This window comes from Siccirubricoccus phaeus, from assembly GCF_008360935.1.
GTDB classification, from domain to species: Bacteria; Pseudomonadota; Alphaproteobacteria; order Acetobacterales; family Acetobacteraceae; genus Siccirubricoccus; species Siccirubricoccus phaeus.
The window spans coordinates 1-109,248 of the sequence record NZ_SRXO01000021.1 but is presented as its reverse complement, the minus strand read 5'-3'; the positions used below and the strand labels follow the sequence as shown (position 1 = coordinate 109,248).

Sequence of the window (109,248 nt, the reverse complement as noted above, 5' to 3'; positions counted from 1 at the left end):
TGCAAGCTGAAGGACTTCAAGCGCATCGCCATGCGCAGCGAAAAGACCGACCAGAGCTTCGCCGCGATGATCTACCTCGCCACCACCGTGATCCACTCACGCTAAATCTCAACAGACCCTAGAGCGGGGCGGGTGAGCGCAGCTCAACCGATCTCGCTCTAGAGCGTGATCGGTTGAGGTCGAATCGACCGGAACCGTGAATCACGCGACCGAACAATGAGCTAGAGCGGGGCGGGTGGGCGCAGCTCAACCGATCCTGCTCCAGTGCCCCGCTTCCGAAGTCCTGTGGACTTCGGAAGCGGGGCACTGGCTTTTGTTTCAGTGGCCTGCTTGTCCGCTGCCTTCGCTGGAAATCCAGCGACCCTCGCGGACAGGGCACTGGGCGTGATCGGTTGAGGTCGACGAATCGACCGCAACCGTCAATCTCGCGGCCGAACAAGGAACTGGAGCGGGACGGGCGAGCGAAGCTCAGCCGATCCTGCTCCAAAGCGTGCCTCGATAGGGGCCGGCGCGTCTCGGCATGTCCTTGCCGCCCTGGCACCGGGCGCCCGCATGCCCGCTGTGGACCTGCCGACGCGACCCGCATCGGCTGCGTCCATCTTCTGGACAGGGCGCAAATTCGCCGATCCGCCGCCGGGCCCTTGAGACGGGCTCCGCGCCGAACCATTGCCGTTACGCCTGCGCAAATTCCCGCGCGCGGATCGATTTCGCCGCCATCACCGTCCGTCACGGGGTAGAAACGCCACAGGAATTGCAGTTCGAGGACAGGCGCATGTTGCGGCAGGCCGCCCAGGGCCCCCAGCCTGGCTGATGCGGCAGATGGCTGCGGAGATCGAGGCAGAGCGGGTGGCGGCGATGTACCGCCAGATGCCGCTCGCCGCCATGGTGACGGTGGTCAACGCCGCGCTGATGGCCGCCGTGATGTGGCAGGCCGCGGCGCGGGAAATGCTGCTGGGCTGGCTGGCCGCGGTGCTGCTGCTGGCCGTCCTGCGGCTGCTGCTCTGGCGCCGCTGGCGTCTGGAGGCGGCGGCGCCGGAGGAGCTGCTCCGGGGCGCGCCGGAGGGGCCGCCCGCCGGGCCGCTGCGGGGTGTTCCCACGGGACCGCCCATGGGACCACCCACTGGGCCGCCCACGGGGCCACCTCCGGGCCCGCCCGCGGCGCGGCGGCAATGGCGCTGGGGCCGGCTCGGCACGCTGGGGGCCGGGCTCGGCGGGGCGCTCTGGGGCGGCGGCGCCGTCCTGCTCTGGCCGGACAACGAGGCCTACCGCCTCTTCTGGGTCTTCGTCATCGGCGGCATGTGCGTCGGCGCGGGCTCCATCCACTACGCGCATTACCGCTCCGCCCTGGCCTATATCCTGCTGGCCGGGCTGCCGCTGGCGGGCTGCTTCGCCTGGGGCGGCACCGGGCCGGACCTGGCGGCGGCGGCGATGGTGCTGGTCTTCCTCGCCGCCCTCTCCGTCATCTGCTGGCGCTCCTCCGCCGAATTCGCCACGCATGTGCGGCTGCGGCTGGACCTGGCCGACCAGGCCCGCTCCCTGGACGCGGCCAATGCCCGGCTGCGGGCGGAGATCGAAAGCCGGGAGGCGGCCGAGGCCAGCCTGCACCAGGCGCAGAAGATGGAGGCGCTGGGCCAGCTCACCGGCGGCATCGCGCATGATTTCAACAACCTGCTGACCGCGGTGCAGGGCAGCCTGGATCTGCTCCGTAAGCGCCTGCCGCCCGGGGATGCGCGCGCCGCCCGGCTGCTGGAGAATGCGCTGCAGGGGGCGCAGCGCGGCGCGGCGCTGACCCAGCGGCTGCTGGCCTTCGGCCGCCGCCAGGCGCTGCAGCCCGCCTGGGTCCACCTCCCCGCCATGGTCCAGGGCATGACGGAGCTGCTGCACAATTCCCTCCGCCCCGGCATCTGGCTGGAGATCCGCTTTCCGCCCGAGCTGCCGCCGGTGCTGGCGGATGCCAACCAGCTCGAGCTGGCGCTGCTGAATCTCGTGGTGAACGCCCGGGATGCGATGCCGGAAGGCGGCACCGTCAGCATCGGCGCGACCCTGCCGGAGAGGCCGGAGGCGGAGGGGCTGATCGCCCTGACCGTGACCGATACCGGCATCGGCATGGATGCGGCGACGCTGGCCCAGGCGACGGAGCCCTTCTTCACCACCAAAGGGGTGGGCAGGGGCACCGGCCTCGGGCTTTCCATGGTGCATGGGCTGGCGGTGCAGTCCGGCGGGCGGCTTCTGCTGCACAGCGCGCCGGGGCAGGGGACGGTGGCGGAGCTCTGGCTGCCGCGGGCGGCCGGGGTCCCGCCGCAGGCGCCGCCGGAGCCCGCCGCCCGGCCCGTCCCGGCCCCCGGCCCGGGCCTTGCGGTGCTGCTGGTGGATGACGACCCGTTGGTGCTGGCCAGCACGGCGGAGATGCTGGCCGATCTCGGCCATTCGGTGGCGGAGGCGGCTTCCGCCCCCGACGCGCTGGCCCGGCTGGAGGCGGGCGACGGCTTCGACCTGGTGATCACCGACCACGCCATGCCAGGCATGACCGGGCTGCAAATGGTGGAGGTGCTGGCGCGGCGCCACCCCGGCCTGCCGGTGCTGCTGGCCACCGGCTATGCGGAGCTGGATGCGGCGGCGGAAACCGGCCCCTTCCGGCTGACCAAGCCCTTCACCCAGGAAGCTTTGGCGCAGGCAATGCAGGACTGCCTGGCGGGGCGGGCGCCGTAGGAATGGAGGGCCTCGCCCGTTGGCGGCAGTGCCGGCACCCCGAAAACAAGGGCTGGTGGCCTGAGAACGAAGGCCGCAGACCTCGGGATCAGGACATCAAGGCTTGATCAGCGTCCCCGCCCCGCCATGGGTGAAGAGCTCGCTCAGCACCGCATGCGGCACGCGGCCATCCAGGATGACGGCGCCCTTCACCCCGCGCTCGATGGCATAGATGCAGGTCTCCACCTTCGGGATCATGCCGGCGGAAATCCACCCGGCCTCGATCCCCGCCCGCACCTCGGCCACGCTCATCTCGGTGATGAAGGCACCGTCCGGCCCCTTCACCCCGGCGACGTCGGTCAGCATCAGCAGCCTTTCCGCCCCGAGGGCGCCGGCGATGGCCCCCGCCACCGTGTCCGCGTTGATGTTGTAGGTCTGGCCATCGGCGCCGACGCCGACCGGCGCCACCACCGGCACGATATCGGCGCCGATCAGCAGCTTCAGCACGCGGGTATCCACCGCCTCCGGCTCGCCGACGAAGCCGAGATCGAGCACCTGCTCGATCCGCGAGCCGGGGTCGCGCACCGTGCGCATCAGCTTCCGCGCCCGGATCAGCCCGCCATCCTTGCCGGAGATGCCGACGGCGATCGCCCCGGCGCGGGTGATCGCCTCCGCCACCTGCTTGTTCACCGGGCCGGCGAGGACCATCTCGACCACGTCGAGCATCGCCTCATCCGTCACCCGCAGCCCCTGCACGAAGGTGGACTGCACGTTGAGGCGCTTCAGCATGGCGTTGATCTGCGGCCCGCCGCCATGCACCACCACGGGGTTCACCCCCACCTGCTCCAGCAGCGCGATGTCGCGGCCGAAGCGCAGCGCCGTCTCCTCCTCCCCCATGGCGTGGCCGCCATACTTCACCACCACGATCTGGTCGTCATAGCGCTTCAGGAAGGGCAGGGCGCCGGAGAGGATCTGCATGGGGTCGGTCGTGTCGGACATCGGCCGGGCTCTCGATTAACTGGCGCGCCGGGCTTAAGGGCGTGGGGGGGCGCGGGTCAAGGCGCCCGGGCGGCGACGGGCCCGAGCCAGGGCAGGGCGCGGGCGCTGCCTGCCGCCCGGTCAGCCCTCGGCCAGCTTCGCCAGCAGCGCGGCGGCGTTGGTCGGGGTGTGCAGCTTCACGCTCTCATCCCCCGCCGCGTCGAAGATGACGAAGACATCCCGCCCCTCCGCCGCCCATGCCCGGCTGCGCGCCGCCCATTCGGCGATCGCCGCGGCGCCATAGCCCGCCGGCCCCAGCTCCGGCCGCAGATGCAGGCGTGCATAGCGGATCGGCCCCGTGGCCTCGCGGATCTGCGGATAGTCCGGGATGCCGTCGGTCTCCACCAGGGCAACGCCGTGCCGGCGGAACAGCGCCAGGCATTCGGGCGTGCCGAAGCTCGGATGCCGCCCTTCCACGGCATGGTACACCGGCCCGTCCACCCCCGGCTCCAGCCAGGTCTTGCCTTCCAGCCGCGCCTCATGCCGGGCGGCCAGGGCGGCGGCGGCCTTCCGGTCGTGCGGCAGCAGGGCCAGGAAAGGCTCCAGCCGCGCCGGCTCGAAGGCCAAATTGGGTGGAAGCTGCCACAGGATGGGCCCGAATTTCGGCCCGAGGCGGAGCAGCCCGCTGGCCAGGAAATTGGCCAGCGGCGCCTCGCATTCCTTCAGCCGGCGCATGTGGGTGATGTAGCGCGGCGCCTTCAGGGTGAAGACGAAGCCCTCCGGCGTCTCCGCCTCCCAGGCGGCGAAGGTCTTGGGTTGTTGCAGGGCGTAGAAGGTGCCGTTCACCTCAAGGACGGGGAACTGCCTGGAAGCGTAGGAAAGCTCCTCCTTCTGTTTCAGCTTCGGCGGGTAGAAGGCGCCGCGCCAGGGCGGGAAGGTCCAGCCGGCGATGCCGACGCGGATGCGCCCGCCATCCGTCCTGCCGGGGCTCATGCCGCCAGCGCCGCGATCTCGGCGCGCAGCTCCGGGATGCCGAGGCCGGTCTCGCTGCTCGTCACCAGCACCAGCGGGTGACCGGCGGTGTGCTTGCGGGCCAGCTGCTCGGCCTCCTGCTTCCGCTGCTCCAGCCACCAGGGCTTGGCATCGTCGGCCTTGGTCAGCACGATCTGGAAACCGACGGCCGCCTCGTTCAGCAGCTCCATCGCCGCCCGGTCGCCCGGCTTGGTCTCGATCCGCGCATCCAGCAGCAGCATCACCCGGCGGAGCGTCGGGCGGCCGCGCAGGAAGTCGAACATCAGCCCCTGCCAATCGGCCTTCACGCTCTTGGACGCCTGGGCGTAGCCATAGCCCGGCATGTCCACGAGGGTCAGCTTTCCCTCGGCGAGATCGAAGAAATTCAACTGCCGGGTGCGGCCTGGGGTGTGGGAGACGCGGGCGAGGGCATTCTGCCCGGTCAGCGCATTCACCAGCGAGGATTTGCCGACATTGGAGCGGCCGCAGAAGGCGACCTCCGGCACGCCGGCGGGCGGAAGCTGGTCCAGCCGCTGCGCCGCATGGAAGAAGCGGCAGGGCCGGGCGAAGAGCAGCCGCCCGGCCTCGATCAGCCCGGCCCGCTCGGCCTCGCTCCCGGCCTCGGAGAGGCTGGAGGGCAGCGCCGCCCCTGGCCCGCTCACCCCTTGCTGGGGGCCGGGGCCACGGCCTTGCCCCTCCGCTGCGAGTCCAGCCGCATGATGTACCATTGCTGCGCAATCGAAAGCAGGTTGTTCCACGACCAGTAGATCACCAGCCCGGCCGGGAAGCTGGCCAGCATGAAGGTGAAGATGATCGGCATGTACTGGAACACCTTCGCCTGGATCGGGTCCGGGGGCGCCGGGTTCAGCTTCTGCTGCAGATACATGGTGACGCCCATGATGAGCGCCCAGGCCGGCATGTGCAGGAAATGCGAATAGGCCATCGGGTCGAAGGGAAGCAGCCCGAACAGGTTGAAGAGGTTCGTCGGGTCCGGCGCCGAGAGGTCCCGGATCCAGCCGAAGAAGGGCGCGTGCCGCATCTCGATGGTGACGAACAGCACCTTGTAGAGGGCGAAGAAGACCGGGATCTGGATGAGGATGGGCAGGCAGCCGGAGGCCGGGTTCACCTTCTCCGTCCGGTAGAGCGCCATCATCTCCGCCTGGGCCTTGGCCGGGTCCTCCTTATGCCGTTCGCGGATCTCCTGCATCTTCGGCGCGAGCACCTTCATCCGCGCCATGGATTTGTAGGCCTTGTTGGCCAGCGGGAAGAACAGCAGCTTCAGCCCGAAGGTGAAGACCAGGATGGCGATGCCGAAATTGCCGAACAGCTTGAACAGCCAGTCGAGGGCGAAGAAGAAGGGCTTGGTCAGGAAGTAGAACCAGCCGAAATCGATCGCCTTGTCGAAATCCGGGATGCCGAGGCGGGCGGCATAGGCATCCAGCAGATGCACCTCCTTCGCGCCGGCGAACAGGCGCAGCGCCTGGCCGCCGCCGGTGGCGCCCGGGGTCACCTCCATGGCGGCGGGCGGGGCGAAATCCACCTGCCAGCGGTCTTCCTGGCCCCTGGGGCCCGCCTCCGGCACCGCGCGGTAGCTGGCGCGCAGGCGGGCGGCCTGGTCCACGGGCGTCAGCGCCGCCAGCCAGTATTTGTCGGTGAAGCCGGACCAGCCGCCGGCCGTCTCCTGCTCGAAGGCCACGCCGCCGCGGCGGCTGCCTTCCTCCTTGGCCTTGGAATAGGTGAGTTCCTGCAGCCTGCCGTCCAGCACGCCGACGAAGCCCTCATGCAGGATGTAGAAGCCCTGGGTGGGCGGCGTGCTCTCCCGCCGGATCCGGGCCCAGGGGAGGAGCTGGACAGGCTGCGCCCCGGTGTTCCGCACCCGCTGCTCGGCGGTGACCATGAAATTGTCATCAAGCGACAGGACGATCTCGAAGACCTGGCCCTGGCCATTGTCCCAGCGCAGCGTCACCGGGGTGGCGGGGGTCAGGCGCCCGCCCTCCGCCTGCCAGTCCGTGTCGTTGCCCGGCACGGGGGTGCGGCCATCCGCCGCCGTCCAGCCCCATTGCGCGTAATAGGGCGCCGTGCCCTCGCGCGGCGCGAAGAGGCGGACGAGAGGGGAGGCGGAGTCGGTGGTCTCGCGGTAGTCGCGCAGCACGAGGTCGTCCAGCCTGGCGCCGCGCAGGCTCAGCGTGCCCTGGACGCGCGGGCCCTCGACGGGCAGGCGGGCGGCGGGCTCGCGCGGGGTGCCGGCGGCGGGGGAGGCATCGGTCGGCGTGCGCAGCGGGCCGGCAGGCCCGGGGGCGGGCGCCGGCTGGGCGGTCTGCGCGGCGATCTGCTGCTGCGCCTGCTGCGCCTCCCGCGCCGGCCGGTTGAAGACGGTTTCGAAGACCAGCAGGATGCCGATCGAGACGATGATCGCCAGGAGAAGGCGCTTGTTGTCCATGGGCGGCGGATCAGCCTTGTTCGGTCCGGGGCGGCACGGGGTCGTAGCCGCCGGGGTTCCAGGGGTTGCAGCGCAGGATGCGGCGGCCGGCCAGAAGGGCGCCGCGGGCCGCGCCATGGGTGGAAAGCGCCTCCAGCGCGTAATGGCTGCAGGAGGGGTGGAAGCGGCATTGCGCCCCGATGAAGGGGCGCAAGGTCCATTGGTACAGGATGACGGCGCCCTTCAGCGCCTCGGCGGCGGGGCGCATCAGCCGGGCTCCGCCGGCGCCGGGGGCGCCCCGGGCCGGGGTGCCTTGGCGTCCGGCTCCCTGGTCGGTGCCCTGGCCGCGCCGGCCGAGGGGCCCGGCGCGGGCACCTTGGCCCCGCCTGACCTGGCCCCGCCTGGCCTGACCTCGCTGGCCGGGGCCGGCGCCGGCACCCCGGCCTCGGCGCCGCGGGGAGCGGCGCCCGGCGCGGCGCCGGGCTCCGGCACCCCCGCCTGGCGCAGCGCGCCGCGCAGGTCGCCGAGCAGCTTGTCCCAGGGGCGGGTCGGGGTAGCGTCGCGGGCGATGAGCACCAGATCCCAGCCGGGCGGATACTCCGCCAGCAGCAGCCGCGCCGCTTCCCGCAGCCGCCGCTTGCAGCGGTTGCGGATGACGGCGTTGCCGATCTTCTTCGTGGCGGTGAAGCCGCAGCGCAGCGGCTCGCCAGGGCGCGGCAGGGCCTGCAGGGCGAGGCCCGGCCGGCCCGCCTTGCGGCCGGCCCTGGCGGCGGCGAGGAACTCCCCGCGCCGGGTCAGCCGGGGAGGGCGGCCCGGCATGGCAGCACCCGCCCCCCGGCTAGGGCCGGCCAGAGGAAGGGGTATCGGGTCGGTCTGGCAGGTCTTTTTCGTCCTGGGTGCGTCGCGCCGAAGGCGCGCCAGCCGCACGACGGTCGGCTTGCCGAGGCCACCGGCCCTGGCGGCACCGCCCTTCTTCCCAGCGCGAAAAATCCCTCGCCATCCCGCCGCCTCACCCCTTCTCTGACAGGCCTCAGGCGCTGAGCTTGGCGCGGCCCTTGGCGCGGCGGTTGGCCAGCACCTTGCGGCCGCCGACCGTCGCCATGCGGGCGCGGAAGCCATGCCGGCGCTTCCGGACGAGCTTGGAGGGCTGATAGGTACGCTTCACGGTCGGTCTCCGGACTGGGTCGCCACCGGCGTGCCCGCAAGGGGCGCGCAACGGAGGAAGCCGGCAGCCTGCGGGGCCCCGGCGAAGGCGCGCAGCTATACGGAGGGGGCGGTGCGGCGTCAACGCCCTGAGGGGAGGGGCGAAGCCTGGTTGCGTTGCCGGCCGAGGCAGCGTAACGCGGCCCCGCCCTGCCGCGAACCGAGGCCATGCCGGACGCTGCCCCACCCTCCCCCGCCTGGATCCGGTTGTGGCCGCTGCTGATGCTGCTGGCGGCGCTGGCGCTGGCCTGGGCGCTGGGGGTGCAGCGCTCCCTTTCCTTCGAGGCGCTGGCGGCGCAGCGGGCGGCGCTGCTGGGCCTCGTCGCGGCCTCGCCGCTGCTGGCGGTGCTGGGGTTCATCGCGGTGTATGTGGGGGTGGTGGCGCTCTCCCTGCCCGGGGCGGTGGTGCTGACGCTGGCGGGCGGGTTCCTGTTCGGCCCGGTCTGGGGGGCCGTGGCGGCGGTGGTGGGGGCGACCCTGGGGGCCTGCCTGCTGTTCCTGGCCGCCCGTCACGCCCTGGCGGAGACCCTGGCGCGCAAGGCCGGCCCCTTGCTGGGGCGGGTGCGGGCGGGGCTGGCGCGGGACGGGTTCTGGTACCTGCTCTCGCTGCGGCTGCTGCCGGTGGTGCCCTTCTGGCTGGTGAACCTGGCCCCGGCCCTGGCGGGCATGCCGTTCGCATCCTTCGCCGCGGCGACCCTGGTGGGGATCATTCCCGCCACCGCGGTGTTCGCCGGCATCGGCGCCGGGCTGGGCCAGGTGTTCGAGGCCGGCGGCCATCCTGATCTTTCCGTGATGTTTGCGCCGGGCATCTTGCTGCCGCTGCTGGGTCTGGCGGTGTTGTCGCTGCTGGGCGTCTGGTGGCGCCGTCGCAGGGGTGCGTAGCCAGATTCAAGGTTCCAAAGGCCCTTCGGCCTTTGCCGGGCCCTGTCGACAATGCTGCGCATTGTCCATGGGAACCCGGGTGGGGGAGGTTGAGGGGGGCAAGGCCCTCCTCATGGATGTTTGGAGCAGAGCTTGATGCCTGATGTGGATGTCGCGGTGGTGGGTGCCGGCGCTGCCGGCCTTTCGGTCGCGGCCATTTCCGCCAGATTGGGTTTGCGGGTGGCGCTGATCGAGCGCGGCCGCATGGGGGGCGACTGCCTGAATTACGGCTGCGTCCCCTCCAAGGCGTTGCTGGCCGCCGCCCATGCCGCGGCGGCGGCCCGCGGTGCCGCGCGGTTCGGCGTGAAGCTGCCGCCGCCCGAGATCGACTGGGACGCGGTGCGCGCCCATGTGCAGGGCGCCATCGCCCGCATCGCCCCGAATGACAGCGCCGAGCGCTTCCGTGGCCTGGGCTGCGAGGTGATCCAGGCCTCCGCGCATTTCCTCGCCCCCGATGCGCTGGAGGTGGGCGGCCGCCGCCTGACCTTCCGCCGCTGCGTCATCGCCGCCGGCAGCAGCGCCGTGATCCCCGACATTCCCGGCCTGGACGGCGTCCCCTGGCTGACCAACGAGACGCTGTTCGACCTGGTCGAGCCCCCCGGCCATCTCCTCATCCTCGGCGGCGGCCCGATCGGCCTCGAGATGGCGCAGGCGCATGCAAGGCTGGGCTGCCTCGTCACGATCATCGAGGCGGCGCCGAGCATCGCCGCCCGCGAGGATCCGGCGCTGGTGGCGGGGCTGCGGGAGGCGCTGCGCCGCGACGGCGTGGAGATCCGCGAGGCCGCGAAGCTCACGGCGGTGGAGCCGCTGGAGCCGAGAAGCCCGGCGGAGACGGCCGGCGTGGTCGCGGTGCTGGCGGATGGCAGCCGCATCGCGGGCACGCATCTGCTGCTGGCGGTCGGGCGGGTGCCGCGGCTGGCGGGGCTGGACCTCACCGCGGGCAATGTGGCGGCGACGCAGCACGGCATCGCCACGCGGCGCGACCTCCGCTCCACCAGCAATCCGCGCGTCTGGGCGGTGGGCGACATCGCCGACCCGGCGGGCCTCGGCCCCCGCGCCTTCACCCATGTGGGCAGCCAGCATGCCGGCATCCTGGTGCGGTCCATGCTGTTCCGCCTGCCCTTCGCGCGGGTGGACTACGCCGCCCTGCCGCGCGTGACCTACACGGATCCGGAGCTGGCGCAGATCGGGTTGACCGAGGCGGAGGCGAAGGCGCAAGGGATCGCCGGGCTGCAGGTGCAGCGCTGGAGCCTCGAGGAGAATGACCGTGCCATCGCCGAAGGCCGGCCGGAGGGCGAGGTGCGGCTGCTGCTGGACGGGAAGGGAAGGCTGCTCGGCGCCGGGGTGCTGGCGCCGCGGGCGGGGGAGATGGCCGGGATGTTCGGGCTGATGATCGGCCGGCGCCTGCCGCTTTCGGCCCTGGCGGGGATGGTCCTGCCCTACCCCACTTTGGCCGAGGCGGCCAAGCGCGCGGCCGGGGAGTATTACACGCCGAAGCTGTTCTCGCCCGCGGCGAAGAGCATCGTCGGCCTGCTGAAACACCTGCCGTGACACATCCCGACAAGACCGCGCGGCGGCTCTGTGGGAGGCCCGGAGCAGCCTCGGCCCGGCTGGAACGGGGACCGTTCCGGCCGGGCTGGGATAAGCTGCTCCGGAACATGCATTCCTGGAGTACGACCTTCACGCTGGCCGTTTCCGGCCGGCGTGAAGCTGCTCTAGAGCGGGATCGGTTGAGCTGCGCTCACCCGCCCCGCTCTAGCTCATTGTTCGGTCGCGTGATTCACGGTTTCGGTCGATGCGACCTCAACCGATCACGCTCCAGGGCAGCAGCCGTCGCGGTGCCACCCCGGACAAGGCGGGGCACCAGGCGGCGCCGGGTTCTGACAAGTGCCTCAAGCGATTGGGAGAGATCGGATGGAGAAGACTCTCGCTGGACGGACCGCCCTGGTCACCGGCAGCACCAGCGGCATCGGGCTCGGCATTGCCCAGCTCTTCGCCGAGGCCGGCGCCAAGATCATGCTGAACGGCTTCGGCAAGCCGGAGGAAATCGCCAAGGCCCGCGCCGAGGTGGGCGCCGCCATGGGCGTCGCGGAGGCGCCCTATTCCGGCGCCGACCTTTCCAAGCCTGAGGCGGTGCGCGAGATGGTGGCGGCGGCCGAGGCGGCGCTCGGTTCCGTGGACATCCTGGTGAACAATGCCGGCATCCAATTCGTCGCGCCGGTCGATGAATTTCCCGAGGCGAAATTCGACGCCATCATCGCCATCAACTTCACCTCGAATTTCCACGCCATCAAGGCGGCGCTGCCGGGGATGAAGCAGCGCGGCTGGGGGCGGATCATCAACATCGCCTCGGCGCATGGGCTGGTCGCCTCGCCGGGCAAATCGGCCTATGTCGCCGCCAAGCACGCGGTGGTGGGGCTGACCAAGACGGTGGCGATCGAGGTGGCGCAGACGCAAATCACCTGCAACGCCATCTGCCCCGGCTTCGTCCGCACACCGCTGGCGGAAGCCCAATTGCCGGCCCTGGCGAAGCAGTACGGGGTCTCCGAGGAGGTGGCGCTGAAGGACCACCTGCTGGAGCACCAGCCTTCCAAGCGCTGGATCGAGGTGGAGGAGGTGGCGCATATGGCGCTCTATCTCTGCGGCCCCGGCAGCGGCGGGGTGACCGGCGCCGCGCTCTCCATCGACGGCGGCTGGTACGCGAATTAGAGCAGATCGCCGGAGGGCGGAATCGCCCGCGGGCGTGAATCTGCTGCAACTCCAGTGTCCTGCCCGCGAAGTTCGCTGCCTTTCCGGCGAACGCAGCGGAGAAGCAGGTCACTGAAAACACAAGCTGGTGGCCCGAGAACGACGTCCGCAGGGCTGCGGAATCGGGACACTGGAGCGGGACGATTGAGCTGCGCTCACCCGCCCCACTCTGGCTCATTGTTCGGTCGCGTGATTCACGGTTTCGGTCGATTCGACCTCAACCGATCACGCTCCAGTTCCCCACGAAGCCGCTGCGCGGCTCCGCGGGGGCCGCGGGGCGCTGTGCTCCCGGGGCTCCACACAGCCTGCCGCGGCAAAGCCGCGGCAGGGCAACAGGCAGGTCGGGTGGATGGGCGCGCTGCATGGCTGAGGGGGTAGGGGCGCCGGCGGTCGCGCGGCCGGCGGCGCCGAAGAAGATCAACCTCGCCCTGCAGGGCGGGGGCACCCATGGCGCCTTCACCTGGGGGGTGCTGGAACGGCTGCTGGAGGATGACCGGCTGGTGGTGGATGCCGTCTCCGGCACCTCCGCCGGGGCGATCAACGCCGCCATCCTGGTGCAGGGGCTGGCCGCGGGCGGCCGCCAGGGGGCGATCGACGCCCTCAACAAGCTCTGGAACGACGTGGCGCTGCGCCTCGCCTTCAGCCCGCTGCGCAACACCCCCTGGGAGAAGGCGCTCTGGGGCCACGACCTCACTTATTCCGTCGCCTACCAGACCTTCGAGACCCTCTCCCGCGTCTTCTCCCCCTACCAGATCAACCCGCTGCTGGCGGAGTTCAACCCGCTGCGCCAGGTGATCTCGGATAATCTGGACGAGGCGCGGCTGAAGCAGGACCCCAAGGCGATCCGCCTCTTCATCTCCGCCACCAATGTCCGCACCGGCAAGCCCCGCGTCTTCGGCCGGGTGGAGGTGACGACCGACGTCATCCTCGCCTCCGCCTGCCTGCCCAATGTCTTCCGCGCCGTGGAGATCGAGGGCGAGCCCTATTGGGATGGCGGCTATCTGGGCAATCCGGCGCTCTGGCCGCTCTACCATGAGCGCGGCGCGTCCGACATCGTGCTGGTGCAGATCAACGCCATATTGCGGGAGGAGCTGCCCACCACGCCCTCCGACATCATGAACCGGCTGAACGAGATCAGCTTCAATGCCAGCCTGATGGCGGAGATGCGGGCGATCGACTTCGTGCAGCGGCTGCTGGATGCCGGGCGGCTGGAACAGCCGCGCTACCGCCGCCTCTTCCTCCACGTCATCGAGGACGAGGCGCGGATGCGGGAGTTCAAGCTCTCCACCAAGCTGAACGGCGACTGGGACTTCCTGCAGACCCTGCGCGGCTATGGGCGGGAGGCGGCGGAGCATTTCCTGGCCGAGCATTTCGCCGCCATCGGGCGGGAGAGCACGCTGGATATCAGGCGATACCTGTAGGCGGCCGCCTTCCGGAATGGTCGCGAGCCTTGCACCCGGCCCCCCCGCAGCGCATCTTGGGGCGATATTTCATTCCCAGAGACAGCCGGTCAGACCATGGAGCAACAGGGCGGCGACGCGCGCCGCATCACCATTCACGCCCCCGCGGATTTCGCGGGCATGCGCGAGGCCGGCCAGTTGGCCGCCGCCACCCTCGACATGATCGCCCCGCATGTCCGCCCCGGCATCACCACCGGGGAGCTGGACCGGCTGTGCCATGATTTCATGGTCGCGCATGGCGCGGTGCCGGCGACGCTCGGCTATCGCGGCTACCCGAAATCGAGCTGCATCTCCATCAACCACGTGGTCTGCCACGGCATCCCGGGCGAGCGGGTGCTGGCGGAAGGCGACATCTTGAACGTGGACGTCACCGTCATCCTCAATGGCTGGCATGGCGACAGCAGCCGCATGTACGTGGCCGGGCAGCCCAGCACCAAGGCGCGGCTGCTGCTGGATGTCACCTACCAGGCGCTGATGCGCGGCGTGGCGGCGGTGAAGCCGGGCGCGACCCTCGGCGATGTCGGCCACGCCATCCAGAGCCTGGTGGAGCGCCACCGCTTCAGCGTGGTGCGGGATTTCTGCGGCCACGGCATCGGCCGCCGCTTCCATGAGCCGCCGAACGTCCTGCATTTCGGCCGGCCGGGGGAGGGGCCCGTGCTGCGCCCCGGCATGTTCTTCACCATCGAGCCGATGGTGAATGCCGGGCGGCCGGAGGTGAAGATCCTGGAGGATGGCTGGACCGCGGTGACCCGCGACCGCAGCCTCTCCGCCCAGTTCGAGCATATGGTCGGGGTGACGGAGACCGGCTGCGAGGTCTTCACCATCTCCCCCGCCGGGCTGCACCACCCGCCCTACAAGACGTAAGCGCTGACCGGCCGGCCCCGGGGTAAGTACGCGGGTCGCCGCCGCGGATGCGGCGGGTCCGCCCCGCGCGGGCCGCGGGGCGGTTGTGGCATGCAGGGCACAGGTGAGTGCCGGGGGAAGCTGCGCTGCATCCCGCCCGCTCGGATGCCGTCTGCAACTCTTGGTAAATTTCCCGTGGGTGCGTACACTCATTCCGTCAAAAGGATGAGCCATGCGCCAAAACGTCGCTCCCCGCCCCTCCCCGGCACGGCGCGCGCCGGATCCCGGCCTGGCGGAGGCCTCCGCGGGCTTCCAGCCGGCCCTGGCCCTGGAGAGCGAGCGGAGCGGCACGGTGACGCGGCGCCGCCAGGCGCGGCCGGAAGGGGAGGAGGCGCCGCCCGGCCATCTCGGCCACCGGGCGCGGGTGCGGCAGAGGCTGCTCTCGCACGGGCCGGACGCGCTGCTGGACCATGAATTGCTGGAGCTGGTGCTGTTCCTCGCCTTGCCGCGGCGGGACACCAAGCCGATCGCCCGGGCGCTGCTGGCCCGCTTCGGCAGCTTCGCCAATGCCATCGCGGCGACGCCGCTGGAATTGCTCGGCGTGGATGGGCTGGGGGAGGCCGGCGTCGCCGCGTTGAAGGCGGTGCAGGGCGCGGCGCTGCGCCTGGCGCGGGCGGAGGTGATCGACCAGCCTGTGCTGAATTCCTGGGACCGGCTGATCGACTACCTGACCGCCACCCTCTCCCGCGAGAAGGTGGAGCATGTGCATGTGCTGTACCTGGACACGCGCAACCGGCTGATCGCCGACGAGGCCCAGGCGCGCGGCACGGTGAACCACACCCCGGTCTATCCGCGGGAGGTGGTGAAGCGGGCGCTGGAGCTGCAGAGCACGGCGCTGATCCTGGTGCACAACCACCCGAGCGGCGACCCGACGCCCTCCCGCGCCGATATCGAGATGACGCAGGAGATCACGCAGGCGGCGCAGGTCTTCGGCATCGTGGTGCATGACCATCTGATCGTCGGCAATGGGCGGCAGCTTTCCTTCCGCCGGGAGGGGTTGCTCTAGAGCGGTTTCACGCTGACTGTGCAGCGCGAAACCGCTCTAGCTTATGGATTGTAGAGCAGATTCACGCCTCCGGGCGATGCCGCCCTCCGGCGATCTGCTCTAGCATTCCGTCGCCCCGCACGAAGTCGCCGCGCAGCGCCGCCTGGTTAGATTCTGGTGGTTGAACCCGCCGACTCAGGGCGGGGTCCGGGGGGAAGCCTTCCCCCCCCGGTGGGGGTGCAGGGGGCAGAGCCCCCTGCCGGGGCGCGGGGCAGGGCCCCGCCTACCCGAACCCCGCCGCCACCGGCGCCGCCACCACCCCCTTCGCTTCCAGCTCTGCCGCCGCACGGAACAGCAGCGCCTCCGTCCAGGGCTTGCCGATGAGCTGCACCCCGATCGGCAGCCGCCCATCCGCCTTCGGCACCGGCACCGTCACCACCGGCAGGCCGAGGCAGGAGATGGGCTGGGTGAACAGCCCCATGGAGGGCCTGAGCGGCACCTCCACCCCGTCCAGCGCCAGCATCTCCTGCCCGATCGGCGTGGCCGTCACCGGCGTCGCCGGCGCCAGCAGCACGTCCCACTCCGCCAGCAGGGCCGCCATGCTGTCCCGTGCCATCGCGCGCACCCGCTGGGCGTGGTTCACCCAGGCGGCGGGCAGCAGGGCGCCGGCCAGCAGCCGGTCCTGGATCAGCGGCTCATACTCTTCCAGCCGGGTGCGCAGCGTCGGCAGATGCAGCGCCGCGCCCTCGGAGCTGGTGATGAGGAAGGCCGCCGCCCGCGCCGCCTCCGCCATCTCCCATTCCACCGTCGCATGCGCGCCCAGCGCCGCCGCCACGGCTTCCACCGCGCCCCGCGCCGCCTTCGATTGCTGCCGGCCGAACCAGCCGCCCAGCCGCGCCACCCGCAGCCCCGCGGCGCCCGCCGCCAGCCCCGGCGTCACCGCCTGGGGCGGCTGCGGCGATTGCGCCGGGTCCTCCGGGTCCAGCCCCTGCAGCGCGTCATAGGCCGCGGCCAGATCCGCCACGCTGCGGGCGAAGGGCCCGACATGGTCCAGCGAGAAGACGAAGGGGAAGGCGCCGTGGCGGGAGAGCCGCCCATAGCTCGGCTTCACCCCGAAGATGCCGTTCAGCGAGGCGGGCACCCGGATGGAGCCGTTGGTATCCGTCCCCAGCGTGATCGGCACCAGCCCCGCCGCCACCGCCGCGCCGGAGCCGCCGGAGGAGCCGCCGGCGATCCGCCCCGGGTCATGCGGGTTGCGCGCCGGCCCGTCATGGCTGTTCTCCGTGGTGAAGCCATAGGCGAACTCGTCCATGTTCAGCGCGCCGCAGCACACGGCACCGGCGGCGGCAAGCTGCCGCACCAGGAAGGTGTCGCGCGAAGCGGGCGGCGCGGATTTGCGGATCCTGCTGCCCGCAGTGGTCGGGATGCCCTTGAGGTCGAACAGGTTCTTCGCCGCATAGGGCACGCCGGCGAGCGGCCCGGGATCCTCCCCGGCGGCGATGCGCGCATCCACGGCAGCGGCCTCGGCCAATGCCCGCTCGCTGAGCACGGCGGTGAAGGCATTCACCTTCGAATTCCCCGCCGCGATGCGGGAAAGTGCCGCCTCCGCCACCGCCCGGGCGGTGAGCTGCCCGGCGCGGACCTGCGCGGCGATCTCCAGCGCCGTCAGCGGCGGCAGGTTCATGGCCGGACCGCTCATGGCCGAAAGACGGGGGCGGGTTCGGCCGCCACCGGCACCGGCACCGCCAGGGCCGGGGCGGCGATGCGCACCACCAGGGCGAGCGCGGCGGCGACCTTCGCCTGCCGCGCCGTATCCAGCGCCAGCCCCACCGCCGGCGCGGCCGCGGCGACATGGGCGGCGGGGTCGAATTTCTCGGCGTCCAGCATCCTCTCCTCCTCGGTCCCGTGCGGGCCATGCCGGAATCATACCAACGGGCCCGCGTATCGGCTCGCGGTGCAGGGCGGTGCCGCCGACTGCCTCCCGCCCATGGCGGGCCGCCGGTCCGCCTCAAGCCGGCCTGCCGGCATCCGGCCGGGCCCGCGCTCCCCTCTCGCATCCGTGATCCGCCTGGTTTCGACCCCGTCCTGCCCGCAGGCGTTGCACAGGCCGGGATCGATACCGGGATAATGGCATGGCGGTGAAACCAGGGACGGGGCCGAAGCGGGGCCCCAAGGCATCCACTCGTGCCAAGCCGGCCATGGCCCCGCCCGTCGCTCCCGTGCCGGAGGCCGCGCCGCTGCCGGTGCCCCCGGTACCGGCGCCCCCCGTGCCGGTGCCCATGGTGCCCCGCCTCTACCTGATAAACCCGCTGCTGGTCGGCGCGCTGCCGCAATGGGATGGGCTTTTCGCCCATATCGCGGCGCTCGGCTTCGACAGCGCCCTGCTGGCGCCGCCCTTCGCCCCGGGGGCCGAGGGCAGCCTGTTCCGCATCGCCGATCCGGACGCGCCCCACCCCATCCTGGAAGCGCCGGGCGACGCGGCGGAGGCGCTGCGGCTGCTGGCGGAGAAGGCCCGGGCCCAGGGCCTCGCCCTTTACCTGGACCTGGTGCTGGACCGGGTGGCGGCGGATGGGGTGCTGGCCCGCAGCCAGCCCGGCTGGGTCACCTCCCCGGCCGACCTGCCGGATCCGCGCCTGCCGCCGGACACCCAGGGCCTCGCCTGGCTGCGCTGGGAGGACGGGGTGGGCGAGGCGCTCTACGCCTGGTGGGAAGCGCGGCTGCGCCGCTATGTCGCGGCCGGCATCGCCGGCTTCCGCTGCCTCGGCCTCGGCCGCGTGCCCCCCGGCATCTGGCGCCGCCTGGCGGAGGCGCTGCCGGAGGCGCGCTTCCTCGGCTGGACCCCCGGCCTGCCGGCGGAGGCGGCGCCGGGCTTCGCCGAGGCCGGCTTCGCCGCGGTGTTCGACAGCGCCGGCTGGTGGGATTTCCGCCAGGGCTGGTATGCCGAGGAAGCGGCCCGCCTGGCCCCCATCGCCCCGGCCATCACCACGCTGGAGCCGCCCTTCGGCCCCCGCCTCGGCGGGCCGGACCTGGCGCCGGAGCTGGCGGAGCGTGCCGCCTCCCGGCAATTGCGGTTGGCCGCCGGCATCGGTGCCGGCATGCTGCTGCCCATGGGCTTCGAATTCGGCGCCCGCCGCCGGCTGGACCCGGTGCGGGACCGGCCGGAGGACTGGTCCCGGCTGGTGCAGCGCCCGGCCGATGGGCGGCAGGCGGAAATCCGCGCCGCCAACGCCATGCTGGCCGGCCGCCGCCTGGCGAAGGCGGAGCTGCGCCCGCTGGCCGGGCCGGAGGCGGGCACGGTGGCGCTGCTGCGCGCCGAGGCGCCGGCGGCCGAGGCGACCCTGCTGGTCGCCAATGCCGATCTGGCGCGGCCGCACGCGGTGGCGGCGGCGGCGCTGCTGCCGGCCCTGCCCGCCGCCAGCGCCCGCTTCCGCCCGCGCTGGCCGGAAGCTTCCGTGCCGCCGCTGGCGCCCGGGGCGGAGCTGGCCCTGCCGCCCGGCGCCGCGCTGCTCTTCCAGGCGGAGACGCTGCCGGCCATCCGGCGGGAGGCGCCGCCGCGCCGCCTGCCCGGGGAGAAGGACCCGGCGGTGGCCGCTGCCGCCGCGCCGCGCATCGGGCTGGAGGCGATCGCCCCTGCGGTCGAGGGCGGCCGCTTTCCGGTGAAGCGCTCGGTCGGGGAGGAGGTGGAGGTCACCTGCGACATCCTTTGCGACGGGCATGACCAGCTCGGCGCCGCGCTGCTCTGGCGGCCCTGCGACGCCAAGGAATGGCACCAGACCCGCATGCGCCCGCTGGGCAATGACCGCTGGGTGGCGCGCTTCCCGCTGGAGCGAATGGGGCTGCATGTCTTTGCGGTGGAAGCCTGGCGCGACGCCTTCGCCAGCTTCCGCGACGAGCTGCGCAAGAAGCACGAGGCCGGCGTCGCCACGGCGCTGGAGCTGGAGGAAGGTCGCCGCCTGGTCGCGGCGGCGGCGAAGCGCGAGGGGAAGGGCACCGGCGGCGCGCTGCGCGACCTGGCGGCGCTGATCGGCGCCGCGGCGCCGGAGGAGAAGATCCGGCTGCTGCTGGCAGAGGACACCGCCGCGCTGATGGCGGCGGCGGATGACCGCCCCTTCCGCACCCGCAGCGCCGAGATGCCGGTGGAGGCGGAGCGGCTCGGCGCCCGCTTCGCGAGCTGGTATGAATGCTTCCCGCGCAGCCAGAGCGGCAGCACGGAGCGCCACGGCACCTTCGACGACGTCATCCGCCGCCTGCCGCATATCCGGGCGATGGGCTTCGACGTGCTGTATTTCCCGCCCATCCACCCGATCGGCACCACCAACCGCAAGGGCCGCAACAACACGCTGACGCCCACGCCGGACGACCCCGGCAGCCCCTATGCCATCGGCAGCGCGGAGGGCGGGCATGACGCGGTGCACCCCGAGCTCGGCGGCATCGAGGGCTTCCGCCGGCTGCGCGCGGCGGCGGAGCGGCAGGGGCTGGAGATCGCGCTGGATTTCGCCATCCAGTGCAGCCCGGACCATCCCTGGCTGAAGCAGCACAAGGGCTGGTTCGACTGGCGCCCCGACGGCTCCATCAAATACGCCGAGAACCCGCCGAAGAGGTACCAGGACATCGTCAATGTCGATTTCTATGCCGAGGAGGCGGTGCCCGGCCTGTGGCTGGCGTTGCGCGACGTGGTACTGTTCTGGTGCGCGGAAGGCGTGCGGCTGTTCCGGGTGGACAACCCGCACACCAAGCCCTTCCCCTTCTGGGAATGGCTGATCGCCGAGGTGCGCGGCCGCCATCCGGATGCAGTCTTCCTGGCGGAGGCCTTCACCCGGCCGAAGATCATGTACCGGCTGGGCAAGATCGGCTTCAGCCAGTCCTACACCTACTTCACCTGGCGCAACGAGAAGCGCGAGATCACGGAGTATCTGGAGGAGCTGACCGACGGCCCGCCGCGCGACTTCTACCGGCCGCATTTCTTCGTCAACACGCCGGACATCAACCCGCCCTTCCTGCAGACCGGCGGGCGGCCGGCGCATCTCATCCGCCTCGCTTTGGCGACGACGCTCTCCGGCCTCTGGGGCATGCAGCAGGGTTTTGAACTTTGCGAGGCGACGCCGCTGCCGGGGCGGGAGGAGTACCTGAATTCGGACAAATACGAGATCCGCGCCCGGCCGGACCGCGCGCCGGGCGACATCGTGGACGAGATCGCGCGGCTGAATATCATCCGCCGGCAGAACCCGGCGCTGCAGAGCCATCTCGGCCTGCGGTTCCTGGAAGCCCGCAACCCGCAGGTCATCTTCTACCGCAAATCCATGCCCGACCGTTCCAACGTGATCCTCACCGCCGTCAGCCTCGACCCCTTCGCCGCGCAGGAGACGGAGATCGAGCTCCCGCTCTGGGAATGGGGGCTGCCGGACCATGCTGCGCTGGCGGCGGAGGATCTGTTCTCCGGCGAGCGCTTCACCTGGCACGGCAAGTGGCAGCGCCTGCGGCTGGAGCCGGCCTCGCCCTTCCGCCTCTGGCGCGTGCGGCCGGAGGGCGCCGTCTGATGGGCCTGCCGCGCAACCCGCACTGGTACCGCGACGCGGTGATCTACCAGTTGCACGTGAAGAGCTTCTTCGACGCCAATGACGACGGCATCGGCGATTTCCCCGGCCTGCTGCAGAAGCTGGACTACATCGCCGATCTCGGCGTCGATACGCTCTGGCTGCTGCCCTTCTACCCGAGCCCGCTGCGCGACGACGGCTACGACATCGCCGATTACCGCACGGTGAACCCGAGCTACGGCACCTTGCAGGATGCCCGCCGCTTCGTGCGGGAGGCGCATGCGCGCGGCCTGCGCGTCATCACCGAGCTGGTGGTGAACCACACCAGCGACCAGCATCCCTGGTTCCAGCGCGCCCGCACCGCCAAGCCGGGTTCCGTGCACCGCAACTACTACGTCTGGTCCGACGACGACCAGAAATACCCGGAAACCCGGATCATCTTCCTTGACACGGAGAAATCCAACTGGACCTGGGACCCGGTGGCCGGCGCCTATTTCTGGCACCGCTTCTACAGCCACCAGCCGGACCTCAACTTCGACAATCCGCGGGTGCTGACGGAAATCCTCAACGTCATGCGCTTCTGGCTGGATATCGGGGTGGACGGGCTGCGGCTCGACGCCGTGCCCTATCTGGTGGAGCGGGAGGGGACGAACAACGAGAACCTGGCCGAGACCCATGCCATCCTGAAGACCATCCGCGCCAAGCTGGACCAGGGCTTCCAGGACCGCATGCTGCTGGCCGAGGCCAATCAATGGCCGGAGGACACGCAGCAATATTTCGGCGAGGGCGATGAATGCCACATGGCCTTCCACTTCCCGCTGATGCCGCGGATGTACATGGCGATCGCGCAGGAGGACCGCTTCCCGGTCACCGACATCCTCCGCCAGACGCCGGACATCCCGGAGGGCTGCCAATGGGCCATCTTCCTCCGCAACCATGACGAGCTGACGCTCGAGATGGTGACGGACCGGGAGCGCGACTATCTCTGGACCACCTATGCCGCCGACAGGCGGGCGCGGCTCAACCTCGGCATCCGCCGCCGCCTGGCGCCGCTGCTGGAGCGCGACCGGCGGCGGATCGAGCTGATGAACGGGCTGCTGCTCTCCATGCCCGGCACGCCGGTCATCTACTACGGCGACGAGATCGGCATGGGCGACAACATCTTTCTCAGGGACCGCGACGGCGTGCGGACGCCGATGCAGTGGTCGCCCGACAGGAATGGCGGGTTCAGCAAGGCCGATCCCGCCGCGCTGGTGCTGCCGCCGCTGCAGGACGCGCTCTACGGCTTCCAGGCGGTGAATGTGGAAACCCAGGCGCGGGACCAGCACAGCCTGCTGAACTGGATGCGCCGGATGCTGAGCGTGCGCAAGCAGAGCCGCGCCTTCGGCCGCGGCGCCATGCGGCTGCTCTACCCGGCCAATCGCAAGGTGCTGGCCTATCTGCGGGAATATGAGGGCGACACCATCCTCTGCGTCTTCAACCTCTCCCGCGCCGCCCAGGCGGTGGAGCTGGACCTCTCGGCCTGCGCCGGCTGCGTGCCGGTGGAGATGCTGGGCGGCACCGCCTTCCCGCCGATCGGCCAGCTTTCCTACCTGCTGACCCTGCCGCCCTACGGCTTCTACTGGTTCACCCTGGCGACGCAGCAGGCCCTGCCCTCCTGGCATACCCCCTCGCCGGAGCCGCTGCCCGATCTCCGCACCCTGGTGCTGACGGCGGATGTGAAGGAGCTGCTGAGCGCCCAGGTGCGGCGGGAGCTGGAGAAGCAGGTGCTGCCGGAATACCTCGCCAAGCGCCGCTGGTTCGCGGCCAAGGGCGAGAAGCTGGAAGGGACGCATCTCACTGGCATCGCCGCGCTGCCGGAAGCGCATGGCGCCGTGGTGATGGCGGAGGTGGAGGTGGCGCTGCCCGGCCGCACCGAATCCTACGCCCTGCCGCTGGCCGGCATGGAGGACAAGGACGGCATCGGCCCGCTCTCGGCGCAGCTCGCCCTCTCCCGCCTGCGCCAGGGCCGCCGCGTCGGCTACCTGACGGATGCCTTCGCCGATCCGCGCCTGCCGCCCGCCGTGCTGGCGGCGCTGCGCGCCGAGACGGTGCTGCCCTGCGAGGCGGGCGAGATCCGCTTCCTGCCCACGCCGAAGCTGGCCGAGATCGAGCTGCCGGAAGGCGCCCAGATCCGCCGCCTCTCCGCCGAGCAGTCGAATTCCTCGCTGATCTATGGCGAGCAGATCGTCCTCAAGATCATCCGCAAGGTGAATCCCGGCATCCACCCGGAAGCCGAGGTGACGCGCTACCTGACCGCCGCCGGCTACGCCAATGCGCCGCCGCTGCTGGGGGAGGTGGTGCGGGTCTCGCCCGACGGCACGCCGAACCTGCTGATGATCCTGCAGGGCTTCGTCCGCAACCAGGGCGATGGCTGGGGCTGGACGCAGGATTGGCTGCACCGCACGGTGGACGAGGCGGCGCTGACCGACACGCCGCCGGAGGACCCCTGCGCCGGCTACCTGGCCTTCGCGACGGCGCTCGGCCAGCGCCTGGGCGAGCTGCATGCGGTGCTGGCGCGGCCGACCGCCGACCCGGATTTCGCGCCGGAACGGGCCGATGCGGCGGATCGTGCGCGCTGGGCGGAAGGCGCGCTCGCCCAGCTCGACCCGGCGCTGGACCTGCTGACCGGTCGGCTGGTGCTGCCGGATGACCTGGCGCAGGCGGTGCGCGGGCTGCTGGCGCGGCGGGAGGCGCTGCGGGATGTCGTGCGGAACCTGGCCGCCGCGGCGGAGGGCGCGCTGAAGACGCGGGTGCACGGCGATTTCCATCTCGGCCAGGTGCTGGTGGCGCAGGGCGATGCGGTGATCGTCGATTTCGAGGGCGAGCCGGCCAGGCCGCTGGCGGAGCGCCGCGCCAAGGGCAGCCCGCTGCGCGACGTGGCCGGGCTGCTGCGCAGCTTCGACTACGCGGCCTCCGTCGCGCTCGCCACGGAAGCCTCCGGCGCCGCCGCCGCGGCGCCCAGCGAGCGCCGCGCCGCGCTGCTGCAGCGCTGGCAGCAGGCGTCGGAGGATGCCTTCCTCATCGCCTACCGTGCGGTGGAGGCGGCCGCCGAGCAGCCCTGGGTGCCGGAGGCGGCGCGGCAGCCCCTGCTCGATCTCTTCCTGCTGGAAAAGGCGGCCTATGAGCTGCGCTACGAGGCGGCGAATCGGCCCGACTGGGTCGGCGTGCCGCTGCGCGGCCTGGCTGCCATTGCGGAAAGGCTGGTGCCATGAACCCGGCAATCGAGGCCCTGATCGCGGGCCGCCATGGCGATCCCTTCGCCCTGCTCGGCCCGCATGGCGATCTGCTGCGCTGCTTCCTGCCCGGCGCCCGCGCCGTCACCGCCCTGGCGCGGGAGGATGGGGCGGAGCTGGCGCGGCTGGAGCGGGTGCATCCCGCCGGGCTGTTCGAGGGGCGGTTCCCCCGCCCGACCCCCTACCGCCTGCGCATCGAATGGCCGGCGGCGGTGGAGGAGGTGGAGGACCCCTACGGCTTCGGCCTGCTGCTCGGCCCGCTGGACCTGCATCTGTTCGGCGAAGGGCGGCATTTCGGCCTCGGCCGCGTCTTCGGTGCCCAGCCGATGACCGTGGAGGGCGTCCCCGGCGTGCGCTTCGCCCTCTGGGCACCGAATGCGCAGCGCGTCTCCGTGGTCGGCGAATTCAATGGCTGGGACGGCCGCCGCCACCCGATGCGCAAGCGGCAGGAGGCGGGGGTGTGGGAGATCTTCCTCCCCCGCCTCGCCCCCGGCGCGCTCTACAAATATGAGCTGCTGGGCCCGGATGGCGCGATGCTGCCGCTGAAGGCCGACCCCTGCGCCCTGGCGACCGAGGCGCCACCCGCCACCGCCTCCCGGGTCTTCGACCTCGACCGGCTGGACTGGAGCGATGGCGAATGGATGCGCGGCCGCGCCGCGCGCCAGGCGCCGCATGCGCCGATCTCGATCTACGAGGTCCATGCCGGCTCCTGGTGGCGCGATGCCGGGGGCGCGGCGCCGGACTGGGACGGGCTGGCGGACCGCCTCATCCCCTATGCCAAGGGCATGGGCTTCACCCACCTCGAATTCCTGCCCATCACGGAACATCCCTTCGGCGGCTCCTGGGGCTATCAGCCGCTCTCCATGTTCGCGCCCAGCGCCCGCTTCGGCTCGCCCGCCGGCTTCGCCCGCTTCGTCGATCGCGCCCATGCGGAAGGGCTCGGCGTGATCCTCGACTGGGTGCCGGCGCATTTCCCGACCGATGCGCACGGCCTCTACCGCTTCGACGGCACGCCCCTCTACGAGCATGCCGATCCGCGCGAGGGCTTCCACCAGGACTGGAACACCGCGATCTACAATCTCGGCCGGCATGAGGTGCGCGGCTTCCTGCTGGCCAGCGCGGCGCATTGGCTGGGCGATTTCCATGTGGACGGGCTGCGCGTCGATGCCGTCGCCTCCATGCTCTACCGCGACTATTCGCGGCAGCCGGGCGAGTGGGTGCCGAACCGCTATGGCGGGCGGGAGAATCTGGAAGCGGTGGATTTCCTCCGCGAGCTGAACGCGATGGTGACGGAGACCTTCCCCGGCGCCATGGTCATCGCCGAGGAAAGCACCGCCTGGCCCGGCGTCAGCAAGCCCACCAGCGAGGGCGGCCTCGGCTTCTCCTACAAATGGAACATGGGCTGGATGCACGACACGCTCCACTACATGGAGCTGGAGCCGATCCACCGGCAGTACCACCACGACGCCATGACCTTCGGCCTGGTCTATGCCTGGAGCGAGCGCTTCATCCTGCCGCTCAGCCATGACGAGGTGGTCTATGGCAAGCGCTCGCTGCTCTCGAAGATGCCGGGCGACGACTGGCAGAAATTCGCCAATCTCCGCGCCTATCTCGGCTTCATGTGGGCGCATCCGGGCAAGAAGCTGCTCTTCATGGGCGGCGAGATCGGCCAGTGGACGGAGTGGAACCACGATGCCGCGGTGGCCTGGCCGCTGCTGGACGCCGCGCCGCATCGCGGGCTGCAGCGCCTGGTGCGGGATCTGAACGCCGCGCTGGCCGCCCTGCCGGCGCTGCACGCGCTGGATGACAGCCCGGAGGGGTTCCGCTGGGTGGCGGGCGATGCCAGGGCGGAGAGCATCTTCGCCTGGCTGCGCTTCGGCCAGGCGGGGGATGCGCCGGTGCTCGTCCTCAGCAACCTCACCCCGGTGCCGCGGCAGGGCTGGCGCGTCGGCGTGCCGCGCGGCGGGGCGTGGCGGGAGGTGGTGAACACCGATGCCGACTCCTACGGTGGAACCAATCTCGGCAATGGCGGTTTGTTGCAGGCGGAAGCGGTGGCCAGCCAGGGCTTCGGCCAGTCCCTGTCGCTGATCCTGCCGCCGCTCGCGACGCTGATTCTCACGCCGCAGGAATAGCATGGCCCTCATCCCCTCCCGCCTGGCGCCGGGGCGCCCAGACCCGCTCGGCGCCCATTGGGATGGGCTCGGGGTGAATTTCGCCGTCTTCTCCGCCCATGCGGAGCGGATCGAGCTCTGCCTCTTCGATGCGGCGGGGCGGAAGGAAATCGCCCGCCTGCCGCTGCCGGAATGCACCGATGAGGTGTGGCACGGCTATCTGCCGGAAGCCCGGCCGGGGCTGATCTATGGCTACCGCGCCCATGGCCCTTACGAGCCGCGCCGCGGCCACCGCTTCAACCCGCACAAGCTGCTGCTGGACCCCTATGCGAAGCAGCTCGCCGGGGAGGTGCGATGGTCCGACGTGCTGTTCGGCTACCGTGTCGGCGGCGCCCGCGCCGACCTCTCCTTCGACCGGCGGGACAGCGCGCCGGCCATGCCGAAGGCGGTGGTGGTGGATGACAGCTTCGCCTGGGGCGATGACCGCCCGCCCGGCATCCCCTGGGACCGCACGGTGATCTACGAGGCGCATGTCCGCGGCCTGACCATGCAGCGCGACGAGATCGTGCCGCGCGAGCGCGGCACCTTCGCCGCCCTGGCCGATCCGCGGCTGATCGAGCACCTGCTCCGCCTCGGCGTCACCGCCATCGAGCTGCTGCCGATCCAGGCCTTCCTGCAGGACCGCTTCCTGGTCACCAAGGGGCTGAAGAATTACTGGGGCTACTCGACGCTCGGCTTCTTCGCGCCGGAGCCGCGCTACCTGATCGAGCCCTGGATGCGGAACGAGCTGAAGGTGGCGGTGCGCCGGCTGCATGCGGCGGGCATCGAGATCATCCTCGACGTGGTCTACAACCACACCTGCGAGGGCAGCGAGATGGGCCCCACCCTCTCCTGGCGCGGCTTCGACAACGCCTCCTACTACCGCCTGATGCCGGGGGAGGAGCGCTACCTCATCAACGACACCGGCACCGGCAACACGCTGAACATCAGCCATCCCCGCGTGCTGCAGATGGTGATGGACAGCCTGCGCTACTGGGTCACGGAATACCATGTGGACGGGTTCCGCTTCGATCTCGGCAGCATCCTGGGGCGGGAGGCGACGGGCTTCGACCCCGGCAACGGGTTCTTCGACGCGGTGCGGCAGGATCCGGTGCTGTCGCGGGTGAAGCTCATCAGCGAGCCCTGGGATATCGGCCCGGGCGGCTACCAGCTCGGCAACCATCCGCCGGGCTTCGCCGAATGGAACGACAAGTACCGCGACGCCATCCGCCGCTTCTGGAAGGGCGATGCCGGGATGCGGGCGGAGCTGGCCGCGCGGCTCACCGGCTCGGCCGAGCTGTTCGACCGGCGCCGGCGCCGGCCCTGGGCCAGCGTGAACTACATCGCCAGCCATGACGGCTACACGCTGCACGACCTGACCGCCTATGAGCAGCGCCACAACGAGGCGAATGGCGAGGACAATCGCGACGGCCATTCCGACAACCATAGCTGCAATTGGGGCGTGGAGGGGGAGGCCGACGACCCGGCCATTCGCGATATCCGCCTGGGCGTGATGCGGGCCATGCTGGCGACGCTCTTCGCCTCCGCCGGCACGCCCATGCTGCAGGCAGGGGATGAGGCGCTGCGGACGCAGCAGGGCAACAACAACGCCTATTGCCAGGACAACGCCATAAGCTGGTTCGACTGGGAAAGGGCGGCGACGCCGGAGGCGGAGGGGCTGCAGCGCTTCGTCGCCCGGCTGGCGGCGCTGCGCCGGCGCCTGCCGCCGCTGCGGCCTTCCGTCTTCCTGCATGGCGGGGAGGAGGTGGCGGACGGGCTGCGCGACATCGCCTGGTTCGACCAGCACGGCCAGGCGATGACGCCGGAAGCCTGGGGGGAGCCGGAGGCGCGGACCCTGGCGCTGCGCCGGGCGGTGGCGACGCCGGACGGGGCGGTGGATATCAGCCTGCTGTTGTTGAACGCCGACAGCGCAGCGCAGGAATTCGTCCTGCCGGAACCGCCCTATGAGTGGCGGAAGGAAGTGGACAGCGCGGAGCCGGAGGCGGAGGTGGCGGCGGTGGAGGGGCCGGTGACGGTCGCCGGGCGGAGCGTGGTGCTGCTGGCGGCAAGGCTGGAGGCGGGGGGCGACGAACCTCTTGCCTATGCCGCTCCGCGCGCCCGCAGCATGAAGAACCCGTCCATCCCGCCGCGTTCCGCCCACATATCCGGCCGGGTGCGCAGCGCGCCGGCCGGGGTGATCGCCGCCGCCAGCCCCGGCACCTCTTCCGGCCGCGCCGCCTCCAGCGCCAGCCCCAGCCCGGACAGCTCCGCCAGATGCGCCTCGCCTTCCTCCGCCTGCAGGGAGCAGGTGGCGAAGACCAGCCGCCCGCCCGGCGCCAGCCGCTTCGCCGCCGCCGCCAGCAGGCCGCGCTGCAGCTCCGCCATGGCCGGCACGTCCCTGGGGCGCTTGAGCCAGGGCACATCCGGATGGCGGCGGATGGTGCCCGTCGCGGTGCAGGGCGCATCCAGCAGCACCGCGTCGAATTGCGCCCCGCCGGCATCCCAGGCGGCGGCATCCGCCTCCACCACCTCGGCCGGCAGCTTCAGCCGGGCGAGGTTCTCCCGCAGCCGGGCCGCCCGCTTCGGGTCACGTTCCACCGCCACCACCGCGGCCCCGGCGGCGGCGAGCTGCGCCGTCTTCCCCCCCGGCGCGGCGCAGAGATCCAGCACCTTCTCCCCCGGCCGCACCGAAAGCAGCCAGGCCGGCAGGGCGGCGGCGGCGTCCTGCACCCACCAATCGCCCTCGGCGAAGCCCGCCAGCTCCGTCACCCTGGTGCCGGGCGGGTAGCGCCAGCTTCCGCCGGGCAGCGCCTCGCCCCCTTCCGGCGCTGCCGCCCCCGGCTTCAGGCTGAGATCGAGCGGCGCCTCATGCCCATGCGCCGCGGCAATGGCCCGCACCGCCGGTCCGTGCGCCGCATGCCAGGCCGCCCAGAGCCAGGGCGGCGTGTCCAGCCTTTCCGCCTCCAGCCCCTCCAGCGCCGCCGGGCCGGCCGCGGCCACCTTCCGCAGCACCGCATTCACCAGCCCGGCGAAGGGCTGCGGCACCAGATCGACGGCGCTCGCCACCGCGGCATGGGGCGGCGTCGCCAGCAGCAGCAGCTCCGCCGCGCCGATGCGCAGCGCGTTGCGCACCGGCGGCGGCGGCTCCCGCCGCAGGAAAGGTTCCAGCACCGCATCCAGCGACCCTGCCCGGCGCAGCACCGCGGCGGCGATCCGGTGCCCCGCCGCCTTGTCCCGCGGTGAAAGCGCGGCGCCCGGCCGCTTCTCCCCCTTCTGCCGCACCTGGTGCGGCTTGCCGTCGGTGGGCAGCGCGTCCAGCGCCTCCTCCAGCGGGCGGTGGCGGAGGAGGACGGCGTCCAGCAGGGCGGCGGCAGCGCGGCGGGCAGGGGAGGGGGACATGGAAGCGCGGTTTATGGTCCCCTGCCGCCGGCCATGCTAGAGCATCCGACGTCCAGACGCTTTCCCCGGAAATGCTCCATCCCCTCGCCGGCGACGCGGATCGGCGCCTGCCGCAAGGCCGCGCCGCGGCGATCGGCCCCAGGGTCATTCCGGGTCACATGGGTTCAGCGAAGATGCGCCAGCCGGTTGACCGCAAAGCAGACTCACGCCGTCCGGCCATGCCGCCCTCCGGCGATCCGCGCTGACCCCGCCCGCCATGCACGCCCCGCCCGCGCCCGACCGGTCCCTCGGCCTGCTGCCCGAGCCCCTGCAGCAGCGCCCGGCCCTGGCGCTGGTGCTGCTCTGCCTGCTGCTCTGGCTGCCCGGCTTCTTCGCTTTGCCGCCGACCGACCGGGACGAGGCCCGCTTCGCCCAGGCCAGCCGGCAGATGGTGGAAAGCGGCGACTATGTCCGCATCCGCTTCGGGCAGGAGGACCGCAACAAGAAACCCGCCGGCATCCATTGGGCCCAGGCCGCCAGCGTCCACGCCGTGGAGGCGCTGCATCTCGGCACCAGGCGGGACATCTGGGTGTACCGCCTGCCCTCCTTCCTCGGCGCGCTGGCCGCCGTGCTGGCCACCTGGCATTGGGGCCGGGGCATCGTCGGGCGGCGGGCGGCCTTTCTCGGCGCCGCCATGCTGGCGTCCTGCCTCGTGCTGGTGGCGGAGGCGCGGATCGCCAAGACGGATGCCGCGCTGCTCGGCACCACCGCCGCCGCCATGGGGCTGTTCGCCCAGGCCTATCTGCGCCCGGGCCGCTTCACCGCGGCGCAGGCGGCGGCGTTCTGGCTGCTGCTCGGGCTCGGGGTGCTGCTGAAGGGGCCGATCGGGCCGATGGTGGCGCTGCTCGCTGGCATCACCCTGGCCGTCGCCGACCGGGGCGCGCCCTGGTTCCGGGCGCTGCGGCCGCTCTGGGGCCTGCCGCTGATGGTGGCCGCCGCCGCGCCCTGGTTCATCGCCATCGGGATCGCCACCGAAGGCCGCTTCTTCGCCGAGGCGGTGGGCGGCGACATGCTTTCCAAGGTCGGCTCCGGCGAGGAGAAGCACTGGGGGCCGCCGGGCTTCTACCTCCTCACCTTCGGCATCGCCGCCTTTCCCGCCGCCTGGATCGTGCTGGCCGCCCTGCCCACCGCCTGGCGGGAACGGCACAGCCCGCCCATCCGCTTCCTCCTCGCCTGGATCGTGCCGAGCTGGCTGGTCTTCGAGGCGGTGCAGACCAAGCTGCCGCACTACACCATGCCGATGTTCCCGGCGCTGATGCTGCTGGGCGCCGCCTGGGCCATGGACCCGCTGCGCCGCCCGCCGCCGCGCTGGCTGCAATTCCTCGGGCTGCTCGCCCTGCTCGGCGTCGCGGGCGGGCTGGCGCTCGGCGCCCTGGCGGCGCCCTTCTGGCTGAACCGCATCCTGCTGCCGGCGGCGGTGCTGGCGGTGCCGCTGGCCGCGGTGCTCGGCTTCGTGCTGTGGCGGGTGGCGCGGCGCGGCGAATGGGGCCGCGCGGCGCTGGCCGGGGTGCTGCTGGCCATTCCGCTCTACGCCGCGGTGCTGGAAGGCGTGGTGCCGCGCCTGACGCCGCTCTGGATCGCGCCGCGTCTCGCCGCGCTGCTGGAGGAGCGGGCGCCGGGGCTGGCGCCCGGCCAATTCGGCATCACCGGCTATTCCGAGCCCTCCGTACTGTTCATGACCAGCGGCGAGACCCGGATGCTGCGCACCGGCGGCGATGCCGCCCGCTTCCTGGCCGCCGCGCCCGGAAGGGTGGTGGCGGTGGGGGACCGGGCGGAGACGGATTTCCGCAAGGAAGCGGCGGGGCTGGCCCTGGCGCCGGAGGAGGTTGGGACGGTGACGGGCTTCAACTACACCCGCGGCCGCTGGGTCACGCTGCTGCTCTACCGGGTGCGGCATGGTTGAGTGGGCGGCGGACCTCGTCGCCAGCGGCGGCCTCGCCGGCGTCTTCCTGCTGATGGTGGCGGAGAATTTGTTCCCGCCCTTGCCCTCCGAGGTGGTGATGCCGCTGGCCGGCTTCGCCGCGGCCGAGGGGCGGCTTTCCCTGCCCGGGGTGATCCTGGCCGGCATCTCCGGCTCCGTCGTCGGCAATGCGCTGTGGTTCGAGGCGGCGCGGGCCTATGGCGCAGCGCGGATGCGGCGCATCGCCCGTCGCTTCGGCCGCCATGTCGGGCTGGGGCCGGAGACGATCGGCCGCGCCGAGGCGGCACTGCGCCGCAACGGGCCGGCGGCGGTGTTCCTGGCGCGGATGATGCCGGGGCTGCGCACCGGCATCTCCATCCCGGCGGGGCTGGTGGAGCTGCCGCGGCCGGTCTTCTACATCTGGACGGCGCTGGGCACGACGGTGTGGACGGGCGGGTTGGCGCTGGCCGGCTATGCGCTGGGCGAGCATGTCCAGGGCTGGGCCGGGCCGGTCGGAGCGGCGGTGATGCTGGCGGTGCTCGCCATGCTCGGGTGGAAGGCGTGGCGGCTGCGGCGGGCCGCCTAGAGCGTGATCGGTTGAGGTCGAATCGACCGAAACCGTGAATCACGCGACCGAACAATGAGCTAGAGCAGATCGCCGGAGGGCGGCATCGCCCGGAGGCGTGAATCTGCTCTAGTGTCCCGATTCCGAAATCCGTAGGACGTCGGGATCGGGCCACTAGCTTTTGTTTTCAGTGGCCTGCTTGTCCGCTGCGTTCGCTGGACATCCAGCGAACTTCGCGGGCAGGACACTGGAGCAATCCGATCAGATGGGATCATCTGATCGGAGGCTGCTCCAGGCGGCCCGGCAAACTGAAGGGTTCCAAGGGCCCTTCGGCCCTTGGCGGGTTGGGGTTCGGGGAAGGGCAGAGCCCTTCCCCGACACGGAACGGGGCCTCATGCCGACCGAGATCGAACGCAAATTCCTCGTCACCGGCGATGCCTGGCGCGCCGAGGCCATCGGCCCCGGCCTGCTGCTCCGCCAGGGCTATCTGCATGCCGGGTCGCCGGTGGTGCGCATCCGCCAGGCCGGCGATGCCGCCTTCCTCACCATCAAGGGCCCCGGCCTGCTCGCCCGCGCCGAATTCGAATACCCCATCCCGCCCGAGGACGCCGCGGCGATGCTCGCCTCGCTCTGCCCGCCGCCCATCATCGAGAAGACCCGCACCCGCCTGCGCGCGGGCTGGGAGGTGGATGTCTTCGCCGGCCATCTTTCCGGGCTGGTGCTGGCGGAGATCGAGCTGGCCGATCCCGACCAGCCCTTCCCCCGCCCGCTTTGGCTGGGGCGGGAGGTGACGGACGACCCGCGCTACCAGAACGCCGCCCTGGCCCGCGCCGCCGGCCCGCCGGCTACCGGATCGCCACCGGGTTGATCATCGCCTGCACCGCGCCCTTCAGCAGCGGCTGGCCCAGCACGAAGAGGAATTCCGTCGCCTGGTCGCGCGCCAGGGCCCGCGTATCCATCACCTCCAGGATATGCACGCCGTTCTTCGCCAGCAGGGTCTGGTGCCCCTCCCACACCCGGTTGGGGTTCTGGAAGGGCACCGCCTCCACCCCCCAGGTATCGGCGCCCACTGCCACCACGCCGAGCCCCACCAGGAACTCCGCCGCGCCATTGTCGATGCCCGGCTCGCCCTTGCCGAAGCGGGCAGGGTCGCGCTCCAGCAGCTCCACCCAGCCGGTATGGATCAGGATGACGTCGCCCTGGCGCACCGTCACGCCCTGGTCCCGCATCGCCGCGCGGAGGTCGTCGGCGGTGATGACCTCGCCCTCCTCCAGCATCGGCTTGCCGCGGGCGCGCGCCATGTCCACCAGCACGCCGCGCGTCACCATGGGCGGGATGCCCTCGATGCCGAGCCGGGTGACGCCGGTGGTGCGGACGAAATCCTGCGCCCGGTTGCCGTTGTAGAAGACGTTGTCGATGCCGAGATGGGCGAAGCTGTCGAGCTGGCTGCCGACGCCGAGCCAGCCGGTGAACATGTCATCCACATAGGACATGCGGTTCTCGGAGGGCACGGTGGCGCCGCCATGCTGGTCCGGCATCAGGACGGTGACGGCGGCGTTGCGCGGCGGGAAGGCCGGCGTCTCCCGCCCCACCGGCACGCCGAGGCGATAGACCTGGCCACGGGTGACGAGGCGGACGGCCTCCAGCACCTTCTGCGGGGTCAGCAGGTTCATGGCGCCGAGCTGGTCATCCGCGCCGTAGCGCGAGGGGTACCAATTCGCCGGCGGCTGGGCCTGTGCGGCGGCGGGCCCGGCCATGGCAAGCCAAGGCGCGGCGAGCAGCGCAGCGAAGGCCGCGCGGCGGATCCATGACATGATTCCCTCCCCGATTCTTGGTCTGGGTGGCGGAAGGATACCGGGGCGGCCGGGCCGCGGGTGAATGACAATTCGCGAGGGGGGGGCGGCTGACGGGCTTTTCGCCCCGGCCCGGCTGGCTGCGCCGCGCCGTTGCGTTACGGCGCAGCACTATTTTTACCCTCCCCGCCCAGGATGGCGCGGTGCGGCAACGGCGTGGCGCCGGTGCCGGTCACGGGTTGCGGAGGAACGGGATGTTCCGGCCTCACATGGTGGTGGCCGTCCTGGTGCTGGCCGGCGGAGGACCGGTGGCGGCCGGCGAACTGGCGAATTGCTATGTCGGGCGCCTCCCCTGCGGCACGCCGGCGCAGATGGCGGAGACGATCCGCCGCTGCCTCGGCACCCCAGCCCTGTGCGGCGAGGCAGCGGCGGCAAGGATGGCACCGGGGGCGGCAGCGCCGCCGGTGGCGGCGGCGGGTGCGGTGGCGGGGGCGGCAGCGCCGGCGGTGGTGGTGGTGGGTGCGGTGGCGGGGGCGGCAGCGCCGCGCTCCCTTGCGGCGGCCGCCGCGCCACGGGCCGGCGGCACGGGATGGCCGGCGGAGCCCTCCGTCACGGCGATCGGGCGGGTGGAACGGGCCCTGCCCCTGCCGGAGGAGCTGGCCGCGCTGCGCGATGCCGTGCCGGCGAACCCGGCGGCGATCATGCACCGCCTTGGCCTCCGCGCCTCTGCGGCGCCGGCGGTGGATTTCCGCGGGCGGGTCCCGACCGTCGAGGAGCTGGTCCTGGCCCTTCTGCCATGAGCCACCGCCATCTCCCTGGCCTGCTCTGCCTGCTCGCGCTGCTCGCCGGCTGCCGGGCGGCGGGCCCGCCGGCCGCGCCGGCGGCCATCCCGGTGCAGGCGGCGCCCGTCCTCATGCCCGCCCGGGTCCCGGCCGAGCGGCGGATCCTGCTGACGATCCATTTCCAACGGGACAGCTACGAGATCGACGACGCCTCGATGCGCCTCGTCGCCAACCTGGCTGCCGCGCTGGCGGATGAGCGGCTGCGCGGCGCCGGCTTCGAGGTGAATGGCCATACCGATGTCTCGGGGCGGCTGGCGCGCAACCTCTCGCTTTCCTTCCTGCGGGCGAATGCCGTCGTCGAGCAACTCCATGCCCGCGGCGTGCGCCACGCCACCATCCGTGCCCAGGGCTTCGGCCCGCTGCAATTGCTCACCCCGTCCGAGCCGGCGAACCCCGGCAACCGCCGGGTCGAGATCATCGCCCTCAGCCGCTGAGGCAACCGTCCCGGGCGAGGGCCGTGACGTCCCGGTGCCCTGCCGCATGCGCCCGGCGGCCGTGAGGAGGCCGGCCGGCGCGATCGCAGGCAAAGGCATGTTCCGACCGGAAGCGGCGCCGATCATGCGCCACCAGCGGCAACCGGGGCCGCCGGCGCGGGACGCGTTCGTCCCTACCGAGGTGCGCGCGATGCTCGCGTCATTCGCGCCAGGCGATCGCGCTCAGAGCGGGATCGGTTGGCGCCGCTCACCCGTTCCGCTCTGGCTGACTGTCCGGTCGCGTGATTCACGGTTTCGGTCGATTCAGCCTTCGACCGATCCCGCTCTAGAAATGTAACGTCCGGAGCATGTTGTCTCCGATCTGACGGATCACGTCGTGATCCGTCAGATCGGAGGCTGCTCCAGTGTCCCGATTCGGAGCCCTGCGGACGTCGTTCTCGGGCCACTAGCTATCGTTTTTAGTGGCTGCTTGTCCGCTGCGTTCGCTGGAATCCAGCGAACTTCGCGGGGCAGGCCACTAGAGCGTGATCGGTTGAGGTCGCATCGACCGAAACCGTGAATCACGCGACCGAACAATGAGCCAGAGCGAGGCGGGTGAGTGCAGCTCAACCGATCCCGCTCTAGCGGAGAGTGGAAACGATGCCCTGCGTATAGGTCACGCTCAGCGGGGCGGCCACCATCGGCGCTGCGGCAACCACGGGGGCCGACACGACGCCTGGGGCTGGCACCACGACCGGCGCCGCGGCGACCATCGGCGCTCCCGCCATCATCGGCACCGTGGTGACCAACGGTGCCGCAGCCACCACCGGACTGGCCGTCACGACCGGCGCCGCAGCCACCACCGGCGTGGCAATGAATGGCGTCACCGCGTAGGCCGACGCCGCCACGACAGGTGTCGCCCAGACCGGCGTCGCCACCGCAACCGGCGTCACCGTGGCCACCGGCGCGCAGGCGCCGGTCAGCAGCAGCGCCGAAACGGCGCCAGCCGTGATGCTCCTCGTCGTATAGGAAGCATGGCGATCGGGCAGGGCGGGGACGACATTCATGGCAGCCTCCAGGCACGGGGGGTCTCCGTCCTGGAGGGGAAAGCCGGCGCAGCGTGACAGGGAGAGGTCGCTGAGAGGTTAAGCGGCCGCCACCGGGACGGCGCGGTGCCGCAGGCCCGGTGGGGTGCGGGAAAGCGCCCCCGCCCCGCTCACCCCATGGCCGCCACTGTCCGCCAGGGCGGCGGCGGCGCCCGGCGCCGCTCCGCCCGCAGCGCCACCCCGCCCAGCACCGCGATTCCGGTGCCGATCAGCACCGGGTCCAGCCACCCCGCCTGGGCCGGCCAGAGGCGCAGCGCCACCGTCGCGCCATGCGCCAGGAACAGCCCGACGCAGAACACGCCGAGGCTGTGCCGGCCGATCGCGGCCAGCCATTGCAAGGGGGCGAGGCGCATCCACCCTGCCTCCCGCGGCACCAGCGCCGCCACCAGCCAGGCCAGCGCCAGGGCATGCAGCAGCCGGGCCGGCGCCAGCACCTCCTTGTGCTGCAGCGCCGCCGCCGCCAGGGCGGGGCCGGGCAGCAGCCCATGCTCCACCAGCCGCGCCAGCAGGCCCAGCGCCACCACCGCCGCCGCCGCCAGGGTCAGCCCCCGGTGCCGCGGCAGCCCGCCGCGCAGCAGCGCCAGCCGCCCGGCATAGGCGCCGATGAGGAAGATGAGCTGCCAGGCCAGCGGATCGAATTCCAGGTCCCGCCCGCCCAGCCCCGGCAGCGCCACCCAGCCGAGCTGCACCGCGCCCCAGGCGGCGAGGCTCGGCAGCAGCGCCCAGGCGCCGCAGCGCCCGGCCAGCGCCAGGAAGCCCGGCAGCAGCAGCATGCACCAGACGAAGACCGGCAATATGCCCATGAATTCCGGCTGGTAGAGCATGGTCGCGGCGGCCGGCAGGGCGAGCCAGGGCGCCTCCGCCAGCCAGCACCAGCCGAAGCCCATGACATCGCCGCGCAGCGCCGGCACCAGCCCCAGGGCGAAGACCATGGCGGCGAAGCCGGCGAAGACCAGCAGATGCGTGCCGTAGAGCCGGAGCGTCCGGCTTCGCAGATCCGCCCGCGCCATCGCCGCCCCGTCCCGCGCCGCCTTCAGGGTGAAGACGGAGCCGAGGGTGAGGCCGGAGAGCAGGACGAATTGCTCGGAACTGTCGGAGAGGCCCCAGCTCGCATGGATGGCCCAGGCGAAGGCGCTGCCCGCGACATGCGAGATGAAGATGGAAAGCTGCATCCAGCCGCGGACCACGTCCAGCCGCAGATCGCGCGGCGGGCGGGCGAGACTGCGCCCGGCGGTGCCGGCCGTGGCCTCGGGCCGGGCGGAGGGGAAGGCGCTCATGCCGCCGCCGCCTTGCCCGGCCGCAGCAGCCGGCGGGCCAGCGCGAGCAGCTCCTCCCGTCGCACCGCGGCGATGAAGAGGCCCATGACGAAGGTGAAGCAGGCTTCCTTGAACAGCACCCCGCCATCGCCATAGGGGTCGATGCCCAGCGGGCTGACGGTGTGGAAGAAGATGGCGCCGGCCATGATGCCGGCGGCGAAGATCCCGCCGAAGGCCTGGGTGCGGGGGATCAGCACCAGCACCGCGGCGGCGATCTCCATGCCGGCGACGAAGAGGCGGAAGGGCTTCTCGCCGCCCGGCGTACCGAGCCAGTTGGAAAGGATGGTGAAGAGATAGACCGAGCCTTCATTGCCGGTCAGCTTGTACTGCTCGTACCAGAGCAGCTCATAGGCGATCCAGATCGCCGCCGGCCAGCACAGCAGCCTGAGAATGCGCCTGGTGTCCATCGCCCGCCTGCTCCTTCCGAGGATGCAGGGGCTTCGCCGGCTGGGGCGCGGGAGTTACGTGGCGGCGGCACGGGGCGAGGAGGAGGGGCGCTTGCGCGGCGGCCATTCGCCGCCGCGGCGCGACCGCCGGGCCACGATTCGCGCAGCCCGCGGCACGGTCGCCCGCCCGCGGCTTCGGCGCGGCTCATGCCGGAGACGCCCGGGCCCCTGGCGACGATGCTCAGGCTGCGAGGTCGCCGGCGCCAGGCTGGCCGCACCAAGCTGGCCGCACCTGGATCGGCCCGGCGCGGTCGGGCCGGTACGGGTCCAGTGTCCTGCCCGCTGCGTTCGCTGGAAATCCACCGAACTTCACGGGCAGGGCACTGGAGCGGGATCGGTTGAGCTACGCTCACCCGCCCCGCTCTAGCTCATTGTTCGCTCGCGTGATTCACGGTTTCGGTCGATTCGACCTCAACCGATCACGCTCTAGGCCGCCAGCCGATAGCTTCCGCTCGTCGTCAGCAGGAGCTGCGGACGGCTTGGTTCGGCCTCGATCTTCTGCCGCAGCCGGTAGATATGCGTCTCCAAGGTGTGGGTGGCGACGGCGCTGTGGTAGCCCCACACCTCGTTCAGCAGGACCTCCCGCGACACGGGCTGGCCCGCCGCGCGGTAGAGGAATTTCAGGATGTTGCTCTCCTTGGCCGTCAGCCGGATCTTGCGGTTCCGGCCCGTCTCCAGCAGCAGCCGCGCAGCCGGGCGGAAGATGTAAGGTCCAACGGTGAAGACCGCGTCCTCCGAATTGTCGAACACCCGCAGCTGGGCGCGGACGCGGGCAAGCAGCTCGTGCAGGCGGAAGGGCTTGGCGACATAGTCATTGGCCCCTGCGTCGAGGCCGTTGATCACATCCCGCTCCTCGCCATGCCCGGTCAGCATGATGACGGGCATCTTCATGCCGTCCCGCCGGAGCTTGGCGCAGAAGGTGCGGCCGTCGCCGTCCGGCAGGCCGACATCCAGCAGGATGGCATCGTAACGGGCATTGGCCTGCCCCAGCATCTGTTCGGCCGCGGCGGCGCTACCCGCCTCCTCGGCGGCGAACTCGCCGGTCTGGCTGATATGTTCCGCGAGGGTGGCGCGGAGGTCCGCATCGTCTTCAACGATGAGAATGGGGCGGGTGGACATGGGGGCCAGGAACCTCATGAATTAAAGCAATGCGCAATTTATGAGAAAAATGCGCGTTAATGCGGCGTACATAAACCAAAGCGGCCGCCACGTCTGCCGGAATTCTACCGTAAAAGCCCATCGTCACGTAACTGTGTCGAAATACCCGGCTGCCTTGTCGCCTCGTGAGGGGCGTTGAACAAAGGCGCCGAAGCCGCCCCGGGGCCTGGGGGTTCGCCGGCTTCAGGGGCGGGCCCTGGCGAGGATCGGGTGGCTCGACCCAGCCTTGCCCGGCATGCAGGGCCGGGCCGGGGATCGACCGGTCGTCCGCGGCGTTTCGCCTGTCCCAGCCAAGGAGGAGAAGCCACATGGACGGCAAGGATCTGGCGCGCAATCTGGGCCAGCGGATCGAGGGCAAGGCCACGCGGGAGAGCCTCGCCGCGCTGCACCGGCAGCAGCAGGCGGTGCCGCCCGGCACGGCGCTGGATTGCCGCAAGGTGCCGCAGGGGCAGGTGCCCGATCTCTGGAAGGACAGTGCGGCGATGGAGGCCGCGCCGCAGCCGCGCCGGTAGCCGGCGCAAGCGCCTCGACCGCTGCCTAACGCCCCGTTGGGGAAGACGATGCCCGTTTCATGGGGCGAGATGGATGGCCGGCCGGCCCTTAAGCACATGCCCCTTGTTCGATCCGCGCCGGAGGCGGGGGTCGAACGCCCGCGGCAGCGGGCGATGGGCGGCGCCCCTCGTCCCGACGGGTTCGGTTGGGCATGGCGCGCAGGCCCGGTCAAAGGCGGCCCGCTTGCGGGCCGGGACCGCAGCCACGCGCAGGGCGCAGCCCGAGCATGGCGAGGACCCACCCTTTGACCGGGCCGAGCACCGTGGCAGTTACGGCTTTGCCGAAGCGCCCCGCCGCCCGGATTCGGCGCCCGACGATGGCCGTGCCGCCACGTCGACCTGCTGCTCGTCACGGCCGCCGCTCCACCGACCCGCCGGCATACCCCGGCCGCGACGGCCGGGCGCCAGCCTCCCGCTCACCTCGGCAGCGCAAGCACGACCCGCAGCCCAGGCGCGTTGTCCTCCAGCCGCAGCGCCATGCCGTGCAGCTCCGCCACCGCCGCGACCAGCGCCAGGCCGAGCCCGTTGCCCGGCGTGCTGCGGGCGGCGTCGCGCCGGTAGAAGCGGCGGAGGACCAATTCGCGCTCCTCGGGCGGGATGCCGGGGCCGTCATCCGCCACGGTGATCGCCCCGGCATCCAGCGCCAGGCGGATGCGGCCGCCCTGTCGCCCATGCTTCACCGCATTGTCCAGCAGGTTGGCCAGGGCCTGGGTCAGCAGCTCCCGGTCGCCCTGGCAGGTGATGCCGGGGGCGATGGCCACCTCCAGCGCCTGGCCGCGCTCCTCGGCGGCGGGGGCATAGACCTCGGCGGCGCTCTCGGCGATGGCGGAAAGGTCGCAGGGGGCGAAGCCGGCGCGGCGGGCGCCGGCCTCCACCTGGGCGATGCGCAGCAGCGCGGCGAAGATGTCCAGCAGCTTGTCCGCCTCGGCCAGCGCGGCCTCGCTGGCGCCTTGCGTGTCGCCGCTGCGCAGCCCGGCTTCCAGCCGCTGGCGCAGGCGGTTCAGCGGCGTGCGCAGATCATGCGCGATGTCGTCCGTCACCTGGCGCAAGGTCGTCATCAGCGAGGCCAGGCGATCCAGCGTGGCGTTGATGCGCGCCGCCAGCCGGTCGTAATCGTCGCCGCTGCCGCGGAGGGGCAGGCGGTGGGTCATCTCGCCGGCCTCGATGCGGGCCAGGGCGGCCTCCATGGCGGCGGCGCGGCGGGTGGCGCCGCGGCCCAGCAGCACGCCGCCGCCCAGGCCCAGCAGCAGCGCCGCCCCGCCCACCCAGCCGGCGGCGCCGAGCAGCGTCGCCTCCAGCGCCCGTACCGGCGCGATGTCCCGCGCCACGGTGAGGAAGGCGCCGCCCGGCAGCGGGGTGCCGAAGGCCAGCAATTCGCCAGGCGGGGCGGGGCCGGGCCGTTCCAGTTGCAGGGTCTCCCAGCCCGGCCCGCGCGGCGCCCGGGCGAGGTTGCCGGCGAGGTGGGTGCCGTTGGCGGTGGCGAGCAGGAAATACTGGGTGCCGCTCGGGTCGGCGGCGATACGCGCCTCGATGGCCAGGGCCAGGCTGCGCGGCCCGCCGAGCTGCGCCGATTGCAGCAGCACGCCGGTATCCCGCTCCACCTCCGCCGCGATCTGCTGCAGCGCGAATCGCGTGGTCGCCCACCAGGCGATGCCGGAGAGGACGATGGTGCCGAGCAGCGTCAGCAGGATGTGGATGAGCGTAACCTTGAATGCGGTCGTGCGCCAGAATTCATGCCTTCCGAAGGCCTTACGGCCTGGGGAAGAGCCCATCGGCGGTGCTGCGCAGCGCCGACGGGACGCTATGGCGGGGGCGGTCGAGGGGGCAGGGCCCTCGCGAATTCGGCTGGTCGTCATGGCGCCCGGATGACGTACCCCGCGCCCCGCAGCGTATGGATCAGCGGCGCCGCCCCGTTCTGGTCGAGCTTCGCCCGGAGCCGGCTGATATGGGTTTCCACCACGCTGGTCCTGGGATCGAAGTGGAAATCCCACACCCCCTCCAGCAGCATGGTCCGCGTCACCACCTGGCCTTCCCGCCGCATCAGGAATTCCAGCAGCCGGAATTCCCGCGGCTGCAGCTCGATGCGCTGCCCGCCCCTGGTCACGCTGCGCTTCAGCAGGTCCATTTCCAGATCGGCGACGCGCAGCACGGTCGGCTCGGCGGAAAGCGGCGGCCGCCGCGCCAGGGCGTTCAGCCGCGCCAGCAATTCGGCGAAGGCGAAGGGCTTTCCGAGATAGTCGTCGGCGCCGGCCTCCAGCCCCTCCACCCGGTCGCCGACGCCGGCGCGGGCCGTCAGGAACAGCGTCGGCGTCTTCACCCCCGCCGCCCGCAGCGCCTTGACCAGGCCGATGCCGTCCAGCTTCGGCAGCATGCGGTCCACCACCAGCACGTCATAGCCCCCGTCGCTGGCCAGGAAGAGCCCGTCCCGGCCATCCGCCGCATGGTCCACGGTATGCCCCGCCTCGCTCAGGCCGCGGCGGAGCCATTCCGCCGTCTCCGCATCATCCTCCACCACCAGGATCTTCACGGCATCCTCCCGGAACCATACCGATCCGTATGGTTGGCGGCAGCATCCGGGCAGGGGGCGGGGCGTTCCATGGGCCCAAGCCGCGCATGCGGCGACACGCTTTGCAAGAGGGACCCGATGTTCCTGAAACCTCCCCGTCTCGCCGCCGCCGGCGCCCTGGCGCTGGCCCTCACCACCACGGCGCTGGTGCCGCTGGTGCCCTCCTCCGCCGCCCTGGCGCAATCGGCGCCGGCGACGGCGCTGGCCCTGCCGCGGCCGGTGGGGCCGGATTTCGCCGACCTCGCCGCTCGGGTGGCGCCCGCCGTGGTGCGCATCAGCATCACCGGCCATACGGAAGGCGCGACGCCGGCCGAATTGCCGCCGGAGCTGCGCGGCACGCCCTTCGAGCGCTTCTTCCGGCAATTCCCGCAAGGCGGGCAGCCGCGCCGGATCATGGGCCAGGGCAGCGGCTTCATCGTCGACCCCGCCGGCTTCATCGTGACGAACAACCATGTGGTGGGCGAGGCCGATACGGTGAAGGTGGAGCTGGCCGATGGGCGGGAGCTGCCGGCCCGCGTCGTCGGCACCGACCCGAAGACCGATCTGGCGCTGATCAAGGTGGAGGCCGGCAGCCCGCTGCAGGCCGTGGCCTTCGGGGACAGCGACAAGCTGCGCGTCGGCGAATGGGTGCTGGCCATGGGCAACCCCTTCGGCCTCGGCGGCAGCGTGACGGCCGGCATCGTCTCGGCGCGCGGGCGGCAGATCGGCGCCGGCCCCTATGACGACTTCATCCAGACCGATGCCTCGATCAACCCGGGCAATTCCGGCGGGCCGCTGTTCAACGCGGCGGGCGAGGTGGTGGGGGTGAACGCCGCCATCTTCTCGCCCTCCGGCGGCAATATCGGCATCGGCTTCGCGGTGCCCTCGGCGCTGGCGCAGAACGTCATCGCCCAGCTCAAGGAGCATGGGCGGGTGGAGCGCGGCTGGCTCGGCGTCTCCATGCAGCGGCTGGACCCGACCCTGGCCGAGGCGATGAAGCTGGACCACCCGCATGGCGCGCTGGTCGCGGCGGTGGAGCCGGACGGCCCGGCGGCCAAGGCCGGCGTGCAGCCGGGCGATGTGATCACCGGGGTGAACGGGCGTGAGCTGGCCCTGCCGCGCGATCTGGCGGAGGCGGTGGCGGAGCTGCGGCCGGGCAGCACCACGACGGTGGCCGTGCTGCGGAACGGCGAGGCGCGCGAGCTGCGCGTGACCGTCGGCCAGGTGCCGGATACGCGGGAGGCGCGGGCGCAGGAGAAGGGCGAGGCGGGACAGGGGGCCAATCTCGGCGGCAGCCTCGGCCTGGCCCTGGCCCCGGCGCGGGACGGCCAGGGCGTGGTGGTGGCGGCGGTGCGGCCGGACAGCATCGCGGCGGCGCAGGGGCTGCAGCCGGGCGACGTCATCCTGCGCGCCGGCGACCGGCAGGTGCGCGGGCCGCGCGACCTGCAGGAGGCGCTGACGGCGGCGCGGCGGGAGAACCGGCCGGCGATCGCGCTGCAGGTGGAGCGGGACGGGGGCCGGGCCTTCGTGGCGCTGCCGCTGAAGGGGTAGGCGAGGCGGGGACGTCCGCAGTGCCTTGGCGGGGAGGCCTCCCGGGGGCGCCGCCCCCGCAGGCGGGGCATCCTTCCTCGGGCGCCGTCCTGAGCGGGATCGGTCGAGCTTCGCTCACCTATCCCGCTTCAGCTCATTGTCTGGTCGCGTGATTCACGGTTTCGGTCGAGTCGATCTCGGCCGGTCACGCTCCTGGGATGGCCCATGTCGGCAGGCGGCGTCGCCTTCGGAAGGCCGCTGCCGACAAGGGTTCGCCGCCATTCCAGCATTTCCTGCCCCCGCGTCGGCGGATCGCCGTGCTGGCGAAGGCTGACGCGGTGCCCGACCGGCCGGGCGGCCACCGCCCCGTGGACATCAGCGAGCCAGCGGAACAATACGGCCGCCGCGGCGTTCGCCGGGAATGCGCCGCTTCCTCCGCTGTGCCCTGCTCCTGCTGCCCGTCTCCGCGGGGGCTGCCGGGTTCGATGAGTTCCAGGTCTTCGATGGCCGCATCGGCGCCACCGGAGGCTTCGACCTGAACCAGCACCTCAATTTCGGCCGGCGCGGACGGCTCGGCGAGGGCGCGCCGCGCAACGGCATGCTGGTCGAGACCGAGATCGGCTACGCCACCGCGCCCTGGCACGAGGTGGCCCTTTACATCCCGGTGGCGCGGGAGTTTTCCGGCGACACCTTCGGCGGCGGGTTCAAGCTGCGCAACAGCTTCGTCGTTCCCGGCGCCGGCGACCGGCCGCTGGCCTATGGGTTCGACATCGAATTGCACCATCAATCCTACCGCTTCGCCCCGGCGGATTGGGCGGTGACCCTGCGGCCGATCCTCGACCTGCGGCACGGCCCCTGGCAGCTCATCCTGAACCCGGCCGTGGAGGTTCCGCTCGGCCGCGATGGCCCCACCTTCGCGCCGGCGGTGCGCGGAGTGCGGCAGGTGGCGGACCGGGTCTGGATTGGGCTTGAGCACTACATGGAATTCGGCCGCATCGACCGGCCGGAGGCGCCCCGCGGCCAGGCGCACCAGCTCTTCGTGACGGCCGATTTGCGCGTGATGGAGAAGGTCGGGCTGCATGTCGGCCTCGGCCATGGGCTGACCCATGCCAGCGACCGCTGGGCTGGCAAGCTGATCCTCAGCATCGATTTCTGAGCGTCGATTTCTGAAGGCTCGATTTCTGAAGCCTCGATTTCTGGAGCCTGGGAGGCCCGCCGGACCGCCACCCGGGCTCCCTCCTGGCACAGTACAAAAAGAAAGCCCGCCGTCCTTTCGGGCAGCGGGCCAAGTCAACAGGGAGGCTTCACGTCTGGGAGACGAAGGAGTCCGGGGCGAGCCCCGAAACCCTGTTCCGATGAAGTGCATCGGAATGACCCTACCCTACGCCTCGGTTCGTCATGCAGCTTTGGTGAAAACGGCCACCACCCATGCGCCGAGTGCATATCACCCGGGGGCGGTCAATTCCGCTACCAGAAAGTCCCGGAACACCGAAACCCGCTTGGAGTGCCGCATCTCCTCCGGATAGACGAAATAGGCATCCAGCTTCGGCGCCTTCAGCTCCGGCAGCACCTGCAGCAGATCGTCCAGCTCGGCGCCCATGTAGTCGGGCAGGGCGGCCAGGCCGAGCCCGCTCTGCACCGCCCGCAGCATGCCGGTCAGGCTGTTCACCTCCACCGCGGCGCGGCGCGGAGCGCCGGGGCGGCGGCCGGCCTCGCTCAGCCAGTTCACCTCGTCGATCGGCGGCCGGTGGTCGCCCCAGACGATCAGCCGGTGGGCGTCCAGATCCTCTGCCCGGAGCGGGATGCCGGCGGATTTCAGATAGGCGGGCGCGCCGCAGACCCGCCAGCCGAAGCTCGCCAGGTGGCGCTGGATCAGGTCCGGCTGCCGCGGCGGGTGCATGCGGATGGCCACGTCCGCCTCCCGCATCGCCAGGTCCAGGTCGCTGTCGTCCAGCAGCAGGGTCACGCTGACATCCGGGTAGAGCGCCAGGAAGCGCGAGAGCCTTGGTGCCAGCCAGGTGCTGCCGAAGCCGGTGGTGCAGGTCACCTTCAGCCTTCCGGCGGGGCGTTCCCGGCTTTCGGTCAGCAGCGCTTCGGTCATGGCCAGCTTGGCGAAGACTTCCCGCACCGTGCGGTTCAGCGTCTCCCCCGGCTCGGTCAGGATCAGCCCCCGCGCATGGCGGTGGAAGAGCGGCACCTGCAGCGCCTCCTCCAGCGCCTGGATCTGGCGGGAGACGGCGGATTGGCTGAGATTCAGCGTCTCCCCCGCATGGGTGAAGGAGCCGGCTTCCGCGACCGCATGGAAGACGCGGAGCTTGTCCCAATCGAGCGGCATGGGCGCCTCAGGTCCAGGCTTCGATGGCGGGCGCGGTGGCCGGCAGGTGGGCGAGGTATTTCTCCGCCTCCAGCGCGGCCATGCAGCCGGTGCCGGCGGCGGTGACGGCCTGGCGGTAGATGCGGTCCTGCACATCGCCGGCGGCGAAGACGCCGGGGATGCTCGTGCGGGTGCTGCCCGGCTCGGTCAGGATGTAGCCATCGGCGTCCATGCCGATCTGGCCGCGGAAGAGCGCCGTCGCCGGGTCGTGGCCGATGGCGACGAAGGCGCCGTCGAAGGGCAGGTCCTCGATGGCGCCGGTCTGCACGTCTTGGGTGCGCAGCGCACGCAGGGCGCGGAATTTGCCCTCCGTCGCCAGCATCTCCTCCACCACCCGGTTCCACAGGATGCGGATATTCGGCTTGGCGAAGAGCCGTTCCTGCAGGATGCGCTCCGCCCGGAAGGCCTCGCGGCGATGGATCACGGTGACATGGGCGGCGAGGTTGGAGAGGTAGAGCGCCTCCTCCACCGCGCTGTTGCCGCCGCCGATGACCGCCACCTGCTTGCCGCGGAAGAAGAAGCCGTCGCAGGTGGCGCAGGCGGAGACGCCGAAGCCGGAGAGTTCTTTCTCTCCCGGCACCCCCAGCCAGCGCGCCTGGGCGCCGGTGGCGATGACCAGCGACTCGGCCAGGTAGGTGTCGCCGGAATCGCCCTTTGCCCGGATCGGGCGGGCCGAGAGGTCGATCTCCGTGACCACGTCCTGCATGATCCCGGCGCCGACATGCGCGGCCTGGGCGCGGAACTGCTCCATCAGCCAGGGGCCCTGGATGGGCTCGGCGAAGCCCGGATAGTTCTCGACATCGGTGGTGATGGTGAGCTGCCCGCCCGGCTGCAGCCCGGCGACCACCAGCGGTTTCAGCCCGGCCCGCGCGGCGTAGATGGCCGCCGTATAGCCGGCCGGGCCGGCGCCGAGGATGAGCAGGCGGGTGCGATGGGTCTCTGGCACGCGAAGGGTTCCCGGCAAATCGTCTCAGCCATGCATATTCGTCGGGGATGGCGCTGTCACAAGCACCCGGCTTGCAGCTTCCGGGTCGAGCAATGATATTGCGCACCGAGCCCAGAGTCGGCAACGAAACGCGAGCGCATGCCAACGGACCCGGATTTTTCCCTCGATGAGGTGGACCGCCAGATCCTGGCCGAGCTGCAGCAGGATGGTCGGATGACCAATGTGGAGCTGGCCCGCCGAGTCGGCCTTTCCGCCCCGCCCTGCCTGCGCCGGGTGCGGCGGCTGGAGGAGGAGGGGATCATCCGCGGCTACCATGCGGAGCTGGACCCGGTGGCGCTGGGCTATGAGATCACCTTCTTCGCCCTGGTCGGGCTGGAGAGCCAGAAGGAGGCGGTGCTCTCCGCCTTCGAGGGGGCGGTGAAGGAATGGCCGGAGGTGCGGGAGTGCCACATGATCCGCGGCGGCGGGGATTTCCTGCTGCGGCTGGTGGCGCGGGACACGGCGCATGAGAATGCGCTGACCTCGCGGCTGACCGCGGCTCCGGAGGTGGCCAGGGTGCAGACCCTGCAGACGATCCGAACGGCGAAGGATGCGGCGGGGGTGCCCGTTTAAGCTTCCCCATGACGTTGCTGCGCGGCGCCGCGGGGCCCCGGAATCGCCCGATTCCCCTCCGGGTTTCGCGCAGCCTGCCGCGGCAGGGCAGCGGGCGGCGCTGGCTGCCGACGGTGGGGACGAGCGGCAAAAGACGCATCGCATTGTGAGAATCATCCGCTGCGACAGGACGCTTTTTCATCCATGGCGGGACGGCCGGCCGGTGAACAACTCACACCGAAATCCGGGTCCGGTCCACGGTAGCGAGCGACCCCTGCCGCCAGCCGGCAGTTTCCCCGGCTTTCAAACCCGCGCCTGTAACGCCCATGGCGCGGTTTTCCTTGCCCCGCGCCACCGGCATGCTACCCCAGGTGGCATGAGCCGCCCCGCCGACCCGCGCCCCGGCCTGGTGACCGAGGCCCGCCTGGACGCCGCCGCCCGCTATGCCGGCGATCTGTGGCTGCCCGAGCATCCCTATTTCGACGCCGCCGAGCAGGTGTTCGAGCCGCTCTGGACCGGGCTGATCCTGCCCTTCCTCGAGGGCGCCGATTTCACCTGCGTGCTGGACCTCGCCACCGGCCGCGGCCGCAATGCCGCGAAGCTGCTGCCCCTGGCGCAGCGCCTCATCCTGGTGGACATCCGGCCGGAGAACATCGCCTTCTGCCGCCGCCGCTTCGGCGACGACCCGCGCCTCAGCTACATCGCCAATAGCGGCTACGATCTGCACGGGGTGCCGGATGCCGGCATCACCCTGCTCTATTGCTTCGACGCCATGGTGCATTTCGACAGCGACGTGGTCCGGGCCTATCTGGCCGAGGCGCGGCGTATCCTGGCGCCCGGTGGCCGCGCCTTCCTGCACCATTCCAACTACACGGCGGGGCATGACTGGCTGAAGGCGCCGCATTGCCGGGCCTTCATGTCGAAGGACATGTTCCGCCACTACGCCCTGAAGGAGGGGCTGCAGGTGCTGCGCCAGGATGTCTTCGACTGGGGCGGGGTGGCGGGGCTGGATTGCGCCACGCTGCTGGCGCGGGAATAGCGCCTCAGCCGGGCAGGGGCGTGTCCCAGGGATTCAGCAGGGGCACGCCCGTCGGGCGGAAATCGGCGGTGTTGCGGGTGGCCACGCCGAGGCCGTGGGCCAGCGCCGTCGCGGCGATGAAGAGATCGGGCTGGAGATAGGTGTGGCGTTCCGTCCGCGCCGCCTCCACCAGGCGGCGCCAGCGCAGGGCCACGGCCTCGTCGATATCCAGCACGCGCCGGCCGAGCCAGCGGCGGAGCTGGTTCGCCAGCCAATGCTCCGGCTCGGCGCGGAAGGCGTCGCCCGGCGTCAGGCGCTCGACGCCGTAGCGCAGCTCGGCGAGGCTGATGCAGCTCACGTAAAGGCTGGCGAGGGGCTGGGCGCTGGCCCAGGCGCGCACCCCGGGGTGGCAGCGCGGCTTGCGCAGCTCCGACAGCACATTGGTGTCGAGCAGCCAGCCCGTCACGGTTCCGGGTCGCGGACGGGCAGGGGATCGCCGCGCTGGCCGAATTCGAATTCCTCCGGCAGGCCGGGGGGCATGGATTGCATGATGTCGAACAGGGTGGGCGCCGGTTCGGCCGGCACCAGCCGGGCGTATTCCTCGGCGGAGAGCACCACCACGGCCGGCCGGCCATGCAGCGTCACGGTCTGCGGCCCCTCGGCCTGGGCGGCCCGGACCAGCTCGCTGAAGCGGGCCTTGGCGTCCTGCAGCTTCCAGGCTTGCGGAGGGCTGGTGTCGAGCATGGGGTCAGACTAGTCTGACCGGATAGACGGCGCAAGCCATGCCTGCCGGTCGGGACGGTGCCGCCCGGTGTCCGTCCCGGCAGGCTGTGCGGGGTCGCCGGGACTGAGTGGCTACGGGGGACGAGGACGCGCAGCGGCTTTGCGCGGAGTCACCCGCGCCGCACCACGTAATTCCCCGCCTCCAGCGCGGCGATGATGGCCTGGCCCTGGGCGGCGTCGCGCACCTCCACCATCAGGTGCAGCTCCGTGCTCTGCACCGTCGGCGCGCCGAAGAGCTGCTGGTGCTGCACCTCGATGACATTGCCGCCCAGCGCCGAGATGCGGGCGGAGATATCCGCCAGCATACCGGGCCGGTCCGGGATGTCGAAGTGCAGGCGCAGGATGCGGCCATCCCGCAGCAATTGCCGCAGCAGCACGTTGGAGAGGGCGCGGGCGTCGATATTGCCGCCGGTCACCGGCAGCCCCACGGCGCGGCCGGCGAAGCGTTCCGGAAAGGCCAGCACCGCGGCCAGCGCGGCGGCGCCGGCGCCTTCCGCCACCACCTTGGCGCCTTCGGCCAGCAGGGCGATGGCTTCCTCCACCGCCCGCTCCGGCACCACCAGCACCTCCACCCCCTGGCGCTGCAGCCAGGCGAAGGGCAGCTCGCCCACATCGCGCACGGCGATGCCCTCGGCGACGGTCGGCCCGCCCACCGCGACGGGCCTGCCGCCCAGGCGCTGGGCCATGGCGGAATAGGCCTCCACCTCCACCCCGAACACCGTCATGCCGGGATGCAGCTCCAGCGCCGCGGCGGCGCAGCCGGTGAGCAAGCCCCCGCCACCCACCGGCACGGCCAGGACGGAGATCTCCGGCGCATCCTCCAGCATCTCCAGCGCCAGCGTGCCCTGGCCGGCGATGACGCCGGGATCGTCATAGGGGTGGATGAAGGTCAGGCCTTCCCGCAGCGCGAGGTCGCGCGCATGGGCGGCGGATTCCGCCAGGCTCTCGCCCTGCAGCACCACCCGCGCGCCCCAGCCCTCCGTGCGCACCACCTTGGTCGCCGGGGTGAATTTCGGCATGACGATGGTGGCGCTGATGCCGGCCAGCGAGGCATGCCGCGCCACCGCCTGCGCATGGTTGCCGGCGGACATGGCGATGACCCCCGCCGCCCGTTCCCGCGCCGAGAGCAGGGCGATGCGGTTGGCCGCGCCGCGCTCCTTGAAGGCGCCCGTCGCCTGCAGGTTGTCCAGCTTCAGCCAGACCTTGGCGCCGGTCGCCCGGCTGACCGCATCGGAGAAGAGGGTCGGCGTGCGGATGACGCTGCCCTGGATGCGCGCCGCGGCGGCCCGCACCTCCTCCAGCCCCAAAGGTACGAGCGAAGGCAGCGGCGCCGCGACGGCGCCGGCCAGGTTCCGCAACGGCATGGCAGCCTCAGCGGAAGGCGACGTTGGTGATCTCATAGGCGCGGGCGCCGCCGGGGGCGGGCACCTCCACGCTGTCGCCGACCTTCTTGCCGATCAGCGCCTTCGCCAGCGGCGAGGAGATGGAGATGGAGTTCACCTTCATGTCGGCCTCATAGGCGCCGACGATGCGGTAGGTCTTCTCCTCCTCCGTCTCCTCATCGACGACGGTGACGCGGGCGCCGAATTTCACCTGGTCGCCGGAGAGCTTGGAGACGTCGATCACCTCGGCAGCCGGGATGATGGTCTCCAGCTCGGCGATGCGGCCCTCGATGAAGGACTGCTTTTCCCGCGCCGCATGGTACTCGGCGTTCTCCGAAAGATCGCCATGGGCCCGCGCCTCGGCGATCGCGCGGATCACCGCGGGCCGCTCCTCGGCTTTCAGGACCTTCAGCTCCTCCTCCAGCTTCGCCAGACCTTCCGCGGTCATGGGGAATTTCTGCACGGCAAGCCCTTCCTTCGCAAACCCAGACTGACTCTGGCCCTGCCTTGACTATCGCAGAGGCCAGACAATGCCGGCCAAGCGAATTCCTACGGCAAGAGGGAACCTTGGCGCCGGGTGCCGGCTGTGGCCCGCTGGCGGCCCGCAGCCGGGGCACAGCCATGCGGGGCCGCGGACCCGCCGCACCCGTCGCGCTCAGAAAGAATGGCTAAAATAGGACTGCAGGGGGGCCACATCAAGGGTTCCCGCCTTCAGCGCCGCGATGGCATGCACCGCCGCCCGGGCGCCGGCCGCCGTGGTGTAGTGCGGCACCCCATGGGTGAGGGCGGAGCGGCGGATGTCGAAGCTGTCCGCCACGCTCTGCCCGCCACCTGTGGTGTTGATGACGAGCTGGATGTCGCCCGACTTGATGGCATCCACGCAATGTGGCCGGCCTTCCAGCACCTTGTTCACCACCTGGCAGGCCAGGCCGGCTTCGCGGATGCGGGCGGCGGTGCCGCGCGTGGCCATGACGGTGAAGCCCATATCGGTCAGCCGCCTGGCCAGCACCACGGCGGCCGGCTTGTCGCCATCCTTCACCGAGATGAAGGCGGTGCCGGAGAGCGGCAGCTTCACCCCTGCGCCGAGCTGGGATTTGGCGAAGGCACGCTCGAAACTGGCGTCGAGGCCCATCACCTCGCCGGTGGATTTCATCTCCGGGCCCAGGATGACGTCCACATTGGGGAAGCGGTTGAAGGGGAAGACCGCCTCCTTCACCGCGACATGGCGGCTGATCGCCTCGTCATCCAGCGCGAATTCGCGCAAGCCCGCGCCGGCCATCACCCGCGCGCCGATCTTCGCCACCGGCACGCCGGTCGCCTTGGCAACGAAGGGTACGGTGCGGGAGGCGCGGGGATTGACCTCCAGCACGTAGATCTCGCCGTCCTTCACCGCGTACTGGACATTCATCAGCCCCTGCACCTTCAGCGCCTTGGCCATCGCCTCGGTCTCCGCCTTCAGCTCGGTGACGATGGCGGGCGGCAGGGAATAGGGGGGCAGGGAGCAGGCGCTGTCGCCGGAGTGGATGCCGGCCTCCTCGATATGCTCCATGACGCCGGCGACATAGACTTCGCCCGCCGCATCGGCGATGCAGTCCACATCCACCTCGATGGCGTCGGCCAGGTACTGGTCGATGAGGATGGGGTTCTCGCCCGAGACCTTTACCGCCTCCTGGCCGAAGCGCAGGAGCTGCTCGCGGTTATGCGCGATCTCCATGGCGCGGCCGCCGAGCACGTAGGAGGGGCGGACGACGACGGGGTAGCCGATGCGCTCCGCCTCGGTGACGGCCTCGTCCAGCGTGCGCGCCGTGCCGTTCTGCGGCTGCTTCAGGCCGAGGCCCTTCAGCAGGTGCTGGAAGCGCTCGCGGTCCTCGGCGATGTCGATGGCTTCCGCGCTGGTGCCGAGGATGGGGATGCCCGCCTTGTGCAGCGCCTGGGACAGCTTGAGGGGCGTCTGCCCGCCATATTGCACGATGCAGCCGAGCAGCTCGCCCTTCTCCTGCTCCTTGCGGATCAGGCTGATGACGTCCTCGGCGGTCAGCGGCTCGAAATAGAGCCGGTCGGAGGTGTCGTAATCGGTGCTGACGGTCTCCGGGTTGCAATTGACCATGATGGTCTCGAAGCCGGCTTCGCGCAGCGCGTAGCAGGCATGGACGCAGCAATAGTCGAATTCGATGCCCTGGCCGATGCGGTTCGGCCCGCCGCCAAGGATGACCACCTTGCGCTTGTCGGTCGGCCGGCTTTCGCAGACCGGCACGCCGAAGCCGCCCTCGTAGGTGGAATACATATAGGGCGTTTCGGAGGCGAATTCGGCGGCGCAGGTATCGATGCGCTTGTAGACCGGCGCGACGCCGAGGGCCTGGCGCGCCTGTTCCACCGCGGCCTCGCTGCTGCCGGTGAGCTGCGCCAGGCGCTTGTCGGAGAAGCCGAGCGCCTTCACCCGGCGCAGCGCGGTGGCGGTCTTCGGCAGGCCGGTGGCACGGAGCTCCGCCTCCGCCCGCACGATCTTCTCCACCTCGCGGAGGAACCAGGGGTCGAATTTGCTCGCCTCGGCGATTTCGGCGAGCGGCATGCCGGCGCGCATCGCCTGCGCCGCCATCAGGATGCGGTCCGGCCGCGGCGTGGCCAGCGCGGCGTGGTAGGCGCCGAGGCTGCCATCGCCCGGCGCCGCCACCTCATCCAGCCCGGCGAAGCCGGTCTCCAGGCTGCGCAGCCCCTTCTGCAGCGCCTCCGCGAAGGAACGGCCGATGGCCATCGCCTCGCCCACGCTCTTCATGCTGGTGGTCAGGGTCGCCGGCGTGCCGGGGAATTTCTCGAAGGTGAAGCGCGGGATCTTCACCACGACATAGTCGATGGTCGGCTCGAAGCTCGCCGGCGTGACGCGGGTGATGTCGTTCGCCAGCTCATCCAGCGTGTAGCCCACGGCGAGCTTCGCCGCGACCTTGGCGATGGGGAAGCCGGTGGCCTTGGAGGCCAGCGCCGAGCTGCGCGAGACGCGCGGGTTCATCTCGATGATGACCATGCGGCCATCCGCCGGGTTGATGCCGAACTGCACGTTCGACCCGCCGGTATCGACGCCGATCTCCCGCAGGCAGGCGATGCTGGCATCGCGCAGGCGCTGGTATTCCTTGTCCGTCAGGGTCAGCGCCGGGGCAATGGTCACGCTGTCCCCGGTATGCACCCCCATGGCGTCCAGATTCTCGATGGAGCAGATGATGATGCAATTGTCCGCGGTGTCGCGGACCACCTCCATCTCGTATTCCTTCCAGCCGAGGACGCTCTCCTCCACCAGCACCTCGCTGGTCATCGAGGCGTCGAGGCCGGCGGCGACGATCTGCTCGAATTCCTCGCGGTTATAGGCGATGCCGCCGCCGGTGCCGCCCAGGGTGAAGCTGGGGCGGATGACGCAGGGGAGCTTCACCTCCTCCAGCGCCGCGCGGGCTTCCTCCATGGTGTGTGCGATGGCGCTGCGTGGGCTCTCGATGCCGATCTTCGCCATGGCGTCGCGGAATTTCTGCCGGTCCTCCGCCTTGTCGATCACCTCCGCCTTGGCCCCGATCAGCTCGCAGCCGTATTTCGCCAGCACGCCGGCCTCTGCCAGCTTCAGCGCGGTGTTCAGCGCGGTCTGGCCGCCCATGGTGGGCAGCAGCGCATCGGGGCGCTCCTTGGCGATGATCTTCTCCACCATCTCGACCGTGATGGGTTCGATGTAGGTGGCATCCGCCAGCCCCGGATCGGTCATGATCGTTGCCGGGTTGGAGTTGACGAGGATGACGCGATAGCCCTCCGCCCTGAGGGCCTTGCAGGCCTGGGCACCGGAATAGTCGAATTCGCAGGCCTGGCCGATGACGATCGGGCCGGCGCCGATGATGAGGATGGAGGAGATGTCGGTGCGCTTCGGCATGGGAGGTCCGGTTCAGGCAAGGGGTTCGCGCCGCGCCGCCAGCAGCAGGGGCGGCAGCAGCAGCAGGTGAGAGAGGAGGATCAGGGCGAGGGCGGCCAGAGGCTCCCCGGGCGCGGCGAACCAGGCGCAGAAGCCGTTCACCACCAGGCCAAGGCCGAAGGCTCGCCAGGCGGCAAGGCGCGGCGGCATCATCCGGCGGAACAGCATGGCCAGCAGAGCAAGCGAGAGGCCCGTCCAGGACAGCGCCAGCAGCGCCAGGAACACCAGCGTCACGTCGTGCTCCGCTGCGTCGCCAGCTTCACCGCCAGCAGGCCGAGCGCGGCGCCCAGCACCCAGCGCTGCACCGCCATCCAGATCGGCCTTGTGCCGAGGAAGCGGGCGGTGGCGGCGGCGCCCCAGACCAGCACAGCATCGAACAGGGTGCAGACGGCGATCTGCACCGCGCCGAGCAGCGCGCCCTGCAGGAAGACATGGCCGCGCGCCGGGTCGATGAAGGGCGGCAGCACCGCCATGTAGAACAGCGCCACCTTCGGGTTCAGCGCCGCGGTGGCGAAGCCCACGCTGAACAGCCGCCAGGACGGCTCCTTCGGCATCGGCCGCGGGGCAAACAGGGGCTGGCCGCCGGGCCGGAGGCTCTGCCAGGCAAGGAAGGCGAGATAGGCCGCGCCGCCCAGCCGCAGCACGTCCCAGGCATAGGGAATGGCGAGCAGCGCCGCGGTGATGCCGGCGGATGCCGCCAGCATGATGGCCAGCGACCCGGCCTGGCAGCCGAAGAGCGAGACCATCCCCGCCCCCGTCCCCTGCGCGAGCGAGCGGGAGACGAGGTAGAGCATGTTCGGCCCCGGCGTCAGGGCCAGGCCGAGCGAGAGGGCGGCGAAGACGAGGAGGGTGTGGAGGCTGGGCAAGGCTCTATCCATTCACCGAAAAGCCGCCATCCACCGGGATCGCCACCCCGGTGATGAAGGCGCTGGCCGCGCTGCCGAGGAAGGCCGCCACCCCCTCGAAATCCGCCGGCGAGCCCCAGCGCAGGCTGGGCGTGCGGGAGAGGACGTTGTCGTTCAGCTTCGGCATGTCGGTGCGTGCCTTGCGGGTCAGGTCGGTGTCGATCCAGCCGGGCAGGATGCAGTTCACCGTGATGCCGTCCGGCGCCCAGGCCACCGCCAGGCTCTTGGTGAGCTGCACCACCCCGCCCTTGCTGGCGCCATAGGCGGCATGCAGCGGCAGGCCGAAGATGGAGAGCATGGAGCCGTTGTTGATCACCCGCCCCTGCCCGCTGGCCTTCAGATGCGGGAAGGCCGCCTTGCTCGCCAACATGGTGCTGGTCAGGTTGGTGGCGATCACCTGGTGCCAATCGGCCAGGTCGTAGACTTCCGGCCGGTTGCGGATGTTGATGCCGGCATTGTTCACCAGGATGTCCAGCCGGCCGAGGCGGGCGACGGTCGCCGCCACCATGGCGTTGATGCTGGCTTCGTCGGTGACGTCCACCACGACGGAATCCGCTATGGCGCCGAGCGCCGCCAGCTCCGCCACCGCCGCCGCGTTCTTCTCCGCATTGCGGCCGGCCACCATCACCGCGGCGCCCCCCTTGGCGAGGCCCCGGGCGAAGCCGAGGCCGATGCCGCCATTACCGCCGGTGACCAACCCGACCCGGCCCTTCAGATCGAACATGCGCTTTCCTCCCTGTTGTCAGCCCGGCGCCGACGCCGCGATCAGGCGGCGCTGCCAGAGCCATTCGCTGTAGTAATGCGCCGCCGCCGCGGCCAGGTGCCGCTCGGCACTGAGCTGCGGCTCCAGCGCCGCCAGCCCGGCGCGGCGGGCCTCTGCCGTCGGTGCCGTCTCCAGCCCGGCCAGCAGCGCATCCATCACCCGTTCCAGCGCGAAGGGCGCCAGGGCGGCCTCCGGCAGGGCGGCGGCGAAAGCGGCGGCGGCGGGGAAGCCCTCCAGCAGCTCCGCCGCCAGCGCCTCCGGCGCCAAAGGCCGCGCGCAGCAGCGGCCGGAGAAATGATGGCGGGCGGCGCTGTGCAGCGTCCTCGCGTCCAGCCAGCCCGGCCCGCCGAAATGGTCATAGACGAAAGCCGGCAGCCGGGCCCGCAGCGCATAGGGGACGGTCTTGCCGATGCTCAGCACCGCATCCGCCGCGTCCAGGTCGGCGGCGGTCAGGCGCTGCCCCACCACCTCGCCGCCCAGGCCCCAATGCACCACCTCCAGCCCCGCCGCGCGCAGCAGGGGCAGGGCGGCCAGCACCTCCGGCGGGGCGTGGTTGGAGACCACCAGCAACCGCCGCAGCGCCCTGCGGGGCGCGCCCGCCGGCCGGGCGAAGCCGGGCGGGGCGGCGTTGCGGAACACCATCACCTTCTCCGCCGGCAAGCCGGCGGCGATCACCTGCGCCTCCCCTTCCTCCGAAGGCACCAGGATGGCGTCGGCCAGGAAGGGCTCCGCCAGCACCCCCGGCTGGGCGAAATCCCAGCTCCGGTCCAGATGGGCGAAGACGAAGAGGCTGCGCTCCCGCGCCTCCGGCTCCGGCCGGTAGTCGAACAGCGTCTCGAAGCGGTGCTGCAGCCAGAGCAGATCATAGTCGAAGGCGCGGATCGCGGCCGGCCCATGCCGCAGCGGGACGCCGGCGGCGGCGGCCAGCGCCGCCATCGGCCCTTCGGCCAGGCAGCTCAATATCTCGCAGGCGAAGCCGCGCGCCGCCAGCGCCTCCGCCGCTTCCAGCAGCACCAGCTCCGATCCCGCGACATGGGCGAAATGCGCGGTGGCCAGCAGGGCGCGGCGCTGACGCATGCTCAGGCGGCTTGCTTGTGCTTCTCGATCAGCGCGACGAAGCGGTGGAACAGGTAGTGGCTATCCGTCGGGCCGGGGCTGGCTTCCGGGTGGTACTGCACGGAGAAGGCCGGCAGGTCGGTCGCCATCAGCCCTTCATTCGAGCCGTCGAAAAGCGAGATATGCGTCACCTTGACGCTTGCCGGCAGGCTCTTCTCGTCCACCGCGAAGCCGTGATTCTGGCTGGTGATCTCCACCTTGCCGGTGGTCAGGTCCTTCACCGGCTGGTTGGCGCCGCGATGGCCGCGTTCCAGCTTGTAGGTGCTGCCGCCCAGCGCCAGGCCGAGCAATTGGTGGCCGAGGCAGATGCCGAAGACCGGCACCTTCCGCTCCAGCACCGCGCGGATGGCGGGCACGGCGTATTCGCCCGTCGCCGCCGGGTCGCCGGGGCCGTTGGAGAGGAAGACGCCATCCGGCTGGTGGCGCAGGATCTCCTCGGCGGTGGCCGTCGCCGGCACCACCGTCACGTCGAGGCCCGCCGAGGCGAGGCAGCGCAGGATGTTGCGCTTGGCGCCGTAATCCACCGCGACGACCCTGTGCTTCGGCGCCGTCTGGCGGCCGAAGCCCTCCGGCCAGGCCCAGCGCGTCTCGTCCCAGTGATAGGCCTGGCGGCAGGAGACCTCCTTCGCCAGGTCCATCCCCTCCAGCCCTGGCCAGGCGGCGGCCGCCGCGCGCAGGGCGGCGAGGTCGAAGCGGCCATCCTCGGGGAAGGCGAGCACCCCGTTCGGCGCCCCGCCATCGCGGATGCGGGCGGTCAGCGCCCGCGTGTCCAGCCCGGCGATGCCCGGCACGCCATGCGATTTCAGCCAGTCATCCAGGTGGCGCGTGGCGCGGTAATTGGCCGGCTCGGTCACGTCCTGCTTGACGATCAGGCCGCGGGCGGCCGGCGTCACCGCCTCGATATCCTCCGGATTGGCGCCGACATTGCCGATATGCGGGAAGGTGAAGGTGATGATCTGCCCGGCATAGGAGGGGTCGGTCAGGGTCTCCTGATAGCCCGTCATGCCGGTGTTGAAGCAGATCTCGGCGGGCAGGGAGCCCTGGGGCGGGGTATGGGCGCCGAAGCCGCGCCCCCAGAAGACGCTGCCATCCCCCAGCACCAGGCAGGCGGTCGCGCCCTCGGGCGCGCGGAAGATCCCTTTGCCCTCGGGCGCGCGGAAGATCCCTTTGCCCTCGGGCGCGCGGGAGGCCCCTTCGCCTTCGGGCACGGCGTCGGGGGCGGGGGCGTCGCTCATCTTGGTCTCCGCGCGGGGTTCGGGGGCGCCGGGCAGTTCGGCCAGGGGCAGGCCGGTGGCGGCGAGGATCGCCGGCCAGTGCCGGGCCGGAATGGCCTTGGTCTGGCGCCATTTGCGCACCGCCTCGGTGCCGATGCCGCAATGCCGTGCCGCGGCCTCCGGGCCGCCGAGCAGGGCGATGATGTCTTCGACCGTGCGCATGGCTGCATTATGTGGGAAAGCATTTCCCATCTCAAGGGCGCCAAGGTGCGTGGGAAATGATTTCCCAAAAACGACACGACCCGGCCGCCTTGCCTCCCTGGCCGCGCATGCTACCTCCCCCGCCCGATATCTGCTCGCGTGATTCCGGCCTGCCGGCCGGAACGGCCGCCCGCCATCACGCCCGGAGGAGACCGCCATGGCCGAGGACCTGCGCAGCCGTTTCACCGCCGCCCTGAAGGCGGCGATGCTGGCCAAGGACGTCGCCCGTACCTCCACCCTCCGCATGATCACCGCGAAGCTGAAGGATGTGGACATCGCCGCCCGCCCCTCCGGCGTGGACAAGGTGCCGGAGGAGCAGATCCTCGCCATGCTGCGCGGCATGGCGAAGTCCCGCCGCGAGAGCGTCGAGCTCTACCGCCAGGGCAACCGGCCGGAGCTGGCGGCGAAGGAGGAGGCGGAGATCGCCGTCATCGAAAGCTTCCTGCCGCAGCAGATGGATGAGGCGGCGATGCGCGCGGCGGTGGCCGAGGCGGTGGCGGAAACCGGCGCCAGCAGCATCAAGGAGATGGGCAAGGTGATGGCGGCGCTGAAGGCGAAGCACGCCGCCAGCCTGGACATGGCGAAGGCCGGGCCGCTGGTGAAGGCGGCGCTGGGGGGCTGAGCGATGCGGCCCCTGCCGATCGCCTGCCTGCTTGCCGCCCTGGCCGCGCCGGCGGCGGCGCAGGCCCCTGCCGGCGCGCCGCCCACCGCCGGGCCGCCCCTGGCCGACACGGCCTGGCGGCTGGAACGCCTTCTTCCGCCCGGCGATCCGGCCGCCGCGGTCGTGCCGGCGGATCCAACGCGCTACGAGCTGCGCCTCGGCCCGGATGGGCGCCTGGCCATGCGGCTGGACTGCAATCGCGGCGCCGGGCGCTGGACCGCCACGGCAGAGGCGCCGGACCAGGGCCGCATCGCCTTCGGCCCGCTGGTGACGACGCGCGCGGCCTGCGCACCCGGCTCGCTGGAACCGCGGCTGGCGCGGGAAGCGGCGCAGATCCGCAGCTATCGGCTGGAAGGCGAGAGGTTGCGGCTGGGGCTGGCCTCCGGCGGGGCGCAGCTCTGGCAGCGGGCGCCCTGAGGCGGGCGGCGCCCGCCGCAAACCCGCCGGCACGGTCTGGCGACCCTCCCGCATCCGGTCGCGCGGACGCTATGCTATCCCCACGCCATGGCCCTCCCCCCCGCCTTTCTCGAGGAGCTGCGCGCCCGCACCCCGCTGGCCCAGCTCATCGGCCGCAAGACGCGGCTGGCCCGGAATGGCCGGCAGTGGAAGGGCTGCTGCCCCTTCCACAACGAGAAGACGCCGAGCTTCTACGTCTATGACGACCATTTCCACTGCTTCGGCTGCGGCGCGCATGGCGATGCCATCACCTTCCTCATGCGCGGCGAGGGGGCGAGCTTCCCCGAGGCGGTGGAGCGGCTGGCGCGCGAGGCCGGGCTGGAGGTGCCGAAACCCACGCCCGAGGCCGCGGCGCGGGAGCGCCGCGCCCGCGACCTGCATGCCGTGCTGGCCGCGGCGGAGGCCGCCTATCGCCGCCGCCTGCGCCTGCCCGAAGGCCGGCCCGCGCTGGACTATCTGCAGCGCCGCGGCCTGACCGAGGAGACGATCGAGCGCTTCGGCCTCGGCTGGTCCGGCGAGGGGCGCGGCGCGCTGGCCGCCGAGCTGAAGGCCGAGGGCATCGAGCCGGCCCAGCTCGTCGAGGCCGGGCTGATGAAGCCGCGCGACCCGGAGAGGCCGGAAGCCGGCCTCACGGATATGTTCTTCGGCCGGGTCATGTTCCCCATCCGCGACCGGCGCGGCCGCACCATCTCCTTCGGCGGCCGCATCCTGGGCGACGGCCAGCCGAAATACGTCAACGGACCGGAAACCGCGCTGTTCCAGAAGCGCCGCAGCCTCTACGGCCTGGACCAGGCGCGGGAGGGGGTGTTCCGCGGCGCCGTGCTGCTGGTGGTCGAGGGCTATATGGACGTCATCGCCCTGCACCAGGCGGGGTTCGCCGGCGCCGTGGCGCCGCTCGGCACCGCGCTGACGGCGGAGCAGCTCGAGGCGCTGTGGCAGATCTCGCCGGAGCCGGTGCTGAGCTTCGACGGTGATGCCGCCGGCGCCCGCGCCGCGGCCCGGGCGGCGGAGCTGGCCCTGCCGCTGCTGGCGCCGGAGCGCAGCCTGAAGCTCGCCATGCTGAGCGGCGGCGAGGATCCCGACACGCTGATCCTGAAGGGCGGCCGCCGCGCCTTCGAGGCGGTGCTGCAGGCCGCCCGGCCGCTTTCCGCCGCGCTCTACGATCTGCTGGCCGAGGGCAAGCGGCTGGAGACGCCGGAGCAGCGCGCCGCGCTGCGCCACCGGCTGGAGGCCGCTGCGCGCGCCATCCCGGACAAGGCGCTGGCGGCCGAATATCGCCGCGCGCTGCTGGACCGCTTCTTCGCCGGCAACCGCCGCGGTGGCGGCGCGGCGCGGCCCGGCCCCGTCACGCCACGCCGCGCGCCGATCGACCTCGCCGCCATCAGGCTGGAGCGGGCGCGCAACCTGCTGGCCATCCTGCTGCGGCACCCCGCGCTGTTGCCGGAAGTGGAGGAGCCTTTCGCCGCGCTCGACCTGCCGGAAGGCGATTGCGTGGCGCTGCGCGCCGCCCTGCTGCGCTTCCTGGCGGAGGCCCCCCTGCTTGACTCGGCGGCGCTGATGGACCACCTCGCCCATTATGGGCTCGGTGCGGCCATGGCCTGGGCGTTGCGGCCCCAGGGCCTCTCGGCCGCTTCGCTGCAGGAGGCGCAACCGGCGGAGGCGCTGGACGGGTGGTGGCACTTCTTCGGTCTGCTGCGGGGCGAGGCGGAATTGGTCGCAGACCGCGACGCGGCCCAGCTTTTGCTTGCGGAAACCAACGATGCCACGGCCCAGGCGCGACTCATCCGGCTGAGCGAGGCGCTGGCCGCGCTCCGCGGCGGCGACCCCGAACAGGGGCTGCGGACGGCTTGGTGACCTGATCGCCCCACTCGCGGGGGAGCACGGCAGGTCGCTGAGAAAGAGGGGGTACGGCCCGGGAGCGAAGCCGGCAGAGCTTCGGGACCGGGCCGCAGGGACAGGGCGGGCGCGCCTTCCCCGGCATGGGGACGGCGCCGGAACGGAGCGGACGGCATGGCGAGCAAGGTCGCGAACGGCACGGATACGGTCGAAAGCCGCGACGAGGCGGTCGATGGTGTGCTGCTCGACACCATGACGGCCTCGGTGAAGAAGCTGATCGCCCGGGGCAAGGAACGCGGCTACGTCACCTATGACGAGGTGAATGCGGCGCTGCCGCAGGACCAGGTCTCCTCCGAACTCATCGAGGACACGCTGGCCAATCTCTCCGAGATCGGCATCACCGTCGTCGAGGGCGAGGAGACCGATGACGGCGAGGCCGCCGCCAAGCCCGCCGCCGAGGACAAGGAGAAGGAGGAGGACGAGGAGTCCGGCGGCAATGTGGACGAGGAAAATCTCGGCCGCACCGACGATCCCGTCCGGATGTATCTGCGCGAGATGGGCAGCGTCGAGCTGCTCTCCCGCGAGGGCGAGATCGCCATCGCCAAGCGGATCGAGGCGGGGCGGGACATGATGATCGGCGGGCTCTGCGAGAGCCCGCAGACCTTCAAGGCGATCATCGCCTGGCATGATGCGGTGAAGGAAGGCCGCATGCTGCTGCGCGACGTGATCGACCTGGAGGCGACCCATGCCGGCGACAATCCGGACGCCGCTGCCCCGGACCCGAACGAGGAATTCGAGGAAGGCGAGGAAGGCGAGGGCATGGGCCTCTCCCTCTCCGCGCTGGAAGAGAAGCTGAAGCCCGAGGCGCTGGCGGCCTTCGAGGCGATCGAGGCCGCCTACGGCAAGCTGCAGAAGATGCAGCAGAAGCGCATGGAGGCCTATACCGCGGGCGAGGACCTCGCCGGCCGGTCCGAGAAGACCTACGAGAAGGCGCGGACCGAGCTGGTCGGGCTGGTGGAGAAGGTGCATCTCCACAACAACCGGATCGAGGAACTGGTCGAGCAGCTCAAGCAGATCAACCGCAGGCTGACGGCGCTGGAAGGCCAGGTGCTGCGCATGGCGGAGGCCGCCAAGGTGAAGCGGGAGGATTTCCTGCAGCACTGGCGTGGCAATGAGCTGGACCCGGCCTGGTTCGACCGCCTCGGCAAGCTCAGCCATAAATCCTGGAAGGCCTTCATCGCCCGCTCCCGCGAGGATGTGGAGGCGGTGCGCGCCCAGATGGCGACCATCGCCAACGACACCAGCCTGCCGATCGGCGAGTTCCGCCGCGTCTATGCCACCGTCTCCCGTGGCGAGCGGGACATGACCCAGGCAAAGCGGGAGATGATCGAGGCGAACCTCCGCCTCGTCATCTCCATCGCCAAGAAATACACCAATCGCGGCCTGCAATTCCTCGACCTGATCCAGGAGGGGAATATCGGCCTGATGAAGGCGGTGGATAAGTTCGAATACCGCCGCGGCTACAAGTTCAGCACCTACGCCACCTGGTGGATCCGCCAGGCGATCACCCGCTCCATCGCGGACCAGGCGCGGACCATCCGCATCCCGGTCCACATGATCGAGACGATCAACAAGCTGGTCCGCACCAGCCGGCAGATGCTGCACGAGATCGGCCGCGAGCCGACGCCGGAGGAGCTGGCGGAGAAGCTCGGCATGCCGCTCGAGAAGGTGCGGAAGGTGCTGAAGATCGCCAAGGAGCCGATTTCCCTCGAGACGCCGATCGGCGACGAGGAGGACAGTCATCTCGGCGACTTCATCGAGGACAAGGCCGCCATCATCCCGCTGGACGCCGCCATCCAGTCCAACCTGCGCGAGGCGACGACGCGGGTGCTCTCCTCGCTCACGCCGCGCGAGGAGCGGGTGCTGCGCATGCGCTTCGGCATCGGCATGAACACCGACCACACGCTGGAGGAGGTCGGGCAACAGTTCAACGTGACGCGCGAGCGCATCCGGCAGATCGAGGCCAAGGCGCTGCGCAAGCTGAAGCACCCCTCGCGCTCGCGGAAGCTGCGCAGCTTCCTGGACAATTAGATGCGTATGTCCGCCCTGCGCGAAGCCGCCGCTCCGGGCCCCGTCGCGGCTCGCCGCGATGGGCTCCCGGCAACCCTTCGTGCAGGGCGGGCGTGATGGCGCTGGAGCCCGTCATCCCGGTCGCCGTCGATGTGACCTTCCTGCGAATGGACCGGCGCCCGACCGATCCGGCCCCGTGCCTGCCGCCGGAGGCGCGGATGGAGCGGGTGGCGCGCTGCACCGTGCCCTTCTACCGCTACCTCTACGACACGGTGGGGCATCGCTATGTCTGGTGGCTGCGCCGCACCGTGCCGGACGCGCAGTTGGCCGAACTGCTGGCGGAGCCGGCGATCTCCATCCATGTGCTGTATCGCGGCGGCGAGCCGGCGGGGTTCTACGAGCTGGATCGCCGGCTCGGCGGGGTGGTGAACCTCTCCTATTTCGGCCTGCTGCCGCATGCGGTGGGGACGGGGCTGGGCCGCGCCTTCCTGCGCCAGGCGGTGGACGATGCCTGGGCCGAGGCGCAGCGCGCCGTCACGGTGAATACCTGCACCGCGGACCATCCCCGGGCCCTGCCGAATTACCTGGCCGCCGGCTTCCAGAAGCTGCGGACGGAGCGGGAGATCTGGCACGTGCCGGTGCGGCTGGGCCTGCCGATCCCGGAGCGGCTGCGGGCGGGCTGACCGCAGCTTTCCGCCCGGCGCGTGCGATTTGGCTTGTAGCCGGGCCGCCGCAGGGCCATATGCACCGGGTCAACCCGTCCGGTTCGGCCTGTTTCGTTTCGTCCCGCCCGGGGCGCCGAGCTTGGTTTCCGTCCTGAGAGGCAGATTGGCCCGCCCCGCGGCGTTCGCGGGGCGGCACCCCTTGCATGATGGGAATCCCCGCATGTCCACCGGTACCGTGAAATGGTTCAACGCCACCAAGGGCTATGGCTTCATCCAGCCTGAGGGCGGCGGCGCCGACGTCTTCGTCCATATCTCCGATGTGCAGCGCTCCGGCCTCAGCGGCCTGCAGGACGGGCAGCGCATCAGCTTCGACATCCAGCGCGGCCAGCAGGGCAAGCTTTCCGCCTGCAACCTGAAGGCCGAGTGATCCGGGGGGCGGCGGCGCGACCCGCCGCCGCCTTCCTGCCCGCCGCCCGAACCTGGGAAGGAGACGCCGCATGACCCCGCATCTCTACAGCGTCGGCCAGAATGTCGAATTCGTGCCGGGGCGCTACGACACCAACGTGCCGCGCGGCCTCTACACCGTGGTGCGGCAATTGCCGGGCCCGCCGAACGACCGGGAATACCGGGTGAAGCACAAGCAGGACGGGCACGAGCGCATCGTGCTGGAAAGCCAGCTCCGCAGCGGGCCGCCGACGCTGTTCGCCTGAGGGGCGGGGCTGAAGGGCGGGGTTGCAGGGGCCGGCCCTTCCGGCAGAGGAGGGGGTGATGGCCCGCAGGCCGAATTACGGTCAGCAACGCGCCGAGGTGAATCGCAGCAAGCAGGCGAAGCAGGAGGCCCGGCAGCGCGAGCGCGAGGCCGCCGTGGCGCAGCGCCGGGCCGGCCGCGAGGATGCCGGCCCGCCCGAAGCGGCGGCTGTGCCGGCGAAGGCGCCGCCGGCTGTGCGTGACCCGCCCGTGCGTGACAAGGATATGGACGAGCCCATGGCCAGGCGGCGCGATGACGGGAAATGGGTGCTGTTCGACGTGACCTATGCCGATGGCAGCCGCCGCTCCAACCGCAAGGTGCCGGGGGAATTGCTCGGCGGCCTGGATGGCGACGCGCCGGCCCGCGCCGAGATCGAGGCGCAGGACCGCCGCATCGCCGAGGCCTCCGGCAAGCCGGCGGGCAAGATCCTGGCCGTGGTCCGCAGCCGGGTCGGCTGACGGGGCAACCTGCCCCGGCGCCGGTATGAGCCGGCAGGGCGAAGCCGGGGGTCAGTGGCCTGCTTGTCCGCGAAGTTCGCGGGATATCCAGCGAACTTCGCGGACAAGCAGGCCACGGAAGATGGAAGGCCAGCGGCCCGAGGACGAAGTCCGCAGGATGTCGAAACCGGGCCACCAGAGCGTGACGCGTCCGCTACCGCTCACGCCGCCGGGGGCCAGGCCTGGCCCCCGGCGGGGGGTGGCGGCACTCTCGCCACCGGGAGCCTCGGGGCGAAGCCGCCACCGGTTTCACCCGCTACCGGTTTCACCCGCTATGCGCCAGGATCGCCAGCAGCAGCAGCGCCACGATATTGGTGATCTTGATCATCGGGTTCACTGCCGGCCCTGCCGTATCCTTGTACGGGTCGCCCACCGTGTCGCCGGTGACCGCCGCCTTGTGGGCGTCCGATCCCTTGCCGCCATGGTGGCCTTCCTCGATGTACTTCTTGGCGTTGTCCCAGGCGCCGCCGCCCGTGGTCATGCTCACCGCCACGTAGAAGCCGGTGACGATGACGCCCAGCAGCATCGCCCCCAGCGCCTCGAACCCGGCGGCCTTCCCGGCGATGGCCTGGACGCCGAAATAGCAGACCAGCGGCGAGAGCACCGGCAGCAGCGAGGGGATGATCATCTCCTTGATCGCCGCCTTGGTCAGGATGTCCACGGCGCGGCCGTAATCCGGCCGGTCGCGGCCTTCCATGATCCCCGGCTTTTCGCGGAATTGCTGCCGCACTTCCTCCACCACGCTCATCGCCGCGCGGCCGACCGCCGTCATCGCCATGCCGCCGAAGAGGAAGGGCAGGGCGCCGCCGAAGAGCAGCCCCATGACGACATAGGGCGAGGAGAGGCTGAAGGTGAGCGCCCCGACCCCGGTGAAATACGGGTACTGCGCCGTATTGGCGGCGAAGAAGCTGAGGTCCTGGGTATAGGCGGCGAACAGCACCAGCGCGCCGAGGCCCGCGGAGCCGATGGCGTAGCCCTTGGTGACGGCCTTCGTCGTGTTGCCCACCGCGTCCAGCGCGTCCGTGGTGACGCGGATCTCCTTCGGCAGCCCGGCCATCTCCGCGATGCCGCCGGCATTGTCCGTGACCGGGCCGAAGGCGTCGAGAGCCACCACCATGCCGGCCAGGGCCAGCATGGTCGTCACCGCGATGGCGATGCCGTAGAGCCCGGCCAGGTTGAAGGCCACCAGCACGCCGGCGATGATGATGAGCGCCGGCACCGCCGTGCTCTCCATGGAGACCGCCAGGCCGCGGATGACGTTGGTGCCATGGCCGGTGACGGAGCTTTCGGCGATGGCCTGCACCGGGCGGAAGCCGGTGCCGGTGTAGTATTCCGTGACGACGATGATGAGGCCGGTGACCGCCAGCCCCACCACGCCGCAGAGGAAGAGCGAGAAGGCGCTGAAGCTGGTCCCGCCGGCGGTGATCGTGTCCGACCCCCAGATCAGGTAGCTGAGCGGCAGCAGCACGACCAGGGACAGCACCCCGGTGACGATGAAGCCGCGATACATCGCCCCCATGATGGAGTTGTTGGAGGGCAGCTTCACGAAATAGGTGCCGGCGATGGAGGTGATGACGCAGACCGCGCCGATCGCCAGCGGGTAGAGCATGCCCTCCGCCAGGCGCTGGTCGGAGCCGGCGAAGCTGATCGCCGCCAGCACCATGGTGGCGACCATGGTCACCGCATAGGTCTCGAAGAGGTCGGCCGCCATGCCGGCGCAGTCGCCGACATTGTCGCCCACATTGTCGGCGATGGTGGCGGGGTTGCGCGGGTCATCCTCCGGGATGCCGGCCTCCACCTTGCCCACCATGTCGCCGCCCACATCGGCGCCCTTGGTGAAGATGCCGCCGCCGAGCCGGGCGAAGATGGAGATCAGCGAGGCGCCGAAGCCGAGCGCCACCAGCGCGTCGATCACCTTCCGGTCATTCGGCGCGTAGCCGCCGAGCACCACCAGGATGAAGAAGTAGATGGCGACGCCGAGCAGGGCGAGGCCGGCCACCAGCATGCCGGTGATGGCGCCCGACTTGAACGCCACGTCCAGCCCGGCGGCGAGGGATTGGGTGGAGGCCTGGGCGGTGCGCACATTGGCGCGGACCGAAACATTCATGCCGATGAAGCCGGCCAGGCCCGAAAGCACGGCACCGATCAGGAAGCCGATCGCGACGGTGATGCCGAGCGTCACCACCACCAGCACGAAGAGCACGATGCCGACGATGCCGATGGTGATGTATTGCCGTCGCAGATAGGCGCCCGCCCCCTCCTGCACGGCTTTCGCGATTTCCTGCATGCGTGCGGAGCCGGCATCCAGCGCCATCACCTGCTTGGCGGTGACCACGCCATAGGCGATGGACGCCGCCCCGAGCAGAATCACCAGGACCAGAATCAAGGTCATCAAGTCCGCAACCCCCCATTCTTGTCTCGCCGGGACATTCGCGCCCGGACGGTGCGCGGGAGGCTAAAGCAAAGCGCCGGGGTGGGAAATCACCCCGCCATGGAATTATGAAGGCATACAACGGGCTTGCGGCGCGGCGATTGCGGCGGCGGAAGGGCGGGCCGCGCCTTGCCCTTGCCGCGCTGCCTGGCCAGATTGTGCCGGAAAGGAAGCGCGGGGGGAGGCCAGCGATGGAGAGACGGACGATGCTCGGGGCCGGGCTGGCACTCGCCGCCGCGGCGGGGTTGGGCGCGGGGCAAGCTGCCGCCCAGGCCCCCGCCCTGGTCGAGAAGAAGGTGTTCGAGGGCGGTGCCTTCCGTACCCGCGGCGGCGCCACCATTCCCAATCTGCGCCTCGGCTACCAGACCGAAGGGCGGCTGAACGCGGCGGGGGACAATGCCGTCCTCATCTGCCACTTCTTCTCCGGCAACAGCCATGCCTGGGGCCAGGTGGCGGCCAATGGCCCGCGCGGCTGGTGGGATGCCGTCATCGGCCCGGGCAAGGCGATCGATACCGGTCGTTACTTCGTCATTGCCGTGGATACGCTGGTGAATGTGAACGTGCCGGATGCCGGCACCGTCACCACCGGCCCGGCGACGCTGAACCCGGATACCGGCCGGCCCTGGGGGATGAGCTTCCCCGTCATCGCCATGCGGGATTTCGTGGAAAGCCAGAAGAAGCTGCTGGACAGCCTCGGGGTGAAGAAGCTGGCGCTGGTGGCGGGGCCGTCCAATGGCGGGCTGCAGGCCATCGAATGGGCGGCGGCCTATCCGGATTTCTGCGCCCGGGTGATGCCGGTGATCGCCGCGGAGATCGATGCCTGGCTGCAGGGCTGGCTGAACATCTGGGCCGCGCCCATCCGGCTGGACCCGAATTGGCGGGAAGGCGAGTACTACGCCCAGGGGCGGGAGCCGCCGCTGCGCGGCCTGGCGGAGGCCTGGAAGATCGTCACCCTGCAGGCGCGGGACCGCGCCTGGGCGGCGCAGTATGACCGCAAGCCGGCGGAGGGGCAGGACCCGGCGCACCGCATCGGCGACCGCTTCGCGATCGAGAAATGGCTGGATGACGCAGCTTTGGCGCGGGCGAGGACCTCGGACGCCAATTCCTTCCTCTACATGGTGCGGGCGAACCAGCTCTTCCTGAACGAGTACCCGTCGCTGGCCGCGGCCATGGCGGGGGCGGCGGGGCGCTGGCTGGTGCTGCCCTCGCCGACCGACCGGGTCTTCCCGCTGGAAGGGGTGCGGGAATTCGTCGAGGTGCTGAAGCGGGCCGGCAAGCAGGTGGAGCTGGCGGAGGTGACGGGGCCGCTCGGGCACCTCAACGGCGTGGCGGGGATGGGGCCGCAAGGGGAGCGGATCCGGGCGTTTTTGGCCGGGTGAGGATCGGGCAGAGGGCGCTGCCCGCTGCACTCTCGCCGGCGGGGAGGCCGCGGGTTCACCCCACGGGTCTGAAACTCAGACCGGGGTCCGGGGCTGGTGTCCCGATTCCGCAGTCCTGCGGACTTCGTTCTCGGGCCACTAGAGCAGATCGCCGGAGGGCGGTATCGCCCGAAGGCGTGAATCTGCTCTACAATCTATAAGCTAGAGCGGTTTCGCGCTGCACAGTCAGCGTGAAACCGCTCTAGCCTTGGTTTTCAGTGGCCTGCCTGTCCGCTGCGTTCGCTGGAGTCCAGCGAACTTCGCGGGCAGGACACCAGGTCCTGGCCCCGGTGGGGGTTCGGGGGCAAAGCCTCCGATCCTTCTTCCTGCTTCCTGGCGTTCTGCGCTTATGGGGCAGCGCCCCCTGCAAAGGCGGAGCCCCCCGTCACGCCAGCGCCCGCAACGGCAGCGCCTTGCGTTCCAGATAGTCCAGCCGCGCCGCCAGATCGTCCTCCCGGCAGGCCATCACGCTCACCACGCCGAGGCTCACCTGGCGCTGCGGCAGGTTGCCGTCCGCCGGCACCGTCACCGCCTCGCCGGGCGCGATTTCCACCACCAGCTCCGCGGCCTGGCCGGCCACCAGCGGCAGGGCGACGAAGACCTGGCCACCCGCCGCCAGTTCCAGGGTCCGGAAGGCCCCCGGCTCGGCATCCGCGGCATGGGCGCGCAGCGCGGCGCGGGAGGCGGCGGGCGGGGCGCGCAGCTCCAGCATCACCCGCAGCCTGGTGCCCGCCAGCCCCTCGGGCAGGGGCAGGCGCAGCCGTGCCGGCCCGGAAGGGGTGGCCCAGCAGCCCCAGCGCTCCAGCCGCTCCCAGCCCGGCCCCTCGCGCACCGCATCCGCCACCGCCATGGCCGGCAGCGGGCGGCTGCCCGGCAGCAGCCGCAGCTCATGGATCTCGCCCAGGCGGAAGCCCAGCCGGGCCAAGGGCGGCGGCAGCGCCGGCAGCTCCGCCCCGGCCAGGCGCAGCAGGTCCTCGGCCAGCTCGGACCAGCGCCGCAGCCGCACCTTCTGGCGGATCGCCGCCTCCTGCGCCGCGCGGAAGCCGGGCTCGAAGATGAGCTGTTCCAGCCGGGCGACCAGCTCCGGCTCGCTCTGCGGCTGGAAATAGAGGGCGCCCTCGCCCCCTGCCTCGCGCAGCGAGGAATGGTCGGGCACCAGCGCCACCTTGCCATGCGCCAGGCTTTCGGTGACCGGCAGGCCCCAGCCCTCATAGAAGCTGTTGTAGACGGTGAAGAGGCAGTCCCGGTACAGCCCCTCCAGCACCGTATCCGGCACATGGTGCAGCAGCCGCACCTTGGCGCGCAGAATGGGGGAATTGGCGTGCAGCGCCAGCGCCGCTTCCGCCAGCCAGCCCTTCTTGCCGACGCAGACCAGCTCCGGCACCGCCTCCGCCCCGTGCTTGCGCACCAGGGTCAGCCAGGCGTTGAACAGCAGCAGGTGGTTCTTGCGGCTTTCGATGGTGCCGACGCAGAGGATGAAGGGCGGCTGCCCGGCAGCCGGGGGCGGCGCCGCGGCGGCGGCCGGCTCCGCCGCATCCAGCCGCAGCACCTGGGCGGGTAGGCTGAGGCCGGGGAGGAATTGCTCGAGCTGGGCGAGGACGTCCCTCCTTGTGCATTCCGAATTGGTCAGCACCGCATCGGCATGGAGCGCCAGGGCGGCGAACCAGCGGGCGAATTCCTCCACCAGCGGCGCGGCGCAATGCTCCGGCACCAGCAGCGGGATGCAGTCATGGATGAAGGGGATGTAGCGCAGCCCGTAGCGTGCCTTCGCCTCCCGCACCCGCCGCAGATAGTCCGGGATCCACCAGGAGGTGCCGAGATTGATCAGCCGCGCACCGGGCGGGAAGGCCAGCGGCGGGCCTTCCCGCAGCAGCAGCCGCACCTCGGCGATGGCGGAGGCCCAGTCCGGCTCGGCGATGTCGGTGCCGGTGCGGGAGAGGCTGGCGAGGCGGAGGAAGAGCGCGGCTGGCAGCGCCACCCAGAAGCCGCGCAGCGGGTCGAAGGCCGTGACCGTCGCCGGGACGGTGCCCGCCAGGGCTTCCCGGATCAGGTTGAGCTGGACCCGCTGGATGCCGGTGGGGGCGCGGTTGTGCTGGAAATAGTCGAGCAGGTCGGAGGCGTCGAACACCACCGCGCCTTCCGCCGCGGCCGGCGGCGCCTCGGCCGCTTGCGGCAGGGGGGCGGTGGCCGGTGCCGGTGTCGGGGCGACGGCCGGGGCGAAGGGCGCGGGGGCGAGGGGCGAAGGCGCGGGCGGTGACGGCGCGAAGGATGCGGGGGAGGGGGGCGGAGGAGGTGCTGCGGAGAAGGGTGCGGGTGGCGGGGCGGCATGGCTGGCCGTGGCGGGGGCGGGCGCGGCGTGGGCGGGCGTGGCGGGGGCCGGCGCCGAGGCGGCGGCTGCTGGCGGCACCGCCGCGCCGGGCGGCTCGGCCGCCATCAGCTCCTGCCGGGCCGCGGCGCTGCCGGGGTCGAGGGTCAGCGCCCTGGCATATTCCTCGAAGGCTTCCTCCAGCCGCCCCAGCAGCTTCAGGGCGTGGCCGATCTGCAGGTGCAGGTCGGAATCCTCCGGCTGCAGCCGCTCCGCCTCCCGGTACAGCAGCAGGGCGGCGCGGGGGTCGCCGGCTTCCTTCATGCAATGGCCGTACTGCACCCAGATCGGCCATTCCTCCGGCCGGAGCCGCAGGAAGCCGGCATAGGCCTGGGCCGCCTCCGCCCATTCCCGGCGGTCCCGCAAGGCGTCGGCGCGGGCCAGCAATTCCGCTGCGGCGGACCGGGTGCTGTCGGACGGGGCGTGTTGATCCATGCGGGCTTCTCCTCGCCGGCGGGCCAGGCCGGATCGGCCGGCCCGCTGTGCGGCCAGCATAGTCGCGGCGGCATCCGCTCGTGAAACCCCCGGTGGTGGACCGAAGGCCGGGTGCGCCTGCCCGGCCTTCCCCGCGGGCCGCGCCGGCCTTCGGCCACGCTGCCTGGGCTGGTGCCAGCGGTCGGGCACCGCCCGGGCCAGCGCCACCGCGGCGCTCTCGCCTTTAGGGACCGTCGCGCAAGGGTCCCGGCAGCGGATCGGTGCAGGGTTTGCGTCCAGGGCCAGGGTCGCGGCGCTGCGCCGCCGCCGCCGATGGCACCGGCAAGCCTGCCGACGCCAGGCGAATGGCGCTGGCGCATGACGCCAGGGTGGAAAAGACCCGCCAGGACCCGCCACGGACCCTTTCGCGGAGGCTCTCAGCCCCGCCCCGCCGCCGTCGGCGCCCGCTGCGTCACCACCTTCAGCCCCGCAGCCCCGCAGCCCCGCAGCCCCCGGCGCCTGCGCCGCCCCGGCCCCGCCCCTCAGTGGAAGATCAGCAGCGCCACGATCAGCAGGGGGGAGAGGAGGAGGAGCACCGCCGCCGCCCGCAGCAGCAGCACCGCCAGATCCGCCGCGCCCAGCGCCAGCGCCTGGCGCAGCGCCCCCGGGGCAGCACGCAGGTCCAGCCCCTCGCCAGGGGTGCGTTCCGGGATCAGCTTCTCTGGGGAGTATGCCACATCCGTCATCCGCATCTCTCGCGCGATAAAGCGCCAGCAGCCTTCGCCCCGCAAGCGATATCGGTGCGGCCGGGCCCCGAGGAAAGAGGACTTGCGCACCACCCTGTTCACGTGGCGGTGTGAAGCCGGGCGGCAGCATGCCGCCGGCTGGTTGCTGGAGACTGAACGGCATGGGTGCCCCGACGCGGCCCAGACTCTTCCTCGACGGCTATAATCTGGCGCTCGACCAGGGCACCGGCGTGGCCACCTATGCGCGCAACCTCAGCTTCGCCCTCGGCCGGCTGGGCGCCGAGGTGGGGGTGCTCTACGGCACCCGCGCCTCGCCGTCTCGCGATCCCTTGATCCGGGAGATCGCCTTCTTCGACGAAAGGGTGGGCGAGGCGCCACAATGGCTGCAGGCCATCCGCCGCGGCTACCGGCTGGTCGGCGCCCCGGGCGGCGAGGTCGCCAACCGGGTGCCGGTCACCGGCCAGGTCATCGCCACCACCTTCCGCGACCGCCTGCCGCATTACGACGAGATCTGGAACGCGCGGGAGGTGTTCCAGCAGGCACAGGCGCATTTCCGCGTGCTGCAGCGGCTGCTCCCGGTGCATATGCGCGGCGGCCGCCGGCCGGAGCTGATGCACTGGACCTACCCGATCCCGATCACCATGCCCGGCACCCGCAACATCTACACCATGCACGACCTGGTGCCGCTGCGCCTGCCCTACACCACCCTCGACAACAAGCGGCGCTATTTCCGCCTCAACCGCCTGCTCGGCCGCAGCGCGGCGCATATCGTCACGGTCTCGGAGGCCTCGAAGCGGGACATCGTCAACCTGCTCGGCATTCCGGAGGAGCGGGTGACCAACACCTACCAGGCGGTGGACATCCCGCGGCGCTTCCGCGAGGTGCCGATGCCTGCCGTCGCCGCCGAGATCGAGGGCAGCTTCGGCCTGACGGCCGGCCGCTACTGGCTGTTCTTCGGCGCCATCGAGCCGAAGAAGAATGTCGGCCGGCTGATCCAGGCCTATCTCGCGGCCAATGTCGCGGATCCGCTGGTCATCGTCGGCAAGAAGGCCTGGAAGTCGGAGCAGGAGCTCCGGCTGATGTTCGACGACCATATCCGCACCATGGTGCTGGAAGGCGGCACGCTGCGCACGCGGCGCAAGATCATCCTGCTGGACTACGCCCCTTTCCGCCTGCTGGTGAACCTGATCCGCGGCGCCCGCGGCGTGCTCTTCCCCTCGCTCTACGAGGGGTTCGGCCTGCCGGCGCTGGAATCCATGCTGCTCGGCACCCCGGTCATCACCTCCAACTCCGCCTCCATGCCGGAGGTCGTCGGGGATGCGGCGCTGCAGGTGGACCCCTACGACATCTCCGGCCTCGTCCAGGCCATCCAGGCGCTGGACGGCGATGCCGAGCTGCGCGCCCGGCTGGCCGAGGCCGGGCCGCGCCGCGCCGCCCTGTTCAGCCCGGAGCGCTACGACGAGCGGCTCCGCGCCCTCTACGGCAGGCTCGGCATGAAGCTGGCGCCCCCGGCCCCGGCCGAGGCGCCGCGCCTGGCGGCCGAGTGATGGCCGCCCCCCGCCGCCGCTTCGAGGCCGGGGACCTGCTCTTCGGGGAAGACCATGATTTCGTGGTCACCCTCTATGTCGCCCTGCTGCGGCGCTGGCCGGATCCGGGGGGCTACGCGCATTACCACGGGCTGATCGCGGACCGGCCGGAGCGCCGCCCCGATGCGCTGCGGGAAATGCTGGAGTCCGAGGAGGCGAAGCGCGTCGCCGCGCCCATCCACCTGCCGCCCGGCCCGATCCTGCCGACCGACCCGCTCGCCGCGCTGCAGGCGGTGCTGGCGATCCGCAGCGAATTCCTCGCCGAGCAGCTCCTCGAGCTGCGCGAGGCGCTGGCGGTGCAGGACGGCGCCGGCCTCGGCGGGCTGGGCGCCGAGGTGATCGAGGCCCGGGACGCCGCGCTGCGCCAGGAGCTGGCCCTGCTGCGGCGGGAGGTGGGCGAGCGGCTGGAGGGCGTCGCCGGGCTGCTGCGCGGCGCCGGCGCCTCGGAAAGCGCGCTGGCCACCGCCGAGGAACGCGCCGCCGCCGCCCTGGCGCCGCTGCTGGCCGGCTATGTCGGGGATCTGCTGGCCGCCAGCCAGCTGCAGATGGAGGCGCGGCTGCGCGCCCTGGAGGCCCGCATCCTTGCCCTGGAAGCCCGCTGAGCCGGGGCGGCGACGGGGATGAGCGCCGCATCGCCCGACCTCGTCGTCTTCACCCCGTTGCCGCCGGCGCGTTCCGGCATCGCCGCCTACAGCGCGGAGCTGCTGCCGCTGCTGGCGGCGCATCTGCGCCTCGCCGTGGTGGTGGCGCGGCTGGCGGACAAGGTGGCGCTGCCCGGCTGCGAGGTGCTGGCGGAGATGGAGTACCGCGCCCGGCCCGGCCTCGCCGCCCGGCCGCATCTCTTCCAGCTCGGCAATTCCATGGACCATGCGCATGTCTACCGGGCGGCGCTGCGGAGCCCTGGCATCCTGGTGCTGCATGACCCGGTACTGCATCACCTGGTCGAGGCGCTGACCCTCGGCCGCGGCGACTGGGCCGGGTATGAGCAGGCGCTGGCGGCGGAGTACGGCGAGGCAGGGCGGCGCCTGGCCCGGCGCCGGCGGCAGGGGCTGTTCGACCCGGCGCAGCGCTTCCTGCTGCCGCTGAACGGGGCGGTGCTGGACCGGGCGCGCGGCGTGCTGGTGCACAGCCGCTTCGCCGCCGGCCGCGTCACCCGGATCGGCGGGCCGGAGGTGCGGGTGGTGCCGCACCACCTTTCGCCGCTGGTCGCGGCGGCGGCAGGGCTGGGCAAGGCGGAGGCCCGTGCCCGCTGCCACCTGCCGCCGGACCGGCCGGTGCTGCTCTCGCTCGGCCATGCGACGCCGGCCAAGCGCATCGACCTGGTGCTGGAGGCGGTGGCGCGGCTGCGCGATGCCGGCTCGCCCCTGCTGCATGTGATCGCCGGGGCGGTGGAGGCGGGGTTCGACCTGGAAGGGATGGTCGCCCGGCTCGGCCTCGGCGACCGGGTACGGATCACCGGCTGGCTGGGGGAGGCGGAATTCCTCGCCTATGCCCGGGCGGCCGATCTGCTGGTCAATCTCCGCTGGCCGCTGGCCGGGGAGAGTTCCGGCGCGCTGGTCCGGGCGCTCGGCCTCGGCCTGCCGGCGCTGGTCGATGCCGCCGGGCCGCTCGGCGAATATCCGGATGCGGTGGTGGCCAAATTCCCGCCAGGGCCGGATCCGGCGCCGCGGCTCGCCACGGCGATCGCCGGGCTGCTGGCCGCGCCGGCGGCGCTGGCGGCGCGCGGCGCGGCGGCGGCGGCGCATTTGCGCGTGGCGGCGGACCCCGCCCTTTCGGTCGCCGCCTATCTGCGGGCGGTGCGGGATTGGGGCGAGAGCAGCTTCGCGCCGGCCGGAAGCGGCCTGCGCGAAGCCGTGCCGGAACCGTGAGGCCCGGAGCAGCTTGTCCTGATCCGGGGCAGCGCCGATTCGCGCATCGGGCCGGAGACCGTTCCGGCCGGGATGGGCTAGGCTGCCGTGGCTTTTCTGTTGCGGGGCGTGGCGCCGACTGGCTTGCCGCAGGGGTTGTTTTTTGCTGCTTTGCGGCCGGGTCGATGCTGAAACGGGTCCCTCGATGCCGCAGAATTCAAGCGGGTTTGATCCCCGCTCGCCCGCGTGAGCGCTAGAGCATCCATGGGTCCTCGCGAGGCGGGACCACGGAAGGCAAAGCGGTCATGACGGAGCAAGTTGGGCCGCCATTACGGGTCCTGGTGGCGGAAGACGAAGCCCTGGCGGCGATGGTGCTGGAAGACGTGCTGACCGAGGCCGGCCACCGGCCGGTGCTGGCCCCGGATGGCGAGGCCGCCCTGCGCCTGGCGCGGGAAAGCCGCTTCGACCTGCTGCTGACCGACCTCGCCATGCCGCGCATGACCGGGTGGCAATTGATCGCCACGCTGCGCGAGGAGCAGCCGGACCTGCCCCTGGTGGTGATGACCGGCTACCTGCCGCCCGGCGGGCGGGAGCTGCTGTTCCAGAATCCCCGGCCGCCCCGCGCCCTGCTGCAGAAGCCCTTCGAGATCGGCCAGTTGCTCGCGGTGCTGGACGGTCTGCGGCCACGCGCCGAGGGGCGGCCGCTGCGGCCCGCCCTGGCCCGGCGGGCGGCGCATTGAGGGGCCCGGCGCTGCCGCCCTTCCGCAGGAACTTCGCGCCTTCACGGTTTTCGCCCTCCTGCTGCCAGGCTGGCGTCCCCATCTGGGTGACGCTTCCGGAGCCGTTCCGGTTGACCACCACCCCCACCCGCCGGCAGGGTTCCATGATGCGAGCCTGGATTGTCCCTTTCATGCTGTCCGCCCTGGTGGCGGCGCCCGCCTGCGGGCAGAAGCCGCCGCCGCTTGGCGCCGAGCCCTCGCCCAACGCGCCGGGGGGCAAGCCTTCCTTCAGCAATCCGCCGCTGCGCGGCACGCCGCCCGGCCCCGGCGCCACCCCTGCCCCTGCCCCTGCCCCTGCCCCTGCACCGGCGCCGGGCGCCAGCCTGGCCGGCAAGCCGCCGCCCCTGCCGCCGGGCAGCGATCCCTTCGGCGGCGGGGGCGGCGGCGGCGGGCGCCGCCCGGTCTCCTCCGGCACCGGCTTCGTCGTGGCGCCGGGGCGGCTGCTGACCAACCACCATGTCGCCAATGGCTGCAGCGAGATGCGCGTCCGCCCCGCCGCCGGCGGGCAGGAGCTGGTGGCGACCGTCGCCGCCACGGATGAGCAGCGCGACCTGGCGCTGCTGAATGTCCGCGGCAATGCCGGCCCGCCGCTCGCCTTCCGCAGCGGGCCGGAGATGCGGCGGGGCGAGGGGGTGGTGACCTATGGCTTCCCGCTGGCCGGGCTGCTTTCCTCCGGCCCCACCCTGACCACCGGGGAGGTCTCGGCCCTGGCCGGGCTGCGCGACAATGCGCGGCAATACCAGATCAGCGCGCCGGTGCAGCCGGGCAATTCGGGCGGGCCGCTGCTGGATATGCAGGGGCATGTGGTGGGGGTGGTGGTGTCCAAGCTGAATGCCCAGCGCATCGCGCAGAGCACCGGCGACATTCCGCAGAACGTCAATTTCGCGGTGAAGGGCGGCGAGGCGGTGGAGTTCCTCCGCCGCAACGGGGTGGAGCCGCGCGTCGCCCAGAGCGGCGCGGCCCGCACCGCTGCCGAGGTTGGCGAGGTGGCGCATCCTTCCACCGTCTTCCTGCGCTGCATGCGCTGATAGTCCCCGCGACGTCGCTGCCCGCCTTCGCAGGGGCCCCGGGTTTCGCCCCGGGCGGGCGCTGCGCGCCGCCATGGGGCCCTTTCAGGCCGGATGACCGGCGCCCCGCACAGCCTGCCGCGGCGAAGCCGCGGCAGGGCGACGGGCGGCGCGGGCTCGGGCGCGGCGCGGGGCGCCCGGCCCTGGTGGGCGCCGTGGCCGCGGGCTAGAGCAGATCGCCGGAGGGCGGCATCGCCCGGAGGCGTGAATCTGCTCTACCATCCATAAGCTAGAGCGGTTTCGCGCTGCACAGTCAGCGTGAAACCGCTCTAGCCTCCGCGCAACGGAGGAGCCCACCACATGCGCAGCATCGACGCGCCGACCCTGAAAGGCTGGATCCATGACGGCCAGGAACTCGCCATCCTGGATGCGCGGGAGGTCGGGGAATTCGGCCGCGCCCATCTCTTCTGGGCCAATCCCTGCCCGCTCTCCCAGGCGGAGCTGCGGGCCCGGGCCATCCTGCCGTGCCGCACTGTCCGCATCGCCTGCGTGGATGGCGGCGAGGGTGGGCTGGCCGCCCGCCTCGCCGCCTGGCTGGAGAGCGTGGGCTATACCGACGTCTCGGTGCTGGAGGGCGGCACGCCTTCCTGGGAAGCGGCGGGCTATGTCCTCTTCTCCGGCGTGAACGTCCCCTCCAAGGCCTTCGGGGAATGGGTGGAGCACCACTACCACACCCCTTCCATCGATCCGGCCGAGCTGGACGCCCTGCGCGCCGGCGGCACCGACATGGTCATCCTGGACAGCCGGCCCATGGAGGAATTCCGCCGCATGTCCATCCCCGGCGCCACCTGCGTGCCGGGGGGCGAGCTGGTCTACCGCATCGGCGAGCTGGCGCCGGACCCGGCCACCACCATCGTGGTGAATTGCGCCGGCCGCACCCGCTCCATCATGGGCGCCGAATCCCTGCGCTCGGCGGGCGTGCCGAACAAGGTGGTGGCGCTGCGCAACGGTACCATGGGGTGGGAGCTGGCGGGCTTCGCCTGCGACCGCGGCAGGACCCTCAGCTACCCCGAAGGCACCCCCGCCAGCCTGCCCCTGGCGCTGCAACGCGCCCAGGCCTTCGCCGCCCGGCACGGGGTGAAACCGCTGGACCGCGCCGGCCTCGCCGCCCTGCTGGCGGAGCCGGACCGCACCACCCTGGTGCTGGATGTGCGCGACCCCGCGGAATATGCCGCCGGCCATCTGCCCGGCAGCCGCAACGCGCCGGGCGGGCAGCTCGTCCAGGCCACTGACCAATGGGTGGCGGTGCGCGGCGCCCGGATCGTGCTGGTGGACGATACCGGCGTGCGCGCCCGCATGGCCGGGGGCTGGCTGCGCCAGCTCGGCCAGTGGGAGGTCTTCGTCCTGGAAGGCGGGCTGCAGGGGAAGCTGGAAACCGGCAGCAAGGCGCCGGATTGCCCGGAGGCCGCGGCGGTGGAGGCCCCCGCCATCTCCCCCGCCGCCCTGGCCGCGGCGCTGGAGGCGGGCGGGACCAGGGTGGTGCAGCTCACCCGCTCGCTTGATTTCCGCGAGGCGGCGATCCCCGGCGCCCTCTGGGGCGTGCGCACCCGCCTGGCCGCCCTGGCCCCGGCGCTTTCCGGCGCGAAGCAGGTGGTGGTGGCCGCCGCCGACCCAGCCCTGGCCCGCCTGACGGTGCCGGAGCTGCGCGGGCTGACCGCCGCCCCGGTGCTGCTGCTGGAAGGCGGCATGGCCGCCTGGAAAGCCGCCGGCCTGCCGCTTGCCGCCGATCGCCGCAACCCGGAGGATGCCGCCTGCATCGACACCTATCTGCGCCCCTACGACCGCAACGAAGGGGTGGAGGCGGCGATGCGCGAATACCTCTCCTGGGAGATCGACCTGGTGCATGAGGTCGCCCGCGACGGCGATGCCCGCTTCGGCACCGCTTGACGGGCTGCGCCGCCTCGGGCGGCGTCTGGGCGGCGGCGCACTGGACCTGCTGCTGCCGCCGCGTTGCCTCACCTGCGACGCGCCGGTGCAGCTGCAGGGCACGCTCTGCGCCGCCTGCTTCGGCGGGCTGTCCTTCATCGGCGCGCCCTGCTGCGCCTGCTGCGGCGTGCCCTTTCCGCATGCCGGCCATGGCGTGCCGGGGCCGCAGGGGCCGCTCTGCGAGGTCTGCGCCGCCACGCCCCGTGCCTTCGCCCAGGCCAGGGCGGCGCTGCGCTACGATGCCGGCGCGCAGAAGCTGATCCTGCCCTTCAAGCATGCCGATCGGACGGAGCTGGCGAGGCCTCTGGCCCTGCACATGGCACGGGCCGGGGCGGCGCTGCTGGCGCGGGCGGAGCTGCTGGCGCCGGTGCCGCTGCATTGGCGACGGCTTTTCGCCCGGCGCTACAATCAGGCGGCGCTGCTGGCCGGGCTGCTCGCCGGACGGGCCGGCAAGCCGCATCTGCCGGATCTGCTGCGGCGCCGGCGTGCCACTCCGCCGCTCGGCGATCTCGGCGCCGCGGCGCGGGTGGCGGTGCTGGAGGATGCCTTCCTGGCGCCGGCGCGCCTGGCACGGCGCATCGAGGGGCGGCGGGTGCTGCTGGTGGATGACGTGATGACCTCCGGCGCCACGGCGGACGCCTGCGCCCGGGCGCTGCTGGCGGCGGGCGCCGCGGCGGTGGACGTGCTGACGGCGGCAAGGGTGCCGGACCCGCGGCTTGAAAGGTCTTGAGAGGGGCGTCGCGCCGTAAGGCGCGCCTTACGGCGCGACCCCTCTCAAACTCTCCCCGCCAAGGGCCGGAGGGCCCTTGGAACCCTTGAGTTTGGCGTCTCGACCGACGGGTCCGGGACGCATGGTTTCCGAAGGCCCTTCGGCCTTTGGCAGGGTGGGTCCGGGAGGGGCGCCGCCGCCTTGATTCGCCCGCAAAAGCCCCCAAGCTATTCCCCATGCCGAAGATCGAGATCTACACCCAGCCCTTCTGCCCCTATTGCGAGCGCGCCGTAGCGCTGCTGACCCGCAAGGGCGTGCCCTTCGAGGAGGTGGACGCCCCGCACGGTACCCAGGCCCGCAAGGACGCCATCGCCCGCTCCGGCGGCCGCACCACCGTGCCGCAGATCTTCATCGATGGCCGCTCCATCGGCGGCTCCGACGACCTGATGGCGCTGGAGCGGGCCGGCAAGCTGGACGCGCTTCTGACCGGCTGATCGCGCGTTTTGGCACTCCCCGTTCGGGAGTGCTACCACTACACTCCGATGACGCCCCGGCACTTCCCGCCGGGCCGAGGATGTTCGGGATGATCCACTACGACCTCCGTTGCGCTTCCGGGCATGAATTCGACGGCTGGTTCAAGGACAGCGCCGCCTATGAGAAGCAGGCCAAGGCCGGCTTCGTGCAATGCCCGGTCTGCGGCGGGACCGAGGTGGCGAAGCAGTTGATGGCCCCGGCCATTCCGAAGAAGGGCAAGAGCCGCCCGAAGCTGCCCGTGCCCGCCGAGGCGCCGCCCCCTGCCGCCCCGCCCGCCGAGGCCCGCAGCCAGGCGGCCGCCGGCCCCGTGCCCGCCCAGGTGATGGCGCTGCTGCAGCGCATGCGGGCCGAGGTGGAGAAGCATTGCGACTATGTCGGCCAGGATTTCGCCGAGGAAGCGCGCAAGATCCACCGCGGCGAAAGCGATTCCCGCGGCATCTATGGCGAGACCAGCGACGCCGAGGCCGAGGCGCTGCGCGAGGAAGGCATCGAGGTCGCCCGCCTCCCCTGGGTGCCGCGCGCCGATGGCTGAGTCGAACACTCCGGTTTAACGGCGCAGCGTCACCGCCCGCGCCGCCCGTTGCCCTGCCGCGGCTTCGCCGCGGCAGGCTGTGCGAGTCCTAAGCCGCCGACCCCCTTAATGGGCCCCATGGTGGCGCGCAGCGCCCGCCTGGGGCGAACCCCGGGGCCCCCGCGACGGCGCGAAGCGACGTCGTGGGGAACTAGAATTCCAGCAGCGTCTCCCGCAGGGTCTTCCCGGTGTATTCGGTGCGCACCAGGCCGCGTCGCTGCAGCGCCGGCACCAGCCCCTCGCACACCTCGGCGACGAAGCGCCGGCTGGCGCGCTGAAAGGGCGAGCTGATGAGGAAGCCGTCGCCGCCGATCTCCTCCATCAGCGCCGCCATCTTGTCCGCCACCGTCTCCGGCGAGCCGATCAGGTCGATCCCGCCCTCGAACCGCTCGCCCGCGAGCTGGCGCAGCGTCTTGCCGCTGCCCCATTGCGCGAAGCGGTCCAGCGAGCCCTGCTCGCCATTCGTCGTCAGATGCGGCAGCGGCTTGTCGAGGTCATAGACCGAGAAGTCGATATCGGTGATGGAACCGATCGCGGCCAGCGAGGCCTCGATGAAATTGGGATGGGAGATGGTGCGCCGGTGCCGTTCCCGTGCCTCCTCGTCGGTCTCGCCCAGGGTCGGATAGACCAGATAGAGCAGTTTGACGTCGTCCGGGTTGCGGCCGACGGCGGCGGCATGGGCGCGGACGTCCTCGCGGTACTGCTTCATCGCCTTGGCGCCATTGGCGGTGGCGATGATGGAATCCGCATGCGTCGCGGCGAAGCGGCGGCCGCGCGGCGAGCCGCCGGCCTGCACGAAGGCGGGGCGTCCTTGCGGCGCCGGCACCGTGTTCAGCGGCCCGCGCACGCGGAAATACTTGCCCTCGAAATTGATCGGCCTGACCTTGGTGAAATCGGCATAGGTGCCGGTCTCCCGGTCCATCACCACCGCGCCGGGCTGCCAGCTCCCGAAGAGCTGCTTCACCACCTCCACATATTCGTCGGCCATTTCGTAGCGCTGCTCGCGCGGCGGCAGCTCATGCATGCCGAAATTCTGCGCCGCCGCATCCTCGCCGCTGGTGACGATGTTCCAGCCGAAGCGGCCGCCGGTCATGTTGTCCAGCGTCACCGCCAGCCGCGCCAGCATGTAGGGCGGGTAGGCCATGGTGGACATGGTGCCGACCACGCCGAGATGCCGCGTCGCCGCGCCGATCATGGCGGCGAGCGGCATGGGGTCCAGCTTCGGCACCTGCAGGGCGTGCTTCAGCGCCGCCTCGGAGGTGCCGCGATAGGCCTCGGAGACCATCAGCGTGTCTTCCAGCATGATGTAGTCGAAGCAGGCGCGCTCCATCGCCTGGGCCATGTCCACATGGAAGCGGCCATCCCAGCCGCCCGTGCCGGTGGAGACGGCGCTGGTCCAGTCGCCGGGGGTGAAATTGGTGAACCAGCCGAGATGGAAGCGTTTCGGCATGCTGGACTCCTCGATCCCTGGGCCTGGGGCGGCGCGGCGGGCTGGCGGCGTGCAAGTGCCGGGCCAAGGAGCGGGGAGGGGCAGGGCGCCGCGCGGCGCCGAACCTGCCCAAGAAATGCCAGTTTCGACAAGCTGTTTGCCGATACGGTGAGCGGATTGCCGATGCTGGATCGGAAACGCCCGTCATGAGGGCAATTCAGTCGTTGGAATCCGCCCCGCCTCCTCGGCACCATCCCGCCGCCACCCCTGCCGGAGAGACAGAGGCATGACGTCGCGTAGGTCCCTGCTGCTTGGCGCCGGCGCGGCGCTCCTCGCCCCCCGCCTGGCCCAGGCCGAGGCGCTGGACGACATCCGCAGCCGCGGCGAGCTGATCGTCGGCATGGAAGCCGCCTACCAGCCCTATGAGTATTTCCAGGACGGCAAGATCGTCGGCTATGACGTGGAGATCGCCGAGCGCATCGCCAGGAAGCTCGGCGTGAAGCTGACGCTGATCGACACCGCCTGGAACGGCATCATCCCCGCCCTCTATGCGCGGAAATTCGACTGCATCATCTCCGGCATGGTCATCAACCGGGAAAGGGCCCAGCGCGTCCTCTTCTCCATGCCCTATTCCGAATCCGGCACCGTCATCCTGAAGCGCGCGAATGACAACACGCTGCGCGTCGCCGAGGATCTCTCCGGCAAGATTGTCGGCACCCAGCTCGGCAGCGCCAACGATCCCGTGGCCAAGGCCTTCGAGGCGCGGCTGAAGGCGGCCGGCAAGCCGGGCTTCCGCGACTACAAGCTCTATGAGCATTTCCCCGAGGCCTATCTCGACCTCAACAACCGCCGCATCGACGCGGTCGCCGTCTCCCGCGCCGTCGCCAAGCTGCTGATCCGCAACACGCCCGGCCGCTACGCCATTGTCGAGGGCCTGCAGAACATCCGCGTCTATGTCGGCGCCGCGATCCGCAAGGAGGATCCGCAACTCGCAGCCTACATCACCGAGGTGCTGGGCGAGATGAAGGCGGATGGCTCCCTCGCCGCGCTGCAGACCAAATGGTTCGGGGAGACGATGGAAACCCCGAACGAAGTGCCGGCGGAACTGCCCTGAGCGCCGCGGCATGAATGAATTCGACTGGGGGACGGTGTGGTACGCCATCCCCTACATGCTCATGGGCACCTGGGTGACCTTGGAGATCTGCCTCCTCTCCATCCTCTTCGGCACCCTGGTCGGCGTGGTGTGCGGGCTGCTCAGCCTTTCCGGCGTCCGGCCGGTGCAATGGCTGGTGCGGGCCTATGTGTATTTCGTGCGCGGCACGCCGGCGCTGGTGCAGGTCTTCCTCATCTACTTCGCCCTGCCGCAGGTGGGCATCTACATCTCCGCCTTCTGGTGCGGCGTCATCGCGCTGTCCTTCAACGCCGGCGCCTTCATCGCGGAGATTGTCCGCGCCTCGGTCGAATCCATCGATGCGGGGCAGACCGAGGCGGCGATGGCGATCGGCATGACCCATCGCCAATCCCTGCTGCATATCCTGCTGCCGCAATCCCTGCGGCGCATGACGCCGCCCTTGACGAATGAGCTGATCACGCTGGTGAAGGGCTCCTCGCTTCTCTCGGTCATCTCCATCACCGAGCTGACACGCTCCGGCCAGGTGATCATCGCGGAGCGCTTCACCCCCTTCGAGATCTACATGGTGCTGGCGGTGTTCTATCTGGTGCTGATCTCGATCCTCTCCCGGCTATCGGAATATGTGGAGAAGCGCCTTGCCTGAGGCCGCGGTCGCCCCCGGGCTCGCCGCGCCGGCCGCCGCGGCGCCGCTGCTCGCCATCCGCCGGCTCTCGAAGATCTACAACGAGGTGGCGGTGCTGGACCGCGCCAGCCTGGACGTGGCGAAGGGCGAGATCGTGATGGTCATCGGTCCCAGCGGTGCCGGGAAATCGACGCTGCTGCGCTGCCTCAACCGTATCGAGGTGCCGAGCGAGGGCGAGGTGGTGCTGGACGGCGTGAACATGGGCGGCACGCTGCGCGACGGGAAGCTGGTGCCGGATGCGGCCGCAGTCACCGCGCGGAAGCGCCGCGACATCGGCATGGTGTTCCAGCGCTTCAACCTCTTCGCCCATCTCTCCGCGTTGCAGAACGTCGCCATCGGGCCGCGCCTGGTGCTGGGCATGCCACGCGAGGAGGCGGAGGCGCGGGCGAGGCGGGAGTTGGAGCGGGTGCAGCTCGGGGCGCATATGGCGAAGCGCCCGAACCAGCTCTCCGGCGGGCAGCAGCAGCGCGTGGCGATCGCCCGTGCGCTGGCGATGCAGCCGAAGGTGATCCTGTTCGACGAGCCCACCTCGGCGCTGGACCCGGAACTGGTGGGGGAGGTGCTGGAAGTCATCCAAGGCCTGGCACGGGACGGGATGACGATGCTGGTCGTCACCCACGAAATGCAATTCGCGCGGGAAGTGGGGACGCGGATCATCTTCATGGATGGTGGGCGAATCCTGGAGGACAGCCCGGCGAAGCAATTCTTCGAACGGCCTGAACAACCGCGCGCGCGGGACTTCCTGGCGCGGGTTGCGCGGCAGCATTGAGGGAGGGCTCTGCCCTCCCTCAAGCTCCACCCGCCAAAGGCCGAAGGGCCTTTGGAAACCATGAGTTTCAGGGGGCGCGGATGTTCCTTTCGCGGATGATGCGGCCCCACTTCGCTGCCTCGGCCCGAGCATAAGCCTCGAACGCCTCGGGCGGCTCGCCCAGCACCAGCAACCCAGCCGCCTCCAGCTTGCTGCGCAGCTCGGCATTGGCGAGCGCCGCCGTCGTGGCGGCGTAGAGCCGCCGCACCACGGCATCCGGCGTCCCGGCTACCGCCATGAAGGCGAAATCCGTCGAGGATTCGAATTCCGGCAACCCGCTCTCCGCCAGCGTCGGCACATCCGGCGCCAGCGGGGTGCGCTGTTTCGTGGAAACCCCAAGCGCCCGCACCTGCCCGGCCGCGATGAAGGGCAGGGCGGTGATGGCATCGACGAAGGTCACCTGCACCTCCCCGGCCAGCAGCGCCTGCGCCGCCGGCCCGCCACCGCGATAGGGGACGTGCAGCATGGAAATGCCGCCCATCGCCAGCAGCATCTCCGTCGCCATATGGCTGGTGCCGCCGACGCCGGAGGTGGCGAAGCTGAGCTTGTCCGGCTGCGCCCTGGCCAGCGCCAGCAGCTCCGCCAGGTTCCGCGCCGGCACCGAGGGATGCACGCAAAGGATCTGCGGACTCTTCGCGATCAGTGAGATGCCGGTGAAAGCGCGCTCGCTGTCATAGGGGATGTTCGGCACCAGATGCGGCGCGATGCCATAGGTGCTGTTGGTGCCGAGCAGCAGCGTGTAGCCATCCGGCCGCGCCCTGGCGACATAGGCCTGCCCCAGCGTGCCCGTCGCCCCCGGCCGGTTCTCCACCACCACCGGCTGGCCAAGCTCCACCGAAAGCCGCTGCGCCAGGATGCGCGTCACGCTGTCCGAGGAGCCGCCCGCGGGCCAGGGGTTGACGATGGTCACCGCATGGTCCGGGTAGGAGGGCTGCGCCCGCGCGATGGCGGGCAGGAAGGGCAGGGCGAGCAGCGCACGGCGGGCAAGCATCATCGGCACCCTCGGGAGGCTGGAGCGCGATCGCTCGCGGCGCGTGCACCGCGAAGCGTGAATCACGCGATCGAACCGGATGTTGGCCGTGCGGCGTCAGGCCAACTCCAGCACCAGGTTGAGATGCTTGTCCACCGCGACCCTGGTGGCAGGGCCGATGACGCAGGTGGATTCCCGTTCCTCTACCAGCGCCGGGCCGATGAATTCCATGCCCGGCCGCAGCGCATAGCGGTCATACACCGGGGCGGGCAGGGGGCCATGGCCTTCGAACACCACCGGCCTTGTGGCGCGCGGCGTGGGCGCGCCGCCCGCCTCCGCCCTGCCGCGGCCGATGCGGATATCCTGCCCCGGCGCGGCACAGGCCAGGCGCCAGGACAGCGCCTCGATCGGCTGATCCTCCACCACCCGGCCGAAGCGCAGCCGGTAGGCGGCGAAGAAGGCCTCGCGGATCGCCGGGACGTCCGCCTCGCCGAGAGCGAGGCCGGGCAGCGGCACGGGGATTTCAAACCCCTGGCCGACATGGCGCATATCGGCGGTGGGGGTCAGCACGATGGTGGCCGGATCGGCGCCGGACTCCTCCAGCAGGGTGCGGCCTTCCTCGGCCATTTCGGCGAACAGCGCATTCACCCGCGCCCAGTCCAGCCGTTCCAGCCTTCCGACCAGGCTGCGCACCATGTCGGTCGCCGGCGGCGCCACCAGGAAGCCGAGCGCCGAGGCGACGCCGGCGCCGAGCGGCACCACCACCCGGTTGATCTTCAGCAGCCGCGCCAGGTTCCACGCATGCACCGGCCCCGCGCCGCCGAAGGCGATCAGCGCATAGTCGCGCGGGTCGCGCCCCTTCTCCGCCAGATGCATGCGCGTCGCCGCCGCCATGGTCTCATCGACGATGCGCTGCACGCCGAGCGCCGCCGTATCCGCCGAGACGTTCAGCTTCGCTGCCACGCCCTCGGCGAAAGCGCGCCGCACCCGGTCCGGATCCAGCGCCATCTCGCCGCCGAGGAAGTAGGCGGGATCGAGCCGCCCGAGCATCAGGTCGGCATCGGTGACGCAGGGTTCCGTGCCGCCGCGGCCGTAGCAGACCGGGCCCGGCACCGCGCCGGCGCTGCGCGGGCCGACCTTCATCAGCCCGCTGCCCGGCTCCACCCGCGCGATGGAGCCGCCGCCGGCGCCGATCTCGATCATGTCCACGACCGAGACCTTCAGCGGCAGCCCGCTGCCCTTGACGAAGCGCCGCACCCGGCCGGCTTCAAAGTCGAATTTATGGTCCGGCGCGCCGTCCTCGACGAGGCACATTTTTGCGGTCGTGCCGCCCATGTCGTAGCTGACGACGCGATCGAGGCCCGCCAGCTTGGACAGGAACGCCGCCGCCATGGCGCCGGCCGCCGGGCCGCTTTCGATCAGGCGAATGGGAAAGGCCTTCGCCTCCCGCACCGCGCAGATGCCGCCGCCGGAGAGCATGACGTAAAGCCGCCCCTCGAAGCCGATCCGCGCGAGGTCGCGCTCCAGCTTGTCGAGATAGCGCTGCATGCGCGGCTGCACATAGGCGTTGGCGCAGGCGGTGCTGGTGCGCTCGAATTCGCGGATCTCCGGTGCCACCTCGGCAGAGAGGGTCAGCGGCAAATCGGGGTAGAGGCTGCGGATGATCTCGCCTGCCCGCGCCTCATGCCGCTTGTCGCGGTAGCTGTGCAGGAAGCCGATGGCCAGCGCCTCGACGCCCTCGCCCTCCACCAGCGCCTTCGCCTCGCGCGCCACCGCGGCCTCGTCCAGCGCCAGCAGCTCGTTGCCCTCGGCATCCAGCCGCCCGGGGATTTCCCGCCGCAGGTAGCGCGGCACCAAACTGGGCGGCGCCTCGAGGAACAGGTCGTAGAGGTCGTAGCGGATCTCCCGCCCGATCTCGAGGGAATCGCGGAACCCCGCCGTGGTCAGCAGCCCGACCTTGGCGCCGGTGCGTTCGATGACGGTGTTCGTCACCAGGGTCGTGCCATGCACCATGCTGTGCAGCTCGGCGGGCGTCAGCCCGGCCTCGCGCAGCACGCGCTGGGTACCTTCGATAATGGCCTCGGAGGGATCGGCCGGCGTGGTCAGCAGCTTCCCGGTATGCACCAGATCACGCGAGGGATCATGCAGGACGAAATCGGTGAAGGTGCCGCCGACATCGACACCAATGCGCGCAGTCGCCATCTCTCAGCCCGCCTTCGTCACATAGCCGTCGCGGAGATCGGCGGCGAGTGCCGCCGCATCCCGCTCCGTCGGCGGGCCGTAGCCGCCGCCCCCGGCATAGCGCATCACCAGCCTTGTGCCCGGGTTGATCATGGTGCGGGATTTCGGATGCGGCCTGGTGCCGTCGCTCATCACGATCTCCGCCGGCGCGCCGGACGCGCCGCCACAGATGCCCTGGGCCGGATGATCCCGCCGGTCGCTCAGCAGGGAGAGGCGCAGCGGCGCGGGGGAGCGCACCTCGATCTCCGCCTCCTGCCCCAGCCCGCCGCGGAACCGCCCGGCGCCGCCACTATCCGGGCGGAGCTGCTTCTTCCAAACGATCAGCGGCGCCACGCTTTCGAAGGCCTCAATGGAGCCGGCCCCGGCATTGGTGGGGAAGGCCGTGGTGGGCAGCCCGTCCCGGTGCGGCGCCGCCCCCATGCCGCCCGAGGCGAAGAGGATCTGGCTGAACCTGTCCCCGTTGCGATCCACGCCGCTGAACAGCGCCCGCATGGTCGGCGCGCCGCCGCATTCGGCGATGACCTGCTCCGGCAGCACGCCTTCCAGCGCCTTGTAGATCGCCCCCGCCAGCAGGTGGCCGGTGAGCTGCCGCGCGCTGACCGGCGCCGGGAAGCACGGGTTGAGAATGCTGCCCTCCGGCGCCACCACCTGGATGGCCCGATAGCTGCCCTCATTGCGCGGGGTGAAGGGGTCCAGCGCGCATTTCACCGGATAGACCGAATAGGCGTGGGTGTAGTTCCACACGCAATTGATGCCGCGATCGATCTGCCGGCTGGTGCCGTCGAAATCGATCAGCATCTCGTCCCCGCGCACGGAAACGGCACAGGCGATCCGCGTCACCGCCTCGTCGAAGCCATCGGCCTCGATGGCGGCGCGGTACACGCCATCCGGCACCGCGGCGATCGCCTGGCGCATGGCGCGATCGGCGCGGCCGTGCAGGGCGCGGCCGAGGCCGGAAAGGTCCGCCAGCCCTGCATCCTCCAGGAATTCCGCCACCCGCGCGGCGCAGACCTCGTTCGCGGTAATCTGCGCTTCTAGATCGCCGGTCACCTGCTTCGGTAGCCGGACATTGGCGAGGAACATCTCCATCACTGGCTCGCTCCGCACGCCCTCGCGCAGCAGCCGGACAGGCGGGATGCGGATGCCTTCCTCGAACATCTCCCGGCAATCGGCGGACCAGAGCGCGCCGCCGACATCCGGGCTATGGGCGATGGAGCCGGCGAAGCCGACCAGCTTCCCCTTGTGGAAGATCGGCGTCACCGCGGTGATGTCCGGCAGATGCCCGGTCGCCAGCCAGGGGTCGTTGGTGATGACGCAATCGCCCGGCCGCCAGGTCTCGGCCGGGAATTTCTGCAGGAAATGCTTGGTGGTGCGCGGCAGGATGCAGGAGAAGCTGGCGATGCCACCGGTATTCTCGCTGATGCTGTCGCCATGGGCGTCCATCAGCACCGTGGCGAAGTCGTTCGATTCCCGGACGATGGTGGAGAAGGCGGTGCGCAGCAGCGCCGCTGCCGCTTCGTCGGCGATGGAGATCAGCCGGCTCCAGAGGATCTCCAGGGTGATCGGGTCGAAACCGCCATCCGCATCCGCCGTCATTCACGGGTCCTCTCTCTTATTTTGAGACGCTAGAGCCATGCCGCGAGGGGGACAAGCCGCCGGTTGATTTCCCCGGCGGCGCTGCCAGGATCGGCGCCGGCAAGGGAGGACATCCATGCTGGTCATCGAGCCAAGCGGGCAGGTGCTGGGCGCCACCGTGCACGGGCTGGACCTCGCGCAGCCGCTGGAGGATGCCGATTTCGCGGCGCTGCTGCAGGCGCTCGGCCGCCATGGCGTGCTGCGCATCCCGGCGCAGCGGATCGCGCCGCGCCACCTGCGCGACTTCTCCCTGCGCTTCGGCCCGATCCAGACCGGTATCGCCGACCGCTTCCGGGACCCTGAGGTGCCGGAAGTCGGCATCCTCTCGAATGTCGTGCGGGACGGCAAGCCGATCGGCCTGGCGGATGCCGGGCAGGACTGGCACACCGACATGTCCTACACCGCGACGCGGGGCTTCGTGAACGTGCTCTACGCCGTGCAGGTGCCGCGGCGGGACGGCAGGCCGCTCGGCGCGACGCTCTTCGCCAACACCCGCGACGCGGCGCGCGATCTGCCGGAAGAGGTGGTGCGGCGGCTGGAAGGCCTGACCGCCACGCATGACTTCAACGTGTTCTGGGAACGCATGCGCCGCCGACCCGGCAGCGCCCGCGCGGCGCTGACGCCGGAGCAGCGCGCCAAGCGCCCGCCGGCTCGCCACCCTGTGCTGCTGTCGCACCCGATCACCGGGGAGACCGTGCTCTACTGCAACCCCGGCTATGCCGAGCGGATCGACGGCCTCGACCCGGCGGAAAGCGCCCTCCTGCTGGACTACCTCATCGCCCACCAGCTCCAGGCGAAATACCGCTACGCGCATGAATGGACCGAGGGCGACGTGCTGATCTGGGACCATATCGGCACTTTGCACAACGCCATCCCGGATTATCGGCCGGACGAGCCCCGGCTGATGCTGCGCTGCCAGGTGATGGCGGCCGACATCTTCGACCCTGGTTTCCAGCAACGCTGGCTGAAGGCAGCCTGACCCCATGAAGATCATCAGCTTCGCCGCCCAGGCAGGCGAGTCCTACGGCCTGGTCCGGGGCGAGGGCATCGTCGATTGCGGCCGGCGCTTGCGCTACCGGGGCGTGAAGGCGGTGCTGGAGGCGGGGGCGCTCGGCGACCTGGCTGGCTTCGCCGATGCCGCGCCGGACCATGCGCTGGCCGATGTCACCGTGCTGCCGGCGGTGCCGCAGGACCGCAAGCTGCTCTGCGTCGGGCTGAACTACCGCGCCCATGTCGCCGAGGCCGCCGGGCGGGAGGTGCCGGAGAATCCGCGCATCTTCGCCCGGCTGGCGGACACCGTCATCGGCCATGGCGCGCCGCTCTGGCGGCCGGCCAATTCCACGCATTTCGACTATGAGGGCGAGCTGGCGGTCGTCATCGGCAAGCCGGGCCGCCGCATCCCGGCTTCGCAGGCGCTGGAGCATGTCGCCGCCTACACCATCTTCCAGGATGGCAGCGTGCGCGACTACCAGAAGCATTCGGTGACCGCGGGGAAGAATTTCCCGCATACCGGCCCGCTCGGCCCCTGGCTGGTCACCGCCGACGAGATCCCGGACCCGGCGGCGCTGACCCTGACCACGCGGGTGAATGGCGAGCAGCGGCAGCGCACCAGCACCGGCGACATGATCCTGAGTGTCGAGGCGCTGATCGAATACATCTCCGCCTTCACCCCGCTGGCGCCCGGTGACATCATCGCCACCGGCACGCCGGAAGGCGTCGCCCATGCCCGCAAGCCGCCGCCCTGGCTGGTGCCGGGCGATGTGGTGGAGGTGGAAATCAGCGGCATCGGCATCCTGCGCAACCCGGTCATCGCGGAACCTACAGCTTGATCGCCCAGCCCTTGCTTGCCCGCCGCGCCCTGCTGGCGGCGACGCTTGCCACGCCTTTGGCCACCCCCGCCTTGGCCCAGGCACCCTGGCCCAACCGCCCGGTCCGCCTCGTCGTCCCCTTCCCGCCGGGCGGCTCCAACGACGTCATGGCAAGGCCGCTGGCGGAGCGGCTGCAGGCGAAGCTCGGCCAGCCCTTCGTGGTGGAGAATCGCGGCGGGGCAGGGGGCGCCATCGGCGCCGGCCAGGTCGCCCAGGCCCCGGCCGATGGCTATACGCTGATGGTCACCTCCTCCTCCTTCCCCACCACGGCGGTGCTGCAGAAGACGGCCTGGGATGCGGAGGGCAGCTTCGACGCCGTGGCGCTGCTGGCCCGCGCACCCTTCTTCCTGATGACCAATCCCGGCTTCGCCCCGCGCGACGTGCCTGCCCTGGTCGCGCTGGCCAAGGCGCAGCCCGGCGGGGTAGATTACGGCTCCTCCGGCGCCGGCGGCATCAACCACTTCATCTCCGAGTATTTCTGCCTGCGCGCCGGCATCCGGATGAACCATGTTCCCTACCGGGGGACAGCGCCGGCGGTGACCGACCTGGTGGCCGGCAACATCCAGCTCATGATCACCACCGTCGCCAGCGCCAATGCCGCCATTCGGGAGCAGCGCGTGCGCGTCATCGCCGCCACGGCGGAAGGCGGCGGGCTGCCGCCGGAGGTGCCGCCGGTGACCACGGTGCAGCAGCAGGGGGTGGATTACGAGGTCGCGATCTGGTGGGGGCTGCTGACCCCGCGCGGGCTGCCGCCGGAGCTGCGCCGGACCATCCACGGCGCGGTGAACGAGGCGCTGGCGGATGCCAATCTCCGCCGCATCTACGCCGCGGAGGGCGGCACCCCCTCGCCGGTCGGACCGGAGGAATTCCCCGCCATCCTGAAGGCCGACCTCGCCCGCTGGCGCGAGGTGGCGCAAGCCGCCAATATTCGCGCCGAATGAGCGAGCCAACCTCCCCTGGGGCCACCCCGCGCCGCCGCGCCTTCGACCCCGCCGCCACCGGCGCCCTGCATGGGCTCCGCGTGGTCGACCTTTCCCGCCTGGTGGCGGGGAACATCCTCACCAAGGTGCTGGCCGACCATGGCGCCGAGGTGGTGAAGGTGGAGCCGCCGGAGGGCGACACGCTGCGCGCCTGGCGCATCCAGGGGATTTCCACCACCTGGAAGACGCTGAGCCGCAACAAGCTCTCCATCTGCTTGGCGCTGCGCGATCCGCAGGCCATCGCGGTGGTGAAGCGCCTGGCGGCAGGCGCGGCGATCTTCGTCGAAAGCTTCCGCCCCGGCGTGCTGGAGGCGATGGGGCTGGGGCCGGAGGTGCTGCTGGCGCTCAACCCGCGTCTGGTTATCGTGCGAATCAGCGGCTGGGGGCAGGACGGCCCCTACCGGCACAAGCCCGGCTTCGGCACGCTGGTGGAAGGCTATTCCGGCTTCGCCGCGGTGAACGGCTTCGCCGACCGCGAACCCGTGCTGCCGCCCATGTACATGGCGGATGGCTATGCCGGCCTCTACGGCGCCGCCACGGCGATGATCGCGCTGCGCCATGCCGAGGCGACGGGGCAGGGCCAGGTGATCGACCAGACGCTGTTCGACCCCATCCATGTGATGATGGAGCCGCAGCACGCCAATTGGAAAATCAACCGCAAGCTGAAGCCGCGCACCGGCAGCCGCAGCACCAATGCGGTGCCGCGCAACGCCTACCGGACGAAGGATGGCGGCTGGGTCTGCCTCTCCGCCTCCACCCAGGGGATGACGGAGAAGCTGCTGCGCAGCATCGGGCGGGAGGAGCTGATCACCGACCCCCGCTTTCGCACCAATGCGGACCGCGTGCAGCATGGCGAGGCGCTGGACAGCATCATCGCCGACCACATCAAGGGCCTGACCCTGGCCGAGACCCTGGCGAAATTCGATGCCGCCGGCGTGACCATCGGCCCCATCATGGATGCGGAGATGCTGGAACATGACCGCTATGTGGTGGAGCGGGAGGCGGTGATCGAAGTGCCGGATGCGGAGATGCCGGGGGGCTGGCTGCCCATGCATGGCGCGGTCCCGCGGCTTTCCGCCACCCCGGGCATCCTCGCCCGGCCGGCGCCGCAACTCGGCGAACATAATGAGGCGGTGCTGGGCCCGCTATTGGGCGCCGGCGAATTCGCGCGGCTGCGCGAGGCGGGTATCATCCAGGGCGGCTGAGCCTGCCCGGAACCCGGCCATGGCCGGCGCTGTTTCCGCTGCAGCACGGAGGAGGCGGCGATGCGGCTGGAGGGCGAGCGCGAAAGCGGCAATGTGGTGGATCGCCGCCGCGGCGGCGGCCTGCCCATCGGCCTGGCCGGCGGCGGCATCGGCAGCATGGTTCTGGTGGTGGTGGCGCTGCTGCTCGGCGTCGATCCGACCATCCTCTTCAGCGGCGGGGAGGAGCCGGGGCGGCAGATCACCCAGTCCGGCCCGCCGGACCCGGCGCAGGAAAGCGAGCGCCGCTTCGTCGCCCAGGTGCTGGCCACCACGGAGGATGCCTGGGGCGAGATCTTCCGCCGCAGCGGCCAGCGCTACGCCCCGCCCAGCCTCGTCCTCTTCACCGGCGCGACGCAAAGCGGCTGCGGCTTCGCGCAAAGCGCGGTGGGACCCTTCTATTGCCCGGAGGACCGGCAGGTCTATCTCGACCTCGGCTTCTTCCGGGACATGGAACGCCAGCTCGGCGCGCCGGGGGATTTCGCCCGCGCCTATGTCATTGCGCATGAGGTCGGGCACCATGTGCAGAATGAGCTGGGCATTCTGGCGCGGGTGAACCAGGCGCGGCGCGGCCGCAGCGAGGCGGAGGGCAATGCGTTGCAGGTGCGGGTCGAGCTGCAGGCGGATTGCTTCGCCGGCCTTTGGGCGCGGCATACCCAGCGCGTGCTGGAACCGGGCGATATCGAGGAAGGCATCAACGCCGCCGCGGCGGTGGGGGATGACCGGCTGCAGCGCCGGGCGCGCGGCACGGTGGTGCCGGAAAGCTTCACCCATGGCAGCTCCGCCCAGCGGGTGCGCTGGTTCCGCCGGGGGCTGGATAGTGGGGATCCGCGGCAGTGCGACAGCTTTGGGATGGAGGCGCCTTAGCCTGGGGGCGACGCCCATAGGTGCGAAGCAGCCCGGTGAGGATGGGGGGCTTCGCCCTCGCCCCCCCCTGCCAGCTTCAAACGTCGGGTCCAAAACTCACACCGGGGTCCGGGGACCGGTCCGGTCCCCGGCGGGGGTGCAGGGGGCAGCGCCCCCTGCTGGGGGCATGGGGGCAAAGCCCCCAACCCGGCGCCCCCATCATCGCACCCGCGCCAGCAGCCTGCGCGCCCGTTCCACCACCGGCTCGTCGATCATCTGCCCTTCGAAGCTGACCGCCCCCAGACCCTTGGCCACTGCCTCGGCGAAGGCCGCCACCATGCGCTGCGCCCGCGCCACCTCTTCCGGCCGCGCCCCGTATTCCTCATTGATGATCGGTACCTGGGTGGGGTGGACGCAGCTCGCGCAGGCGAAGCCCATGGTCTTGGACCGCCGCAGCATGGCCCGGTAGCCTTCCAGATCCGAGATCCCGGCCACCGTGCCGATGAAGCCCAGCGGCAGCACCCCCGCGGCGCGCGCCGCCAGCACCGTCAGCATCTTCGGCAGGAAGAGCGCATCGGGCGTCGGCTCCATGCCGAGATCGGTGGCCAGGTCCTCGCCCCCCGCGCCCAGCGCCACGATGCGCGGATCGGCCCGCGCGATCGCCTCCAGCGCCGACAGCGCCTCGGCCGTTTCCACCAGGCCGATGAAGCGGGTGCGGCCCACCGCCACGCCCTGCGCGGCCTCCGATTCCGCCACCAGCTCGGAGAGCAGCCGGACATGGTCCGGCCCCATCAGCTTGGTCAGCACCAGCACATCCGCGCCGGCGGCGATGGCGGCGTCGATATCCTGCACCGCCATGCGCAGCGGCCGGTTGATGCGGACGCAGACATCGGCGCCGCCCTGCCGCACGCTCGGCACCGCCCTGGCGAGCGCCGCCCGGGCGGCGGGCTTTTCCGCCGGCGCCACCGCGTCCTCCAGGTCGAGGATGATGGCATCCGCCCCCCTGGTATGGGCCTTGGCGACGAAGCTTTCCCGCGTCGCCGGCACATAGAGCAGCGATCGCCAGTTCGGCAGCGCGCGCATCCGCGTCTCTCCCGTTCCCGAGCGTGATCGCCTGGGGTCGAAGCGACCGAAAGCGCGACTCACGCGGCCAGACCAAGGCCGGGAGCAGGGTGGTGAGCGCAGCTCCGCCCATCCCGCGCCCGGCGGCGGATGCTCGCCCCGGGGGCGGGGCGGGTCAATGGTGCTTGCATCCTTCCGGTATGCGCGCGTATGCAACCGCCATGCGCCGCACCGCCACCCTGCCGCTTCCCGCCGGGCAGAGCCTGGCCGAGCAGGCCTATGAGCGTTTCCGCCAAGGGCTCCGCAGCGGCGCCCTGCAGCCCGGCCAGCGCGTGCTGGAAGCGGAGCTGGCCGAGCGGCTGGGCATGAGCCGCACCCCGGTGCGGGAGGCGATCCGCCGGCTGCAATCGGAAGGCCTGCTGGCCCCGGGGCCCGGCGGCGGGCTCTGCGTCGCCGCCTATGGCCATGCCGAGGTGGACGAGCTTTACGTGATGCGCGAGGCGCTGGAAGGCACCGCCGCCCGGCTGGCGGCCCAGCATGCCGGGCGGCCGGACATCATGCTGCTGCAGCGCATGGTGGCGGAAGAGGCCGGGTTGCCGGCGGAAGCGGTGGCGGAGCACAACCGCCGCTTCCACCGCGCCCTGCATCAGGCGGCGCATAACCGCTATCTGCTGCGGGCGCTCTCCGCGCTGTCGGATGCGCTGCTGCTGCTGGGGCCGACGACGCTGGAACTGCCCGGCCGCGCCGTGGCGGCGCGGGAGGAGCATGCGCGCATCGTCGCCGCGGTGGCGGCGCGGGACGCGGCGGGGGCGGAGGCGGCGGCCCGGGCGCATATCCAGGCGGCGCATGCGGCCAGGCTGGGCATGGCGGCGGCGGAGCCGGGCTAGCTGGACAGCCTCCGCGGCCCGTGCATACATCGGTGCACAAACACGCCAGAAGAGGGGCCTCGGAACATGGCCGACGAGTTCGACGTCATCGTGGTGGGCGGCGGCAATGCCGCCTTCTGCGCCGCGCTCTCCGCGCAGGAGCAGGGCGCCCGCGTGGTGGTGCTGGAGCGCGCGCCGGAGGAGGAGGCGGGCGGCAATACCCGCTTCACCGCCGGCAATATCCGCTTCGCCTATCGCGGCGTCGAGGATCTCAAGGCGATCATGCCCGACCTGACCGAGGCGGAGATCGCCATCACCGATTTCGGTACCTATACCGAGGAGCAATTCTTCGACGACATGTTCCGGGTGACGCGCAACCGCACCGACCCGGATTTGTGCGAAATCCTGGTGCGCCGCAGCTTCGAGACGATGAAGTGGCTGCACGGCAAGGGGGTGAAATTCGCCCCCATCTGGGGCCAGCAGGCCTTCAAGATCGACGGCAGGTTCAAGTTCTGGGGCGGCCTCACCGTCTCCGCCTATGGCGGCGGGCCGGGGCTGGTGCAGGCGGAGACGGAATCGGCGAAGAAGCGCGGCATCGAGATCCGCTATGCGACCCGGGCACAGAAGATCCTGTATGACGGCTTCAAGGTGCTCGGCGTGCAGGTGAAGTCGCCCGGCCGCATCTACGATATCAAGGCGCCCTCGGTGATCCTCGCCGCCGGCGGCTTCCAGGGCGATGCGGAGATGCGCACCCGCTACCTGGGCCCGGGCTGGGAATTGGCGAAGGTGCGCGGCACCCGCTTCAACACCGGCGACGGCATCAAGATGGCGCTGGAGATCGGCGCCTCGCCCTTCGGCAACTACTCCGGCTGCCATGCGGTGCAGTGGGACTTCAACGCGCCGGAGTACGGCGATCTGGCGGTGGGCGACGCCTTCCAGAAGCACTCCTACCCCTGGTCGGTGCTGATCAACGCCAATGGCAAGCGCTTCCTCGATGAGGGCGCGGATTTCCGCAACTACACCTATGCGAAATATGGCCGCGTGGTGCTGGAGCAGCCGGGCAATTTCGCCTGGCAGGTCTTCGACGCGAAGGTGGAGAAGCAGCTCCGCGACGAATACCGCATCAAGCAGGTGACGAAGGTGGAGGCGAACACGCTGGAGGAGCTGGCGGCGAAGCTCGAGGGGGTGGACGGCAAGGCCTTCCTCGAGGAGATCCGTGCCTACAACGCCGCGGTGCGGCAGGACATCCCGTTCAACCCGAACATCAAGGATGGCCGCTGCACCGAGGGTCTCGCGGTCAACAAGACCAACTGGGCCAACACCGTCGATCAGGGGCCGTTCAAGGCCTTCCAGGTGGGCTGCGGCATCACCTTCACCTTCGGCGGGCTGCGGATCGACACCGAGGCGCGGGTGCTGGATGACGACCAGGCGCCGATCCCGGGCCTCTACGCGGCCGGGGAGCTGGTGGGGGGCATCTTCTACTTCAACTATCCGGGCGGCTCCGGCCTCATCAACGGCGCCGTCTTCGGCAAGCTGGCCGGCGCCACCGCGGTGGCGGACCAGCGGAGCAACGCGTAACCCGGGCAGGGCGGGCCGGCTGGCCCGCCCGCCTCACTCCGGCTTGACGTTGGCCGCCTTCACCACCGGGCCCCAGCGATCATACTCGGCCTTGACGAAGCGGTCCGTCGCCGCCGGGTCCATCCAGATCGGCTCGCTGCCCAGTTCCAGCAGCCGGGCCTTCAGCGCCGGTTCCTGCAGAATCTCCTTCAGCGCCGCGGCCAGGCTGTCGATGATCGGCTGCGGCGTGCCGCGCGGGGTGAAGAGGCCGGTCCAGGACCGCACGGCGTAATCCGGCACGCCCTGCTCCTGCATGGTGGGAATGTTGGGCTGGCTGCCGACGCGCTGGTCCGTTCCCACCGCCAGGATCTTCACCCGCCCGGATTGCGCCGGGCCCAGTACCGTCGGCAGGTTCAGGAACACCATGGGCACGGTGCCGGCGATGACGTCCGAGATCGCCTGACCGCCACCGCGATAGGGCACATGGGTCAGCTCCAGGCCCGTGCGAAGACGGAACAGCTCCCCGGCCAGGTGGTTGGAGGAGCCGACGCCCGAGGAGCCGAAGCTCATCCCGCCCTGGGTCGCGCGGATCTTCGCGATCAGCTCCGGCACGCTGTTCACGCCGAGGCCGTTGGTGACCGCCAGCACATTCGGCACATCCACCAGCATGGCGACGGCGGCCAGGCTCTGCTGCACGTCATAGCCGAGATCGGGCTGGATCAGCGCATGGAAGACATGGTTGGAGGCGGAGGAGACCAGCATGGTCAGCCCGTCCGGCCGGGCGCGGGCCACCATGCCCATGCCGAGGCTGCCGCCGCCGCCCGGGCGGTTCTCGATGACGAAGGGCTGGCCGAAGCGGGCTTCGAGATGCGGGGCGAGGAGCCGCGCGGCGACATCGTTGGACCCGCCCGGGGCCCAGGGAACGATGAGCGTGACCGGCCGGCTGGGCCAGGCGGGTTGCGCGAGAAGGGGGCTGGGCAACAGGCTTGCCGCCAGCAGCAGGGTTCGACGTGCGATGCGAGCCATGGCGTGCCTCCCGGGACGGCCTGGGCCTCGCTGTAGCAGGCTGGGACGGGGCGTAAACCCCCCGCCGAAACCTCTCTCGGGCCTGGGACGGGATCAGCCGCGGAACAGGCTCAGCAGGGATTGCGGCGCGGAGTTGGCGATGCCGAGCGCCTGGGTGCCGAGCTGCTGGCGGATCTGCAGCGCCTGGAGGCGGGCGGATTCCTTGGCCATGTCGGCGTCGATCAGCGCGCCGAGGCCGCTTTCCTGCGCATCCAGGATCGACTTGTTGTAGTTGATCTGGCTTTCGACGTAGTTCGAATAGCTGCCGAAATTATTGAGCTGCGTCAGCACGTTGGTGATGGCCGTCATGACCGAGCCGGTGGTGGAGAGCGCCGCCGCGGCGCTGCCCGCCGTCCAGGTATTGGCCGTCGAGACCACGTTGTAGATGTTGGTCAGCGCCGCGTAGCCGCTGAAGGTGTAGTAGGTGCCCTGGCCGTTGGTGACGACGTTGACGCCGAGCGTCGCCGGGTCGTTCAGCACGTTCAGCCCGTTATAGCTGGCATCGTTGATGAAGGACTGGATGTTGTTGGTCAGCTCCTTCACCTGCGCCTGGTACTGGGTGCGCTGTTCGGCGGTGATGGTGCCGTCGGCGAGTTTGACCGTGGTGGTCTTCAGCTTCTGCAGCGCTTCGGAGACATTCTCCAGCGCGGCGTTGGTGACGTCCAGCAGGCCCTTCACGCCGCCGAGCTGCTCATTGGCCGAGGTCGTAGCCGAGATGTCGCCGCGGATGCGTTCGGCGACGGCGAAGGCGGCGCCGTCATCCTTCGCATCCGCCACCCGGAAGCCGGTGGAAATCCGCTTCTGGGTAGCCGAGAGCTCATCGCTGGTGCGGTTCAGCGACTGCAGCGCCACCATGGCACCGATATTGGTGTTCACGGAATTCAGCGGCATGGGCTTTTCCCTCAGTCGGCGACCTCGATCCTCGGGTCGGTCCGCGGCAGAGTGCGCCGACAAAGTGAACAGCCGGTGAAAGCACCCGGCGAAAAATGGGGTCGCCCCACAACCTTTACGGGCGATTGCTTGACTTCCCGTCGCCGCAACGGGCAGAAGAGGCTTGGCCCGTCCGGCTATTGCCAGGGGCGGCTGCCCGGCCCGCCACCATTCCGGGAGTGTTCAGTGTCCGCGCAGGTCCAGAACGAACCGCACGCCCCGCCGCCGACCACCGCCGGCAATTTCACCGCCTCCCGCTACGCCCTGCCCGGGCCGGTGCTGATCACTCCGCGCCGCTTCGGCGACCATCGCGGCTTCTTCCTCGAAACCTACAGCGCGCGGGATTTCGCCGCCCTCGGCGTCGCGGATCTCTTCGTCCAGGACAACCACTCCCTCTCCGCTCAGCCGGGCACCATCCGCGGCATGCATTTCCAATTGCCGCCGCATCCCCAGGCCAAGCTGGTGCGGGTGCTGCGCGGCGCCATCCTCGACATCGCCGTCGATATCCGCCAGGGCTCGCCGCATTTCGGCCGCTTCGTCGCGGCCGAGCTTTCCGCCGCCAATGCCCAGCAGCTTTACGTGCCGGTCGGCTTCGCCCATGGGTTCTGCACGCTGGAGCCGGATACCGAGGTCGCCTACAAGGTGACCGATCTCTACGCGCCGGAGTGCGACCGCGGCATCGCCTGGGACGATCCGGACCTCGCTTTGCCCTGGCCCTTCCCGCCGGAGGCAGCGCAGCTTTCGGAGAAGGACCGCCGCGCGCCCCGGCTGCGCGACCTGCCGCCCGCCTTCGAATACCAGGGGAATTGATGCGTATCCTCCTCACCGGCGGCGCCGGCTTCATCGGCTCCGCCGTCACCCGCCTCCTCGTGCTGGAGAAGGCGGCAACCGTGCTGGTCGTGGACAAGCTGACCTATGCCGGGGATCGCCGCTCCCTCCGCGACTGCGAGGGGAAGCCCGGCTTCGCCTTCGAGCAGGCGGATATCTGCGACCTGCCGCGCATGCGCGCGCTGATGGCGGAATTCCGGCCGGATGCGGTGATGCACCTGGCGGCGGAAAGCCATGTGGACCGCTCCATCACGGGCGCGGCGGATTTCATCCAGACCAACATCAACGGCACCTTCGCCATGCTGGAGGCGGCGCGGGCCTATCACGCCGCGCTCGAGCCGGCGGCCAGATCCGCCTTCCGCTTCCACCATATCTCGACCGATGAGGTGTTCGGCTCGCTCGGCCCGACCGGCGCCTTCAGCGAGACCACCGCCTACGACCCGCGCTCGCCCTATTCGGCCAGCAAGGCGGCCTCCGACCATCTGGTGCGCGCCTGGCACGAGACCTACGGGCTGCCGGTGCTGGTCACCAATTGCTCGAACAATTACGGGCCCTATCACTTCCCGGAAAAGCTCATCCCGCTGATCATCCTGAACGCGCTGGATGGCAAGCCCCTGCCGGTCTATGGCGATGGCAGCAATATCCGCGACTGGCTCTATGTCGAGGACCATGCCCGCGCCCTGGTGACGGTGGTGGAGCGCGGCAAGGTGGGCGAGACCTACTGCATCGGCGGCCGCTCGGAGAGGCGCAACCTCGAAGTGGTGCAGACCATCTGCGACCTGCTGGACCAGCGGGTGCAGGCGGCGCGGCCGCGGCGGGAGCTGATCACCTTCGTCGCCGACCGGCCGGGCCACGACCAGCGCTACGCCATCGACTGCGGCAAGATCGAGCGCGAGCTCGGCTGGAAGCAGCGCGAGAGCTTCGAGACCGGCATCGCCGCCACCATCGACTGGTACCTGGCGAATGGCTGGTGGTGGCAGCCGCTGCGGGAGAAGAAGTACAGCGGCGAGCGGCTCGGCTTGCTCGCCGCCGCGGAGCGGCAGGAAGCAAGCGTGAAGGTGGGCTGATGCGCGTCCTCGTCATTGGCCGCACCGGCCAGATCTCCACCGAGCTGCTGGCCCGCCTGCCCAAGGCGGGGCATGCGGCGGTGGGGCTGGAGCCGCCGGAATTCGACATGACGGATGCCGCCCAGCTGGCCGCCGCCTTCGCCGCGCACCAACCGGAGGCGGTGATCAACGCCGCCGCCTATACCGCGGTGGACCGCGCCGAGGATGACCGCGCCACCGCCTTCGCGGTGAACGCCACCGGCCCGCGCCTGCTGGGCGAGGCGGCTGCGCGCGCCGGCATCCCGGTGGTGCACTACTCCACCGACTATGTCTTCGACGGCGTGAAGGACAGCCCCTATACGGAGGAAGACGCGCCCGCCCCGGTCGGGGTCTATGGCGCCTCCAAGCTGGCCGGGGAGTTGCTGCTGCATCTGGCGCAGCCGCGCAGCGTCACCCTGCGCACCGCCTGGGTCTGCTCCGCGCATGGCAACAACTTCGTCAAGACCATGCTGCGCTTCGGCAGGGAAAGGCCGGAGATGCGGGTGGTGGCGGACCAGCATGGCGCCCCGACCTTCGCCGACGATCTCGCCGATGCCGCCATCGCCATCCTGCCGAAGCTGGTGGCGGCCAAGGCTGGCGATCCCTGCTTCGGCGTCTTCCACCTGACCGGCCAGCCCTTCACCACCTGGCACGGCTTCGCGCAGGCCATCTTCGAGGGAGCCGCGAAGCGTGGCCAGCCCGCGCCGAAGCTGACCGCCATCGCCACCGCCGACTACCCCACCAAGGCGACGCGCCCGGCCAATTCCCGGCTGGATTGCAGCCGGGCCGCCGCCCGGCTCGGCATCGCCGCCGCCGATTGGCGCCAGGGCCTCGATCGCTGCCTGGATGCGCTGCTGCCCGCGAAGGAGAGCAATTGATGAAAGGCATCGTCCTCGCCGGCGGCAGCGGCACGCGCCTCTACCCGGCGACCTTGGCTGTCTCCAAGCAGCTGCTGCCGGTCTATGACAAGCCGATGGTCTATTACCCGCTCTCGGTGCTGATGCTGGCCGGGATCCGGGAGATCATGATCATCTCCACCCCGCACGACCTGCCGCTGTTCGAGCGGCTGCTGGGCGATGGCAGCCAATGGGGCATCCGCCTGGTCTACCAGGTGCAGGAAAAGCCTAACGGCATCGCCATGGCGCTGGTGCTGGCGGAGGAATTCCTTGCCGGCGGCCCCTCCGCCCTGGTGCTGGGCGACAACATCTTCCACGGGCATGAGCTGGATGCCCGCATGGCGGAAGCGCGCGGGGAGACCGGCGCCGCCGTCTTCGCCTACCGCGTCGCCGATCCGGAGCGCTACGGCGTGGCGGAATTCGACGCGAGCGGCCGCGCCCTGACCATCGAGGAAAAGCCGAAGCAGCCGAAATCGGACTGGGCGGTGACCGGCCTCTATTTCTATGACGGCCGCGCCCCCGCCATCGCCCGCGCGCTGAAACCCTCGCCGCGCGGGGAGCTGGAGATCACCGACCTCAACCGGGTCTATCTGGAGGAAGGCACGCTGCGCGTCGCCCGGCTCGGCCGCGGCTATGCCTGGCTGGACACCGGCACGCATGACAGCATGCTGGAAGCCGGCGAATTCGTCCGCGCCATCGAGAAGCGCACCGGCCAGAAGGTCGCCTCGCCGGAGGAGGTGGCCTGGCGCAAGGGCTTCATCGACGATGCCCAGCTCCTCAAGGTGGCGAAGCCGCTGCACAACAGCGGCTATGGCCGCTATCTGGAATCCCTGCTGCACCAGGCGGCGGGCTGAGCCCGCCACCCGCCGGGCACCCCCGCCGCGGCATGGCGCGAGCGTTGACAAGCGCCGGCCGCAGCGCGGAGCATCCGCGCGCATGATCTGCCCGCCTGGCCAGAGCCGTCCTCCGACGCCGACCGGCCGCGACCGGGTTTCGGGCCATGCTCGCTGACGCCTATCGGGCGCTGCTCGGCCGCAACCCCTCGGCGGAGGAGATGGCGGCCCGGGCCGGGCTGGGCCCGGCCGCGCTGCGGGCGACGGTGCTGCGCTCCGCCGAATTCGGCACCGTCCTCTCCCGCCTCGCCGCCGGCAGGCTGACCCGCCATGTCGCCCTTTCCGCCGAGGAGCTGCGCAGCGCCTGGGACTGGGCCGGGCGGGAAGGGCTGCTGCCGCCCGCGGTGCAGGCCATGCCCTGCTCCGCCGGGACGCTGACCGCCGGGCTGCTGGCCGCGCCGGAGCTGGCGCTGCGCCTCGCCAACCTGCCGCCGGCGCAGCAGGCCCGGCTTTCCGCGCTGGTTGCGGCGCCGCTGCGCAGCCCCTGCCATTTGGCGACGCAGATGGCCGGGGAGGAGGACCGGGCGATGCTCGCCGCCCTGCTCTTCGCCGGCCCGCCGGAGGCGCATCTTCCCCCCGGGCCGCCTCTGCCCCTGGCGGTCCTGCTGCGCCAGACGCTGGAACGCCCCGCCTGCCGCGCCACGGTGATCCAGCCCCTGCTGGCCGGTGCCGCCCTGCCGGAGGCGCGGCTCGACCCTTCCTCCCGCGCCGCCGTCGCCGCCTGGCTGCAGGAAAAACTGGGGGCGGAACCGCCCACCCCCTGGCCGGGCGGGCTGCTGGCCGCGCTGTTCCGCCTCTCCTTCGTGGCCGAGATGCTCGGCCTGCTCTTCCCCGCGGAGCAGGCGGCGCTGAACGCCGCCCTGCCGGGGCTGGCCTCCGGCCTCGCCCATCTGCGCGCCCTCCGCATCGGCGGGGAGGATGTGGCGATGGCCTATCTCGGCGTGCTCGGCCGCCCGGTGGAAGGCCCGGCCATCGCCGCCGCCCATGCCGGCGGCACGCTCTGGGGCCTGCTCTGCTCCCTCTTCGCCTCCCCGGAATTCCGGGAGAGGGTGCTGCACCGGCTGGTGGGCGACCATGCGGTGCCGCATCTCGGCCTCTCCCCCGCCCAGCTCATCGAGCTGGATGGCTGGCTGAGCCAGCGGCTCTGCCTGCCGCCGGCGCCGCCGGATGCGCTCATCCTGCTGCATGCGCTGCTCACCCTGCCGGCGGTGGCCGAGGAGCTGGGGCGGCTGCATGGGCTGCTCTGGACCGATGCCCGGGCGGCGCTGGAGGAAGCGATGGCCGCGGCGCGGGGCAGCGCGACGGGCGCCATCGCCTATGTCACCGGCGACCTCATCGTCGGCTGGGCGGAGGACCGGGCGCGGCCGGGCGAGGCGCTGGAAGTGGAGCTGCGCTGCAACGGCGCCCCGGTTGGGCTCGGCCGCGCCGACCGGCCAAGGCGGGATTCGCCGGATGCCCTGCCCACCGGCTTCCGCATCGCCTGGGATGGCCGGACGGCGCGGGGCAGCGCGCCGCGCCGCTTCCGCATCCATGATGCGCGGACCGGCCGGCCGATCGGCCATGAATTCCTGCTGGAGACCCTCTTCGCCGAGGCGGAGGAGACGGTGCAGCGCCTGGCCGCCGAGCTGGCCGAGGCGCGCGCCCTGCTGCAGCGGCTGGAGATGATGCTGCCCCAGGTGGAGAGCTTCGCCGCCTGGCCGCCCGCCCTGCACGGCGCCTTCCGTCACCGCCACGCCGTGGTGCCGCCCCCCGGCCCGCGCGCCCCGCTGCACCTGATGCTGGAGACGGCGGGCGCCACGGTGCGCGGCCTGCGCCGCACGCTGGACAGCCTGGCGGCGCAGAGCGCCGGCGACTGGACCGCGACCCTGCTGGTGCCGGCGCAGGGCGGGCTGCGCGCCTTGGCGGAGCAGGCGGCTTCGCGCGATCCGCGCATCACCCTGGGGGAGAGCGGCGCGGAACGCGACCTGCCGGCGGCGCCGGTCCTGCTGCTGGCCAGCGCCGGCACGCTCTTCGCGCCTGCCGCCTTCGCCTGGTTCGGCCATGCCCTGGCGGCGCATCCGGGCGCGGTCGCCGCCTACAGCGATGAGGATGCCGTCACCGAGCGCTTCCGCGACCACCCGGCGCATCGCGACCCGGTGCTGCGGGAGGCGCTGGACCCCTGGCGCCTCGCCTTCGCCAACCCGGCCGGGGAGCTGGTCTGCGCCAGGCGGGAGGCACTGCTCGCGGCCTGGGCGGCGGTGGGGCTGGCGACCTCGCGCTGGCTGCTCTGGGCGGCGCTGGCCCGGCAGGGGCCGGTTGCGCATATCCCCCGGCTGCTGCACGCCCGGCTGACGGAGGAGGCGCCGGAGCCCGTGGCGCCGGAAGGGCTGCCGGAATTGCCGCCCCCCGGGCTCCGCCCCCTGCTGCGCCACCCCTGGCTGCTGGACCCGCCCGCCACCTGGCCGGAGGATGAGACGCGCATCAGCGTCATCATCCCGACGCGCAATGGCGGCGCCCTGCTGCGGGAGGCGCTGGCCAGCCTCAAGGCCAAGGCGGCGCGACCGACCCTGCTGGAGCCGCTGGTCATCGACAATGGCTCCGACGCGCCGGAGACGCTGGCGATCCTCGCCAGCCTGGGCTGCCCGGTGCTGCGGCTCGATGAGCCCTTCAACTGGTCGCGGCTGAACAACCAGGCGGTGGCGCGCAGCCGCGGCGGCATCCTGCTCTTCCTCAACGACGATACGCGGATGCTGAGCGAGGGCTGGGATCTCTGGTTGCGGCGGCTGCTGGCGGAGCGGGAGGTCGGCGCGGTCGGCGCCCGGCTGCTCTATGAGGACATGACCATCCAGCATGCCGGCGTGCTGCTGGGGCAGGAGAAGCTGGCGGCGCATGAGGGCGTCGGCGCCGCGGCGGAGGAGGGCGGCCCGGGCGGCCGCTGGCAGGCGCTGCGGGCGGCGGGGGCGGTGACGGGGGCGTTCCTCGGCTGCCGGCGGGACGCCTTCCTGGCGGTGGGCGGCTTCGACGAGGCTGCGCTGCCCATCACCTTCAACGATGTGGATCTCTGCCTGAAGCTGCGAGCGGCGGGGATGCAGGTGCTCTACGCGCCGCAGATCGCGCTGCTGCATTACGAGAGCAAGTCGCGCGGGCATGACGATGCCGACCGTGCCCGGCAGGAACGGGCGGAGGCGGAGGCGCAAAGGCTGATGGAGCGCTGGGGGGAGGGGCTGCTGCTGGACCCCGGCTGCAACCCGCATTGGAGCCGCTGGGCGAAGCCCTTCTCGGCCTTGCGGGAGCCCTCGGCGGTGGAGATCGCGCGGCACCTGGCGGCGACGGCGGCGGAGCGGCCGTGGGACCCGCTTGGGGGCGCTGCCCCTAAACCCCCGGCAGAAGGGCGCCGCGGGCAGCGCCCGCGACCCTGCACCTCGGCCGGAGGGGTGGACCACCCCCGGGACCCCGGTGTGAGTCGGCAGGTCGACCGTCGGGTCTGAAACTCAGGCCGGATCCGGGGCCAGCGCCCCCTACCCGGGTTCGGGCCAGAGCAGATCGCCGGAGGGCGGCATCGCCCGGAGGCGTGAATCTGCTCTACAATCCATAAGCCAGAGCGGTTTCGCGCTGCACAGTCAGCGTGAAACCGCTCTAGGGTCTGTTGAGATTTAGCGTGAGTGGATCACGGTGGTGGCGAGGTAGATCATCGCGGCGAAGCTCTGGTCGGTCTTTTCGCTGCGCATGGCGATGCGCTTGAAGTCCTTCAGCTTGCA

91 protein-coding genes and 2 pseudogenes are annotated in these 109,248 nt (G+C 71.3%); 54 read left to right on the top strand and 39 right to left on the bottom strand.

The features are described 5' to 3' along the window. Positions 1–810 precede the first annotated feature (810 nt). A complete protein-coding gene (locus E5N76_RS23470; RefSeq protein WP_207792088.1) occupies positions 811–2,709 on the top strand; it encodes an ATP-binding protein in 1,899 nt (632 codons plus the stop codon). Positions 2,710–2,805: 96 nt separating this feature from the next. Here E5N76_RS23470 and argB read toward each other — a convergent pair whose 3' ends face one another. The 7 genes and pseudogenes from argB to rpmH all read right to left on the bottom strand — a co-directional run bounded on the left by argB (position 2,806) and on the right by rpmH (position 8,261). After that, positions 2,806–3,687, bottom strand: coding sequence for an acetylglutamate kinase (gene argB / locus E5N76_RS23465; RefSeq protein ID WP_149539747.1), 882 nt, complete (start codon positions 3,685–3,687; stop codon positions 2,806–2,808). Positions 3,688–3,807: 120 nt separating this feature from the next. Next, complete coding sequence (locus E5N76_RS23460; protein ID WP_149539746.1) at positions 3,808–4,659, bottom strand: DUF72 domain-containing protein; 852 nt, start codon at positions 4,657–4,659, stop codon at positions 3,808–3,810. Next, positions 4,656–5,339, bottom strand: a complete 684-nt coding sequence (gene yihA / locus E5N76_RS23455) for a ribosome biogenesis GTP-binding protein YihA/YsxC (protein ID WP_408021723.1) — start codon at positions 5,337–5,339, stop codon at positions 4,656–4,658. The genes E5N76_RS23460 and yihA overlap by 4 nt, the downstream gene beginning before the upstream one ends. Beyond that, positions 5,336–7,117, bottom strand: coding sequence for a membrane protein insertase YidC (gene yidC, locus E5N76_RS23450; RefSeq protein ID WP_149539744.1), 1,782 nt, complete (start codon positions 7,115–7,117; stop codon positions 5,336–5,338). Before yidC ends, yihA begins: the two co-directional genes overlap by 4 nt. A gap of 10 nt (positions 7,118–7,127) precedes the next feature. Next, a complete protein-coding gene (gene yidD / locus E5N76_RS23445; RefSeq protein ID WP_149539743.1) occupies positions 7,128–7,364 on the bottom strand; it encodes a membrane protein insertion efficiency factor YidD in 237 nt (78 codons plus the stop codon). Positions 7,365–7,585: 221 nt separating this feature from the next. Next, positions 7,586–7,915, bottom strand: a pseudogene (gene rnpA / locus E5N76_RS30740) (ribonuclease P protein component); the annotation flags it as partial. 211 nt (positions 7,916–8,126) lie between these two features. Beyond that, positions 8,127–8,261: a 50S ribosomal protein L34 gene (gene rpmH, locus E5N76_RS23435; RefSeq protein ID WP_027285151.1), complete on the bottom strand. Its 135-nt coding sequence runs from the start codon at positions 8,259–8,261 to the stop codon at positions 8,127–8,129. A 206-nt stretch (positions 8,262–8,467) separates the two neighbouring features. Between rpmH and E5N76_RS23430 the strand changes: the two genes are divergently transcribed. From E5N76_RS23430 to radC, 6 genes are all read left to right on the top strand, one after another. Continuing rightward, positions 8,468–9,181 (top strand): TVP38/TMEM64 family protein, encoded by a 714-nt coding sequence (locus tag E5N76_RS23430; RefSeq protein WP_149539742.1) that lies wholly within the window; start codon positions 8,468–8,470, stop codon positions 9,179–9,181. Between the two features lie 135 nt (positions 9,182–9,316). Further along, a complete protein-coding gene (locus tag E5N76_RS23425; protein ID WP_149539741.1) occupies positions 9,317–10,771 on the top strand; it encodes a dihydrolipoyl dehydrogenase family protein in 1,455 nt (484 codons plus the stop codon). A 363-nt stretch (positions 10,772–11,134) separates the two neighbouring features. Then, complete coding sequence (locus E5N76_RS23420) at positions 11,135–11,929, top strand: 3-hydroxybutyrate dehydrogenase (RefSeq protein WP_149539740.1); 795 nt, start codon at positions 11,135–11,137, stop codon at positions 11,927–11,929. A gap of 401 nt (positions 11,930–12,330) precedes the next feature. Then, entirely contained in the window at positions 12,331–13,389 is a 1,059-nt protein-coding gene (locus tag E5N76_RS23415) for a patatin-like phospholipase family protein (protein WP_149539739.1), read from the top strand. A gap of 96 nt (positions 13,390–13,485) precedes the next feature. Continuing rightward, a complete protein-coding gene (gene map, locus E5N76_RS23410; RefSeq protein ID WP_149539738.1) occupies positions 13,486–14,292 on the top strand; it encodes a type I methionyl aminopeptidase in 807 nt (268 codons plus the stop codon). A 211-nt stretch (positions 14,293–14,503) separates the two neighbouring features. Further along, positions 14,504–15,337, top strand: a complete 834-nt coding sequence (gene radC / locus E5N76_RS23405) for a RadC family protein (RefSeq protein ID WP_149539737.1) — start codon at positions 14,504–14,506, stop codon at positions 15,335–15,337. 262 nt (positions 15,338–15,599) lie between these two features. Here radC and E5N76_RS23400 read toward each other — a convergent pair whose 3' ends face one another. After that, on the bottom strand, positions 15,600–17,015 hold the full coding sequence (locus E5N76_RS23400; RefSeq protein ID WP_207792086.1) for an AtzE family amidohydrolase: 1,416 nt from the start codon (positions 17,013–17,015) through the stop codon (positions 15,600–15,602). After that, positions 17,012–17,203, bottom strand: coding sequence for an AtzG-like protein (locus E5N76_RS23395; protein WP_149539736.1), 192 nt, complete (start codon positions 17,201–17,203; stop codon positions 17,012–17,014). The genes E5N76_RS23400 and E5N76_RS23395 overlap by 4 nt, the downstream gene beginning before the upstream one ends. Positions 17,204–17,514: 311 nt before the next feature. Here E5N76_RS23395 and E5N76_RS23390 point away from each other — a divergent pair, with 311 nt between their 5' ends. The 4 genes and pseudogenes from E5N76_RS23390 to glgX all read left to right on the top strand — a co-directional run. Then, on the top strand, positions 17,515–20,853 hold the full coding sequence (locus tag E5N76_RS23390) for an alpha-1,4-glucan--maltose-1-phosphate maltosyltransferase (protein WP_235907845.1): 3,339 nt from the start codon (positions 17,515–17,517) through the stop codon (positions 20,851–20,853). Next, a complete protein-coding gene (gene treS / locus E5N76_RS23385) occupies positions 20,853–24,104 on the top strand; it encodes a maltose alpha-D-glucosyltransferase (protein ID WP_149539735.1) in 3,252 nt (1,083 codons plus the stop codon). Before E5N76_RS23390 ends, treS begins: the two co-directional genes overlap by 1 nt. After that, positions 24,101–26,257 (top strand): 1,4-alpha-glucan branching protein GlgB, encoded by a 2,157-nt coding sequence (gene glgB / locus E5N76_RS23380; protein WP_149539734.1) that lies wholly within the window; start codon positions 24,101–24,103, stop codon positions 26,255–26,257. The genes treS and glgB overlap by 4 nt, the downstream gene beginning before the upstream one ends. Before the next feature lies 1 nt (position 26,258). Then, a pseudogene (glgX, locus tag E5N76_RS23375) lies at positions 26,259–28,352 on the top strand (glycogen debranching protein GlgX); the annotation flags it as partial. 23 nt (positions 28,353–28,375) lie between these two features. Here the strand turns inward: glgX and E5N76_RS23370 are convergent. Continuing rightward, on the bottom strand, positions 28,376–29,674 hold the full coding sequence (locus tag E5N76_RS23370; RefSeq protein ID WP_149539733.1) for an RsmB/NOP family class I SAM-dependent RNA methyltransferase: 1,299 nt from the start codon (positions 29,672–29,674) through the stop codon (positions 28,376–28,378). Between the two features lie 256 nt (positions 29,675–29,930). Here E5N76_RS23370 and E5N76_RS23365 point away from each other — a divergent pair, with 256 nt between their 5' ends. The 3 genes from E5N76_RS23365 (at position 29,931) to E5N76_RS23355 (ending at position 33,046) form a co-directional block, all read left to right on the top strand. Further along, positions 29,931–31,616: an ArnT family glycosyltransferase gene (locus E5N76_RS23365; RefSeq protein WP_149539732.1), complete on the top strand. Its 1,686-nt coding sequence runs from the start codon at positions 29,931–29,933 to the stop codon at positions 31,614–31,616. Next, a complete protein-coding gene (locus tag E5N76_RS23360; protein WP_149539731.1) occupies positions 31,609–32,199 on the top strand; it encodes a DedA family protein in 591 nt (196 codons plus the stop codon). Before E5N76_RS23365 ends, E5N76_RS23360 begins: the two co-directional genes overlap by 8 nt. A 373-nt stretch (positions 32,200–32,572) precedes the next feature. Continuing rightward, positions 32,573–33,046 carry a CYTH domain-containing protein gene (locus tag E5N76_RS23355; RefSeq protein ID WP_149539730.1) on the top strand — a complete coding sequence of 158 codons (474 nt, stop codon included), beginning with the start codon at positions 32,573–32,575 and terminating at the stop codon, positions 33,044–33,046. Here the strand turns inward: E5N76_RS23355 and E5N76_RS23350 are convergent. Beyond that, positions 33,024–33,992, bottom strand: coding sequence for a cyclase family protein (locus tag E5N76_RS23350; protein ID WP_149539729.1), 969 nt, complete (start codon positions 33,990–33,992; stop codon positions 33,024–33,026). The two genes, E5N76_RS23355 and E5N76_RS23350, sit on opposite strands and share 23 nt — an antisense overlap. A gap of 233 nt (positions 33,993–34,225) precedes the next feature. On the opposite strand from E5N76_RS23350, the gene E5N76_RS29775 reads away from it, so the two are divergent. Together E5N76_RS29775 and E5N76_RS23340 are read left to right on the top strand one after the other, a co-directional pair. Next, complete coding sequence (locus tag E5N76_RS29775; protein WP_187830346.1) at positions 34,226–34,771, top strand: hypothetical protein; 546 nt, start codon at positions 34,226–34,228, stop codon at positions 34,769–34,771. After that, positions 34,768–35,247: an OmpA family protein gene (locus E5N76_RS23340; RefSeq protein ID WP_187830345.1), complete on the top strand. Its 480-nt coding sequence runs from the start codon at positions 34,768–34,770 to the stop codon at positions 35,245–35,247. Before E5N76_RS29775 ends, E5N76_RS23340 begins: the two co-directional genes overlap by 4 nt. A 620-nt stretch (positions 35,248–35,867) precedes the next feature. Here the strand turns inward: E5N76_RS23340 and E5N76_RS29770 are convergent. The 4 genes from E5N76_RS29770 to E5N76_RS23320 all read right to left on the bottom strand — a co-directional run bounded on the left by E5N76_RS29770 (position 35,868) and on the right by E5N76_RS23320 (position 39,231). Continuing rightward, a complete protein-coding gene (locus E5N76_RS29770) occupies positions 35,868–36,293 on the bottom strand; it encodes a hypothetical protein (protein ID WP_187830344.1) in 426 nt (141 codons plus the stop codon). A gap of 149 nt (positions 36,294–36,442) precedes the next feature. After that, the gene (gene opgC, locus E5N76_RS23330; RefSeq protein ID WP_149539726.1) at positions 36,443–37,609 is read right to left on the bottom strand and encodes an OpgC domain-containing protein; all 1,167 of its coding nucleotides are present in this window, start codon (positions 37,607–37,609) and stop codon (positions 36,443–36,445) included. Then, on the bottom strand, positions 37,606–38,055 hold the full coding sequence (locus tag E5N76_RS23325) for a DoxX family protein (RefSeq protein ID WP_149539725.1): 450 nt from the start codon (positions 38,053–38,055) through the stop codon (positions 37,606–37,608). The genes opgC and E5N76_RS23325 overlap by 4 nt, the downstream gene beginning before the upstream one ends. Positions 38,056–38,520: 465 nt before the next feature. Beyond that, on the bottom strand, positions 38,521–39,231 hold the full coding sequence (locus tag E5N76_RS23320) for a response regulator transcription factor (protein WP_235907844.1): 711 nt from the start codon (positions 39,229–39,231) through the stop codon (positions 38,521–38,523). A gap of 329 nt (positions 39,232–39,560) precedes the next feature. Between E5N76_RS23320 and E5N76_RS23315 the strand changes: the two genes are divergently transcribed. Then, on the top strand, positions 39,561–39,764 hold the full coding sequence (locus E5N76_RS23315; RefSeq protein WP_149539723.1) for a hypothetical protein: 204 nt from the start codon (positions 39,561–39,563) through the stop codon (positions 39,762–39,764). A gap of 455 nt (positions 39,765–40,219) precedes the next feature. Here the strand turns inward: E5N76_RS23315 and E5N76_RS23310 are convergent, their stop codons facing one another. Next, positions 40,220–41,575: a sensor histidine kinase gene (locus E5N76_RS23310; RefSeq protein WP_187830343.1), complete on the bottom strand. Its 1,356-nt coding sequence runs from the start codon at positions 41,573–41,575 to the stop codon at positions 40,220–40,222. A gap of 80 nt (positions 41,576–41,655) precedes the next feature. Beyond that, positions 41,656–42,330, bottom strand: coding sequence for a winged helix-turn-helix domain-containing protein (locus E5N76_RS23305; protein ID WP_149539721.1), 675 nt, complete (start codon positions 42,328–42,330; stop codon positions 41,656–41,658). Between the two features lie 117 nt (positions 42,331–42,447). Here E5N76_RS23305 and E5N76_RS23300 point away from each other — a divergent pair, with 117 nt between their 5' ends. Continuing rightward, on the top strand, positions 42,448–43,899 hold the full coding sequence (locus tag E5N76_RS23300) for a DegQ family serine endoprotease (protein ID WP_187830342.1): 1,452 nt from the start codon (positions 42,448–42,450) through the stop codon (positions 43,897–43,899). Between the two features lie 400 nt (positions 43,900–44,299). Continuing rightward, positions 44,300–45,034 carry a hypothetical protein gene (locus E5N76_RS23295; protein ID WP_149539719.1) on the top strand — a complete coding sequence of 245 codons (735 nt, stop codon included), beginning with the start codon at positions 44,300–44,302 and terminating at the stop codon, positions 45,032–45,034. A gap of 288 nt (positions 45,035–45,322) precedes the next feature. Here E5N76_RS23295 and E5N76_RS23290 read toward each other — a convergent pair whose 3' ends face one another. Next, positions 45,323–46,213, bottom strand: a complete 891-nt coding sequence (locus E5N76_RS23290) for a LysR family transcriptional regulator (RefSeq protein WP_149539718.1) — start codon at positions 46,211–46,213, stop codon at positions 45,323–45,325. Positions 46,214–46,220: 7 nt separating this feature from the next. Next, the gene (gene trxB / locus E5N76_RS23285; protein ID WP_149539717.1) at positions 46,221–47,198 is read right to left on the bottom strand and encodes a thioredoxin-disulfide reductase; all 978 of its coding nucleotides are present in this window, start codon (positions 47,196–47,198) and stop codon (positions 46,221–46,223) included. Between the two features lie 138 nt (positions 47,199–47,336). Here trxB and E5N76_RS23280 point away from each other — a divergent pair, with 138 nt between their 5' ends. Then, on the top strand, positions 47,337–47,810 hold the full coding sequence (locus tag E5N76_RS23280; RefSeq protein ID WP_149539716.1) for an Lrp/AsnC family transcriptional regulator: 474 nt from the start codon (positions 47,337–47,339) through the stop codon (positions 47,808–47,810). A 355-nt stretch (positions 47,811–48,165) separates the two neighbouring features. Then, positions 48,166–48,828: a class I SAM-dependent methyltransferase gene (locus E5N76_RS29765; RefSeq protein WP_187830341.1), complete on the top strand. Its 663-nt coding sequence runs from the start codon at positions 48,166–48,168 to the stop codon at positions 48,826–48,828. Positions 48,829–48,832: 4 nt separating this feature from the next. Here E5N76_RS29765 and E5N76_RS23270 read toward each other — a convergent pair whose 3' ends face one another. The 10 genes from E5N76_RS23270 to carA form a co-directional block, all read right to left on the bottom strand. Beyond that, a complete protein-coding gene (locus E5N76_RS23270) occupies positions 48,833–49,273 on the bottom strand; it encodes a type II toxin-antitoxin system VapC family toxin (protein WP_149539714.1) in 441 nt (146 codons plus the stop codon). Beyond that, the gene (locus E5N76_RS23265; RefSeq protein ID WP_149539713.1) at positions 49,270–49,551 is read right to left on the bottom strand and encodes a type II toxin-antitoxin system Phd/YefM family antitoxin; all 282 of its coding nucleotides are present in this window, start codon (positions 49,549–49,551) and stop codon (positions 49,270–49,272) included. Before E5N76_RS23265 ends, E5N76_RS23270 begins: the two co-directional genes overlap by 4 nt. Positions 49,552–49,700: 149 nt before the next feature. After that, positions 49,701–50,954, bottom strand: a complete 1,254-nt coding sequence (locus tag E5N76_RS23260) for a threonine ammonia-lyase (RefSeq protein WP_149539712.1) — start codon at positions 50,952–50,954, stop codon at positions 49,701–49,703. Between the two features lie 7 nt (positions 50,955–50,961). Continuing rightward, entirely contained in the window at positions 50,962–51,435 is a 474-nt protein-coding gene (greA, locus tag E5N76_RS23255) for a transcription elongation factor GreA (protein WP_149539711.1), read from the bottom strand. 192 nt (positions 51,436–51,627) lie between these two features. Then, the gene (gene carB, locus E5N76_RS23250; RefSeq protein ID WP_149539710.1) at positions 51,628–54,873 is read right to left on the bottom strand and encodes a carbamoyl-phosphate synthase large subunit; all 3,246 of its coding nucleotides are present in this window, start codon (positions 54,871–54,873) and stop codon (positions 51,628–51,630) included. A 12-nt stretch (positions 54,874–54,885) separates the two neighbouring features. Beyond that, a complete protein-coding gene (locus E5N76_RS23245; RefSeq protein WP_149539709.1) occupies positions 54,886–55,146 on the bottom strand; it encodes a hypothetical protein in 261 nt (86 codons plus the stop codon). After that, positions 55,143–55,778: a LysE family translocator gene (locus E5N76_RS23240; protein WP_207792085.1), complete on the bottom strand. Its 636-nt coding sequence runs from the start codon at positions 55,776–55,778 to the stop codon at positions 55,143–55,145. The genes E5N76_RS23245 and E5N76_RS23240 overlap by 4 nt, the downstream gene beginning before the upstream one ends. 4 nt (positions 55,779–55,782) lie before the next feature. Beyond that, positions 55,783–56,541: an SDR family NAD(P)-dependent oxidoreductase gene (locus E5N76_RS23235; protein ID WP_149539707.1), complete on the bottom strand. Its 759-nt coding sequence runs from the start codon at positions 56,539–56,541 to the stop codon at positions 55,783–55,785. Positions 56,542–56,559: 18 nt separating this feature from the next. After that, positions 56,560–57,657 carry a hypothetical protein gene (locus tag E5N76_RS23230; RefSeq protein WP_149539706.1) on the bottom strand — a complete coding sequence of 366 codons (1,098 nt, stop codon included), beginning with the start codon at positions 57,655–57,657 and terminating at the stop codon, positions 56,560–56,562. A gap of 2 nt (positions 57,658–57,659) precedes the next feature. Beyond that, positions 57,660–59,132, bottom strand: a complete 1,473-nt coding sequence (gene carA, locus E5N76_RS23225; RefSeq protein WP_149539705.1) for a glutamine-hydrolyzing carbamoyl-phosphate synthase small subunit — start codon at positions 59,130–59,132, stop codon at positions 57,660–57,662. Positions 59,133–59,328: 196 nt separating this feature from the next. Here carA and E5N76_RS23220 point away from each other — a divergent pair, with 196 nt between their 5' ends. The 8 genes from E5N76_RS23220 (at position 59,329) to E5N76_RS31605 (ending at position 66,065) form a co-directional block, all read left to right on the top strand. Next, positions 59,329–59,793, top strand: coding sequence for a GatB/YqeY domain-containing protein (locus E5N76_RS23220; protein WP_149539704.1), 465 nt, complete (start codon positions 59,329–59,331; stop codon positions 59,791–59,793). A 3-nt stretch (positions 59,794–59,796) separates the two neighbouring features. Continuing rightward, positions 59,797–60,249 (top strand): META domain-containing protein, encoded by a 453-nt coding sequence (locus E5N76_RS23215; protein ID WP_149539703.1) that lies wholly within the window; start codon positions 59,797–59,799, stop codon positions 60,247–60,249. 87 nt (positions 60,250–60,336) lie between these two features. Continuing rightward, a complete protein-coding gene (gene dnaG, locus E5N76_RS23210) occupies positions 60,337–62,142 on the top strand; it encodes a DNA primase (protein ID WP_149539702.1) in 1,806 nt (601 codons plus the stop codon). A gap of 156 nt (positions 62,143–62,298) precedes the next feature. Then, positions 62,299–64,215, top strand: coding sequence for an RNA polymerase sigma factor RpoD (rpoD, locus tag E5N76_RS23205; RefSeq protein ID WP_149539701.1), 1,917 nt, complete (start codon positions 62,299–62,301; stop codon positions 64,213–64,215). Positions 64,216–64,310: 95 nt separating this feature from the next. Next, entirely contained in the window at positions 64,311–64,877 is a 567-nt protein-coding gene (locus E5N76_RS23200; RefSeq protein WP_149539700.1) for a GNAT family N-acetyltransferase, read from the top strand. Between the two features lie 202 nt (positions 64,878–65,079). Next, positions 65,080–65,286, top strand: coding sequence for a cold-shock protein (locus E5N76_RS23195; protein ID WP_149539699.1), 207 nt, complete (start codon positions 65,080–65,082; stop codon positions 65,284–65,286). A 70-nt stretch (positions 65,287–65,356) separates the two neighbouring features. Further along, positions 65,357–65,569: a hypothetical protein gene (locus E5N76_RS23190; protein ID WP_149539698.1), complete on the top strand. Its 213-nt coding sequence runs from the start codon at positions 65,357–65,359 to the stop codon at positions 65,567–65,569. A gap of 58 nt (positions 65,570–65,627) precedes the next feature. Further along, on the top strand, positions 65,628–66,065 hold the full coding sequence (locus E5N76_RS31605) for a hypothetical protein (protein ID WP_235907843.1): 438 nt from the start codon (positions 65,628–65,630) through the stop codon (positions 66,063–66,065). 304 nt (positions 66,066–66,369) lie between these two features. On the opposite strand, the gene E5N76_RS23180 is transcribed toward E5N76_RS31605, so the two are convergent. Further along, a complete protein-coding gene (locus E5N76_RS23180) occupies positions 66,370–68,496 on the bottom strand; it encodes a sodium-translocating pyrophosphatase (protein WP_149539697.1) in 2,127 nt (708 codons plus the stop codon). Positions 68,497–68,726: 230 nt separating this feature from the next. On the opposite strand from E5N76_RS23180, the gene E5N76_RS23175 reads away from it, so the two are divergent. Next, a complete protein-coding gene (locus E5N76_RS23175) occupies positions 68,727–69,914 on the top strand; it encodes an E22 family MetX-like putative esterase (RefSeq protein WP_235907842.1) in 1,188 nt (395 codons plus the stop codon). Between the two features lie 424 nt (positions 69,915–70,338). Here the strand turns inward: E5N76_RS23175 and E5N76_RS23170 are convergent, their stop codons facing one another. After that, positions 70,339–72,753 (bottom strand): glycosyltransferase family 4 protein, encoded by a 2,415-nt coding sequence (locus E5N76_RS23170; protein WP_187830340.1) that lies wholly within the window; start codon positions 72,751–72,753, stop codon positions 70,339–70,341. A 521-nt stretch (positions 72,754–73,274) separates the two neighbouring features. Then, entirely contained in the window at positions 73,275–73,478 is a 204-nt protein-coding gene (locus tag E5N76_RS23155; protein WP_149539695.1) for a hypothetical protein, read from the bottom strand. 161 nt (positions 73,479–73,639) lie between these two features. On the opposite strand from E5N76_RS23155, the gene E5N76_RS23150 reads away from it, so the two are divergent. The 9 genes from E5N76_RS23150 to E5N76_RS23110 all read left to right on the top strand — a co-directional run bounded on the left by E5N76_RS23150 (position 73,640) and on the right by E5N76_RS23110 (position 82,458). Continuing rightward, on the top strand, positions 73,640–75,025 hold the full coding sequence (locus E5N76_RS23150) for a glycosyltransferase family 4 protein (RefSeq protein WP_149539694.1): 1,386 nt from the start codon (positions 73,640–73,642) through the stop codon (positions 75,023–75,025). After that, positions 75,025–75,666: a DUF4214 domain-containing protein gene (locus tag E5N76_RS23145; protein WP_149539693.1), complete on the top strand. Its 642-nt coding sequence runs from the start codon at positions 75,025–75,027 to the stop codon at positions 75,664–75,666. Before E5N76_RS23150 ends, E5N76_RS23145 begins: the two co-directional genes overlap by 1 nt. Before the next feature lie 18 nt (positions 75,667–75,684). Continuing rightward, positions 75,685–76,932 carry a glycosyltransferase gene (locus tag E5N76_RS23140; RefSeq protein ID WP_149539692.1) on the top strand — a complete coding sequence of 416 codons (1,248 nt, stop codon included), beginning with the start codon at positions 75,685–75,687 and terminating at the stop codon, positions 76,930–76,932. A 284-nt stretch (positions 76,933–77,216) separates the two neighbouring features. Then, positions 77,217–77,651, top strand: a complete 435-nt coding sequence (locus E5N76_RS23135; RefSeq protein ID WP_149539691.1) for a response regulator — start codon at positions 77,217–77,219, stop codon at positions 77,649–77,651. A 170-nt stretch (positions 77,652–77,821) separates the two neighbouring features. Then, on the top strand, positions 77,822–78,718 hold the full coding sequence (locus E5N76_RS23130) for a S1C family serine protease (RefSeq protein WP_235907841.1): 897 nt from the start codon (positions 77,822–77,824) through the stop codon (positions 78,716–78,718). 339 nt (positions 78,719–79,057) lie between these two features. Continuing rightward, positions 79,058–80,644, top strand: a complete 1,587-nt coding sequence (locus tag E5N76_RS23125; protein ID WP_149539689.1) for a rhodanese-like domain-containing protein — start codon at positions 79,058–79,060, stop codon at positions 80,642–80,644. Then, entirely contained in the window at positions 80,601–81,413 is an 813-nt protein-coding gene (locus E5N76_RS23120) for a ComF family protein (protein ID WP_235907840.1), read from the top strand. Before E5N76_RS23125 ends, E5N76_RS23120 begins: the two co-directional genes overlap by 44 nt. A gap of 215 nt (positions 81,414–81,628) precedes the next feature. Then, positions 81,629–81,886 (top strand): glutaredoxin 3, encoded by a 258-nt coding sequence (gene grxC, locus E5N76_RS23115; RefSeq protein ID WP_149539688.1) that lies wholly within the window; start codon positions 81,629–81,631, stop codon positions 81,884–81,886. An 89-nt stretch (positions 81,887–81,975) separates the two neighbouring features. After that, a complete protein-coding gene (locus tag E5N76_RS23110) occupies positions 81,976–82,458 on the top strand; it encodes a DUF1178 family protein (RefSeq protein WP_149539687.1) in 483 nt (160 codons plus the stop codon). A 190-nt stretch (positions 82,459–82,648) separates the two neighbouring features. Here E5N76_RS23110 and E5N76_RS23105 read toward each other — a convergent pair whose 3' ends face one another. Beyond that, positions 82,649–83,947 (bottom strand): NtaA/DmoA family FMN-dependent monooxygenase, encoded by a 1,299-nt coding sequence (locus tag E5N76_RS23105; protein ID WP_149539686.1) that lies wholly within the window; start codon positions 83,945–83,947, stop codon positions 82,649–82,651. Between the two features lie 265 nt (positions 83,948–84,212). On the opposite strand from E5N76_RS23105, the gene E5N76_RS23100 reads away from it, so the two are divergent. Genes E5N76_RS23100 through E5N76_RS23090 form a run of 3 tightly spaced genes read left to right on the top strand, consistent with a single transcriptional unit; the run spans position 84,213 to position 86,509 of the window. Next, entirely contained in the window at positions 84,213–85,040 is an 828-nt protein-coding gene (locus tag E5N76_RS23100) for a transporter substrate-binding domain-containing protein (protein ID WP_149539685.1), read from the top strand. Positions 85,041–85,050: 10 nt separating this feature from the next. After that, the gene (locus tag E5N76_RS23095) at positions 85,051–85,701 is read left to right on the top strand and encodes an amino acid ABC transporter permease (protein ID WP_149539684.1); all 651 of its coding nucleotides are present in this window, start codon (positions 85,051–85,053) and stop codon (positions 85,699–85,701) included. Next, positions 85,694–86,509, top strand: coding sequence for an amino acid ABC transporter ATP-binding protein (locus tag E5N76_RS23090; protein WP_328593070.1), 816 nt, complete (start codon positions 85,694–85,696; stop codon positions 86,507–86,509). Before E5N76_RS23095 ends, E5N76_RS23090 begins: the two co-directional genes overlap by 8 nt. Before the next feature lie 67 nt (positions 86,510–86,576). Here the strand turns inward: E5N76_RS23090 and E5N76_RS23085 are convergent, their stop codons facing one another. The 3 genes from E5N76_RS23085 to E5N76_RS23075 form a co-directional block, all read right to left on the bottom strand. Next, the gene (locus E5N76_RS23085; protein ID WP_235907839.1) at positions 86,577–87,539 is read right to left on the bottom strand and encodes a Bug family tripartite tricarboxylate transporter substrate binding protein; all 963 of its coding nucleotides are present in this window, start codon (positions 87,537–87,539) and stop codon (positions 86,577–86,579) included. Positions 87,540–87,635: 96 nt separating this feature from the next. After that, positions 87,636–89,720: a hydantoinase/oxoprolinase family protein gene (locus tag E5N76_RS23080; RefSeq protein ID WP_149539683.1), complete on the bottom strand. Its 2,085-nt coding sequence runs from the start codon at positions 89,718–89,720 to the stop codon at positions 87,636–87,638. A 3-nt stretch (positions 89,721–89,723) separates the two neighbouring features. After that, positions 89,724–91,355 (bottom strand): hydantoinase B/oxoprolinase family protein, encoded by a 1,632-nt coding sequence (locus E5N76_RS23075; protein WP_149539682.1) that lies wholly within the window; start codon positions 91,353–91,355, stop codon positions 89,724–89,726. A 115-nt stretch (positions 91,356–91,470) separates the two neighbouring features. On the opposite strand from E5N76_RS23075, the gene E5N76_RS23070 reads away from it, so the two are divergent. Genes E5N76_RS23070 through ypfJ form a run of 5 tightly spaced genes read left to right on the top strand, consistent with a single transcriptional unit; the run spans position 91,471 to position 96,350 of the window. After that, a complete protein-coding gene (locus E5N76_RS23070) occupies positions 91,471–92,373 on the top strand; it encodes a TauD/TfdA dioxygenase family protein (RefSeq protein WP_149539681.1) in 903 nt (300 codons plus the stop codon). Between the two features lie 4 nt (positions 92,374–92,377). Continuing rightward, complete coding sequence (locus tag E5N76_RS23065; RefSeq protein ID WP_149539680.1) at positions 92,378–93,223, top strand: fumarylacetoacetate hydrolase family protein; 846 nt, start codon at positions 92,378–92,380, stop codon at positions 93,221–93,223. After that, positions 93,220–94,203 (top strand): Bug family tripartite tricarboxylate transporter substrate binding protein, encoded by a 984-nt coding sequence (locus E5N76_RS23060; RefSeq protein ID WP_149539679.1) that lies wholly within the window; start codon positions 93,220–93,222, stop codon positions 94,201–94,203. The genes E5N76_RS23065 and E5N76_RS23060 overlap by 4 nt, the downstream gene beginning before the upstream one ends. After that, positions 94,200–95,447, top strand: coding sequence for a CaiB/BaiF CoA transferase family protein (locus E5N76_RS23055; protein ID WP_149539678.1), 1,248 nt, complete (start codon positions 94,200–94,202; stop codon positions 95,445–95,447). Before E5N76_RS23060 ends, E5N76_RS23055 begins: the two co-directional genes overlap by 4 nt. A gap of 60 nt (positions 95,448–95,507) precedes the next feature. Beyond that, positions 95,508–96,350: a KPN_02809 family neutral zinc metallopeptidase gene (gene ypfJ / locus E5N76_RS23050; RefSeq protein WP_149539677.1), complete on the top strand. Its 843-nt coding sequence runs from the start codon at positions 95,508–95,510 to the stop codon at positions 96,348–96,350. A gap of 198 nt (positions 96,351–96,548) precedes the next feature. Here the strand turns inward: ypfJ and E5N76_RS23045 are convergent, their stop codons facing one another. After that, complete coding sequence (locus tag E5N76_RS23045; RefSeq protein ID WP_149539676.1) at positions 96,549–97,412, bottom strand: HpcH/HpaI aldolase/citrate lyase family protein; 864 nt, start codon at positions 97,410–97,412, stop codon at positions 96,549–96,551. Positions 97,413–97,591: 179 nt separating this feature from the next. Between E5N76_RS23045 and E5N76_RS23040 the strand changes: the two genes are divergently transcribed. Together E5N76_RS23040 and tcuA are read left to right on the top strand one after the other, a co-directional pair. Then, a complete protein-coding gene (locus E5N76_RS23040) occupies positions 97,592–98,278 on the top strand; it encodes a GntR family transcriptional regulator (protein ID WP_207792084.1) in 687 nt (228 codons plus the stop codon). A gap of 66 nt (positions 98,279–98,344) precedes the next feature. Beyond that, the gene (gene tcuA, locus E5N76_RS23035; RefSeq protein WP_149539675.1) at positions 98,345–99,835 is read left to right on the top strand and encodes an FAD-dependent tricarballylate dehydrogenase TcuA; all 1,491 of its coding nucleotides are present in this window, start codon (positions 98,345–98,347) and stop codon (positions 99,833–99,835) included. A gap of 33 nt (positions 99,836–99,868) precedes the next feature. Here the strand turns inward: tcuA and E5N76_RS23030 are convergent, their stop codons facing one another. Together E5N76_RS23030 and E5N76_RS23025 are read right to left on the bottom strand one after the other, a co-directional pair. Then, complete coding sequence (locus E5N76_RS23030) at positions 99,869–100,840, bottom strand: Bug family tripartite tricarboxylate transporter substrate binding protein (RefSeq protein ID WP_149539674.1); 972 nt, start codon at positions 100,838–100,840, stop codon at positions 99,869–99,871. 93 nt (positions 100,841–100,933) lie between these two features. Then, complete coding sequence (locus E5N76_RS23025) at positions 100,934–101,770, bottom strand: flagellin (protein ID WP_149539673.1); 837 nt, start codon at positions 101,768–101,770, stop codon at positions 100,934–100,936. 303 nt (positions 101,771–102,073) lie between these two features. On the opposite strand from E5N76_RS23025, the gene rfbC reads away from it, so the two are divergent. The 5 genes from rfbC to E5N76_RS31130 all read left to right on the top strand — a co-directional run bounded on the left by rfbC (position 102,074) and on the right by E5N76_RS31130 (position 108,978). Next, the gene (gene rfbC, locus E5N76_RS23020) at positions 102,074–102,619 is read left to right on the top strand and encodes a dTDP-4-dehydrorhamnose 3,5-epimerase (protein ID WP_207792089.1); all 546 of its coding nucleotides are present in this window, start codon (positions 102,074–102,076) and stop codon (positions 102,617–102,619) included. Further along, positions 102,619–103,704, top strand: a complete 1,086-nt coding sequence (gene rfbB / locus E5N76_RS23015; protein WP_149539671.1) for a dTDP-glucose 4,6-dehydratase — start codon at positions 102,619–102,621, stop codon at positions 103,702–103,704. Before rfbC ends, rfbB begins: the two co-directional genes overlap by 1 nt. Then, positions 103,704–104,600: a dTDP-4-dehydrorhamnose reductase gene (gene rfbD / locus E5N76_RS23010; protein ID WP_149539670.1), complete on the top strand. Its 897-nt coding sequence runs from the start codon at positions 103,704–103,706 to the stop codon at positions 104,598–104,600. The genes rfbB and rfbD overlap by 1 nt, the downstream gene beginning before the upstream one ends. Beyond that, positions 104,600–105,472 (top strand): glucose-1-phosphate thymidylyltransferase RfbA, encoded by an 873-nt coding sequence (gene rfbA / locus E5N76_RS23005; RefSeq protein WP_149539669.1) that lies wholly within the window; start codon positions 104,600–104,602, stop codon positions 105,470–105,472. Before rfbD ends, rfbA begins: the two co-directional genes overlap by 1 nt. 146 nt (positions 105,473–105,618) lie before the next feature. After that, positions 105,619–108,978, top strand: a complete 3,360-nt coding sequence (locus E5N76_RS31130; RefSeq protein ID WP_149539668.1) for a glycosyltransferase — start codon at positions 105,619–105,621, stop codon at positions 108,976–108,978. Positions 108,979–109,248: the final 270 nt, after the last annotated feature.

Excerpts from the sequence above, each read along its gene's own strand:
- E5N76_RS23470 (WP_207792088.1), top strand. The coding sequence starts at position 811 with ATGCGGCAGATGGCTGCGGAGATCGAGGCAGAGCGGGTGGCGGCGATG.
- argB (WP_149539747.1), bottom strand. The coding sequence starts at position 3,687 with ATGTCCGACACGACCGACCCCATGCAGATCCTCTCCGGCGCCCTGCCC.
- E5N76_RS23460 (WP_149539746.1), bottom strand. The coding sequence starts at position 4,659 with ATGAGCCCCGGCAGGACGGATGGCGGGCGCATCCGCGTCGGCATCGCC.
- yidC (WP_149539744.1), bottom strand. The coding sequence starts at position 7,117 with ATGGACAACAAGCGCCTTCTCCTGGCGATCATCGTCTCGATCGGCATC.
- yidD (WP_149539743.1), bottom strand. The coding sequence starts at position 7,364 with ATGCGCCCCGCCGCCGAGGCGCTGAAGGGCGCCGTCATCCTGTACCAA.
- E5N76_RS23430 (WP_149539742.1), top strand. The coding sequence starts at position 8,468 with ATGCCGGACGCTGCCCCACCCTCCCCCGCCTGGATCCGGTTGTGGCCG.
- E5N76_RS23425 (WP_149539741.1), top strand. The coding sequence starts at position 9,317 with ATGCCTGATGTGGATGTCGCGGTGGTGGGTGCCGGCGCTGCCGGCCTT.
- E5N76_RS23420 (WP_149539740.1), top strand. The coding sequence starts at position 11,135 with ATGGAGAAGACTCTCGCTGGACGGACCGCCCTGGTCACCGGCAGCACC.
- E5N76_RS23415 (WP_149539739.1), top strand. The coding sequence starts at position 12,331 with ATGGCTGAGGGGGTAGGGGCGCCGGCGGTCGCGCGGCCGGCGGCGCCG.
- map (WP_149539738.1), top strand. The coding sequence starts at position 13,486 with ATGGAGCAACAGGGCGGCGACGCGCGCCGCATCACCATTCACGCCCCC.
- radC (WP_149539737.1), top strand. The coding sequence starts at position 14,504 with ATGCGCCAAAACGTCGCTCCCCGCCCCTCCCCGGCACGGCGCGCGCCG.
- E5N76_RS23400 (WP_207792086.1), bottom strand. The coding sequence starts at position 17,015 with ATGAGCGGTCCGGCCATGAACCTGCCGCCGCTGACGGCGCTGGAGATC.
- E5N76_RS23395 (WP_149539736.1), bottom strand. The coding sequence starts at position 17,203 with ATGCTGGACGCCGAGAAATTCGACCCCGCCGCCCATGTCGCCGCGGCC.
- E5N76_RS23390 (WP_235907845.1), top strand. The coding sequence starts at position 17,515 with ATGGCCCCGCCCGTCGCTCCCGTGCCGGAGGCCGCGCCGCTGCCGGTG.
- treS (WP_149539735.1), top strand. The coding sequence starts at position 20,853 with ATGGGCCTGCCGCGCAACCCGCACTGGTACCGCGACGCGGTGATCTAC.
- glgB (WP_149539734.1), top strand. The coding sequence starts at position 24,101 with ATGAACCCGGCAATCGAGGCCCTGATCGCGGGCCGCCATGGCGATCCC.
- E5N76_RS23370 (WP_149539733.1), bottom strand. The coding sequence starts at position 29,674 with ATGTCCCCCTCCCCTGCCCGCCGCGCTGCCGCCGCCCTGCTGGACGCC.
- E5N76_RS23365 (WP_149539732.1), top strand. The coding sequence starts at position 29,931 with ATGCACGCCCCGCCCGCGCCCGACCGGTCCCTCGGCCTGCTGCCCGAG.
- E5N76_RS23360 (WP_149539731.1), top strand. The coding sequence starts at position 31,609 with ATGGTTGAGTGGGCGGCGGACCTCGTCGCCAGCGGCGGCCTCGCCGGC.
- E5N76_RS23355 (WP_149539730.1), top strand. The coding sequence starts at position 32,573 with ATGCCGACCGAGATCGAACGCAAATTCCTCGTCACCGGCGATGCCTGG.
- E5N76_RS23350 (WP_149539729.1), bottom strand. The coding sequence starts at position 33,992 with ATGTCATGGATCCGCCGCGCGGCCTTCGCTGCGCTGCTCGCCGCGCCT.
- E5N76_RS29775 (WP_187830346.1), top strand. The coding sequence starts at position 34,226 with ATGTTCCGGCCTCACATGGTGGTGGCCGTCCTGGTGCTGGCCGGCGGA.
- E5N76_RS23340 (WP_187830345.1), top strand. The coding sequence starts at position 34,768 with ATGAGCCACCGCCATCTCCCTGGCCTGCTCTGCCTGCTCGCGCTGCTC.
- E5N76_RS29770 (WP_187830344.1), bottom strand. The coding sequence starts at position 36,293 with ATGAATGTCGTCCCCGCCCTGCCCGATCGCCATGCTTCCTATACGACG.
- opgC (WP_149539726.1), bottom strand. The coding sequence starts at position 37,609 with ATGAGCGCCTTCCCCTCCGCCCGGCCCGAGGCCACGGCCGGCACCGCC.
- E5N76_RS23325 (WP_149539725.1), bottom strand. The coding sequence starts at position 38,055 with ATGGACACCAGGCGCATTCTCAGGCTGCTGTGCTGGCCGGCGGCGATC.
- E5N76_RS23320 (WP_235907844.1), bottom strand. The coding sequence starts at position 39,231 with ATGAGGTTCCTGGCCCCCATGTCCACCCGCCCCATTCTCATCGTTGAA.
- E5N76_RS23315 (WP_149539723.1), top strand. The coding sequence starts at position 39,561 with ATGGACGGCAAGGATCTGGCGCGCAATCTGGGCCAGCGGATCGAGGGC.
- E5N76_RS23310 (WP_187830343.1), bottom strand. The coding sequence starts at position 41,575 with ATGGGCTCTTCCCCAGGCCGTAAGGCCTTCGGAAGGCATGAATTCTGG.
- E5N76_RS23300 (WP_187830342.1), top strand. The coding sequence starts at position 42,448 with ATGTTCCTGAAACCTCCCCGTCTCGCCGCCGCCGGCGCCCTGGCGCTG.
- E5N76_RS23295 (WP_149539719.1), top strand. The coding sequence starts at position 44,300 with ATGCGCCGCTTCCTCCGCTGTGCCCTGCTCCTGCTGCCCGTCTCCGCG.
- E5N76_RS23290 (WP_149539718.1), bottom strand. The coding sequence starts at position 46,213 with ATGCCGCTCGATTGGGACAAGCTCCGCGTCTTCCATGCGGTCGCGGAA.
- E5N76_RS23280 (WP_149539716.1), top strand. The coding sequence starts at position 47,337 with ATGCCAACGGACCCGGATTTTTCCCTCGATGAGGTGGACCGCCAGATC.
- E5N76_RS29765 (WP_187830341.1), top strand. The coding sequence starts at position 48,166 with ATGAGCCGCCCCGCCGACCCGCGCCCCGGCCTGGTGACCGAGGCCCGC.
- E5N76_RS23265 (WP_149539713.1), bottom strand. The coding sequence starts at position 49,551 with ATGCTCGACACCAGCCCTCCGCAAGCCTGGAAGCTGCAGGACGCCAAG.
- E5N76_RS23260 (WP_149539712.1), bottom strand. The coding sequence starts at position 50,954 with ATGCCGTTGCGGAACCTGGCCGGCGCCGTCGCGGCGCCGCTGCCTTCG.
- carB (WP_149539710.1), bottom strand. The coding sequence starts at position 54,873 with ATGCCGAAGCGCACCGACATCTCCTCCATCCTCATCATCGGCGCCGGC.
- E5N76_RS23235 (WP_149539707.1), bottom strand. The coding sequence starts at position 56,541 with ATGTTCGATCTGAAGGGCCGGGTCGGGTTGGTCACCGGCGGTAATGGC.
- E5N76_RS23230 (WP_149539706.1), bottom strand. The coding sequence starts at position 57,657 with ATGCGTCAGCGCCGCGCCCTGCTGGCCACCGCGCATTTCGCCCATGTC.
- carA (WP_149539705.1), bottom strand. The coding sequence starts at position 59,132 with ATGCGCACGGTCGAAGACATCATCGCCCTGCTCGGCGGCCCGGAGGCC.
- E5N76_RS23220 (WP_149539704.1), top strand. The coding sequence starts at position 59,329 with ATGGCCGAGGACCTGCGCAGCCGTTTCACCGCCGCCCTGAAGGCGGCG.
- E5N76_RS23215 (WP_149539703.1), top strand. The coding sequence starts at position 59,797 with ATGCGGCCCCTGCCGATCGCCTGCCTGCTTGCCGCCCTGGCCGCGCCG.
- dnaG (WP_149539702.1), top strand. The coding sequence starts at position 60,337 with ATGGCCCTCCCCCCCGCCTTTCTCGAGGAGCTGCGCGCCCGCACCCCG.
- rpoD (WP_149539701.1), top strand. The coding sequence starts at position 62,299 with ATGGCGAGCAAGGTCGCGAACGGCACGGATACGGTCGAAAGCCGCGAC.
- E5N76_RS23200 (WP_149539700.1), top strand. The coding sequence starts at position 64,311 with ATGGCGCTGGAGCCCGTCATCCCGGTCGCCGTCGATGTGACCTTCCTG.
- E5N76_RS23195 (WP_149539699.1), top strand. The coding sequence starts at position 65,080 with ATGTCCACCGGTACCGTGAAATGGTTCAACGCCACCAAGGGCTATGGC.
- E5N76_RS23190 (WP_149539698.1), top strand. The coding sequence starts at position 65,357 with ATGACCCCGCATCTCTACAGCGTCGGCCAGAATGTCGAATTCGTGCCG.
- E5N76_RS31605 (WP_235907843.1), top strand. The coding sequence starts at position 65,628 with ATGGCCCGCAGGCCGAATTACGGTCAGCAACGCGCCGAGGTGAATCGC.
- E5N76_RS23180 (WP_149539697.1), bottom strand. The coding sequence starts at position 68,496 with ATGACCTTGATTCTGGTCCTGGTGATTCTGCTCGGGGCGGCGTCCATC.
- E5N76_RS23175 (WP_235907842.1), top strand. The coding sequence starts at position 68,727 with ATGGAGAGACGGACGATGCTCGGGGCCGGGCTGGCACTCGCCGCCGCG.
- E5N76_RS23170 (WP_187830340.1), bottom strand. The coding sequence starts at position 72,753 with ATGGATCAACACGCCCCGTCCGACAGCACCCGGTCCGCCGCAGCGGAA.
- E5N76_RS23155 (WP_149539695.1), bottom strand. The coding sequence starts at position 73,478 with ATGACGGATGTGGCATACTCCCCAGAGAAGCTGATCCCGGAACGCACC.
- E5N76_RS23150 (WP_149539694.1), top strand. The coding sequence starts at position 73,640 with ATGGGTGCCCCGACGCGGCCCAGACTCTTCCTCGACGGCTATAATCTG.
- E5N76_RS23145 (WP_149539693.1), top strand. The coding sequence starts at position 75,025 with ATGGCCGCCCCCCGCCGCCGCTTCGAGGCCGGGGACCTGCTCTTCGGG.
- E5N76_RS23140 (WP_149539692.1), top strand. The coding sequence starts at position 75,685 with ATGAGCGCCGCATCGCCCGACCTCGTCGTCTTCACCCCGTTGCCGCCG.
- E5N76_RS23135 (WP_149539691.1), top strand. The coding sequence starts at position 77,217 with ATGACGGAGCAAGTTGGGCCGCCATTACGGGTCCTGGTGGCGGAAGAC.
- E5N76_RS23130 (WP_235907841.1), top strand. The coding sequence starts at position 77,822 with ATGCTGTCCGCCCTGGTGGCGGCGCCCGCCTGCGGGCAGAAGCCGCCG.
- E5N76_RS23125 (WP_149539689.1), top strand. The coding sequence starts at position 79,058 with ATGCGCAGCATCGACGCGCCGACCCTGAAAGGCTGGATCCATGACGGC.
- E5N76_RS23120 (WP_235907840.1), top strand. The coding sequence starts at position 80,601 with ATGAGGTCGCCCGCGACGGCGATGCCCGCTTCGGCACCGCTTGACGGG.
- grxC (WP_149539688.1), top strand. The coding sequence starts at position 81,629 with ATGCCGAAGATCGAGATCTACACCCAGCCCTTCTGCCCCTATTGCGAG.
- E5N76_RS23110 (WP_149539687.1), top strand. The coding sequence starts at position 81,976 with ATGATCCACTACGACCTCCGTTGCGCTTCCGGGCATGAATTCGACGGC.
- E5N76_RS23105 (WP_149539686.1), bottom strand. The coding sequence starts at position 83,947 with ATGCCGAAACGCTTCCATCTCGGCTGGTTCACCAATTTCACCCCCGGC.
- E5N76_RS23100 (WP_149539685.1), top strand. The coding sequence starts at position 84,213 with ATGACGTCGCGTAGGTCCCTGCTGCTTGGCGCCGGCGCGGCGCTCCTC.
- E5N76_RS23095 (WP_149539684.1), top strand. The coding sequence starts at position 85,051 with ATGAATGAATTCGACTGGGGGACGGTGTGGTACGCCATCCCCTACATG.
- E5N76_RS23085 (WP_235907839.1), bottom strand. The coding sequence starts at position 87,539 with ATGCTTGCCCGCCGTGCGCTGCTCGCCCTGCCCTTCCTGCCCGCCATC.
- E5N76_RS23080 (WP_149539683.1), bottom strand. The coding sequence starts at position 89,720 with ATGGCGACTGCGCGCATTGGTGTCGATGTCGGCGGCACCTTCACCGAT.
- E5N76_RS23075 (WP_149539682.1), bottom strand. The coding sequence starts at position 91,355 with ATGACGGCGGATGCGGATGGCGGTTTCGACCCGATCACCCTGGAGATC.
- E5N76_RS23070 (WP_149539681.1), top strand. The coding sequence starts at position 91,471 with ATGCTGGTCATCGAGCCAAGCGGGCAGGTGCTGGGCGCCACCGTGCAC.
- E5N76_RS23065 (WP_149539680.1), top strand. The coding sequence starts at position 92,378 with ATGAAGATCATCAGCTTCGCCGCCCAGGCAGGCGAGTCCTACGGCCTG.
- E5N76_RS23055 (WP_149539678.1), top strand. The coding sequence starts at position 94,200 with ATGAGCGAGCCAACCTCCCCTGGGGCCACCCCGCGCCGCCGCGCCTTC.
- ypfJ (WP_149539677.1), top strand. The coding sequence starts at position 95,508 with ATGCGGCTGGAGGGCGAGCGCGAAAGCGGCAATGTGGTGGATCGCCGC.
- E5N76_RS23045 (WP_149539676.1), bottom strand. The coding sequence starts at position 97,412 with ATGCGCGCGCTGCCGAACTGGCGATCGCTGCTCTATGTGCCGGCGACG.
- E5N76_RS23040 (WP_207792084.1), top strand. The coding sequence starts at position 97,592 with ATGCGCGCGTATGCAACCGCCATGCGCCGCACCGCCACCCTGCCGCTT.
- tcuA (WP_149539675.1), top strand. The coding sequence starts at position 98,345 with ATGGCCGACGAGTTCGACGTCATCGTGGTGGGCGGCGGCAATGCCGCC.
- E5N76_RS23030 (WP_149539674.1), bottom strand. The coding sequence starts at position 100,840 with ATGGCTCGCATCGCACGTCGAACCCTGCTGCTGGCGGCAAGCCTGTTG.
- E5N76_RS23025 (WP_149539673.1), bottom strand. The coding sequence starts at position 101,770 with ATGCCGCTGAATTCCGTGAACACCAATATCGGTGCCATGGTGGCGCTG.
- rfbB (WP_149539671.1), top strand. The coding sequence starts at position 102,619 with ATGCGTATCCTCCTCACCGGCGGCGCCGGCTTCATCGGCTCCGCCGTC.
- rfbD (WP_149539670.1), top strand. The coding sequence starts at position 103,704 with ATGCGCGTCCTCGTCATTGGCCGCACCGGCCAGATCTCCACCGAGCTG.
- rfbA (WP_149539669.1), top strand. The coding sequence starts at position 104,600 with ATGAAAGGCATCGTCCTCGCCGGCGGCAGCGGCACGCGCCTCTACCCG.
- E5N76_RS31130 (WP_149539668.1), top strand. The coding sequence starts at position 105,619 with ATGCTCGCTGACGCCTATCGGGCGCTGCTCGGCCGCAACCCCTCGGCG.